The following is a 115,343-nucleotide window of genomic DNA, read 5'->3' as shown; positions in this document are numbered from 1 at the left end:
TTACTTAAATATTTTATTCCTCTACCAATCCCCGACCAAGCAGACACAATAAAGAGGATGGTAGCAACGATTAATACAATAATCTGCACACTAAATGTATTCGGTGTTCCAAATAGGAAAGATAGTCCTCCAGTAATTTGGCCTGATCCAAAACCAAGTGTAGCTGCTACCCCAATTACTGTTGCCACTACAGCAAGTGTATCAATAAGCTTTCCAGCTATTCCTTCCATTGCCTTTTCTCCAAAAAGCGGAACAAGCGTAGCACTGATAAGCCCTGGAGAATCCCGATGGAATTTAAAGTAGGCTAGTACAAGAGCCACGATTCCATATACCGCCCAGGCATGAACACCCCAGTGGAAGAAGGAGTATTTTAAGCCATCCTTAATTGCCTGCTCGGTACCAGGTTCTGCGCCGGGTGTGGTAAGAAACGCATGAGAAATTGGTTCTGCAGTTGTCCAGAATACAAGACCCATACCCATACCAGCACTAAATAACATTGCAAACCAAGATGGCAAACTGAATTCTGGCTTATCTTTTTCCTTCCCTAGTTTCACCTTACCGTATTTCGAAAATATAAGATAAACACAGAATATCAGCATGAGCATAACAATTAATAAATAATACCACCCAAAATTCACAGATATGAACGTCGTCACTGAACTAGTAAGTGACTCTAATTTTCCTGGGGAAACAGATCCCCAAATTACTACCGCGATACAAATAGCTAGTGCATACCAGAATACATTTGAAACACTCTTCATCCCTTCACCTCTTATATGTATATATTTTTTATACTTGGTACTTCCAAATTTCAGCTACGTCGCCTTCTCTTCCTAGCTAAAATTTTATACCTTTCCAACGCTGACCTTTTCTCGTATATTACACTAGCAAACTTTATACCCTTATTTCAATTATTTAAAACACAGCATTTTTGCACTTTTTTGTAGTATTCCCTATTACATTTGGAATATTTTATCCCGAATAATTAAATGATAAAAGAGAAACGGAGGTGGGATTAGTGAGTCAACCATATCAATGTCCAAACTGTAAAACCAATCGAACAAGGTTTAATATTATTGAACAGCATGCGAAGCCAGTAAAGCTTGATCCCACTACTGGTGACGTAATGCAGGAGTATGCAGCTGATCAGACGGACATCTTCCATATCGACTACAAAGGACCGCATTATAAGATTCAATGCGGGGCATGTGGGCTGATTGAGGATGAACAGAATTACGTTAAGTACGCAGAATACAATAAAAAGTGAGCTTTTAATCGCCACACCTGGCAACGATCGGGTGTGGCCTTTTTATTTTACTCCTTAAGAACACATAAAATTTTAACCAAAGTAACCATAACGACAAAGCTAAAATTCTGAAGTACATAAGTATAAAAACATAAATATTCTCTAAAAGATGATCAAATGCAGTTTTCTAACATGCTGTTCAACCATTTATTCAACTTATGCACTATTAACGTCACGTTACGCAAATAAGCATCCAACTATGGTTGCTTTTTGTCATACTGTTTACAAAGGAAGGTGAGAATAGTGTTAAGTCTAAATCATGTAAAAAAGCATTATGGTAAAAATGTGGCTTTAAATGATATCTCTTTAAACTTTTCTAGAGGAAAATGCTATGGTTTGGTCGGTCCAAATGGTGCCGGAAAAACCACATTATTAAAGATCATTTCCTCTATTATTCAGGACTTCGATGGAAGCCTAACATTCACGGAAGCTTCTAGAGCTAACACCAAAGAAATAATCGGTTATATACCACAGGAAATTTGCTTGGAAGAAACCGTTACAGCCTGGGACAATTTATCTTTTTTCGGAAAAATCTATGGAATAAAAGGGCAAACCCTTAAGTTGCGAATTAAGGAGGTTTTAAAGGATATTGGTCTAACTGATAAAGCAAAACACAAAGTAAGCACCTATTCAGGTGGAATGAAACGCCGTTTGAACATTGGCTGTGCATTGCTGCATACTCCAGACCTTATTATTATGGATGAGCCGACAGTAGGGATTGACCCTCAATCAAGACGTTATATTTTTAATATGATTGAAAAATTGAAGGAGCATGGTTGTACAATTATTTATGCTAGCCATTACATGGAGGAAATAGAGCAAATTTGCGATGAAGCAATCTTTATTGATAAAGGGAATATAGCGGAGAATGGCCGTGTGGATGAACTGCTACAGAGATACGCCATCCCTTCTATCTATCTAAAAGGGGAAAATTGTCTTCCTAAAGAAAACGGAGATTTCACTATTTATCCTAAAAAAGAAGGGCATCTCTTACTAACAGACAGTCCCTTACTGGCAATGGAGCACGTTATTAACCACTGTAAAACACATGCTGTGCAACCAGAACAGCTAGAACTAAGCCAAGCAAGACTTGAGGATGTATTCTTTTCCCTAACAGGAAGCCAGCTGCGTGATTAAATATGCTAAAATGATAGGAGGAATTATATGCGTTCGATTATATCGTTTGAATTGATAAAGAACCTACAGGACAGAGGTCTGCTATTTTGGATGCTTCTGTTACCCATTTTGTTTACGGTGTTATTTATTTCCGTTTTCACTTCCGGAACAGAAGGCGTTGCGAGAGAACAAGTTATCTTATCGATCGTTCCTGGTTATACGGTGATGTTTGTCTTTTTTATTATTATTACGATGATAGCTAACTTTATTAAGGACCGAGAGCTTGGAATGACAGCACGTATTGCAAGCACCCCCCTTCCCGCCTATAAATATTTACTTGGAAAATGGATACCCTACATGTATATCGTGTTTGTCCAGATTATTGTCTTGCTATTGTTCGGCAAGCTTGTCTATGATATTCCACTGGAGCAACCGCTCTTCCTGCTACTTGTTTCTCTTCTCCTCACCTTTACTGTTACGGGAATTGGATTAGCGCTTTCGCTACTAGTGAAAACAAACAATATGGGGATCGCCATGACCCAAGTTATAGCTCTCGGAGGTGCCGTACTCAGCGGCCTATGGATGCCAATCGACATGATGCCATCTTTCATACAGACCCTCAGTAAATTCTTGCCACAGTATTGGGCCCACCAAGCATTACAGCAAGGGATGGAGGGCTCCATGCAAATCAGCGACATATTGTTACCTGCTTCTATTTTATTCATTTACGGATTCATCGCCTTTACGATCGCCATTTTACGCTACCCTGCTTTTTTAAAGATGGCAAGGGGGTAAAGAAATCGAAATCGGGGGATAACTATGAGATTGAATATAGATATAGATGAAAATCATGAAGAAACTTCTGTCACCATTCAAGCAAAGGAATGGTCTGAGGAGCTTGAGGAAATAGCTGCCGTTATTAAAAAACGGAAGCAGCGCCGGTTATTTGGTATGGACGAGGAGCAAACCGTTCTTCTAAACCCACCTGATATTGACTATATCTATGCACAGAAAAGAAAGGTTTTTGCTGTAATCAAAGATCGAGAATTAGAGATTCGTATGAAATTATACGAAATCGAAGAAATACTAATTCCTTATCAGTTTATGCGCTTTTCTAAATCCGTTATAGGCAATCTTGGTAGGATTGAAAGGTTTGAATTATCTTTTAATGGAAATCTATGTGTCTACTTTCAAACAGGCAATAAAGAATATATTACGAGAAAATATGTGAAACCAATAAAGGACCAGTTAATGAAAGGAGGGCAATAGGGATGATTCTTGAAATCACAAAGCGTTCAATGATTGGCATTGCATTCGGTGGAATCTTTACCTTTATTGCCTTGACGATCATGAAATTGAACAACGTGGAGTCTACTGTATCCGAGATTTGGATGCACATGGGGGCTAGTATGTTACTCGGAATATATTATGGTTTGTCCTCGTATATTTATGGTGATGGAGAAGGAAGTTATTTAAAGAAAACCATCTTTCATTTTTGCTTGTCTCTAACTGTTTACTTTATCATTGCTTTTACTGTAGGGTGGGTGCCATTAAATTGGCTGGCAGCATTATTTAGCTTTATCGTGTTCGCCATCATATACTCCATTTTTTGGTTTAGTTATTATTCGCATTATAAAAAAGTAGAAAGCTCCATGAATGAGCATCTAAATAAAAAGGATTGAATGACCCCCACTTAACAGACGTTTGAAGTGGGGGATTCCTAAGAACACCTTCGTAACCGAAAGTTATGTTATTAGGCTACCCCTGCGCTCCCGCAGTTAGAAGTCGTAACGCTTCGTTTCTAAGATTCAAGCTTGCGTTCTTATCCCGGTCATGATGTGCGCCGCAATGGGGACAAACCCATTGGCGCAACCCGAGATTTTTAACGGCTTTATTTTGATAGCCACAATCTGGTGTGGAGCAAAGCTGACTGGACGGAAAATTCCTGGCAACGGTTATCACGTGCTTCCCATACCAGGTCGCTTTGTATTCCAGCATCTGTCGAAATTGGGACCAGCTCGCTTCGCTGATAGCTTTTGCTAATTTGTGGTTTTTTAGCATGTTGGACACCTGCAAGTCTTCGATCCCGATAATGTCGTGGTTTTTGACAATAGCAGTAGAAATTTTATGCAGGTAATCCTGCCGTGCATTGCTGATACGCTCATGGAGGCGTGCTACTTTACGCTTTTGCTTTTGATAGTTTCTAGAGTCCTGTAAGGCTCGTTTTTGCTTTAGCGCCAGATCTTTACGCCGGGACAGAATACGCTGTTCTTTTGCCAAGCGGGACGCTAGTGTCCGAAAATGTTTCGGATTCTTATATACTGTTCCATCCGAAAGCACGGCAAAATCTTTGAGTCCGACGTCAATTCCAACAGCAGAACCAGTTTTGGATAACGGTTTTACTTCTGTTTCAGCTAAAACCGAAACAAAATATTTGCCGCTTGGATTGCGTCTTATAGTAGCGCTCAGGATCCGTCCCTCCACTTCACGGCTATTGGCAAACCTGACAAGACCTAATTTTGGTAATTTGAGTTTGGTCCCCACAACCGCAATATTATGATTGGTGCACTTTGTCGTATAAGACTGAACCGGGTTTTTCTTTGACTTAAACCGTGGCGCTTTATTCTGTTTTTGGAAAAAGCGGTTATATGAATCAGCCAAGTGTTTAAGCGCTGACTGCACGGCTATGCTATCCACTTCTTGAAGCCATACCAATTGCTTTTTGAGTTGTGTCAGCTTGGCGGAACAAGCCTTGTATGTCAAACCTTTTCCCGTCTTCGTGTAAGCTTCATTCCATTGGTTCAGGAAATGATTGAACACAAAACGGGAGCAACCAATCGTCTTCGCAATGAAGACTTCTTGTGATGCATTTGGATAGATACGGAACTTATAGGCTTTATAAATAGACATATTGTTCACAACTTTCTAACATAAATATTACATCTATTATATCAGAAAAACACGTACGAATGTTCGTTATTTGTATTTAATACAGGAAAACCAGACAATTCATCTCCACCCTAGCTAGGCTTGAGGATGGAGTCTTCTTGTCTAAAACCGATAAATCGATAAGCAGACTGATCTTTGTTACACTTAAATAGAATGGAGGGAAACAAATGAGACTACAAAACAAAAAAGTTATTGCACTCGTTGAACAAGATTTTGAAGACTTGGAGCTTTGGTATCCCATTCTGCGTCTACAGGAAGAAGGCGCCCAAGTTGATTTAGTAGGCAAGGAATCTGGCAAAACCTATATCGGGAAATATGGTGTGCCTGCTGAGTCTGCCTATTCTTTTGAGGATATAAATGCAGATGATTACGACGCTATTCTTGTTCCTGGAGGATGGGCACCGGATAAATTACGCCGCTATCCTGAGGTACTAGAAATGGTAACTGCAATGGATAAAGCGAAAAAGCCAATTGGACAAATTTGTCATGCTGGCTGGGTCCTTATTTCCGCCAATATCCTTTCAGGAAAGAACGTGACCAGTACACCTGGGATTAAAGATGATATGACGAACGCTGGAGCAACATGGAGTGACGAAGCAGTAGTCACTGATGGACACATCATTTCTAGCCGCCGACCGCCTGACTTACCTCCATATGTAAAAGCTTTCGCTGATAAATTAGCAGAATAAGAAGAGGATCATTTACGGTCTTAAACATGAAGCTCACGAGTTCTTAGTGAGCTTTTGTTTCTTTACACTTAGAAAACGTTTTCATATAATGAAGTCAATAGAGACACATTGGGAGGGGTACAATGAGCGCAATTGAGGAAGGAACCCTATTATGGGAGCCACAGGATAATCAGAAAGAAATGGCAGCCGTCACGACTTATATGAACTGGCTTCGCAAACATAAAGAATTGGATTTTCATGACTACCATGCTCTTTGGAAATGGTCGGTAGACGAAACAGAAGATTTCTGGGAGAGTCTTTGGACATATTTCCAGATAAAATCCTCCACACCATATCAATCTGTATTAAGTTCACATGCCATGCCAGGGGCTAAATGGTTTACAGGATCATCTATTAATTATGCGCAACATATTTTTAACGAGCGAAAGAATAATGCAGCTGCCATTCTGCACTCCTCAGAAAACCGCCCCACCGCGTCAATCACTTGGGGAGAGCTTGAACGTGATACAAGAGCATTTCAGCAAACATTGAGAAGCTCTGGAATTAAAAAAGGAGACCGCGTCGTCGCCTATGTACCCAATATCTATGAATCTGTTGTAGCATTTTTGGCCACCTCAAGCCTTGGTGCTATTTGGTCAAGTGCTTCCCCCGACTTTGGGACAGAAAGTGTAATGGACCGATTTCAGCAGATTGAACCTAAGGTTATGATTACCGTAGATGGCTATAGGTATAACGGAAAAGAATTCAATCGTTTAGAAGTGGTGGAGAATTTACAGCGAGCACTGCCAACCCTTGAAACAACTATAACGATTCCCTATCTTAACAAGACAGCTGACATGTCCAAGCTAAAAAACAGCATACCGTGGAAAAAAGCCATTACTCTGGATGAATCCCTTCCTTTTACCTTTGAACAAGTAGAGTTTAATGATCCATTATGGATCTTGTTTTCCTCTGGCACAACAGGAAAACCAAAGCCGATTGTACAAAGCCAGGGAGGCATTTTGCTAGAGCACTTGAAAGCTATGACCTTTCATATGGATTTATCAGAAGATGATCGATTCTTTTGGTATACCACCACAGGCTGGATGATGTGGAATTTTCTCATTGGCGGATTACTTGTCGGCTCTACCATCGTGCTTTATGACGGAAGTCCAACATTCCCGGATAAAAAGAGTTTATGGAAATTTGCTGAGGATACAAAGACCACGGTGTTCGGAACGAGCGCAAGCTTTATTACCGCCTGTATGAAAGAAGACATGCAGCCTGGTAAGGATTACGACCTTAGGCATTTAAAAAATATTAGCTCAACAGGGTCCCCTTTACCTCCTGAAGGTTTTCAATGGTGCTATGAAAATGTGAAAAAAGACCTTTGGATTTCCTCCGTAAGTGGTGGAACCGATGTATGTACTGCTTTTATATTAGGCGTGCCTATCCTTCCTGTTTATGCAGGAGAGTTGCAGTGCCGGGGTCTTGGTGCTCGAATAGAGAGTTTTGATGAACAGGGAGAAGCCCTCATTGATGAGGTAGGAGAATTGGTTTTAACTGCCCCATTTCCATCAATGCCTGTTTTCTTCTGGAATGATGAAAAAGACAGCCGTCTAAAAGACAGTTATTTTGACGTATTTCCAGGCATTTGGTGCCACGGAGACTATTTGAAGATTACAGATCGACATACCTGTGTTATTTACGGGAGATCTGATGCTACCATTAACCGTGGCGGCATTCGAATCGGGACAAGTGAAATATACCGTGCAGTCGATCAAATTGAGGAGGTTACTGATAGCTTAATCGTGGATATTCCATTAACTAACGGAGATTCATCCACTCCACTATTTGTAGTAATGAGGGATGGGGTCGAGTTGACTGAAGCAATTCAGCAGAAGATTAAGAAGCAAATTCGTAAACATTGCTCACCAAGACATACGCCTACAGCCATCCATCAAGTCCCAGACTTACCTAAAACATTAAATGGTAAAAAGCTAGAAATCCCGGTTAAGAAGATCCTAATGGGCAAGCCTGTGGACCAAGTAGTAAACAAAGGTTCCTTAAGCAATCAAGCCGCATTGGACTTCTTTATTGAATTTGCCGATCAAGGTAAAATGGAAGATATACAGAGATAAGAGAATATAAATTGCACTATTAATTTCCATGGAAAGCAAAATAGCCGGCTGATCTCGAATTTGCTTATATAAATTCGCATGATCAAACGGCTATTTTTTGAACAAAAGCGCAAACGCCCGTTTAGAAACGTAGCGAGTGGAACGAATCAACTGAGATAAAGGAATCACGGTGAGGATACGAACCGATGATGACTTATCGTAGGGCGATTTCGTGAAGTCGCCTAGTTTCTGGGCGCTGGAGCTGGACTTGGCCATTTCTGCCATCGAACATTATGAAGACAAAATTTTATACTTTCTTTACTAGTAAAAAAGGTAGCAATCTAGAATTCAAAGGTTGTGTTTTCATCAAGTTGCATAAGAAATGCTTTAGCTAGATCCTTTGTAGCTTCAAGATCTTGCATGCTAACAACTTCCACTGGCGAGTGTGTATATCTAGACGGAATGGAAAGCACCCCTGTTGGAATTCCTTTATCCGCCAACGCAATGGCGCCCCCATCTGTTCCGATACCAGGAAAAACCTCTAATTGATAAGCGATAGCATGTTTCTTTGCAAGTTCAAGCAATTTTTCCTTCATAATACGCTGCACAATTAGACTAAAATCCATTACCTTGATCCCAGTGCCTGCTCCTAACTTTAAGCTTTGATCCATTATATCTTCAGGTGTATCACTGACAGCAGTGGTATCAATCGCAATGGCAGCATCCACCTCCAGCTTATTGATTGCCGCCTGGGCTCCACGCAATCCTACCTCTTCTTGAACTGTAAAAAGAAATGTCACTTCCCCAGTAAATTCTTCGTCCTGTAGATCATTAAGTATAGATAACAGCACTGCACAGCCTGATCTATCATCCAATGATTTACCACGAACCAGTTTATGAGATTCTGGTCCCACCATTTTCAGGTTAGGAGCATATGTAACAGGTGTACCTACCTCAACGCCCATATCAATAGCTTCTTGCTTGGAACGTGCTCCAATGTCTATGTATAATTGCGCATGACGTCTTACTTTTGTCGGGTCTTCAAACTTCACAAAGTGAGCAGATAAAGTTCCAATAACCCCATCAATTTCATTATCTCTTCCTAACACTTTTACTTCTTGCGCAAGTAGAATACGATCATCATGACCACCCAGTTTTTCGAAGCGCAGAAATCCATTCTCTTCAATTTTCTTAACAATAAATCCTACCTCATCCATATGTGCAGTAAGTAGCACCTTAGGTCCAAGCTTTGTTCCATTTTTTCGAACGATAACATTTCCTAACCCGTCTATTTCGACGTGATCAGCTTTTCCTTTTACATAATCTTTTATATAATATGCTACATTTTGTTCGTGACCACATGGTCCACTTAATTCTGTTAACCTTCTTAACAATTTTTCCAACTTTGCACACTCCTTATTTTCCAAACAATCGAATTATTTACATTATAACGATTTACTTCGTGTTTAGAAAGAATAAAAGCGAAAGCGTCCGTTTAGAGACGTACGAACTGGGACTGCGATTACTCGTCCCACCGAAGACCTTTTGGACAGATCCGTAGGAGATAAAGGAAACATGCCCCTGCAACAGGGGTATGTCGACGTTGGCCGACAAGGCCGGTTTTAGTCGACCCTCCTTCCCTTTAGAACAGATGTTGACTTATTGTACGGAGGTGAAGGAAGTCCCGCTAGTCTCTGGGAGCTGAAGCTAGAAAAAATAAAAAAGCCCTGCCACTTGGTATGACAGGACCTCTTATCAAACGACTTTCTTTTGTGTTGCAAGGCTTGTAGCAATATAGACAAAGAAGGATACAACAATTGGCATTACCACTGAATGTAACCCAAAAGGCTGTGGAAAGAAGGAATCGGATAAAATATATAATCCTACACCGGCTATCATTGAACTCAATGCACCATACTTATTCCCCTTCTCCCAGTATAACCCTAGAACAATTGGCCATATAAAGGCTGCTTCTAATCCACCAAAGGCAAATAAATTTAACCAGATAATTAAATCAGGTGGGTTGAGTGCCATGATGAATACGACGGCACCAAGAAGCGCCGTAACTGCTATACTTAGGCGTTTAACGCGCGTATCGGAGGCTTTTGGTTCCACATAGTTTAAATATACATCCTTAACTATTGTTGAACTAACAAGCAATAGCAAGGAATCTACTGTCGACATAATAGCTGCCATTGGTGCAGCCAATACGATCCCCGCTAGCCAATTTGGCATCACTTCAAGCGCAATTAGAGGCATCACACGGTCACCCACTTCAATCCCCGGTAAAATAGGTCGGGCGAACACACCAATTAAATGCATGTTCAACATGATCACACCTACCACAATAGTCCCTATAATGATAGCTCTGTGCATAGATTGAGAGCTTTTATAGGACATTGCTCTAATTGCAATTTGCGGCAAGGCAACCACTCCAACCCCAACTAGTATCCAAAAGGACGATACATAAGTCGGTGTAAGCGTGCCTTCCGCCCCAAATGGAGTGATCAGATTAGGGTTCTCTGCTGTTAAATCTGCAATAATTGCTGGAATACCTCCCCCAGCAATTATTACGGCTACAAGCAATATTAACGTACCGACAAACATGACACTACCTTGAATTGCGTCGGTTAGGGCGACAGCTCGAAAGCCCCCTACTGTAACGTAAATTAGTACAGAAACAGCAAATATGAACAATGCGGTGGTATATTCAATTCCAATAAGTGATTCTATTAATCTAGCGCCACCGATCCACTGTGCTGCCATTGCCGAGAATAGAAAAACGATAATACTGACTGCAGATAGGATGACAACCCATTTTGACCGGTATCTCTCCTTTAGGAAATCTACCATTGTTAAAGCATTGTAGCGACGTGTAACAATAGCAAACTTCTTCCCGAGCACCATTAGTACAAAATAACCTGTTGCCACTTGCGACATGGCTAACAAAACCCACCCCAGACCTTGGTTGTATGCAGTCCCGGGCCCTCCAATGAAACTACTTGCACTTCCGTAAGTAGCTGTCATTGTCATAGCGAGTACAAATCCACCGAGACTCCTGCCTCCGAGAAAATAATCCTGTGCAAAACTAGTAGATTTTTTCAAGTATCCGCCAGACCATATTCCTACACAAAAAATGATTACCAAAAAGAGGATTAAAGGTATTAGAGATTCCCAATTCATTTTTCTTCCATCTCCTCATCAAATGGAATCGCAACAAAAAACTTTTTCACAACAATCGTCACCAATATTGCCATGACGATAAATCCTAAAACACAGCTATAAAAAAACCATGCCGGCAAACCTAACACGTATGTATAATCTTGTGGGTCCTTACTTCCAAATCCATAAGCAAAAGCAAACCACCAGACGAAATTAAATATTACTAATCCTACCCCAATCCATGCTTCGCGGTTCGCGATCTTAACATGTTCTTTTTTCATTGTAAGACTCACTCCTTTTTGTTATTGAAAGGATAATGAGACGACCTCCCTTTATTTATTTCTATAGTCTAACAAAACTATATCGTTTCCCCTCCCCGTTGTAAACAGGAAAAAATCCAGCAGGTGAATACCTGCTGGATCATGGTTTTCTATTTTTTTAACGAACACCTTTCATATAGCGCTGAATTGTTGGAGATGCCATAAATAGTAGCAGTCCTAGAAGAATAGCTACACCACCGATGACGCCAAAATAGACTATTTCTGTTTCTGGTTTATACAATTTCACAATCTGTGCATTAATAGCTTGCGCAGAGGCGTTGGAAAGGAACCAAAGGCTCATTGTTTGTGCTGAGAATGCTTCAGGCGCTAGCTTCGTTGTAGCTGACAGGCCAACAGGTGAAAGACATAGCTCCCCTATTACAACGAGTAAGAAGCTGAGTACTAACCAAATAGGATTTACTAATGTTTCTGTTCCGTTCATAGCTGCAGGGACAATCATCACAAGAAAGGAAAGACCTGCAAACACTAAACCATAAGAAAATTTCTTGGTAGTTGTTGGCTGCCGCTCACCCATTTTAACCCATATATTTGCAAAAATCGGAGCAAGCATAACGATGAATAGCGGATTCAATGACTGGAACCATGATGAATGCAACTCAAGCCCAAATAAACTTAGTTCTGTACGTTTATCTGCATACTCTGCAAGGATAATGGAACCTTGTTCTTGAATAGCCCAAAACATGATCGCTGCAATAAACAATGGGATGTAGGCAAGGATTCTTGATTTTTCATCCGCATTTGTTTTTGGACTACGGTACATCACAATAAAGTAGGCTGTTGGTATAAGGATACCAAAAATACTAACAAGATAAGTGAAACGGTTTATTGTTAAGATACCTGCTGGAATAGTAATGGCCGCCAAAATCGCAATAATCACGACACTTATACCAATTCGAGTAAATACCTTTTTCTTTTCATTGGCTTCTAATGGATTTGGTACATAGGTCCCTGCAAGTCCAAGATATTTCTTACGGGTAGCCATGTAAACAATCAAACCTACTAGCATTCCGACTGCCGCTAAACCGAACCCTAGATGATAGTTGTATTCTTGACCGATTGTTCCGACAATAAGCGGTGCAAGCAGTCCACCCATGTTAATACCCATGTAGAAGATACTAAATCCAGAATCACGGCGTACATCTTGCGGGCTGTACATATCTCCCACAATATTCGAAACATTTGGTTTTAGTAAACCTGTACCAATAACGATAAGGAACATAGAGATGAATAAGGCTGTCGTACCAGCTGGAAGCGCAAGTACAATATGCCCTGCCATAATAAGTACACCACCATAAAACACAGTACGTTGCGTACCAAGCAACCTATCCGCAATCCACCCACCAATAATCCCTGACATGTATACGAGAGAACCGTAGATGGCCATAATAGATTTTGCTGTGCCATCATCTATGCCCAGCCCTCCATCAGCAATTTCGGTATACATATAAAATAATAGCAGTGCCCGCATCCCATAATAAGAGAAACGTTCCCAAAATTCAGTGAAGAAAAGGGTGAATAGCCCTTTAGGTTGTCCAAAAAATCCCCGTTGAGGAACACTTTGGACGATTTGTTCCTTACTAAGTTTTTTCATGATGAAATTCTCCTCTATTTTAGAATAAACTGATAATTAATGTTTAAGACAAAAACTATCTTACTCCTCAAGTGGTCATACGTCAAACGTCAAAAAATACCAAAAACAGAGACTCTTAAAATCAAGAGCCTCTATTGGTTGTCATCATCGTAATCTTTAGCTTTCTTTCAGCACATTTCTTTTTCTAATATAAACGAATAAACCAGCACCCGCACCCATTACTAGCAGAACTAGTCCGACAATCAGTAGGTTGTAAATATCTGTTGCTGTTTGAGGAAGAAGACTTCCACCCTTGCTACTATCGTTTCCAGGAGGCGTCTTGCCTGAATCATTTCCTGGGGTATTTGTACCATCACCGTTTTCTTGATTGTCATTCGAGTCATCATTCGCATCATCACCTGGTGTTTGAGGATCCTCATTTGGATCTTCTTCACCTGGATTATCTGTGGCTAGAGAAATTCTGCCCTCTGCCTTATATTCAAATGGATTTTCTGTCGTGCTATCTAAACTACGAACAAAATCAACCGTTGCATCTAGGTCTGTTGGCCCCATAACCGGGTTTTTTCCTAGCTCACTAATCGGACGGTGCTTATCACTCAATGATGTACCCATATAATTATTTACTGTAAGCGTAAATGTTTCCTCCGGGTCAATTTCTGAACCGTCCGGGTATGTTACATCAACCACTGTATTTGTTTCTTGATCCCACGTGTAATGGAAACCGCTAATGCTATAATCTGGACCGTATTCTGGCGAAAGTTGTGCTTGAATGATTGGAGCCAAATCAGCGCCCTTTATTTCCAACGTCATAAGTGTGTTACCAAAAGGCTGAATGTTGTATAAGTCTCCCCAAGTCACTTCACCTGCTAGTAAATCATCACGAATTCCTCCACCATTCATCATGGCAAAGTCACTCTCCATTGCAGCATTCATCCCATCCGCGATTAAATTACCTAAACCATGGTCTCCATCATTTGTGTAATCACCTGTAAGGTCGGTTGCATTATAGCCAATCACTTCTCCCATGATCGGTGCAATTTGCTCACTATATTTGTCTAGAATAGCCGTTACAGCTGGGTCTGGAGTATAGTCATCCTGGTTTACAAAGACAACTTCTGCTTCTTTCTCGACTATATCACCTGTGTCGCGATCAATCTCCAACTCAACATCTGCAAATGCCTTCCCATACTCGAAAGCTTGAACAATTAGTTTATCATCCACAACACCATCTACTACTTGATGGTTATGCGCAGCGAAGATAACATCAACTGCATCATCTACTTCTCTTGCCAGATCTGCTGCTTCACCTGAGGCACCATCACCATCCTGATCTGCAGGAATATGTGCTAATACGACAATTGCTTCTACCCCTTCTGCCTGGAGATCTGCTACCGCGTTATCTACTGCAGTTGCTTCATCCGTAAATTCAATATCCTGAATTCCAGCCGGCATTACCATATCTGCCGATGCTTGTGTATTTACACCGATGAAACCAATTTGCTCACCATCTACTTCTTCAATATAGTAAGGGTCCAGTACTGTCTCTCCACCGTCCTTATAGACACAGTTTGCACAAAGGTTTGGGAAATTCATCCCATCATACCCTTCAGTACCGAGCCCTTCCGGATGTTCTCCACCATTTACCATTCGAAGTAGCTCGTCTGTACCTTCGTCAAATTCGTGGTTCCCAACCGTCCCTACATCAAATCCCATTTCTTCCATAATTTCCACGGTCGGTTCATCCTGTAGCAAACCAGAAACAGGTGAGCTTCCACCAATCATATCTCCTGCATGTACTAACAGTGTATTTGGATTTTCTTGCGCACGTTCTTTCATAGCTGCTGCAGTGTAATCCATTCTTCCATACATATTAAATATGCCATCCCCATCTGGGTCTAGCTCGTACTGCTGGTCTATTTTTCCGTGAAGGTCATTCATGCTTAACAATTGCACGTGTAGATTATCTTCATTCGGTTCTTCTTCTCCAGCAGGCGTATAGCCATAGGACTCCGCTTCTGCTTCACTTGAGAAGAATACACGGTATTCAACAGGGACATCAGCCCACTTTTCTGGCACGACGTACTTATCTGTATTTGAGTTCCCTACATATCTTAGAAAACCCTTTTCGTCATCATTAGCACGGAAGGCAAACGGAAGCTCAAGTAATGGATCCTCTGGATTCCAAATACCTAATCCTGCATCCTTCGCTTCTTTTACCGCATTCTGGTATATTGGGTATGCTTCTTCACTAAATGGTGGAATAAAGTAAGTAGAAGCGTAACCTTCTTCCACCATTTTAAGATTAACATTCGTACCATCTTCTGTGATAACCTCTGCAAGCAAACGTCCGTAATCATCTGTTGCTTCTTCACCAACTTTAATTGTAACCGTATCGCCAGGCTTAATTAATGTCTTCATGTATGCTGTTGCAGCATCCCCATGTTTCTTTTGGTTCTCATTAATTTCATTACGATCTGGATCATCATTATGAGCAGCATATGTTTCTGGTGTATCCATGTTTAAAAATCGCACTCTGTCCCCACCAAGAACCGTCTCATTAATACGAATTGTATCTCCATCCGTAACATAATCTACTGTTGCCTCATACTCTCCAGCTGCAGAAGGAGGCTCAGGCTGGTTCTCCGCTAATACGAAATCATCTTGTTCTGTTGGGATAAGCTGGTAGCTATTGTATTGACTCACAATCGCAGTAACGTCATACCATTTGCCTTCTTCTATCTGCGAAACATCTAACGCATTCTCCATTACGCGCAATGTAGTTGAATTCAAATCCTTGTCTATAAACGAAATATTGTACCCGCCACCCGCTGGAGAACCTGGTATGGATGAGATATAACCATTCACTTCAACAAGTTCCCCTTCAAAAGCCTCTGCAGCATCACCCTGAAGCTCTTTTATGGAAAGCGACTGTGCATTAGGTACTGCTTGTCCTTCTGCAATGATATCAATTGTATCTGGTATTACTTCCTTTAATCCGTTAAAAGTATCTAATTCCCCGATTACTTTAACTCTTGTTCCTTTTTCTAATTCTTCTAAATCGCCTTGTTCGTATTTAAATATGTTGATTCCGCCTGTTTCATCTTGAATGTATGTAGTAAACTGGTTGCCATTACTAACGGAATTAGAATTTACTGTAATAACTCCTTCTACTTCCACCCGCGTTCCATCACTTAATCCTCTAGCATCTGCAACGGAAACTGTTTGTGGAACTTCAGGGTCTGTTGGCGGGTCTTCTGGATCTGTTGGTGGCTCTTCAGGACTTTCTCCACCTCCAATGTGGCTTCCTAATGAAGAGAAAGTGTCTTGTTCATATCTTTCCCATTCCTCCATATTAAATATAGTAGATGGTGATGTAATAGATTGATTACGTACTAGCGTCATATCCGCACCGAACTCTTCATCGTTGCCAATTTCACCAACTATATCAATCTGTTCCTCACTTTTTGAAAGTACTATGGCATCATTCCCGTTGAAGCCTGTTACAGAGGAAGTGATATCTGCTACTTCTCTAATTTCAGCTACAGCACTATTATGTGCTATCACATAAACGTCGCCATTTGCTAACGTTCCTTCTAAATCTAATGTACTGTTAGCCTCTTCGTTGCCATTACTATACAATGCAAGCTGATAGTTCGCTAGATTAACATCATCGCCTGTACCGTTATAGAGTTCAATAGCTTTATTATTAGAACTACCTTCTACGTACTCTGAAATAAGTAAATCATCTGTGATTGTCTCTGCTGCCGCAACGTTAATAACCGGTACAAAATTTGTAAAAATTAACGTGAAAATGAGAAAAACAGAGAAAGACTTTTTCCTAAACAGATTTTGCATGAGGACCCTCCAGTAAATATAGTATTATGCCATAAGTTGACACATTTCTAATATGGCATAACACTTTGTAATAATCTATCGCATTTTAGTTAAGTTTATGTAAATTCAGAACTATCGAACTATAAATAACAAAAAACAGTTCTATGTAACCAATCAAAACATATCCCCTGTGATATGACTTATTTTTAATACTTGAAAAATAAGTTAGGACAAAGTATAATATTTACTTGTCCGGGGCATTAGCTCAGCTGGGAGAGCGCTTCGCTGGCAGCGAAGAGGTCAGCGGTTCGAGCCCGCTATGCTCCATAATAGAAAAGGTAAAAGGTCAGCCGAAATTCTGCTGGCCTTTTTTCTATGCTTTGGCACGTGTAGAAAATAACAAGTAATGTTTCAAAAGGTGAACGGAGATAAATTACGGTAGGGAGGATTCCCGTCTTTTTTGTCGAATGTAGCTAGATAAGAACAAGAGGGGGATCTACAGATGAAGCAGCTAAAAAAAGATAGTATCGTGGAAGATTTTCATGGAACAAAGGTAAGTGATCCATACCGTTGGCTAGAGAATCCTGATTCAACTGACTCGATTGAATGGAGCAACCAACTTGGAAAAGAGTGTGCGGATTACTTTTCCACAGCAACTAGTCAGCATACTGACAAAGAAAAACTAGAGGCGTTGTTTCACTACACAAAGCATTCTGTGCCAAAAAAAGTAAAAGGAACCCTCTTTTATCAACGTAATGAAGGGTTACAAAATCAAGCTGTTTTATATAAAGAGAAAAATGGACAGGAATCCATCGTTATTGATCCGAATGGCTTGAGCGAGGATGGTACAGTGGCAATGACCAATTATGCCATCAGTTACTCAGGGCAATATATAAGCTATGCTACTTCAACTCATGGAAGTGACTGGCAAGAAATACGTGCTATTGATGTAGCAAACAATGAAAATCTGCAAGACCACATTCAGCATGTGAAGTTCTCAAGCATTGTCTGGTCTCCTGATGATAGTGGATTTTACTACAGTCGATTCCCAGAGCCGGGGTCAGTAGAACCAGAGGATGAGAGTAATTTCAACACTGTATATTTCCATAAGCTAGGGACTAAACAACAAGACGACATCCTTGTACATGAACAGCCAGAAGATAAGGAACTAATGTTTTCTGCATTTATTAGCGATGATAAGAAATATATTGGTTTATACGTAAACGAAGGTACTGCCACAGAGAATAGAATCTATATTAAACCAATTAATTCTGAGGATGCTTTTATTAAATTGTTAGATCAGCAAGATGCCGAGTACAGCTATATCACAAACGAAGGAAGCCTATTCTATTTTCAAACGAACCAATTGGCACCAATGGGAAGGGTCGTGGCCATTGATATAAATGCCCCTCAAAAAGAGAACTGGAAAGAAGTCATTCCCGAGCAGCAAGGCGTTCTAGAATATGTAGTAGCGTTAAACGAAACCCTAGTAGTCGCAGTCCAGAAGGATGCTCATCATCAACTTCATCTTTTCAGTAGAGATGGGGTGTACAAGCATGAAATTGAGTTACCGATACTAGGTTCACTCACTGATATTACGCGAAACAAAGAGGAAGGCATTATATACTTTGGTCTTACTTCCTTCTTAAACCCAACGACAATTTATTCATACAATGTGGGCAGTAATGAATTAGAAGTGATAGCAGAGTCCGAAATGACTGTAGATACAGACCCATTTAAAACAGTTCAAGTCTTTTACCCATCTAAAGACGGAACGAAAGTGCCTATGTTTCTCACCTATCGTAAAGATCTTGAGCTCAATGGTCAAAATCCCGTTTTGCTTTATGGGTATGGCGGCTTTAATGTTAGTATGACTCCATCATTTAACCCAGCTGTTCTCCGCTGGCTAGAAAAAGGTGGCGTTTATGCTGTTGCCAACCTTCGTGGCGGGACAGAGTACGGGGAAGCATGGCATAAAGCTGGAATGCTAGAGAACAAACAAAATGTCTTCGATGACTTCATCGCGGCAGGAGAATGGCTAATTACCAATAATTATACCCGTAAAGAAAAGTTATCGATTATGGGGGGATCAAATGGTGGCCTGCTTGTTGCTGCGTGTATGGTACAACGCCCAGATTTGTTTGGTGCAGTCATTTGTCGTGTTCCTGTAATTGACATGCTACGTTACCATAAGTTCACCATAGGTCGCTACTGGATTCCAGAGTATGGTAGTGCTGACAACGCTGAACACTTCCCATTTCTCTATGCTTATTCCCCACTCCATAATGTAGAAGCGGGAGTAACATATCCACCAGTGTTAATCGCAACAGCGGAAAGTGATGACAGGGTTGTGCCAGCCCATGCGAAAAAATTTGCTGCAACATTAAAGGAAAAAGCGCATGTGGATTCTACTATTGTCCTCCGCTTAGAATCCAAAGCAGGACACGGACTTGGAAAACCAACATCCAAAATTATTGAAGAATGGGTCGACTTCTACGCATTTTTAGATAAAGAACTAAAATAGAGCCATGTACACCAAAACACCGAAAAATCATCACGATTTCGAAATAAATCTGATGATTTTTCGGTGTTTTTATAAGAATTCGTGATATCAAGCACGAGAGTAAAGACTAGGTTACACCCCGCACTGCTTCGCATGTTAAAGCATTACATTCATTAAGCATCCATTTCCTTTTTCTTATAAACGACAACTGTTAAGAGACTTGCTACTACAATCCAGGCTAGAATGATGGCAAAATTGCTCCATAAGTCGGCAAACATAGCTCCTGCTTCTACTTCTGTTGCTAGTTCGACCAGTTGAACGTTTGGCAAATATTCAATAAAGGTAAGAATTGGATACTCCTCAATTAGCGTAAGAAATAAAGAGCCAAAAGAAAATATAAACATAACAGGTAATGTCACGACAGATGCTTCCACAACAGATTTTGTCAGGAGCCCCATTAAGGTTCCTAACGCTATATAGAAGAAGCAAGAGATTAGAATTGCTCCCCCGACTATCAAGTAATTGGCTGGTTCATACCCTGTTAAATAGGCACAAACTATAACTGTTAACACTGTTATAACAAATGTAACCAGACTTTTCCCGCCCAGAATCTCTGGTAATGTAGCTGGTGAGAGCATTAATCCACGCAACGTGTTTTTTTCCTTTTCCTCTGCAATGATGGCACTCTGAACAAAAACCCCTACTGCCGCAAAACTCAAGTTAATAATTAAATAGTGCATATCAATCGTTACTTCGTCCATTCTACCGTAGAAAAGTGCCAGCAATAGCGGCATAAGCATCGTGGTTGTAATAAACATATTTTTGGTTAAGTCCCTTACATCCTTTTGAAAAATGGCATACATTCGCTTTATTGAAAACGTCATACTAATTCCCTCCCTGTAACTTCCACAAAAATATCTCCTAATGTTGGTTCATTTGAATGAATGGAAACGACCTTTCCGGATGCCAACCGTTCATAAATTTCTTTTGCTCCCTCTTGTCCGCCGGGAAGCGTGATGTTACTTCCATCTTGTAATTCTAGTAAAACGGTGTTTTCCGCGAATTGTCTGCGCAGTGCTTTTGGTTCATCTAGAAGCTGTATCCTACCTTTGTTAAGAAAGGCAACGCGATCACAAAGGCTCTCTGCCTCACTCATGTCATGGGTTGTCAGAAAAATGGTCGTCCCTTTTCGGTTTAATTCGCGAAGTCCTTGATGAATATGCTTAGAGTTAGCCGGATCCAACGCAGAGGTTGGTTCATCCAGAAATAACAGCTCAGGCTCATGAAGCAAAGCTCTAGCTAATGTCACACGCTGAATCATTCCTTTTGATAGTTTAGCAACATTCTTTTTTCTTTCTTCTGACAGACTGACCATCTCAAGCACTTCTGAGATGCGAGTGGACGGAACATCATATAGCTGACAGTAAAGCTTTAAATTATCTTCAATGGAGAGTCGTTGGTACAGTCCACTGTTATCTGTAATGACACCAAACCTTTTACGATCTTGGGGCTTATTTAAGGTGGCTGCTGGCTTCCCAAAAACAGATGCCTCCCCTGAGGTGTGCGAAAGTTGCCCTGTTAAAATTTTTATTGTGGTGGTTTTTCCTGAACCGCTTGGTCCAAGAAAACCAAATGTTTCTCCTTTTTTGACTGAAAAATGGACATCCTCTAAAGCTGTTTGATTGCCAAATATCTTCGCAAGAGATGTCACTTCGATAATGTTTTCCATTTGTTTTCCTCCCAGATGGTGATGTTTTCTATAAGTCAACTATAGAAGGAAAACCGCATGAAATCAGCACTTTCACCGTGAAAAGAGCAAATAAGGGGGTGAATGGAGCTTATTTCAGTCCCAACATCTCCTTTAATTGGGCCATTTTTGTTTTAGAAAGCGGAATGGAGGATTTTGCTTTATCATCTAAAATGAGACTGTAGCTATTTCTCGTCCATGTGATCACTTCACGTACCTTTTGTAGATTGACAATGTAAGAACGGTGGCAACGGAAAAAACCAACATGTTGTAGCCGGCTTTCTAGCTCATTTAATGTGAACAGGCTAGGAAATGATTCACCTTTAATATAAATATTGGATTGCCCATCATTGCTTTCTACATAGTCAATCTCTTGTGGATCGAATAACACAATTTTTTCATTTACTTTGGTCGGAATTTTATTAAATTGAAATGGCTTAATATCGTCGCCATCTTTTTCTTCTGTAAGTACTTCTTCTTTTTTGCTTTCTTCTTCCGCAACTTGCACAACATGGAGACCATTATCGTCCAATCGAAACACCTGGTCAGCTACGGTCAACGCACTTTCCAGATTACCTGTCAGAATTAAACTGGCTTTTCGTTTTTTCTGCAGCTTCTTTACTAGGTTTACAAAACCCCTTCTCGTTTCCATGTCTACATTCAAATCTGGCTCTTCAAAAATAAACACATCTGGATTTCGTATGATCATTGTGCCAAAATGTACTCTTCTTTTTTCTGAATCTGTTAAACTTCGGATCCTGGCCCTTCTTTTATCCTGAAGTTGGGTATCCAATAGAAGTTCTTCCATACGATAACCAGAGGTGTAAAGCTTGATAAAGAGGGAAAAATAATCCTCTACTTTTAATCTTTCATATAACCCTTCTTCATAAAAACAAATATTTATAGCAGACATATATGCCTTCTTGTCTTCTTCCAATGTTTTTCCGTGAACAGAAATTTTTCCTTTAGAAGGTACAGCCTTACCTCTTAGAAGATCAAGAAGCATTTTCCGTACATTTAACGTCGAGTATATGGCAACAATCTCTCCCTGAGCTAAGGTAAGGTCAAAATTTGGAAAAAGTATATTGTCCTTTGTCTGTTTTTCTAAATCGCTGAATATCAACCCTTCTGTCATCTCCATCACTTCCTGATCCAAAAATTATTAACCTCTTGTTTAATAGTACTAAATTACGGAAATATTCTCTATAACTTATACTAAAGGATGTGGCGGAATGAAAGCTGTAACATTTCAAGGCAAAGAAGCAATGGTAGGAAAACAAGTGGATGATCCAACGATTCAAGAAAATAGCGATGTGATTGTACGCATCACAGCAAGCGGCATATGTGGATCAGACCTTCATCTGTATCATGGAGGAATAGAGCCGGAAACCGACTATGTGGTTGGGCATGAGCCAATGGGGATTGTAGAAGAAGTTGGTTCAGAAGTGAAAAGCTTGAAAAAAGGGGATCGAGTGGTCATTCCTTTTAATATAGGGTGTGGTGAATGTTTCTTCTGTAAAAACCAAATGGAAAGCCAATGTGATGAATCCAACCCACATGGTGAAGTTGGTGGGCTATTTGGTTTCACCGAACAAAATGGTGGCTATCCAGGAGGACAGGCAGAATACCTCCGTGTGCCATACGCTGACTTTACCTCTTTTAAAGTGCCAGAGTCGAGCGAATTGAGTGATGAACAGGTGTTATTATTATCCGACGTCATTCCAACCGCATATTGGAGTGTGGAAAATGGCGGGGTACAAGAAGGCGATACTGTTATCATTCTAGGTTCAGGCCCAGTTGGGTTGATGGCTCAAAAGTTTGCATGGTTAAAGGGAGCAAAACGCGTAATATCCGTTGACCAGATGGATTACCGACTTGACCATGCTGCTCAAACCAATAATGTAGAAACATTTAACTTTAAGGAGCATGAAAAAGTTGGTGAACTGCTTCATGAAGAAACAAAAGGTGGAGCAGATGTAGTGATTGATTGCGTCGGGATGGACGGAACCGTGCCACCAAAAACAGAATTTGGTTCGGAAATGGATAACCAATTTGGAACAATCAGTCCGATCATAACAGCATCAAAAGCTGTACGAAAGTTTGGTACTGTCCAATTGACGGGTGTATATGGATCAGATGCCAATAGTTTCCCATTAGGTGATTTCTTTACCCGAAACGTCGCCCTGACGATGGGGCAGGCTCCGATCATCCATATGATGCCAAAGCTTTATGATATGGTGGAGCAGAAAAAAGTTGATCCTACCGACCTTATTACACACAGAATGTCCTTAGATGAGGCGGATAAAGCATATGACATGTTTGACAAGAAAGAAGATGGAAGTATTAAAGTGATTTTCAAACCATAATACCCATGACAAATGCTAAATAGTTTGTTAGTCTATAAGTATCGGCATTGTTGCTGATCAATAATTTCATACGAAGAAGACTACTAGGGGGGCCCGATTATGGCGGGCTGAGAGGTTAGCACATGAGCTACCGACTCTTATGAACCTGATCTGGTTAATACCAGCGGAGGGAAGTAGTGGACGTACAAGTTACGTCTATCCTATTTCAAATTACCGAAGCCAGGTCCCCTTGTGACCTGGCTTTTTATTATTGCCATCAGGTTAGTCTAAAGAAAGGAGGTTATCGTGAAAAAGACACAAATGATTACCACCATGGCAGTGTTTGTTGCCATTGGAACTCTTGGCTCCCAACTACTTTGGTTTCCTGCTGGCATTGCCAAAGCCTACCCAGTTCAGCATGCAGTTAACGTCATTGCAGCAGTTATACTAGGCCCTGTGCCAGCAGTTGGGATTGCTTTTATGATCGGATTAGTGCGGAACTTACTTGGCCTTGGAACATTGCTAGCATTTCCAGGCGGAATGATAGGTGCTCTTCTTGCAGGCATTCTGTATCAAAAGCTTGGCAAAAAGCGTTGGGCAACCCTTGGAGAGATGATTGGAACAGGAGTTTTGGGTTCTCTGTGCGCTGTACCTATCTCAACTATTCTGCTAGGAAATCCTGTTGGAGCACTTTTCTTCATGCCATCCTTTCTCGTCAGCAGTGTTACAGGCGCCTTCATTGGTCTATTTATCGTTTCCCGTTTAAACGAACGTTCAATTACTAGAATACAAGGCACTTAGTCTTTTATTCACCTTCGAATCTATGGAATTAGAGAAAAGGTTTAACGTCCAGTAAATGGTTATCTACATTAAAAGGAGGCATTAACTATGAACTTTTCAGAACAGTTAAGACAAGAAAACAATGATCTATTTCAGATGATTTTCGCGCATCCATTTGTACAAGGTGTCGGAAAAGGTGACATCTCAAAGGAAGCGCTCGCCCATTATATTAAAGCGGATTATGAATACTTGAATGCGTTTATGCAAATTTATGGAATTGCCCTTTCAAAATCACAAGATCGGGAAGATATCGCTTATTTCTTCGATCAGATTAAATTTGTACTTCACGATGAAATTCATCCACATCGAAATTTCTGTGAGCATATTGGCGTAGAATATGAAGCATTACAAGGGCATTCACTTCCGCCTACTGCCGACCATTATATTAAACATATGATGTACCATGCTCAAATGGGTTCGTCTGGTGAGATTATCGGGGCTTTACTTCCCTGCCCATGGACATATCTAGAAATTGGCAAGAAATTAGTAGAACAATATCAACCTGATGAAAGTCATCCCTTTTACGATTGGATAACCTTTTATACTGGAGAAGAAATCGAGCACACAACGAATGAATTACGCACTCGTCTAGATCGATTTGCTAACCAAAGTTCACTTGAAGAACAGGAAAAAATGAAAGAAGCCTTCCGCATAAGTTGCCAGTTGGAGTTGAAATTTTGGGAGATGGCTTACACGTGCGAAGAATGGCCATCAGCTAAAAAGGGGAATCGCTAATGAAACAAATACCTTGTGCGCTAACGATCGCTGGAACAGATCCAAGCGGGGGTGCTGGCATTCAAGCTGATTTAAAAACCTTTCAGGAATTACAAACCTACGGGATGTCTGTTGTGACATCAGTCGTAGCCCAAAACACAACAGGTGTGCAGGATGTGCATCACCTTCCAGTTGAATTTATTGAGCAACAACTCGAATCTGTGCTTTCCGATATGCCGGTGCATGCCCTCAAAACGGGAATGATTGCAAATGAGCCCATGATGGAAGTTATTGCGAGGTATATAACTAAAACCAAGAAGGAAGTTGCTTATGTCATGGACCCTGTAATGGTAGCAACAAGTGGCGATCCTCTCATTGTTGAAGAAGCACGCCATTTTCTAAAAAAGGAGCTGCTTCCACTGACAACCATTGTTACCCCCAACCTTCCAGAAACGGAATTTATTACGGGAAGACAAATAGAGTCAACAGAAGATATGAAGGAAGCTGCTGCTTATATAGTTGATGAACTGGGAGCTGGCGCAGCACTTATTAAGGGCGGACATCTTCAGGGAAGAGCAGTAGATTTCCTTTATGATGGCCATCGCATATATACGTTTTCGGAGGAACGCATTAACACAAAGAATACACATGGCACAGGGTGCACCTATTCTGCAGCAATAACCGCTAACTTAAGTAAAGGTTTATCGCTTTATGAAGCTGTTTTGCATGCGAAGAAATTTGTTACGGAAGCAATACGCTATTCCTTTCCAATTGGGGCTGGAAATGGTCCGACGAACCATTGGGCGACAAGGATAAAGTGAACCTTCAATCAGTGGGAGGTTTATCTTCCCCACTGATTGTTAGTTGAACGAATCGGGGTGTTAGCGTCCGTTTACTCCCTCTTAAATATCACTGTTTGAAGTGGGAGTCTTACGGACTGTTGCACCGGGATAAAGGAGGAAAGATAAGCAATGAATGCTGATCTAATCAAAGACGTAAGGAGAAACAATCCACTTATCCATCATTTAACAAACCAAGTCGTGATGAATTTCACAGCAAATGGACTGCTGGCATTCGGCGGAGCTCCCGTGATGGCTAAAGCGGAGAAAGAAGCCGCCGAAATGGCCTCAGCAGCTGATGGGGTATTAATCAATATTGGAACATTGACGCCTGAGGAACTGCCCGCCATGATAAGAGCGGGAATTTCTGCAAATAGAAAAGGAATACCTGTTGTACTCGACCCAGTTGGTGTGGCTGCAACTGATTTTCGTAAGGATGCGGTAAAGCAACTTACAGATGAAATCCAATTCACTGCTATTAAAGGCAATGCAGGAGAACTGGCTCATCTTGTAAGTACCCCCTGGGAAGCGAGAGGAGTGGATTCTGTGGGAGATGGTGATGCAAATGAAGTTGTCCAAAGTGTAGCAGAAACCTTTCAAACTTCAGCTATTATCACTGGAAAAACAGATTTCATCTATACAGATGGCAATCTATACACAAATGATTCTGGTCATCCTTTACTAGGAAAAATAACTGGAGCAGGTTGCTTGCTTGGTTCTATTATTACGGCTTGTTTATCTTCGGGGGACGCTGCGAAAGATAGTCTGCTAACCGCCGTTTCCTTTTATGGGCATGCCGCTGAGTTTGCAGCACAACAGCATAATGTGACGGGTCCTGGTAGCTTCTCACCTATGTTTATTGATGCATTATCCCTTGACCCAGCGCAATTGCAAGAAAGGAAGGTTTAAATGGAGGCACACCTACTTCGCAAATATTTCATAATGGGCAGCCAAGATTGCGATAGAAACCCGGTGGATATCTTAACAGAAGCAGCTCAAGCAGGGATTACGGCCTTTCAATTTCGTGAAAAAGGCCCTGACTCTCTAATGGGTTTAAAAAAGGTAATGCTAGGAAGGCAGCTAAGAAAGATTTGTTACCAGAACTCCATCCCTTTTATTGTTAACGATGATTTAGAGCTTGCAGAGGTCTTAGATGCAGATGGAATCCATGTCGGCCAAGACGACGTCAACGCAGAAGAGGTGCGGGCTCGATTTCCTGATAAAATGATCGGATTATCCATATCAACGCTAACAGAGCTTGAACAGAGCCCTTTATCTGTAATTGATTACCTCGGAGTAGGTCCTATTTTTCCAACTGGGACAAAAAAGGATGCCAAAACTCCTGTTGGCACGAAATGGATATCTCAAGTTCGAAAACAGCTATCACATTTACCGCTCGTTGGGATTGGGGGCATTACCACCACATCAGCTAGAGATGTTATGGAAGCTGGAGCAGATGGTGTGGCTATCATATCTGCCATCACCAAGGCATCAGACATACAAAAAGCCGTAAATCAGTTATAAACCTCAAAAGCGCAAGCGTCCGTTTAGATTTCCCAGACAACTAGGAAGAAGGGAGCATCGTTGTGCCCCCTTCTTCCTGTTTTCACTTCCTTTTATCTGCATATATCGCCATTGCATCACGCATAAATACTGCAAGGCCATCCCCAAATTGATCAATGTTTTTTGTGAACCGCTGATCGTCTACATACATCTGGCCAAGTCCTTTAAATGCTTCAAAAGAATAAGTCCCCATTACATTCAAGAAGTTGAACCACTCTCCAATTTTATCTTGTGCAACGTCCGAACCTGGCTCTAGTTGACGAATCGCTGCCAACTCTTTGTATATGGCATTGAATTTCTTCTCGAAGTCCTCTTTTTCACCATCAGACATGTTGATTAGCTTTTCATTTGATTCATCTACTGCTTTATCCCCCCACCGTTTACGGGCTTCTTCCTCATAGGGGTTCTTGCTAAAATCAAATCCTTCAAACTTCTCTTTTGCGCTCATTGTTCGCTCTCCTTTCGAATACTGAATCGTTTTGTCGATTGTTCTCATCATTTTGTCAATCCTATTTCTTTTTTCCAGTAGCATTTTTCGGTGTAAAGCTAGCGCCTCTTTTTGATCAAAGGTTGGATCAGTGATAATCTCCTTGACCTTCTTCAAAGGAAAGTCCAGTTCTCTAAAAAATAAAATCTGCTGCAGTTTTTCAAGATCTTTTTCGGAATAAATTCGGTAGCCGGCATCTGTTATTTCTTCAGGCTTTAGTAGCCCAATCGCATCATAATGATGCAGTGTGCGCACACTGATTCCTACTAAATTAGCCACTTCCTTTACTTTCAACGATAAATCCCTCCTTCAATAACTACAATAAAGTATAACGTAACGTTAGAGTCAAGAAGAAAAAAGCCCATTTAAAAATATACGGATAACGACAATAGACCAAAACACAGGATCAGGGCATTCGCCCAATTTTCATAAAGCAATCCCAAAATAGACGATTAACCATATATTATATCGAGTACATTTGAGGAGGTAATATATTGACTTATTATAATCAACCACCATACGAAGACGATGAGGAAAGACAATTAAATTTCCCAGGACAGATTATCGGGGGATTATTCGGCCCCGGAGGAGGTTTTCCGGGACAGCCAGGGCAGGGAGGTTTTCCTGGGTTTCCGGGTCAAGGTTTCCCAGGTAGTGGAGGCGGATTTCCAGGCCAAGGTGGATTCCCTGGTTCAGGAGGAGGCTTCCCGGGACAGCCCGGACCAGGACCAGGGCAGTCTGGAGGCGCACCAACTACCCCTCCACCGTCCTTTCAACCAGTTCAGCCACAAGCGCAATTGTTTGCAGTTGATCCTGGCGCAATCCGAAGCTGCCTGTTTCGCTTCACTTTTATCTGGACGCGTTGGCAGTCATTCTGGTTTTTCCCTACATTTGTAGGTAGAAATTCTATTTCTGGGTTTAGATGGACTGGAAATAGATGGGTCTTTTTCGGCACCGACCTAGACAATGTGCAATCCTTTCAATGTTATTAGGTAGAACTTTATTTATCCAGGGCTCATGCACACCCTCCTCCCTCACTTTTTCATAGGATAAGATGAAGGGAGGAATCCAACGTGTATCAATTAGCTTTACTCTATTTAGCTTGTGTTCTCGCTGGCTTCGGACTCGCTAACTTGCCATCTTCCGCCATTGTTACTGCTGAAATCGCAAACATCTTTGACCTTGTTGGTGGCATTGCCATAATAGTGTTTGGTGTAGCCATACTTTACTTGGGCTTTAAATCCCTATTCAACAAAAGATAGCACAAAAACAAAGACACCATCCAGTCTACTGGAGGTGTCTTTGCTCTTTATCAATCTTAATGCTTATTCATTTTCTTGCTCATTTCTCTTTGCCAGATCAACCCTTGTTCGATGGCCATTTTTCTAGCAATTTTCGGAGCATTCCACAACGGCGGAAGCAAGAGTAATGATACAGGTACTGCGGTTATTACAATTGAATTTTGGATAGAAGAAATACTGTCCTCACCAATGGAAAGAATAACAGCTGTTGTTAAACCAAAAATGATCGCCCAAAATACGCGTAACCATCTTCTAGGACTGTCATTTCCCGTAAGTGTTGCAGCCACAGTATAAGACATGGTATCCACTGTTGTTGCAACAAAGACAACAGATACAATAAGAAATCCTAGTCCTATCCATGTACCCAGCGGAAGCTGATCAGATATTGCCATAACAGCAGCAGGCATACCACCTTCACTCAGAGCTCCAGAAACAGATCCCGGATTTTCGGTTTCAAAGAATAGCCCTGTTCCACCAACTACTGAAAACCAGAAATTATTTACTAATGGTGCAACAATGGATACAGCAATAATAAGTTCCCTAATCGTTCTACCACGAGAAATACGACTAATAAAGACAATTAACATTGGCGCATAACCGATAAACCATCCCCAGAAAAAGATCGTCCAGGCACCCAACCAAGCGCTATCGCCTCTAAACATACTCATGGTAAAGAAATTCTGGATATGATGGCCTGTTCCACCGACAAAACCATCTAAAATAAACATAGTCGGTCCAATAATTAAAACAACAATTGCTAAAAATATTGTAAGGCCAACATTATAACGACTAAGTGTTAAGATCCCTCTATCTACACCAGTGGCCGCAGAAATAGCTGCAATTACTGCCAATCCTAAGACAACGGTAATACTTAAGGTCAATGTATTGGGCACATCAAATAAATGGTGTAATCCATAAGAGATTTGCAACCCAAGAAATCCTAAAGGTCCAAGTGTCCCTGCAACCGTTGCGATAATGGAAAAGATGTCTGCAGAGGATCCAAGAATACTTTTATGATAAATTTTCTCTCCGAAGATAGGGAAGAGCAACCCTCTGGGGCGCAGTGGAAATCCTCTATTATAATGAACATACATCATTACAATCGTTGCGAGTGTACCTAGAATAGCCCAGGCAGTAAATCCCCAATGCAAAAAAGATTGTGCTAACGCGGCATTAATATTATTAAACTCTCCTCCACCAAATAAAGGCGGTGTGGTCATATAGTGATACATTGGTTCAGAAGCAGCCCAGAAGACTCCTCCGCTTGCCAATAAGGTTACTAAAATCATTGCAACCCAACGAAAATAACTATACTTTGGCTTATCTTGCTTGCCCAATTTTACTTTTCCATACTTTGATATGGCTAGTCCAATCCCGATAAAGAAGTTCCCTAACAGTAACAACTGCCAATAAGCTCCGAAGAACGTTGCAGAGTAACTAAATAAGTTGTTGATTGCACTACCAACCATGTCACTGTTAATTAATGAAAGTACGATAAATGCAGTTAGAAAACCACCACTAATTATGAACACTGGCCAGTCTAACTTTTTTGATTTACGTTTCACGCTTTTCCTCCTAATTTTTTAGGAGCAAGTGTCTAAAATTGGTTGTTAGCTTTGTCATTTAAGACCGTTGGATGGAAGTTGATTATTGTTATTATAGTAAATAACCCTTGACGAAGTTCCACCAGCTTGCCCTTTTTTATAACACAGGTCAATATTATAGTCTAAATTAGCTAATTGGTCAAAAAATTACTATAATTTATACATGTGTTTTTACCTATTTTTTGCACCATTTATAAAATATATGCCGGGCAATACATCATTATTATTTCCTGAAACATCGTCAACTATTTCTATTGCTATTCTTTTATAATTTCATCAACTGTTTCTTCAACCTCACTACGTGACATTTTTTCTTTTCCATTCTGCATCGCACTAAGCGTTCTTTTTGCTAAAGCTAACGGAATTTTACAGAAGTGTAAAATATGTCGTGTGTGAATTGACTTTATGTAGGTATCTGCCTTATCAAGGTTTTCACTGGCATATGCAAACAAATCATCTCGGTCCCATCCATCAGGGATAAACGTGACACCACGTTCGGCATCTTCTTCTTGATTGCGTAGCATATTAACAGCTTGGAGACCTCTTCCATAGCCGATTGCCAATTCTCTATCTGTAATCGTTCCATCATACCATTCCCATATATCTGATAACATGACACCAACAAGACCTGCAACATAATATGTATAATTATCCAAGTCCTCTTCCGTATTCACTACCCAATCGCGTGCTGCCCAGTCTGCCATTCCTTTTGCCATAATACCCGTAGATTCTAAAACTTTATCAACAATTCCTCTTGGGCACACTTCAATCCATTCGCCCAATCTTAATGTCACCTCTGGCAGAAAATCCTCATAGGGGGCCAGCAGCTCGTTATAGGCCTGTTGATCAAATTTATTTAGTAGAAGGATACTGATAGCGTTCAGCAATGCTTGTTTACTACTATTATCTAGTGCTTCATGATCTTCTATTTCATCAATGGCCCGCATGCACAAATAAGCAGAACCCACCGTCATTTTAAGTGGTTGCTTTAGAAGTGTAATCGGTATGTAGAATGTTCTACTTGTTTGTTTAAGGACACGCATGGCGTCTTTCTCTAAGCCTGTTTTTTTAATCAATGGTTACTTCCTCCCTTTACTTCCTTGAGGTACCTTAAGTATACCAACCCTCACATGCTTATGCCACTTTCCACAATGGTAAACGTAAATTAAAGTAAATTGTAATGGGTTCTTTATCCTAGAGTTGATTGATGCCCACAGCATGACTTCCAAATTTTCACACACATATTTTTCCCTATTTCTAGAAAGCTATAAAAAAGCAGGAGCCTTTTGTAACTGGCTTATTATGTTTGAACAATTCTTTTGCCAGTAAGCATTAGTTAGCAATATTGCCATTTGAGATGGAGGGAATCACAACATGGATTCACGTGAAGAGGAAATCGTAAATTATTTTGATCAGTCAATTTTAGAATTTAAAGAAGGAACCAGTCGCTTTGAGGCAAAACTTCCTAAAATGACTAAGGGGTACTTCGAATTTACAGAAGCATGCTTTGATAAAGGAGCTATTGCAAAGAAAGAAAAGCAGCTAATAGCGCTTGGCATTAGTATTTATGCCCAAGATGAATATTGCATTATGTACCATACAAAAGGATGCGTGGAAAATGGCGCCTCAGAAGAAGAATTTATGGAAGCCATTGCCGTTAGTGCGGCAGTAGGTGGCGGCGCTGCATTTTCTCAAGGCGTGACCCTAGCAATGGACACCTTTGACTACTTTACCCAGAAGTAAAGAAAAGCGTAGCGTGCCCGTTTAGAAATGTAGCGAATGCGCCTGGCCATGCCAGGTGGCTCCATGTAGCCACGCAAAGTGGCGGTTTTAATGGAGCATTCCTCTTAGGAGACAAAGGAATCATGCCCCTGCAACAGGGGTATGTCGACGTTGGCCGGCAAGGCTGATTTTAGTCGACCTACTTTAATTAGTACCGATGATGACTTGCACCCTCCGGGTATAAGGGCGACTAGGCCTCTGGTTAACACCAATCGGCAAGTCTTCTTTATCGTAGGGCGATTTGCGAAGTCACCTAGTTTCTGGGCACGCGGAGCTAGACAAAAGAAAAGCATAGCGTTCCAGTATGAAAAAAGCTGTCAAAAGGGGAAAATCTTTTGACAGCTCTACATATTTTTGGCATATGATTTCGTTGCATCATACACACAGTATTGGTTTTTTCCTTTTTCTTTTGAAGCATACAGGGCAATATCCGCCTTTTTATACAATGTTTCAATATCAATCCCATCCTGCGGCGTCACGCTAATCCCAATACTTGCTGTCAGAGAAATACCGCTTTCTTCTGTGACAGACTGAAATAGGTTAGAAACTGATTGGAGTAGTCTTTCAGCAACATTGCTTGCATCCTCCACATTTGTATTAGGCAATACGATAATAAATTCATCCCCACCCATACGGATCGCTGTGTCATCCTGACGACAGTTATTGCGAATACAGGACGCTAGCTTAATCAGCAATTCATCGCCTTTGTCATGGCCCAATATGTCATTTACATTTTTAAAATGATCTAAATCAATCATTAGAATTGCCGTTTCTTGTCGATCCTTTATTCTCTTTTCCAAAATTTCTTCAAATGCTGTACGGTTTTTCAATCCTGTCAATTGATCGTGAAACGCCATATACATTGGCCTTGCCACCCATTTTGAAATGAGCAGAGCAAGAATAATGGTCACTACAAATACGATTGCCAGTTGCCAAATAAAAATCGTTCGGTTTCTTTCTAAAATTGAACCTAGTCCGTCATGGTTATAACTAATTTCCACTACCCGATTGGTAGAAATACCTTGCGTATTATCAGCAGAATAGTAGTTAAACCGATATAGAGCGGGATTTCCACCCCATTCCCCCTCTACTTCAGTTGTACTTTCCGAACGAATAGCCTGATTAAATGCCTCCTGTCTATCCCCGTTGAGCAGGTTTTCGTCTGTGGGCGCCCCAAGCTTATACCCATCTATATTTAATACATTTATCTCATTAATTGCCTCATACTGATTCTCCAAATCCTGTATTACTTCAAGAAAATTAAACTCATTAAAAATACGTTTGTCAGCTAACGAATAACCCAATTCAATGATGTACTTATCGTCCGGAGTCGGCATATAGCTAAACTTTTTTAAGTCCCCAGTCTTCTGTTGCACATCCAATTCGTCCACAGCAAATTCACCAGCCTGCCTTCTCTCGTCCAGTAGGCTTGAAAACTCACTACAGCACGCTGAAAAATCCAGCCCTTGATCTTCTGGAAAGCTTGTATGTATGATGACATTTTGATCATTGATAATATAGAGATCCATTCCTATTTCTTCTTTAATCGCAGCAAAATCCCAATTCTTGAAAGAAGGATTAGATTGATAGCGTTCTACCAATTCCTTGGTTCGTTCCTTCATTTCCTCTGTCGTATCCTCATCAAAAATGCTATACGCTTTATCTAGGTTACTCAAAGAGTCCATTACAATATCCTCTGTCTGTTGAATTTGCACCTGGTTATTGGTGATAGCCTCCCCCTTCAGCTTTATGTGATCAATAATGGCTATACTAAAGGAAATAATTAGAGCAAAGGTAATCATGGTAACAAATAGTTTCAATCGGAATCTCGCTTTCACGTCCCCACCTCTCTCATCATGATACTATGCTAATTATACTAAAAATTCAACTATCCATAGGAAATAGTACCCAATTAAAGATTATACTAATCTCTTTTTTGAGAAATAACAGCTATTAAGCTAATTAAACTCACCCCGCATCAATTAAATTTACAAGAAGAATTCTTTTTGTTTTGGGAGTGGAAGATCTTGGTATACCATGAAGATGAAAATGTACCTAGGAGTGATCACTATGCAGAACGCCATACGAAGGCTTACCATACAAGATTTCCGCCTTGTGGAAGAAATGGAAACAGGGATAGAAGACGATTATGTTCTTCGGATTTTTAATAGATTATTAGATGGTAATAATCGGCTATTTGGTTTATTCAACAAAGGTCAGTTAGTTAGTATTGCCGGATACTCGCTTTACGCCTCCCATTACGCTATGCTAGGGCGATTGCGAAGCGACCTTCGTTATAGAGGGAGAAATTTCTCTACATCCTTAATGCAGCACATGATAGAGGAAGTATTTAAAATGGAGAGGATACAATGGGTGGGAGCCAATACACAAGAAAACAACCTTGCAGCCAAAAAGGTTCTCCGAAAGGCTGGCCTTCATTCACATAAAATACTTTATAGTACAATCACACAGAGTCCTTCTAAGCTTGAGACAGGGGCGAAACCATGGAAAGAGGTACATACCCTAAAAAGAAAAAAAGACCTCATCTATAAGGGATACCTTGAAACCTATTCCATATTCCCCTATCAATGCTATTATTCCTTCCCAGCATCATGGGAACTGTTTACGGATGAGAACTTGCTTAGTTGGTCCTTCTATGAAAACGAGAAACAAAATCGTTTTCTCATCACCAAAGAAGACCAAAAGAAAAACCATTACCTTCATACTATCTATCCTTGGGATGATATTGATCAACAGGAAGGTTTATGGGAAACAATTACTGCAGATTATAAACAATTAACTCAAAGGACTGGTGAGAATACCTATGTATGGATGGATTTAACCCCATCAGAAGTAGAAAAACTGCCAGACTACCATCCATTTGAGCTACCTTCCCCGTGGATATTATTTGGCATAAGTCGCAAATCGTGGCAACAGACATAAAAAGTGAGGTAAACAGCTAATTTTTCAGCCTAGTAAAACTAGGTTATTTTTCGAGCGCCTGAATAACGTTTTCTAATTCAAGAGTGAGGTCACTGAGCTTTTTCGAAACAAGCGTTGATTTTTTCGTAACTATGTACTGCTCTTTCGAGGACAATATCCCTTCGTTTGTTCTGCCTACATTCTCGCTAACTGCACTCGAAATAGTCTTCATTGCCCTATTTACCTTTTTAGACGAGCTCGTAAGTTCTTCTGCTAAGGAAGAAATTCTTCTAATTTCATTTGCTACTTGATTTGACGAAGCTGAGAGGTCCTCAAACACACTAGTTGAGTCAATTGTGATTTGCAAGCCTTCTGATGTTGAATTTCGTACAGTCTCCATGTCATTTACTGATTTATCTGCATCCTGTTTCATAAGTTGCAATATGCTAGCTATTTCATTTGATGATTGTAGAGACTTTTCAGCCAGCTTTCTTACCTCATCGGCGACAACTGCAAATCCTTTTCCTGCATCTCCAGCTCTGGATGATTCAATAGCAGCATTTAACGCTAATAAATTAGTTTGAGTTGCGATATCCGATAGGACATTAATTATTTCTCCTATATTTTGCGCTCTTTCATGGAGCTGCTTAATCGTCGTGAACGAATCGTTTACATCACGATATACACTTTCCATTTGAGTTTGCAATTTTCCTGTTAGTACACTTCCATCCTCTGCTTCTTTTGCAGCTTCGCTCGACTTTTGAGATGTCTCTAGAGCAGTCTTGGTGATAGATTCGATACTCTGAGTAATAGATTTAATATCCATTTTGTTTTCTTCTATAATTATTAATTGCCTTTCTGCATCGTCAGCAACCTCTTCAAGCCCTGAGGCAAGCTGAGAACTAGCTTTTAGGGATGCTCCTGTTTGTTGTGAAATTTCTTCAGATACATCCGCCAAGCCCTCTGTTGTGTTTGATATCCGGTACACGATCTCCTTAACAATAGATGCTTTTTGGTTTTCTTCTCTAACCTGATAATTTTGTTCAATCTTTTTTGCGCTCTGTATTTGCCAGCTAACGGCACTGGAAGTAAGGATAAGAAACAAAGCATGAAGAATCATCATGGAAAATGGATACTCTTCCATACCAAAAACAAGCTCCGGAACATAAAAGAATCCTAACAGGTGCTGTGCCGCAAATGTAACGGTCATCATGAGGACCAGTTTACTATTTTGGTAGTAGCTTAATGCTGCCACAACCATAAAAATACTAAAATGAAACTCCACTCTTCCGCTCCCCCCAGAAATGATAGCAATGCTTCCAAAAGTTAGAACAAGTGTTAACAGATAAGGAATAAGTGGATGCTTTTTAAATTGAAGATAAAGAATCAAACTAACTATAAATAGTATAATGGGAACTACCATAAAAAGGTTTAACACGAGCCCAAAGTTTGTTTCTATTTCCAAGGCGGTCAGAAGGCTACCACCACCATGTGAATAATCAAATAAGTGAAGATTTCTTCCTAAATAGTTGATAGTAAGCATGATTAATAAAACGATCCCTGCCACAAAATGCATTAATTGGTTTTTTTCTTTATTCATTATAATTCCCCCACTTGCCCAAAAGGTTTTACTTTTTTATCGGTTAGCGGGCTAAATAGTTAACGCTTTTAAGATAAAAACTGGAAAATAAGGTTAGACTTCTTCATTTCATTCTTCATTTCTTTCCTTTACGAAATAGGACAATACTTAGAATTCCTGATAATAACCCAACCGCTCCTCCAGCTTCCAGATTTCCCAACAACAATCCAACGCCAGAACCGACTAATAAGCACGTAATAAAGGTTAATCCTACACTCGCTTCACTCATTTCGACACCTCCGCATTCCAATCTATAGTGTAGTGTATTAAGCATCTCTTCGTTTGGTTAATTCCAGGCCCAAAGCACTACAAAATGAAAAGTATATGTAAGCGTTTTACGTTATATTCGGAAAATTCCTTATTGCTATACTTCTTTATACGTGTTTAAATATCTAGTAACCAAAAAAATCGAAGAGGTGATTGTGTGGGAGAGCAAGTTTCTGTCAGTCTACTTGGTTTAGGGGTAGTTGGCTCAGGTGTTGTAAAGCTCATAGAGAACCATCAAGAAGAATTAGCACATCGGTTAGGTTGTAGCGTACAGGTAAAAAGTATCTTAGTACGGGATATTGAAAAAGTGCGTGATGTTTCGATTGATCAGACCCTTCTCACCACAGATCCAAATGATATATTACAAGACCCCGAAGTGGACGTTGTGGTGGAGGTAATGGGAGGTATCGAGGAATCCTTCCAGCACATTTTGGACGCATTTTCTGCTAAGAAACATGTCGTTACGGCAAATAAAGATCTTGTAGCTTTACATGGTCCAGAACTTCAACAAGCTGCCGATAAAAATCATTGCGACTTTTATTATGAGGCAAGTGTTGCTGGCGGTATCCCTATCTTAAGGGGAATCACCGATGGCCTTTCTTCCGATCGCATTCAACAAGTAATGGGGATTGTAAACGGTACGACAAATTATATTTTAACCAAAATGAATAACGAAGGAGTCTCTTATGAGAATGCTTTAAAGGAAGCACAGGAACTGGGATTCGCTGAATCAGATCCCACCGCTGATGTAGAAGGACTTGATGCAGCAAGAAAAATGGCGATCCTTGGTAGACTAGCCTTTTCCACGGACATCGAATTGTCAGAGGTGGAGGTAGCAGGGATTAAAAATCTCGATCTAGAAGATTTGAAATACGGAGAGCGCCTAGGTTATACCATGAAGCTCATTGGCTTTGCAAGCTGTGAGAATGGCCAAGTCGAAGTAAATGTCCAACCGACCTTGCTATCCAAAGACCATCCACTAGCAGATGTGAAGAATGAATATAACGCAGTCTATGTATATGGAGAAGCAGTCGGCGAAACGATGTTTTATGGTCCAGGTGCTGGCAGCCTACCTACAGCCACTGCTGTTGTCTCTGACCTTGTAACAGTTATTAAAAACATGAAGCTAGGAGTGAGCGGTCACAGTGCCGTTAAACCACGCTTTAAAAAAGAGTTAAAAACAGCAGATAAACGACTCGGCCAATATTATATCCGTTTGCATGTAAAAGACGAAGTAGGAGCTTTTTCCACTATCTCTTCTCTTTTTAATACGTTTAATATTAGTTTCAAGCGGATTTTACAGACACCCGTGAAGAAACATGAAGTTGCGGAAATCATTTTAGTCACACACCAAACGTCTTTAGAAACATTTAATCATTCCTTACATGATCTAAAGAATTTAGATGTGGTTATGAAAGTAAAAAGCTACTACAAAGTTGAGGGAGATGTTGAACGTGAAATGGCAGGGGTTACTAAAACATTATAAGGAATATTTGCCTGTAACCGAAAACACACCAGATATCAGCCTAGGAGAAGGAAACACTCCTTTTGTCCATTTTAAAAATTTATCCGAACAGCTTGGGATCGAATTATATGGAAAAGTAGAAGGCGCAAACCCGACAGGTTCTTTTAAAGACAGAGGAATGGTGATGGCTGTGGCAAAAGCGGTAGAGGAAGGAAGTAATGCCATTGTATGCGCATCTACAGGTAATACTTCGGCTTCCGCCGCGGCATATGCGGCTAAAGCTGGCATCCGGGTTATTATTGTTATCCCAAAAGGGAAAGTAGCAATGGGGAAACTCGCGCAGGCTATTATGTACGGAGCAGAAATTGTAGAGATTGACGGGAATTTTGACGAAGCCCTTGCAATGGTGAGGGAAATTAGTGAAAAGGCAGATGTCACCCTGGTTAACTCCGTCAATCCGTACAGACTAGAAGGACAAAAGACAGCTGCTTTTGAAGTGTGCGAACAATTAGGGACCTCCCCTGACATCCTTGCTATCCCTGTTGGGAATGCCGGGAATATTAGTGCCTATTGGAAAGGATTTAAGGAGTATAACGAAAAGACAGATAGCGGCCTTCCACAAATGTTCGGATTTGAAGCGGAGGGAGCAGCAGCTATCGTAAAGGATCAAATTATTAAAGATCCTGAAACAATTGCAACAGCAATTCGAATTGGTAATCCAGCAAGTTGGAAACTCGCGGTTGCCGCAAGAGACGAATCGGCTGGAATAATTGGTTCTGTTACGGATAAAGAAATTACAAAAGCTTTTAAACTATTGGCCCAGCAAGAGGGAATATTTGCTGAACCAGGCTCCTGCGCCTCCGTTGCAGGTGTCATCCAGCAATGTGAGCAAGGAGTTATTCCTAAGGGCAGCAAGGTGGTTACCGTTCTAACAGGAAATGGTCTAAAGGATCCACAGACTGCTATTGAACAGATGGAGGTTAAGCCTGTTGCCCTTCCGAATGATTCAGACTCCCTACTACGCTATATTGGAAGTACGGTGACAGTATGACAGCTTTTCGTATTAGCGTTCCTGCCAGCTCCGCAAACTTAGGGCCGGCATTTGATTCAGCAGGAATTGCGCTGAACTTATATTTAACACTGGAAGTTGAAACACAGGATGAATGGGAATTTATCCATGTTTCCGACCTGCTTCCAACTATTACAACCTACGAGGAACATTTTATTTACCAAATTGCCAAGCAGACAGCTGACCAATTTGACTTAGTACTACCGCCTTGTAAGGTGAGGGTTACGAGTGACATTCCATTAGCTCGTGGTCTTGGCAGCAGTGCTGCAGCGGCCCTCGCTGGGGTAGAAATAGCAAACCAACTATGCCATCTCAATCTGTCTAGTGAAGCCATACTGAAGTTTGGCACTGCATTGGAAGGCCACCCAGATAATATAGCTGCGTCCTTATTGGGAGGATTAGTCATCTCCACCTTAGAAGAGGAGGAGGTACATTACGTCAAGCTTCCCCTTTCCGAACTAGAAGCTGTTATAAGTATCCCCTCCTTTGAGTTAAGAACAGAGGAAGCCAGAAATGTATTGCCAGACCACTTCACTCGAAAGCAAGCAGCAACAGCAAGCAGTCTTAGCAATGTACTAATTGCTGCATTAGCTTCAGGGAACGTAAAGCTAGCGGGAGAAATGATGGAGAAGGACTTGTTTCACGAGCCATACCGAGCCGGATTACTCCCCCATTACGAGAAAATTAAACGAGAAGCAAAGTTGGCGGGGAGCTTTGGCACTGTTATAAGCGGGGCTGGCCCCTCCATGATCTCATTCACCCGAAAAGGGACTGGCCGCTCCTTAGCTCAACACCTGCAAGAACTATTCCCGGACTTACAAGTGAAAGTTGCCCAGATCGATCAGGAGGGCATGCAAATATACTGAAACTCATTTGGTGGGATCTTATTGCTATTAAGACCGGACAAAAAATGCTGAGACCAGCTACAGATTACTGTAGCGAGCTCAGCGTTTTTTAGTTATTTCATAATCGAACTCATCAATGCTTTTTGCGCGTGAAGTCTATTTTCAGCTTGCTGAAATACGACAGATTGTTTTCCATCGATGACTGCTGCATCTACCTCTTCTCCTCTGTGTGCTGGAAGGCAATGCATAAACGAAACGTCCGGCTTTGCTAAAGAAAGAAGCTCAGATGTAACCTGGTAATGCTGGAATGCTTCTATTCTTTGTTGTTGCTCCTTTTCCTGCCCCATACTCGCCCACACGTCTGTATATACAATATCCGTATCTTGCACAGCTTCATTCGGATTAGACTCCACCACAATCTTTCCACCCGAGATTGCTGCAAGCTGTTTTGCCTTGTCTATTTCTTCCTTCATTGGGATATAGCCATCCGGAGCACAAACTGTAAGATTCATCCCCATTAAACCTGCCCCAATCATGAGTGAATTCGCCATATTATTCCCGTCGCCAATGTATGTAATGTTAACTCCTTCAAGTACACCTTTTTGTTCTTTGATTGTTAACAAGTCTGCAAGCACCTGACAGGGATGATAAAGGTCAGTAAGTCCATTTATAACAGGGATACTAGCATTTGCAGCAAGCTCTTGGACCGTCTCTTGAGAAAAAGTTCGAATCATAATTCCATCTAGATATCCTGATAATACCTTGGCAGTATCGGCAATTGGCTCACCCCTGCCAATTTGTAAATCCTTTGTGCTTAAAAATATTCCATTTCCTCCGAGCTGATAGATACCAGCCTCAAAAGAAACCCTAGTTCGAGTCGAAGCCTTTTCAAATATCATGCCAAGCGTTTTTCCTGTTAGAGTGGATTCCTCCTGTCCAGCTTTCCTTTTTACCTTAAGCTGTTCTGCTAATTCAAGTAAGTAGTTGATTTCTTCCTGTTTGTAATCGCCTAATGTTAGAAAATCACGGCCCTTTAAAGACTTCATACTATTTGGCGCTTCTTTTAATTCCATCGTCACCATCCATCTCCACCCTTCAGAATGTATATGAATTATTATGCATTATTTAGAATAAATATACAATAACTTTCGCAAAAAAATCGCCTTGCTAATTTTTCTAGCAAAGCGATTAAGACTATTTCACCTTTATAAACAGCACCTTTAAGTAGTTTCCTTGTTGGAATTTACGATCTACCTGAAAGTCAGCCGGAAGATGGTATTCCTCTAAAATTTTGTAGCCTGTATTCATTTGCTTAAAGGCCTTTTCCACAAAGCCCTTGAACTTTCTCATTCCAAAGCTGGCATTGTTTGTCGATGCGACAATCACGCCATTTTTCTTTGTAATAGATACGGTATCCATTAGAAGCTTTGGATAATCCTTTGAGGTACTAAACGTACGTTTTTTTGACCTTGCAAAGCTTGGTGGGTCAAGTACCACCATATCAAATTTCAATTGATGACGTTGCGCATACTGGAAATAATCAAATACGTCCATAACCCGGATATCATGCTGTTCAAAGTCAATATCGTTAACGCTAAATTGTTCAATCGTTTTTGCTTTGGAACGTTTGGCAAGGTCGACGCTCGTCGTCTTATCTGCACCACCTAGCGTGGCGGCTATGGAAAAAGCTCCTGTATAAGAAAACGTATTTAACACATGCTTGCCCTTTGCGTACTTATCACGAATGGCTTTTCTGACTTCTCTTTGATCCAAGAATATCCCTACCATGGCCCCGTCATTTAAATAGACAGCATAGCGCATGCCATTTTCTTTAATGATAAGTGGAAATTCACCACGTTCACCTTTGACAAAGTCATCATCTTCCATATATTTTCCCTTTGTATCAAAACGCTTCTTTTCATAAATAGCTTTATAATCACCGAGGTTGTCCAGTACTTGGATAACTTGTTCTTTGAACGTATAAATTCCATCGCTATACCAATTGATCAGGTAATAGCCATCAAAGTAATCGATAGTAAGTCCGCCGATTCCGTCTCCTTCGCCATTAAACAAACGAAAAGCGGTCGTCTCTTCATCCTGATAAAAGCCTTGGCGCTTATTTATCGCCTTAAGGATTTTTCGCTGGAAGAAGGAGAAGTCAATTGCTTCATCTTGCTTATTTGTTAACACCCAGCCAATCCCCTTGTTTTGCCGCCCATAATAACCTCTTCCAAGAAAGTTATTTGTAGAGTCAACCAAATCAATAATGGCTCCCTCTTCTTTCAATACGTGTTCATTTGTTATTGCTTCCTTACTAATTAATGGTACACCCTTACGAAAATCCTGTATAAAAGGTTCTTTAACTTTTATTTCAATAGTATTTTGCATCTTTTCATCCTTAACTCTTTTTTCTTATTATCGCATGTGATTTGGAAAAGCGAAAGGAATGATAAATTCTCCCTACCGTCTCATTATTTCCACTACTTCCTGTAGGAAATTCATACTCTTGCAAAACAAAGCGTTAAGATGTGGTATGATGGGATTTATTAGCCCTAAATAACTTTTTGAAGGAGTCATTCATGAGAACAAAACCACTTGTAAATTTTAGTGAAATGACGAGAAACACTCTTCCCCATTATTATGATTATGCTTACCCGCTTAACAAAGCCCAGCAAGTTCTAAAAGAGAAGCTAGGGGAAGACCTGACCTTGTACGAAACAGAAGAAGGGCTGGACGAATTAGATGAAGCGATCGATATGATGCTGCAACAAGAAGATCCGGCAATTGAAAAACTAGGTTCGATCTATGATACTGTAGCAGTTTCTACCATTTCCTATAACGAGACAGAACAATACCAAATCAAACCTTCTTTAAATAATCATATTTTTTACTTCCCTACTTTTCATGTAGCAAGTATGAAAATACCAATCTACCAAAGTCATATGGAATTCGAACGTTCTTTTATCTTTGCACGAAGTGACCAGGACCTCGTTCTTTTTCTGAAATATATAACGAAACAACAGCGAGAAAACATGACAGAAGGCATTACGGTTTTAACAGATACCGAAGACGGGCTAGACCGGTCTAAAGAAAAGTTAACCAACCAGATCTCCAGAGAAAACATCCTATTAGATAATAACGTTAAGACAGATATCTTTCGTTCCATTGATGAGTTTTTTGTAGGAAGCGGGGGGTTTTATAAGGAATACAACATTCCATACAAACGGGGCATTTTACTGTATGGAAGCCCGGGTAATGGAAAAACAACACTCGTTAAGTCGATTGCCGGCAGTGTATCAGCACCTGTTGTCTATTGGCAAATCACTGAATATACCTCAAGCTATTCGATAAGCGAGGTTTTTGCTACTGCGACCAAGATGGCACCACTTGTTTTGATTATTGAGGACATTGATTCCATGCCAGAAGAGTCGCGCTCGGTGTTTCTAAACACACTTGATGGCGCGACTTCAAAGGAAGGTATTTTCCTTATCGGTACCACCAACTATCCAGAGAAAATTGATCCAGCACTTATTAACCGAGCTGGTAGATTTGACCGAGCTTATGAAATTAAACAGCCCGGCGAACCGCTGCGCGAAACCTATTTACGTAGTAAGGGGCTAGAACGGTTCCTTGACGAGACTGCTATTTCACAGTTAACAAAGCAGACGAAGGGATTATCCATCGCCCAGCTAAACGAGCTCTATATGTCTATCGCATTAAAATGGCATTATGAAAAACAAGTAGATGCAGAGGAAATTGTGAAGGAATTACAAGAAAACCACCGCAAAACGATGAAGCAGGAATGGGAAATGGGAGAGTATGCAGGGAAACTAGGGTTCTAAGTATCTATTTTAAAGCTAATAATATGGCAAAAATCCGAGCAGACTCAACTTGTCGTCGCTCGGATTTTTTAGCTTTCTTTCTGTAATGAGCATTAATCCTATAAAGCTTGGCTTATTAGTTTACGTATTCGATATAAGAGTCTGGATCAAGATCAAGTGTCTTTTCTTCCCCTACCCTGATTAAGATGATATTTTCACCGTGAAACACGCTTGACTCATTTTGATTTCCAACCATTTTTCTTTCTATAAATTGGTTATACGGAAAAGGTTCTCTAAAGGTATAAAGCTCTACATACTGATGTTCAACGGGATTGTTTAATTTTAATAAGCCCTTGGAGAGTGTTGCTTCTGGCGGTCTGATATAATTGCTCATATCCTCTCCATCCACATACAGTGGTGTTTCATAGTACGTAACTTCAACTTTATTTTCTAATCCAGGGACCTTTTCCACAAAAATAGAAGCCATAAATTCATGACTCGGCTCTGAGGATATTCGCAGATCCCCATCCGTATGGGTGAAACCCCACTCTTTGCGGATATATTCCGAATCGATTTTTTTTATATTTCCAGACTCTATATAGCTATAGAGCGAAAGACTGCTCAGCCTCTCCTCTTCACCACTTGCTGTGCCCTCTTCGAACGGTTCTAAAAAAGCGAGGATAATTCCACAGGCGACTAGAACGGCACCATAAATGGGCAGTAGCCATCTTTCTTTTCGCCGCATTGCTGGAAAGTGTTTACTAATAAACCTAATTAATAAGAGAGCTCCCCCTATTAAAACAAAAAGGATTAATAATGGAGCAAATACTCCGCTATTGTTTATCATTTCCTAACCTCCAGACGATTAGAAACGAGCATACTTGCTGCAAAAAGCAGTAAAACGGTTCCTAAAATTTTCATTGCAAATAACCAAAAAATATTCTCTTTGAAATAAAACTTAAACATTAATATCATACCAGGTTCATTAAAGTCATAGACAAAAAGGAAACCTAGGAGTGCAACAGGGATAATAATAACTAACGTACGGTGCAACTGTACAACACTGCCTATTAAATAACCGAGTGCACCTATAAAGAGAATGTACAATATTGTAGCAAATGCCCCAGTGAACCACTCACCAAGAGTTAGTGGATTGGCTTCTGTTAAAAATGTATTTCCTTGAACATACTGAATCATTTGGATTACATATCCAGAGAAAATAGCTGTTAGTCCTGCAACTACACTGGCTGAGAAAATGAAAAGAATATTAGCTAAATTACTGCTCAAACGATTTGTGACGAAAAGATAATCGTCATTCCGATACGACTTCGTAGTAATTAGGATAGATTTGAAGAAGGCCCATACCATAGTAAAACCGACCACATTATCAACAGAGTAATAATACAAATCAATCGTTACACTTCCCGTACTTGTGCCTGTTTGCCCTATCCCACCAGCACTAAAAACAATCGCAAGCAGCTGTAAGGCTATCATTGAATTAAACACACCTGAAAATGCCTTCCATTTAAAGAGGTATTGCTTTCCAACCAATGTACCAAGTGACATATTATTTAAAGACATCGTCGATCCCCCCTGTCGTGCGGTTTGTTAGATAGACACAGACATCACTTGCTGATACTGGTGTGACTTTCATACCGAGTTGCTTCGCTTTTTCCAGAGGTATCCCTTCACTTTTCACTACTGCATAACAGGTATTTGCCCCAACCTCTTCTGTATACAATACTTGCTTATCTGTTACCCATTGTCTAACCAATTCGGATCTGCCAGTTAAGCCTATTGCATAATTGCGAATCACATCAATTGGCTCATGAAGTAATTCTTTTCCATTTTTTATTACAAGTATGTCTTCTAATAACTCCTCCAGTTCTTCCAAATGGTGGCTGGAAATAATCATCGTTCTTGGGTGTGCAAGATAATCCTTTAGTAAGGCCCTATTGAAGTCCTTTCTTACTGAAGCATCCATCCCATTAGTTGGTTCATCAAACAAGGTAATTTCACAACGTGCAGCCAATCCAAAGATCATATTGAAGGTGCTCGCTTTCCCTTTTGAAAGATGGGTATGTAATTGATTCGGATGGAAGGAAAAATACTCGAATAAGCGTTCTGCCAGCTGACTGTCCCAATTGCCGTAAAAACGTTTACCCGCCTGCAATATCTCTGACAAGGTAAGCGTATTCGGAAAGTCCATTGAATCATCAATATAGGCAACGTTGGCAGAAACAGTCAGACTATTAAATGGGTTTACACTTAACACCTCTACATGGCCGGATGTTGGCCTCCAAAGACCAGCGAGAATCTTTAATAAGGTTGTTTTTCCAGCTCCGTTTCGGCCAATCAGCCCAGTAATGGTATTTTTCTTTATTTGGATGTTCAGTTCATTTAATGCAACTACACTGCCCTGCTTCTTTGTGACCTTTTCGCATTCCACTACATTCATTGCTCTTCCCCCTCTATCTTTTCCATGCTCTCCCGAAGCATTTCTTGTAGCTCAGATTCCCCTACACTTAATCGTGTTGCCTCTAATGCCACCTCATCTAATAATCCTTTTAATGTATGGTTTTTTCGTTTATCTAAAATTAACTGTCTCGCCTCTGGGGTAACAAACTTCCCCAAGCCACGCTTGCTGTATAGAATCTTTTCATCAGAAAGGATCGTTAGCCCTTTTGCTGCAGTTGCCGGATTGATTGTAAATATTTCTGCAAGCTTGTATTGCGAATAAACCTTGTCATCTCCTTGAAAATTTCCATTGAGTATTTCTGTTTCAATCCATTCCGCAATTTGGACATAGATGGGCTTCGTGCCATCTGAAAGTAAATGCAAACCAGCAACCTCCTTTAGCTAACTTAGTGCATTAGTCGTGTAATGTAGTATATAATTTTCTCAATAAAAAAACAAGAGCAAACCACCCTTTTTTGAACAATCAAAAAAATGCCTGCATAGCAGACATTAATTTATATACTCTCTATTAATCTAATCCAACAACGCGGCTCCTTCTTTCCAAAAGAACTACATCGCGCCAAACACCATTCAATTTACCAATGCGTTCACGAACTCCTACTTCTACAAACCCAGCATTTTCATGGAGGCGAATGCTCCCCTTATTTTCTGGAAATATCCCCGATTGCAATGTCCAAAACCCTTTTGCTTCACTTTCAGCAATCATATAGGTCATTAGCTTTGTACCAATTCCTTTTCCTGTACTTGCTTTACTCAAATAAATACTGAGTTCCGCAGCTCCTGCGAATGCTTTTTTACTCGAAGTGGGGAGAAGCGCTGCCCAACCAATAACATCTTTTCCGATTTTAGCTAATAATCTGCAGTCTTGTAAATACTTCTGATCCCACTCTTCCCAGCTTGGGACCTCTGTGTCGAATGTTGCATTTCCTGTTTCAATTCCTTCTAAATATATGGATCTCACCTCTGGCCAATCTGATGCGACCATTTGATCCATAACGATGTCATTTACATCCCTACTCATTAACAATCCAAAACCTCCGTTTTATCGTGCCATCTGTATCAAGAAAGCTTTTATCTTCTATACCAGCATTGTTTAGAATGGTTTTAGCAGACCCAATATTATCCTCATCACAAGTAACAAGGACGCGCGAAATTTTTAGATCTTTACATTTCAACAAAGCTTCCGCGAGAATACGTGTCGCATAACCCTTACGTCTTTCACTAGGTCTTACACTATAGCCAATATGTCCACCCACATTGCATAAATACTCTGTCAGTTCATGCCGGATATCCACCATTGCAACTATCCTATCATTTTCGTTAATTAGGAAGTAATTAGAGCTTGGCACCCACTTCCCTTGCCCGCTTTCCCTCACATGCAGGGCATTTAAATATTCCTCGTATGTATCGTGCCCCGTGAGGTTAAAACTACTGGGGATCATGCGAGATGGACCCCATTCTTTCACATATTGCCGGTGCTCTTCTTTCCATTCATTTGACGGGCGTACTAACCTCATCAAATCCCCCCTTTAGGTGCATGATTATAAAACATCATATATAAACATACCCTAAAATTGCAAGTGTTTTTTTCAGAATAGTTCAGCTGTTCTTTGATGTGCTATAATTTTGGTTACATAGGAGGTGATTACATGAAAGTGATTGTAGACGCAGATGCTTGTCCAGTAAAAGATACCATTATTAACATTTCATTAGAAAAAGGGATTCCCGTTATCCTTGTCTCTAGCTTTGCACATTATTCGAATGAACAACACCCTGAAGGAGTCGAAAATATTTATGTTGATACCGGAGCTGAATCAGCGGATTATCGGATCATGAAACTAGCAGATCACGGAGATGTACTTGTCACACAAGATTACGGTCTTGCTTCCCTTGCACTTGCCAAGAAGTGCCATGTTCTTCATCATACAGGATTTGCTTATACCAATGAAAATATTGACCAGCTTCTCCAGACACGGTATCTTAGTGCGATGGAAAGAAAAAGCGGAAAACGGACAAAAGGGCCAAAGCCATTTACGCATGAGGATAGAGAAAAATTTGCTACCCTTTTCACGCAAAAAATGAGGGAACTGGAAGACCCGTCATAGGAATTCCAGCCCCTTTTATATAAAAACACGTATTTAAGATTTGGCTGATCTTGGTTTTAGTGGTGCGTTTCGCATCATTGGATATGTGATAGCTAGCCCGACAGCTCCAAATGCGCCTAATATAATGGCAACGACATTCCCGCGCCATTCAAACGATGTTAGCGATTCTATAAGAGGAGCTAGCACGCCACCATAATATAGAAACATAACAGGAATAACGATAGCCATAAAGCATAGTGTCAATCTTACCAATCCTAATCGGTAAAATAAGCTAAATAGGAGAAAGGCCATTCCAAATAGAAAGAGAGCTGTCATCATATCGAGCCATAGATAGGACAAGAAATGATAGTCTTTATAAAAGATTTCTCCAGGATGTAAAACTCCCCTGAAATTGAGCTTCCAATCACTTAATGTCACAAGGCTGAATTGGAGCACATTCAAAATAAATACCACAACCGCAACAGATAAGATTCCAACCCCATAGAAGGATTTCAAAATCTGTAACCTTGTGCTGCCCATTCCTACTCCAATTGGTAATAGTGTCTTAAACCCAAATATTGCAAAGCTCGGAATAAAGAAGTAAGCAGGACCAGCTATAGAGCCAATCGCTTCACTCATATCAAATATTAAGCCTAAAACGATCCAAAGAACAGTCAGCGGCAGGGTAACGGAGAGAATCAAGACGTTTAGGAAAAACCACCTGGCATCTTCGTAAACCATTCTTGTTGTTCCACTAGTTATGCTCATCAAGCACACCCCCTTCTGTTAGATTTAGTAGATAGTCCTGTACCTGTGCCTTTTCAACAGATAACCCGTTCTCCCTTGCGATCTGTTCCCACTCTTTAGAATATGTGGCAAGCATCATCACCTTGAGCATTTTACCCATCGTATTTCTCTCCAAGACACGCTCATTCTTTATGACCGCTTCTACTTTTTCCTGATTACCTGTTAGCCAGAACCCCTTTCCCCTAATTATCTCCATCTCCTCATGAAGGAAAATCTTCTGATTGTGGATAACGACCAAGGACTCACAGAGTGGCTGGATTTCCTCTATGTGGTGGGAGGATAGTAAGATGAAACGCGGGTTTTCTTCATAGGATTCCTTCAATGCTTGATAGAATTTCTTACGTATACCTGCATCTAATCCGTTTGTCGGTTCATCCAAGATCGTGACCTTCGCATGACTAGCAAGGCCAATTGTAATCTGAACAGCTGTCTTCATTCCTTTGGACAGTTTTGTTACCTTTTTATTTCTTGGGAGATTGAAAAGCTTTAATAGTCGGTCAGCGGTTTCCTGATGCCAATTTGGATTAAAATAACGGCCAAACCTCAGAGCATCTTCTACAGTCCAGATGATACTGAAAGGATGATCCTCTTCCATATAGCAAATATCCTTCACTATATCTAGATTATTAAAAGGGGAGTGACCAAATACTTCAATATTCCCGGCTGTGGGCTTTTGGTGGCCGGCGAGTAATTTCATGAGGGTGGTTTTACCAGAGCCGTTCCTTCCCCAAAGTCCTGTAATAACAGGCTCTTCCTCGGTGAAAGCAATCTCCTCTAGAATTGTTTCCTCACTATAGGCAAATGTCACATTTTCTAGCCTTATCATTTTGTCTCCTCCTTCATTAACTGAATAATAGAATCTACATTCAATCCGAGCCTGTTTCCCTCATCTAACAAAGGCTTTATATAGTCCTGCACGTATTGCTTCTGTCTTTCCTTCACCAAGCTTTCTCTTGCTCCCTCTTTAACAAACATGCCAATACCCCGCCTTTTATAAATAAGGTTTTCATCTAAAAGTTGTTGGAGACCCTTCCTTACTGTTGCTCTATTAATGTTATAGAACTGTGATAATTCATTTTCTGAGGGGACCTTTTCATTTTCTTTAAACTCTCTATCTATTATATCGTCTCGTATCATATCGGCTATTTGTTGAAATATTGGTTGGGACTCATCTAAAACCGCTCTCACTACAGAACCTCCTCTCAGGATGGTTGGTTGTATACTTGTGTAACCAACTATACTTCGAATCGAAATGAATGTCAATAGGCAACCAAGAGATGGGCTAACCGGCTGGATAATGATCCTGCTCTTTGTTAAAATATAGACAGTATAAGGACGTGAAGAGGAGGAAGTTAGCGCATGAAAATTATCTCGATCGAACCGACACCAAGCCCCTATTCTATGAAAATAAATGTGGATGAAAAAATGCCTGATGGCCAAACAGAGAATTATAAGCGCGAAGATAAAATGGATGATGCTCCAGCTTATGTCCGTAGTTTATTTCAAATAGATGGGGTTAAAGGGCTTTACCGTGTTGTTGATTTTATTGCACTGGAAAGAAACCCCCGAACGCCATGGGAGGAGATTCTTCCAGCAGTTCGTCAAACATTAGGTTCTTCTGAGCAGCCAACTGAAGAACAGCAAGAAGCAAACAGCGAGCAACAGGAAAAGGCTTTTGGAGAGGTACATGTCTATATTCAAATGTTCCGCTATATTCCTATGCAGGTAAAACTCGAAGAAGGCGATACAGAGGAACGGTTTGGGCTTCCAGAACGTTTTATGAACGCTGCCTTGAAGGCTTCTGAAGCTACTGATAATATGTTGATGGAACGAAAATGGGTTGAACAATCGCCTCGCTATGGCGACCTCAAAGAGATCGGTTCAGAGGTGGTGGAGGAAATAAACGCCAGCTATGACGAGACACGCCTCGCTCAACTCGTACACTTTGCTTTAAATAACGATGCAACGGGAAATCGAACGTTTTATCATAAGGTAACATTAGAAATGATGGAAGCTCCTAACTGGAAGGATCGTTATGCAGCGCTAGATAGAATGGACCCTACTGAAGCTGACTTACCTGTGCTAGATAAAGCTTTGGATGATGAAAAGGCCTCAATTAGAAGACTAGCCACCGCCTATCTCGGTATGATTGAAGAGAAAAAGGTATTGCCATATTTATACAAATCATTGAGAGACAAGGCAGTTAATGTTAGAAGAACGGCTGGAGATTGTCTATCTGATCTCGGCTTTGAAGAAGCGATGCCAGAAATGGTCAATTCCTTGACCGACAAAAGTCGTCTTGTCCGTTGGCGGGCAGCCATGTTCCTTTACGAACTCGGAGATGAAACAGCAATCCCTGCCTTAAACGACGCATTACAGGACCCAGAGTTCGAGGTAAGAATGCAAGTTAAAATGGCATTGGCTCGAATCCAAGGTGGAGAGCGTGCCAAAGGATCGATTTGGCATCAAATGACAGAGGCTGCTAAACAAAAATAATCCACCCTAGCGCCATGCACTCTGGTAGATTATAGTAATCTTTGCTCCCCTTAAAGGGAGACTTCCGATATCTTACCGTTAGTGGCATTATCCGCCAATAACGTTATTTTTATTTACTAAACGCTTAAACAATAAGTTCGGAGTTTTTCTCTTGATAAAAACGAACTGCTTTTTCTAATAACGGACCATCAAAGTCAGGGAAAAAGACGTCTGTAAAGTATAGCTCCGCGCTGGAAGACTGCCATAACAGAAAATTACTCATCCGCTTTTCCCCGCCTGTTCGTATAACCAACTCCGGATCCGGAAGTTCTCTTGTGTATAAACATTGCTGGAGGACTTGTTCATTTAACTGCGTGAGATCCATCTTCTCGTCTTGCAATTCCTTAACAATATGTCGTACCGCCTGCAAAATATCGTCCCTCCCGCCATAGTTAAAAGCGAAATTTACGATCAATCCTGTATTGTCCGCTGTTTCGTTTACCGCATTCTTCAAGGCCGTTTTTGTTCGAGTAGGGAGCGCTTCTAAATTACCGGATATACGGACAACAATATTGCGTCTTTGAAACTCAGGAAGCTTCTGTTTAAAAAACTTAACAGGCAGATGCATTAAGTAGTTTACTTCTTCCATTGGCCTTGACCAGTTTTCAGAAGAAAAAGCATAAAGTGTAAGAACTTCAATACCCAAGTCAATGCTGGTATCAATAATTTTTTCCATCGTTTTCGCGCCAGCATAATGGCCCTCACTTCGCGTCAGGCCTCGTTGTTTTCCCCATCTTCCGTTTCCATCCATCATAATCGCCACATGCTTTGGGACACTTTTCCCCATCGAAAACATCTCCTTCCCTTTTATCTTATTAAAAGCCCATTTCCTTAAACTTTTGCATGACTTCTTGTCGTTTAAAATTATACGATTGCCACGGCGCTTCTTCTTTCTGGCGTAGCCTTTCCCCTATTTGCGTCAGCATTGGTTTCAATCCCAAGTAATTCGGGTCTGATTTATAGATTTCCAATAATCCATCCCAGCCTGTATAAGATAGTGAATTTAAATAATCAATATCTACCTTCTCTGTCATTTCGTATCTGGCAATGTTTTGCTTGGTCACAACCTGCTCTACATTAACTGCATTTAGCCCTGTATAAAACAGAATGGCTCCTATCAAATAAAAATGTAACAGAGAGACTTTTTCAAGCCATACTTTTATTAAGGTGTACGCAAAAATAACCATAAGCAGTATCATAAATCCATGTGCCAACACTCGATCAATGGTATAACCATAGGCTGCTTCATACATACTTAATCGCTGGTAAGCAGATGCGAGCAAAATGGCGCTGAATACAATTAACAAAGTATAAAGGATCTTTAATACACGGTTAACTTTTGTGGATGCTTTAACAAAGGTCAAAAAGCTGATTAACAACGTCCAGTTGATTAATGTGACCATGCTCAATTCAAAGAACCCTCTTCTTGCATACTCTGCATAAGTGAATCCTTCCTCCAGGCTGCCTCCAAAGAAATAGGTAAACTGAACAGCTGCAAAAAGGCCGTACAAGAGATTTAAAATTGAAAGAATGGTAACCGATGTAACGCCTTCCCATTCGGTCACTTTTTTATAGGGATCATAAGATTGTTTTGGGAACCGCTTCATGCGAATCGCCTGAAACAGACCGAAAAACAAGAGTGCAGCTATAATGACAAATAACGTTCGGAAGAAGCCTTCAAGAAAGTTTAACTGCAACAGAAACGCTGGCAAGGATACGAGCATTTCCTCAAATACTGAATCGGCTGACATTAAAAGAGCGCCAACAACAAACAGAAGCGGTAAACTAAAGCCAATCCCAATCAAAATGCGAATCATTACTTTAGATGTTCCGTCCTTCACGTTCTTAAACAGACGGTTGAAGATACTTTGAAAAAAGGCAGAAATATACTGATACAGTTGCTCTAGTTTTGATTTTAATACCGCGATAAAATAACTCGATGCCCAATTATAGTTTTCTGGTGTTGTAATTAAAATGACATGTAAATACATCAATAAAGGGATGACAACTAAATTCAGACCATAAAACAAAATCGAATCGTAATAGAGGTAACTCCCTGCCAATATCCAAATCATGAGCATTAAGAGTAAGCCGATTCTCCTATGATAAAAAGCAAAGCCAGTGCGATAAAAAAGAACGCTGTAAAATCCGGCAACAAACAACAAATACGAGACGCCAATACGTCCATGGAAAAAGCTAATTTCCGCTAACACGCCGAGCCCTATGCACACGACTAAAAACAGAAAGTCTTTTCTTGTCACTTCTACTTTCATGGAATTTCCTCCAAGCATACTTTGTAATTCTATATGCATAGTGATTCTATGTATATAGGTAAAAAAATATCCGTTTGGGACAGAAGGAAGGAAATACCTTACACAGATTTCTTCCGTCCCCATTTATACCCAAGTCGACTGACGGGATATAATACGATCGTAAATCCGATACACGCCATAATAAACGGCAAACTTATCAATGGTTCAAACCATTTATGTGGAATAAATTTAAATATAACTAAATACATTAAGACCAGATTAGGGATTAAACAGATAAGAAACGTTTTTTTCAACAGTTTTCTTCCTGCTTCACCAAATTCCTTGCCTATCTCATAGCCAAGCAATCCCCAAAAAAAAGTGTAGATCACCATGATGAGAGACGCTGCTTTAGTGAGGCCTTCCCAAAGAATATCTGTCCAATTCCAATCGAATAGATGATAAATAATAGTTAAGGTAGCGCCACCTAAAAAAATTGCCACATTTAAGATTACAAAAAGCCACTGTGTTTTCTTAGGCGTAATCGCTGCCTCCTGTTTCCATAACGAGGCTATTTCCTCCGGCTCCCCTAGTCTTTCCACTAATATGGGATAAGAGCTTTTTCCCGTCTCTTGTTCTAATTCATAAATATGGGCCTGGTATTCAGCCAGAATCGACTCTTTATCCGGATGGTCATCAAGCTCATCTGCTAATTTCTCTTGGAAGGTTTTTGCTGCCTCATTCATGTTTCGTTTCTCCGAATCAGGTTATTCATTACTTGAACATAACGATGCCATTCACTCGTCTTTTCCTCAAGCATTGCCTTCCCCTGATCGGTAATCCGATAATATTTACGTGCAGGCCCCTTCTCCTGGTTTTGCCAATAGCATTCAATATACTCCTGCTTCTCCAGCTTATGTAGTGCCGGATACAAGGTACCTTCCTTAATTTGCAGGTTATGCTCACTACGCTGATCCATTTCCTTTACAAGTTCATAACCGTACATATCCCGTTCATCCAACAACTGTAATACAAGCAAAGAGGTACTGCCTTTCACTAACTCCCGATTAAACATATTTTTTCACCTACCTAGAATTATTAGGTATGTTCACTATATATAATTATTTTCTGTTTGTAAAGCACTTACCTGATTTCCTGGAGCATAATTTTTAACCGGTCCACCTTTTTCCTTAGCCGTGAGCGCTTGTCAGGTAAAAGTGAAATGCCAGACCGTTTAGCAACGACCTCTACTACACCATCAACGGGTAAGTTATCTGTATCAAGATGCGTAGCAAACACATTATCCTCCAACTCTCTCATTCTTTCTTTCATTTGCTGATACGCCCATGACCTTCTTCCTTCAAGTCTTTTTCGAAGTCTTTTAGCTACTGTATCTTTAGACGCCATGAGGGTAAAGTGTTTTACCTCAATGCCATCATCTCTTAAATTTCCAATGATTTCTTCAAAGTACGCCTTGTTTGTTAGCGTCATTGGAATAATGATAATACCGTTATAGTTATGAGCAAGCTCTTTTAGTAACGCTCTGTTTGCCTCCCGCCATAGCGGATAATCCTGAAAATCATTTTTGGCGAGTTCTTTAGGAACGTTTTTCATTAAAGCGAACCCGAAGCGCTCCGGATCATAGACACAGGCTTGTTTCAATCTCCGCTTTAATTCGTAAGCAGTGCTTGTCTTCCCTGACCCAAACGTTCCATTAATCCATATAAGCATGGAAAATCTCCCCCTTTCAATCTAGACAGCACACCTTGTTTCTTATATAATAGCACTAACTTAAAACGAAAGGGTGACCCGGGTACATGAAGTTATAATCCTATTTCACTTAAAAACATCTGCATAGGTATGAGAAGAAAAACAGACCAGATCTGTCTTTTTGGCACGTTGGGAAGTATAAAATTTTAGCTAGGAAGCAATAACGACTTAGTTAAAATTTTGAAGACCAAAGTATAAGAAAAACGTGCACATTCTCTAAAAGACAAGCGAATGCGAGTTTTTCTAACATGCCACTTATGAATGTTTTAGAATAGGATTGTTTCATGTATTTGGATAACTGCACAAGGGGGAAGTATCCTTTTTTGTGCTACACCTGCATGCTGCCTTCTATTCTAAAAACGAATAGGAGGCTTTTTTGTCTCCAAAGCAAAAGCGGAAGCGACTGTTTAGAGACGTACGGACTGGAGTGAACCGCAGGAGATAAAGGAAATACAGTGACCTTAGGGAGCTGATATTGACTTATCGTACGGAGGTGAGGGAAGTCACGCTAGTCTCTGGGCGCTAGAGCTAGACGTGGCCTTTTTGCAAATGAATTATACAAGTCTTAATAAACTGGAACGGAGAGGATATTATGCGTTTGATAGAAGCACGCGATATAAACATTGATGCCCGGGATCGTCGTTTAGTCCAGCTAGAATACCTTGCCATACATGCACAGGATCGTATTGGCCTTGTAGGGAATAACGGAAGTGGAAAGACAACATTACTTGAGGTACTCGCAGGTAAAAAAGCACCTGACAATGGGCTCGTAACAGCCCACACATCTATCGCTCACATCCCACAATTAAAACGAACAGATACGATAAAGAGTGGCGGAGAGGTGACCCAGGAATATATTAACGATGCTTTTTCCCAAAATGCTGGACTAATCTTTGCTGATGAACCTACAACAAATCTTGATACAACCCATATCGAGAAGCTGGAAACACAACTGAAAAAACGACAAGGGGCCATGGTAGTTATTTCGCATGACAGGGCCTTCCTTGATGCACTTTGCAATAAAATTTGGGAGCTAGATGAAGGAACCATAACAGAATACAAAGGAAATTATTCTGATTATGCAAGCCAGAAGGAACAAGAAGTAGAACAAAAGCGACAGGCTCACGCCCAGTATGAAAAAAAGAAGAAACAACTGGAAGAAGCGCTTGAGATTAAAGAGCAAAAGGCCCAGCGAGCAACAAAGAAGCCGAAACATACAAGTAATTCAGAGGCGAAGATTACGGGTGCAAAGCCATATTTTGCAAACAAACAAAAGAAACTACGCAAAACAGCAAAAGCAATTGAAACCAGATTAGATAAGCTAGAAAAGGCCGATAAAGTTAAGGAAATTGCACCAATTAAAATGCAATTACCAAATAAAGATCGCATTCGCAACCGGATCATTTTACGTGCCGAAGAAATTTCCGCAAAAGTAGGGCAACGTACACTGTGGAAGGATGCGAGCTTTACAATATCTGGTGGTGATAAAGTAGCCATTATTGGACCAAATGGCAGTGGAAAGACCACACTTATAAAAAAGCTTATTAAGGAAGCTCCGGGTGTTACACACTCCCCTGCCATAAAAATTGGTTACTTTAGTCAAAACCTTGATATTCTAGACAAGGAAAAAAGCATTATAGAAAATGTTAGCGAAACATCCAGTCAAGAGGAAACAATAATCCGTACTGTTCTTGCCAGGCTACGTTTTTTTCGTGATGATGTGTATAAGAAAGTGGATATCTTAAGTGGTGGAGAGCGCGTTAAAGTAGCACTCGCAAAACTACTCCTAAATGATATTAATACGATAGTCTTAGACGAACCAACTAACTATTTAGATATTGAAGCAGTAGAAGCATTAGAAAATTTACTGTCAGATTATGAAGGTACTATCATTGTGGTGTCCCATGATAGACGCTTTATAGAGCATCTTGCCAGTCGCGTCTTTTCCATTGAAGACAGTACCCTTCACATTGTAGAAGGCGATTATCAAACCTATAAAAATGACAGTGCTTCAGAATCGCCAAGCCAAGTTGAAGAAGAACTTTTCGTCATTGAAACAAGAATAACGGAGACATTAAGCAGGCTAAGTATAGAACCTTCCGAGGAATTGGACAGTATCTTCCAAAACCTTTTACAGCAAAAGAGAGAGCTGCAAAAAAAGCTCCAATAAAGGGAAATTTCATTTGGTGGGGTTCCCACTTCCCCATCAAATGCTAGCTGAACGAATCGGGCCTTTACTGGCAGTTGATCCCCCACTTAGGATGCTTGACTTCTCACATTCTTTAGGTCCGTGTTATATTGCCAGTTAAGCCGGGATAAAGATAACAGTGTTTTGCTTTCCATTGACTTTGAAGAGATTGTTATATATATTTAATTAATAATACATTAATTAAATATATATAAGGAGGATGAGCATAGTGGCCGATAACCTTTCATTAAAAGCATTCGTTGTATTAATGAAATCCTCTAAAACAATACAAGAGCGAGTAAAACAAGATATCCAGAGTTATGGTATGAAAACATCTGAATTTGCCATCCTGGAGACACTCTTTCACAAGGGGCGCCAAACGGTTAGGCAAATATCTGAAGCAGTCCTAATCAACACCGGCTCCATCACCTACGTTATTGATAAACTGGAAACAAAAGGCTTACTAGAAAGAGAACATTGTATGGAAGACCGGCGTGTTGTGTATATCCAGATTACTAACAAAGGTACGCAGTTAATGCAGGAAATTTTTCCAAAGCATCAACAAGTGATTGAGAATTTATTCGAAGGAGTTAGTAAAGAGGATATGCGTGTTGTAATAGAGACATTGAAAAAAGTGGGCCTCAAAGCCTAAAACACGGAAAGGAGCATGGGAATGAAACATATCTTTAAGAAGGGCAGTAACCCACAAAGACCTACTCTACTACTGTTACACGGTACTGGAGGTACTGAGCAGGATTTGCTTGCATTAGCTGATAAAATTGATCCCGAAGCGAATGTATTAAGTGTAAGAGGGAATGTTTCAGAAAATGGAATGCCTAGATTCTTTAGACGCTTAGCTGAAGGCGTATTTGATGAAGAGGATCTCATTTTTCGTACAGAAGAATTAAATCAATTTCTGGATGAAGCTTCCGAGAAATATGAGTTTGACCGAAGCGCAATTACCGCAGTTGGCTATTCCAACGGTGCTAACATTGCCGCAAGTTTAATGTTTCATTATAAGGACGCATTAAACGCTGCGATACTGCACCATCCTATGGTGCCACGCAGAGGAATTAGTCTACCTGACTTAAGTGGCAAGAAGGTCTTGATCACAGCAGGGACCAATGATCCAATATGCCCATCTCAAGAATCAATAGATTTACAACAACTACTACAAGAGGCTTCCGCAGATGTAGAAGTACACTGGGAAAACCACGGGCACCAGCTAACATTCAGTGAAGTAGAAGCCGCAGCAGCTTGGTATCGCTAAGAAAAGCGCTGGGCGCCGTTTAGAAACGTAGTGCTGGACCGAATCAACCAAGATAAAGGAATCACGATGAGGGACGAATCGATGATGACTTATTGTAGGGCGATTCGGGAAGTCACCTAGTTTATGGCGCTCCAGAAGCTAGACAAACAAAAGCTCCAGCGACCGTTAAGAAATTCTTAAAAAGTGCTAGCCGCATAAGAGGCTCCCTACCTATAGGGGCCTCCTATGTGGCTTTTTAATTTCGCAATATAATATAAACGAGGTACACCGCATAAAAAATTGCTAATACAGCTCCCTCTCGCTTTCCAACACGGAAATTTGTCCGCGAAAACACGAGCAACAATATTGTTAAAAGAAGCATAATCACAACGTCTATCCCAACTTTACTGCTAACAGAAAGTGGTGTGATAACAGAAGAAGCACCAAGCACAAACAAAATATTGAAGATATTACTACCGACAATATTTCCAAGTGCAATATCGCTTTGCTTTTTCAAAGCTGCCGTGATAGAAGTTACAAGCTCAGGAAGCGAGGTCCCTATCGCAATGATCGTGAGGCCGACCAACGTTTCACTCATCCCTACTGCATAAGCAATTTCTGTACCATTACTAACAACAAGCTCCCCACCAAAAACGATTCCAGCAAGCCCCAAAATAGTAAGCCCAATATTTTTACCCCACTTAATCTCATCTGGAATAGCCTCTGTTTGACTGTCTTGGCGGCTTTTAAGCGCTACTTCAATTACATAGTACATAAAAACAGATAAAAATAAGAGGAAAATAAGACCATCACTACGGGTTATCAGATTATTGCTGTGGTCCTGTAAAAAAGTATCATTTATGACTACTAAAAGTGCACCGCCTGCTAGTAATGTAAAGGGGATCTCCTTACGGATCGTTTCGTTTTCCACCTTTAAAGGGAAAATAATGGCCGCTATCCCTATAACAAGTGTGAGATTGAATATATTACTTCCGATTACATTACCCAACGATACATCGGAGCTCCCCTCCATTGCCGCAATTATACTTACAGTTGCTTCTGGGGAACTTGTTCCAAAAGCAACTATGGTTAAACCAATAAGGATGGGCGGCACTCTGAGAAGCCTTGCAATATTGGAGGAGCCATCAACAAACAAATCCGCTCCTTTAATTAGTAATACAAATCCTACCAGTAAAAGTAAATAAGCCAAGCCCTACCACGTCCTTTTTCTGAATGAGATTTTTCCCCTAGAAAACCATACCCCAGTTCCCGTCTTCGAAAGTTTTCAAGTTTATTTCAACTTGAAAATAGGAGACCCCCCTTGCTATATGTTAGTAACTATAACACGAGGCGAATCGTGTTTCCTGCAGGATCCTTCACTTCACTATATTCAGGGTATGTCTTCACTTTTACTTGTGCTTCTATAAGCCGTTTAACTGTCTCTGTTCTAGCATTTTCATTAGGGAATACAAGCGTAAACCAATTTAATCCAGCCCCGTTTGGTCTTGGGGCTTTAGCTCCCTCGCCATTCCAAGTATTTAGCCCAATATGATGATGGTAACCGCCTGTTGAAATGAATAATGCTCCAGGATATCGTGTTACCACAGAAAAGTTTAACCCTTTAGAATAAAAAACCTCTGATGCTTCTAAATTAGCAACATGTAGATGGATATGACCGAGAATTGTTTCCTCCGGTAATCCACTCCAAACTTTATGTTCTTCCGCTAAAAGCCCATCACCATCTAGTGGATCTGTTCCCATTTTAACCTGATCACCAGTCCAATTCCACCCACTTGAGTCCCTATCACAATAAACTTCAATCCCATTGCCATCGGGATCTGAGAGATAGAGTGCTTCACTCACCTCATGATCAGCAGCACCAAGCTGTACTCCTTGTTTGAGAGCATGCTCCAGAAAGGAAGACAGTGCAGCTCTGTTCGGTAAAAGGATAGCAAAATGGTAAAGCCCAGTCGTTCTCCGCTCTTTTCCCGTTACATTTTCTGGTGTTTCAAGCGTTAATATGGCTGTTTTTCCATTCGCAGAAAGCCTTGCTGCTCCTTCAGTCTTCTCCAAAACCTGAAAGCCTATAACGGTTTGATAAAACTCTATAGCTTGTTGAAGGTCTGTCACATTAATGGAGAGCTCTCCAACATATGTTGCCGGTTCAGTAAAAAACTTTCTTTCCATGAAATCACTCCTATATATCTTCATTTATAAAAAGGAACTTTATAAAACTAACTTACTTATTGTAACCTAATTTAGTATAGCATACTTGAAATGATTTAGGTTATGTTATTGGTCCTTCAGGCTAGGTTATCGGCCTTGATCAGAGGCACATCGCCTTAGCACAAGAATCAGCGGAGCTACTATCACTCGAGTTGTGTCGTGATACATCCGAAATGATATAATGGAATTATAAAACTTCTTTGCTAAGAGAGGATGCATAATTGTGATCATTCGAGAACGCGAGCATGACTTTATCTTTATTGAACAACATAATCATGCGCTTGTCGCGGGGGAGCTTATCAAACAGTGGAAGATGGGGGCATTCAATGATTCACCTTTGCAAGAGGCTGTTATCTTTTCCATTGAGCAACATGATGCTGGTTGGATCCCAGCAGATAAACAACCATTTTGGAATGACGCCAAAGAAATGCCGTATAGCTTTATAGATTTCCCTGCGCCAATGAAAACATTACTCTATTCGCATGGGATAGATCAGATACAAACAACTGATTTATATGCCGCGTTATTATGTAGTGAACATTATGTCCGTTTTCTCGAACAGGACGGTACAGAGTCAGGTAGGAATTTCGTAGCGCAGGAAAAGAAAAGGCAGGAGATAATCCACTCATTACTCACTTCTTTTGATGAGGAACTTTTTTCCTACCACTATGCATTATTACAGTTTTGCGATAATTTATCATTGTTTCTATGCTTAAATGAGCCTGGTGAAAACAGCCATCCCTTTTTCACCAAGGGAATACCGCTTTCCAGTGCGCTCCCTCATTTTTCCCAGGAGAAGATGGCCGTAACATGGGTTAATGATGAAACCATGGTAATAAAGGAATTTCCATTTAACAATCCCTTCTCCGTCACATACGATTTCAAACTAATTCCCAAATACCAGATACGTAAAAATGGCCTGCTTAACAGCTATGTAGAAGCACCATTTAAACAAACCACTATTCAAATTAAAGAAAAACAGGAAAGCTAGAGTCTGCTAGCTTTCCTGACCTAATAACGTCTCTCTCTGCTTCCCTTTCACCATTTCTGGCTCCACATAAAGCTTTCTTGTAGGAATGGCAATCTCGAGTTTTTCTCTTTCAATAATAGCTAGAATAGCAAGGTTAATTTCTTGCTTTACTTTCAAGTGTTCTTCCCAATCTGTAGTATTTGTGAAGAAATAAAGGAAGATTTCCCATCCGTTTTCGCCGTATGCGTCCACGTTTACTAGAATCGTTTCCTTGTTTATAGCATCATGATGCCTTAGGAGAACTTGGATTTCCTTTACTATCCCTTCCAATTGTTCTCTTTTGGCTCCATACATTAAGGACAATTTAAATGTGATTTGGCGCTTCCCCATTTTGCTCCAATTTGTTATTGCCTCATTTGAAAGGGTGGCATTGGGTACCGTGACAAGCGCTTGGGCAAAGGTTCGTACTTTCGTACTCCGAAAGCTTATATCTTCAATTGTTCCTTCAACGCTTGGTGTTTTAATCCAATCTCCAATGGTAAATGGCTTTTCTGTAATAATAATAATTCCACCGAATAAGTTTGCTAATGCATCCTTCGCTGCTAAAGCAAAGGCAAGCCCTCCGATACCGAGACCGGCAACAAAGCCGTTAATATCATACTCAAATTCCTGAGCAATAACGCTAATACCGATGGCTACGATAATGAGCCGCAGCGCTTTTGAAAAAAACGGGATTAAGATATGATCAATTTTTACATTGTACTTATGATTAATCTTGGAAAATAACAAAGAGGATGATGAAGAAAGGTTATACAACCCCCACCCCACCGCAAAAATTACCGATGAACGAACTAAATGGTTAAATAGTGCATTGCTCTCATTAAAATAAGGAAATACATCTACTGCGAAGTAAATGCCAACCACGGCTATTAATAATTGTAAAGGCTTCTCAAAAGAGGTACGCAGTTGTTCAAAAAAGCCATTCCAAGTATTCCTGCTTATTTTCAGCAACAAACGAAAAATTGTTGCTGTGAATCGAATTCTTAGTAATAAAAACACTGCAAGGATAACAATAGACAATGCAATATTTAATTGGTTTTCATATTGTTGAACAAAATTCCAAAACATTTATAGCTACCCCCGATAGTTTTTCTATTACTATGTATATAGCCTGTCCCGGAAGAATAGTCATAAAAAGACAAATTTATTTAAGAAAAGCTCCCAGCCTTTGTATATGTATACGCCCGCACCCTATTTAAATTATTCTTATTAATCAAACTATTCATCGCCTGTAAGCTAAAGAGTACGTTATACTGAGAATGAAATTGAAAGCGAATTACTAATGTGAGGAGCATTCATATGGGAATTAGAGAATTAGTAAAAAACCTTATTTTATAAAATTATAAAATAAGGAGTGAATTAATTGGATGTGAATTTAGACGAAAATGTAATTGAAGTATCCCAACTTGGTTTTCAATATGATAATACAGTTTGGGGAATTAAAGATATTGATGTGACATTTAAAAAAGGGGAATTAATAGCGCTTGTCGGTGCAAACGGTGCTGGTAAGTCTACCTTTTTGAACGCTATATGTGGACTAATAATGCCTAAAAAAGGTGACGTCTTTTTCAACAAAAATCTCATAAATCGTAACACCCCTTTCCACAACATTGGTTGGAGTAAGCAGACACATGCAATAGATTGGTATCTAAACGTATTTGACAATGTAATCGTTAGCGCAAGATTGGCAGGCAAAAATAGGAAAGCCTCGAAAATAGATACACTTGCAGCGCTTGATTTAGTTGGTTTATTAGAATATAAAGATCGAGATGTGGATGCATTATCGGGCGGTCAGCAACAAAGAGTTCAAATTGCTAGAGCCCTCGTCCACCATCCAGACATTATGATATTGGATGAACCTACTACCGGACTTGATGCGGAATCATCAGAGAAATTACTGTCCCATTTAAAAGAGAAAGCAAATAAAGGTGGCCTAGTAATTGTATCTTCACACGATCTAAATCTATTGGACAGTTATTGTGATAGCGTGTTGCTTTTAAAACAAGGAAGTATTGTAGCTTATGAGCCTAAAACGAAATTCATCTCTCGTTATCGTGATAAAGAAATACTCACGATTGAGTATGAGGGAGAGCTAGATAAAAGGAAGTTAGTAGAAATTGAAGGTATCGTTACGATTAACGATTTAAAGCCTTTAGTTTTAGAAATTAAAAGGAATACACCAATTGGCCAGATAATAAATAAACTGGATTCACTTGTATTCGTAATGGACATAAATAGGACTTCCCCTGGACTTCGAGAAGCATATCTAGAAGTTGCAAGAGCAAAGGAGGAAGGAGGATGTTGAGAAGCGATGCAAATTTTGTAAATACTAGAACGTTTCGCAAAGGGACCCGCTTTCACTGGGCAAAAACCTTTATTCTGGCAGAGAATGAACTTAAGGCAGTATGGCACAATAAACCGTTATTCGTGAATGCTTTTCTAAATCCTATTTTATACCTCGTATTCTTCATGGCTGGATTAAGAGGAATGACTGGTGGAATACTTGTCAATGGTATAGAAGTAGATTTCTTAGCTTTTACACTTCCCGGGATTCTTATGATGTTAGTTATCAGCTTAATGGGCCACACCGTATACAGAAGTACCATTGATAAGCGGTGGGGACTACTTGGGTACAAATTTATGAATGGCATATCGCCACTTAGTTATGTAACCGGATTGATGGTTTACCCATTTTTTGTGTTTTTAGTTCAAGGAGTGCTGCTTGCCGTGCTTTCTTTGTTCTATGGAATAACCTATTCCATTACGAATTTAATACTAGCCATATCCCTTGGAATAGTAGGGATTATATTTTGGTGCTCTCTAGGTATTATCATAACGACAAGAATAAATGATTATCATCAAAGGGACATTGTCCTTGGTTTAATGACATTGCCAATTTTGTTTACAGCTCCGACGTTTTACGCGATAGAAAGCGCACCTGTGTATATTCAATTCATATCTTGGTTTAACCCGATAACGTACCAAGTTACGGCAATTCGCAGCTTTTTCTTAGGGCAGCCAGATATATTGATGATTATTATTGCAACCGCTATTTCTATTATCCTATTACTTTTGGCGGTTCTATTAATAGCAAAAGCTGAACTAGTTAGTAACGAACATTAGCAGTTTAACTTAATATGAAGAACAAATTAAAAGCATTCCTTTTTTGGAGTGCTTTTTAACTTGCACCTCCTCCCAACCTTACTAAAATACTATTTTTAGAATAAATTTCATGGTCTAAATTCCTCCTTTTGCTCCCTTGTATTTTTATGATTGTAGTAGCTACTACGACGGTTATTCATTTTTAGAATTTTCGCAGGAAAAAGGGAGTTTTTTCAAGCAATATTGGGAAAGCTAATAGGGAATGAAATATTTTAATAAGGATGGTTGATATTGTGAGTGAAAAAGAATCACGGACTGGACAAACGAACATAGAAAACGAAGACACATTAACCACCAGACAGGGTCATCCCGTCACGAATAACCAAAACATACGCACAGTAGGGAACCGCGGTCCAGCTACGTTAGAAAACTATGACTTCATCGAGAAAATAAGTCACTTTGACAGAGAAAAAGTACCGGAACGGATTGTACATGCTCGTGGAGCAGGAGCGCACGGCTATTTTGAAACCTATGGAACAGCCGGAGACGATCCTGTTTCAAAGTACACTCGTGCAAAGGTATTTCAGGATAAAGGTAAACAAACACCAGTATTTGTACGTTTTTCTACCGTTGTACATGGTAATCACTCGCCTGAAACCGTCCGTGACCCACGCGGCTTTGCAGTTAAATTCTATACTGAGGATGGAAACTGGGATCTTGTAGGAAACAATCTTAAAATCTTTTTTATCCGCGATGCTATGAAATTCCCGGACATGATTCACGCTTTTCGGCCAGATCCCGTAACCAACATTCAAGACAGCCAGCGGTTTTTCGATTTTTGTTCCAACTCTCCTGAATCCTTTCACATGGTTACGTTTGTTTACTCTCCTTGGGGGATCCCAGCAAACTACCGTATGATGCAAGGTTCTGGCGTCAATACGTACAGGTGGGTTAACCAGGAAGGTGAAGCTGTGCTGGTTAAGTATCATTGGGAGCCGAAACAGGGGATAAAAAATCTAACTATGAAAGAAGCAGCTGAAATTCAGGCAACGAATTTTAATCATGCAACCCAGGATTTGTATGATGCTATTGAAAAGGGCGACTATCCGGAGTGGGAACTTTTTGTACAGGTTATGAGCGATGAAGAGCATCCTGAGCTTGATTTTGATCCATTAGACGATACGAAGCTTTGGCCAGAAGACCAATTCCCATGGCTTCCAGTTGGAAAGATGGTCTTAAATAAAAACCCTGAAAACTACTTTACCGAGGTGGAGCAAGCTTCATTTGGAACTGGTGTCTTAGTGGATGGACTTGACTTTTCCGATGATAAAATGCTGCAAGGGCGTACCTTCTCCTATTCGGATACACAACGGTATCGCGTCGGAGCTAACTACCTCCAGCTACCAATTAACGCAGCTAAAAAGCGCGTGGCCACAAATCAAGAAGGTGGTCAACTACGTTACGAAAACGATAAGGCACCGGGACAAAATCCACATGTTAACTACGAGCCTTCTACACTTGGCGGACTAAAGGAAGCAGAACAAACCGGAAAAGAGCATACCCCTAAAGTCCAAGGGAAATTAGTCAGGGAGTCTATTGAACGTAACGATAATACGAAACAAGCCGGAGAGACCTACCGCCAATTTAAAGATTGGGAGAAAGACGAATTAATTGGCAATATGGTTGGTGATCTAGCTGAATGTGACCAACGTATCCAAGATAAAATGGTCGCCCTTGCTGAAGAGGCCGATGAAGAATATGGCCGTCGTCTTCGCGAAGGTCTTGCTAACGCTAAGAAAGACGGATCTAGCATGAACCCACTAGGTAATAAGGACAGTGAAAAAGCACCTGAACAAGCGATTAAAAAGGGACATGAGGCAGATCCTTATTAAAAAAATGTTAGTAGTAAGTTTTCCTTTGAACAGACGAAGAGCCGATCACACTTGATCGGCTCTTGTTTTTTTATGTTCTATACCCTACTCTTCCACATAATCAAGCGGGCTTTCCTTAAATAATCTAAGATGGTATGCGTATATAGCAGTCTTTCCAAGCTGGTCCAATAAGTTGTAATTGGCATAGGCCCCGACAATAGCCCCAAACCCAGGGACAAGTTGCAATAACTTTACTAAATCAATATAATCCCGATACTCCTGCTGAAATGCCCGCCAGTCCATTTCTGTTATCTCATGCCTTTTTTCATTCCAATTATCAAGCGTGTGGAATGTCTCCCTCTTTTTTCTTTCATCTGAGAAAGCAAGCTGAAACACGTGCAAAATAAACAATCGTTCAGAATAATCCTTTGTATCAAAACCATAGATAGCAGCAACTTCAAATAGGTATTTTATTTTTATTGACAGTAACAAAGGAAAATCCGCTATTCCTAAAAAGATACCGCCCGCTCCTGTCCCAGCTCCTTCCACTGTTGCGGTCCTTCTATATATAGTTAGTTTTTCTCTAACAAGCTCATCCTTTTCCTGAAGGCTTGCATAGGCAAGCTCTGGTTTTTTTGTGGTCAAATCGGAACCGAATAATGTCATTTTCACCATTTGCTGGATCCCGTCGGTCATAACTTGGTGTACCTTTTCAGGGATGATACCGTTTATTTTTGTTTGGGCTTTTTTAGAGAACTTTTTAAACAAGCTTGTTTTAGAGAAAAGCTCCCATTTCCATTCCATCAAATCCTCATACGCCTTTCTTTCATAGTGATTCAACACGACACCTCCCTTTCTATCAACCCAGCGATATATTGGATATTTTATTCGTAAGCTTTTTCATGTATACTAATAGTATACGATAACAAAAAAGGTGGGTGAACCAATATGCCGATTCCAGCTAATCATGCCAAACCTGTGCGTCAGACTGCTAAAGAGAATGCCTTCACGCAAATTCAACAATGGATTATTGATGGAACCCTACAGCCCGGTGAAAAGTTGAATGATACAGAACTTGCCAAAGCGCTTGGTGTGAGTAGAACTCCAATTAGAGAGTCCCTACAAATGTTAGAGATGCGGGGATTTGTTAAAATGTACCCGGGTAAGGCGACACAAGTAACAGAGGTTGAAAAGGATGCTATCCTTGACCTGTTGCCACCACTTGCCGCATTACAGGCGTTATCCGCAGAACTAGCTATCTCCCATATTACCGAGGAAGTCTTAGAACTGCTGGAGCGTACAAACGAGCGATTTGCCAATGCCATTCGATCTGAGAACTACTATGCTTCACTTAAAATAGATGAGGACTTTCACCAAATTATTGTTAATACAGCAAATAATTCTTATATACATTCTATTATTTCCTCCCTACAAGCGCATGTTAGAAGGCAATTCTTTCATAACTCCATTATCCTAACTGAGAAATCTGTTGAGGAACATCACGCCATTATCCAATTAATGAGAGAAGGTAAAAGCGACGCCATTGCTCCTATAATGAAAGAAAATTGGCTTCGGGCGATTGATGAATTTCAAGCACTGCATGACAAGCAATAGAAAAACGCCAGACGATTTAGCTATCGTCCGGCGTTTTTTATTTTTTATAAATAGATATGACAAAACAAAACTAGTTGAAACCTTTATTTCACTGACGTTTTTGCCGTAACATGGAACCCGCGTAAAGCTACACTTGCAATAAGTACAATCACCAAGGCAGGAAGCAACCAACCAAGTCCTTGATTGTATAATGGCAATACCTTTTCATAGAAGGATAGAATTGGCGTTAGCCAGTCAAAATACTCTATACCCAACGAATTACATAATGACTTCAGTCCATCTGTAACACTAATTAGAAACGTTACAGCAATGGTAATAGCATAAACGACTCTCTTGTGTTGGAATAAACCTGATAAAAATGCTAAAAGCATTAAAACGATTGCTAGTGGATAAAGAAGCATCAGAACAGGAACAGAATAGGTAATAATATTAGCGAGTCCGAAATTAGCTATAATAAAAGTAATCCCTGTAAAGAAAATCGCAAAAGCTTTATATCCTATTTTCGGAAAAAGGGTTTGAAAATATTCTGCACATGCTGTGGTTAACCCGATACTAGTTGTTAAACAAGCAAGCGTAAGGATGACAGCTAACAAAATCGTCCCAGTTTGCCCGAAATAGTACGCAGCCCCACCACTCAACACAGGGCCTCCAGTAGTGAAGACACCAAGTTCCTGTGTACTCACAGCACCTAAATAGGCAATCCCAACATAGATCACACCCAAAAGTGTAATAGCAACCAAACCTGAGCTCGCCGTTGCAGCAAGGACCCCTTTGGTTGAAGTGACACCTAATGACCGGATGGTTTTAATAACAATAATGCCAAAAACTAAAGAAGCTAGAGCGTCCATCGTGTTGTAACCCTCAAGAAAGCCCTGAACAAAAGCGTTCCCTTGGAAGTCTCCTAATGGTGCTTGAATTTCGCCCATTGGCTTTGCAATTACCATGACAAGCAATATTAAAAGTAGTACGACAATACTCGGAGCCAGTAGCTTACCGATATAGTCTATAAGCTTCCCTGGCTTTAAAGAGAAAAACAGGGTTGCCAAGAAAAATAGTAGCGTAAATATTAGTAATCCTGTTTGCTGCGATCCTTCATTTATAAAAGAAGAGAACCCTACGTCATATGCCACTGTTGCCGTTCTTGGGGCAGCAAAGAAGGGGCCAATTGTTAAGTAAAGCATAACAGTAAAGGTAATGCCAAAAGCAGGATGAATCCGGCTCGCTAGTTCCTGCAAGTTTTTACTGCCAGAATAGCTCATTGCCAATATACCGAGTAATGGCAATCCCACCCCTGTTAGCAAAAACCCAAGAACCGCTGGCCAAAAATTAGTACCAGCATTCTGACCTAGTTGCGCAGGGAAAATTAAATTACCTGCACCAAAAAAAAGTGCGAAAAGCATAAAACCTACAACCGCATACGATGAAAATGATAGCTTGTCCTTCATATATAATCCCCCTGTGTTTATTCTACGTTGTATTTGAAATTTTAATATGCAATATATCAGTATAGTTCATACTACTAGGGTTAGTTGCAAAATGCAATATATTACTGGACTTTTTTTATTACTACGTTTACATTTTTCTACGAAGGGAATATATAAACTTTGATAGTTTCGTAAATTATAGTTGAAAGGAAGGATTTACGATGAACGAATTTCAAGCATTAGTACTAACAAAAGAAAACGATGAAGCAACATTATCTGTTAAAAAACTAGGGCTTCAAGATTTACCCAAGGGAGACGTATTAATTAAGGTTGCTTACTCCAGCGTTAACTATAAAGACGCCATGGTTGGCGTGCACCATCAAATGGTTAAATCTTTCCCTCACATCCCAGGAATTGACCTTGCGGGGACAGTCATTGAGTCTACTGATAATACGTACAAAGCTGGCGATAAAGTAATTGTCACAAGCTACGAGCTCGGTACGGGACATCATGGTGGCTTCAGTGAGGTAGCACGAGTACCGAAGGAATGGGTCGTGCCCTTACCAGACGGTCTAACCCTTAGAGAGGCTATGATCCTTGGAACAGCGGGTCTGACTGCCGCCCTCTCTGTGCAACGTTTGGAAGACAATGGACTTACTCCATCTCAAGGTCCCGTGTTAGTAGCAGGAGCCACAGGCGGTGTCGGAAGCCTAGCTGTTGATATGCTTGCAAAAAAAGGGTATGACGTAACCGCTAGTACAGGATCTTCTAGTGAGAAAACTTATCTGGAGAAGCTTGGCGCGAAAGAGATTATTTCTAGAGAAGAAGTTACTGATCAGGATAATACACCAACAAGAGAAAAACGTTGGGCTGCAGCAGTAGATCCTGTCGGTGGGTCAACCTTGCAATATATTCTCAGCACCCTGAAAAATAGCGGATCTGTCGCTACTTCAGGCTTAGTTGGTGGCATTGAGGTGAGAACAACCGTACTACCTTTCATTGGCAGAGGTGTAAACTGGCTTGGGATCGATTCCGTACAATGCCCAATGGAACTTCGTAGAAAAGTGTGGGAACGATTAGCGGATGACCTTAAGCCTTCACACCTAAACGAAGAGGTTGTGAATGAAGTCTTTTTAGAAGAAGTAGAAGACACACTTCAAGAAATCCTTGAAGGTCGCGTACGAGGACGTACTATTATAAAACTTGATGGATCAGAATAAAGTAACTCATCATGATTAGATCCGAGCGACTTAGATTCGCTCGGCTTTTTATACGCTACTTTTGTAGAGAATGAAATAAGCCAGGGCTCCCCATATGGGAGCTCTGGCTTTATCTTTCTACCGATTCTCTTCTTTCTCCTGTAATTTACGATAAATCGTTGCTATGATTGGCCCTGAAATATTGTGCCATACACTAAAGATTGCACTTGGCACTGCAGATAACGGATTAAAATGTGCAGCAGCAAGAGTTGCACCAAGCCCTGAGTTTTGCATGCCCACTTCGATTGACACCGCTTTTTGTTGCTTAGGACCCATCTTCATGACTTTTCCAAGCCCTAAGCCAACTACATAACCCAATGTATTATGCAGCACAACAATTAGAAAAATTAGTAGTCCAGTTTTTGCAATTTGTTCTACGTTCACACTTACAACTGCCGTAACAATTGCTACAATACCTATAACTGATACTAGGGGGATGGCCTTTACCCCTGCTTCGACTTTATCTTTTAACAATGCTTTAACGAGTAAGCCTAGTAAAATGGGTACCAAAACAATTTGTACAATGGAAACAAATAAAGCCCCTGCAGATACTTCTAACCATTGACTAGCCAAAAGATAAATTAGAGCAGGTGTTAAAATAGGTGCCAGAACAGTAGATACAGCAGTAATTGAAACAGACAATGCTGTATCCCCTTTAGATAAAAATGTCATAACGTTAGAAGAAGTACCACCAGGACAGCATCCAACTAAGATAACACCTACTGCTATCTCTTTGGAAACAGGCAGAATCGTCACAAGTGCGAAGGCAAGTAATGGCATGATTAAAAATTGGCCAGCTACACCAATCGCAACATCTTTCGGGCGTTTAAATGCTTCTTTGAAATCTTTAGCTGACAGTGTAAGCCCCATACCAAACATTATGATACCGAGTAAAGGTGTGATATAGGCCGCCAGCCAAGTAAATCCTGAAGGTAGTAAAAAGGATAAAACCGCAAATAATACCACCCAAATAGCAAATGTATTTCCGACAAAACTGCTAATTCTTTCTAAAACTTTCAAGCTAATCCCCCTCTTAGATGCATAATTAGAGATTATATTATATTTTTAGAAAATTTTAAATAGGTTAAACCTATCATTTGCTCCATCTACTAACTTTATAACTAAAAACAGCAACTAAGTTGTTTTTGAGCAAAGGTACGGGAAAGCGATATTCATGGAGAATATTAAATAAACAGGGTGAGACTCAAAAAATTTGATAAAGCAAAAACAGAACGAATGGCGAATCGTATTGAATACGATTCGCCATTCGTTCAGAACTTATTATAACAATATTGATGCCTGACACACTACTCAGCGAAGGAAAATGCATAGACTCCAGTGGGAACAGCATGAGTCCGAAGGCCCCGGAAGTTAGAGAAAGGTACAAAGGCTAAAAACGCCACATCCTGTGGCAACGCCTTTGTGACCAACATCCTGTTGGCACGAGGCCGTGCCTACGGAAAGCGAAGTATTTTCCATAGCGGTGCTTAATGCAGTCCATGCACGCTCTCTTATTGTTCATATTCTTGAATGAAAGGAATGGTATGTCCCAACCCTAATTTATGATAATTGTTGTTCTGCGAATTCCCGGTACAATTTATGAGTGGAGATTAATTCTTGATGTGTTCCACTTCCAGTCATGTTGCCATCCTCGATAAAGATAATCTTATCTGCGTCTACAATAGTAGATAAGCGATGTGCTATCACAAATGTCGTTCGCCCTTCCATTAAACGACTTAATGCCTGTTGCACAATGCTTTCAGATTGACTGTCAAGACTAGCTGTCGCCTCATCCATCATCAGTATTTTCGGATCACGTAAGAAGGCTCGTGCAATATTAATCCGTTGCTTCTGCCCGCCTGAGAGCTTTATACCACGCTCGCCCACCTTTGTATCAAGTCCTTCAGAAAAACCCTTAATAAACTGGTCTGCATAGGACATTTTTGCAACTTTCCATAATTTCTCGTCTGGAACGCCCTGTGGGTTTTCCAGCCCGTACGTCAAATTTTCTCGAATTGTACCTGCCATCATAGCACTTTCTTGCGAGACATAACCTATTTGACTACGCCATGTATGTAAGGATAAATGCTGAATTGGTGTTTCCCCAATTTTAATTTCACCCTCACTAGGTTCATAAAACCGTTCCAGTAACCCAAACAATGTCGTTTTACCGCCACCACTCGGACCAGCAAAGGCAATCATTTCACCTGGCTGTGCAATAAAGCTGATAGATTCTAAAACTGGTTCTTCCTCATTATAGGAGAAGGAGACATTTTCAACCGATAGCGGCTGATTTGCGACTTGTGCTTGTTCCCCTTCCTGACCTTTTTCTTCAGAAAGCTCCAAAATATGTTGTATACGCTCTGTGGCTCCCTTTGCTTTTTGTAACTGAGTAAAAAACATAGCAAACGAGGTGATCGGCATCACAATTTGAAATAGATAAAGAAGAAACGCGACCAAGGAACCGGTTGACATCGTTCCATCTGCCACACGAATCCCACCATATCCAATAATAACTACTACTACAACCATAATGATGAGATACATTAATGGTCCAATTAGAGCAAAGATTTTGGACTCCTTTAGTCCGAAGGCAAACAGTTTACTAATCCCAGCATACCCTTTTTTCTCCTCAAACCCTTCTGCTGTAGAGGATTTCATTAATCGAACTTCACTAAGGGTCTGCTGAATATCGCCTGTGAATGTAGCTGTTTCATCCTGTAACGCTCGCGATATTTTGGCCATCTTTCTGCCAAGCGGAATCATAATGCTTATCGTCACGGGAACGGATATAAGCATAATCAAAGTCATTTTCCAATCCATGATCAGCAGAATGATAACCGCACCAATAATAGAAATGATACCTGTAATGAATTGAGGAAAGTGCGTTGAAATTAACTCTTTCACAATACCTGTATCATTTACTACTCGACTGACTGTTTCACCACTTTTAGTCTTATCAAAATAGCTAACAGGCATCCGGATTAGCTTGTGCCACATTCTTTCCCGCAAACTGGCTACGATCCGCTGCCCAACCATTGCCAACAAATAAGTAGACACCCCGTCTATTACCGCTTGCAGGATGAAAACCACCCCTATTGTTACAACAAGGAACCAGCTTAACGAAGCTAGTGAAAAACCATCAACCAGCTCTCTTGTCAAAATAGGGATGGATAGCCCTACTAGCGTTGTTAGAACACTACCAATTAAGCCAAACGTTAACGCCATCTTTGGCATGTTCGTTGATCGCATTAAAGAATAAAAGTCTTTTATATTACTTTTTTCACCGTCCATATACCTCACCCTGCCCATCTAGTCTTACTGCTTCAATTATAGATCAGGCATACGGCCAATAGCTAGTATCACACGAATTCTCACTAATTCCTCTTACGCCTGAATATCACGTTTGTTATACCCTATAAACCCTGTAATGACAAAAAGTATTGCAAGTAAAAATAGAATGGAAACTGGCAGATAACGCATTTCTTCGATTAACAGTTCAGGTATATGGCCATACGGTGATATTCCGCTGAGCCACTTGGGAAATTCTAATAGATTTCCTAGATAGACGACGATAAAAGAATACATGAGATAAATCCAACCAACAATGCTTGCTCGTGGAAAAATGCCTATCACCAATATGCCCAAGCCTATCACAAGCCATACAGCCGGCAGATAAACAAGCGCCGCACTATAAACATTCCATAAATCCATGCCATTTTCCATCGACATATTTCCTGCAGTCCATAGCCCAATCGCTGTTAGTGAAACCATGATAAAACTAGTAATAACAGATAGAAGAAAGGCACTACCAAGTAATCTATTACGGGAAAGCTTCTTACTCAACAGATGGTCTATACGCCCTTTTTTCTCTTCCACAATGAGTTTGTTAACAGACATCAGTGCCGGTATCGTACTAATCATCGCTAGAATGGACATGATCATGGTTAAAAACTGCTCTGTTAAGGAATAGGAATGCCCGTTTTCTGGATTAAGCAATTGCTGGAACATGTCGTTTTCAACAAAAAAGGAATCCAAATCTCCCAGTACAGACCCATACGAAGCTCCTAACAGAAACATTCCTATTGCCCAGGAGATAAGCCCAGTTCGTTGCAGGCGTAAACTTAAACCAAATGGGCTTAATAAGGAAGCTGAGGCTGTTCTTTTACCTGGCCTTGTTGGAAGCAGACCTGCACCAAGATCTCGTCTACTGTACAAGACGCAAGCAGTGATCATTATCAACAGCGAAACAATGAATGTGATAATAATTGGCCACCATTTATTCGTAACCAAAACCTCTGAACTCAAAATCCAACCCAATGGAGAAGCCATAGACATAGCCTCATTGCCGATATCCCCTATCGCCCGTAATAAATAGGACACGCCTAATACCGTAAAGGAAAATCCAATTGTGCCTCTTGCGTTCTCGGAAAGCTGTGCAAAAATAGCAGTAATAGTAGCAAAGAAAAATCCTGTCACGCCTAATGCTGTTCCGTAAAGTAGTGATCCTTCCAGGTTAATACTCTCTATACCGAGTGAAAAAAGCCCTAGGCCAGTAAGAATTCCAATGAAGAGATTAGTCAATCCGGCAAGGGTGAGCGTTGCATATAAATTTGCTAAACGACCGGTAGGCAAAGAACGAATAAGTTCAATTCTACCTTCCTCCTCATCTGCTCTCGTGTGTCTTGCCACGAGGAGAATATTCATTATCGCCATCGCAATGGCAGTGAAAAGAAGCATTTGGTGGGCCATCATCGCCCCAATGGTGTAGTTATTCAACCCATAACCTTTTCCAAGCATTGCTGTCATCGCTGGATTCACCATGGTTTCAGCCATGATTTGTCTACTTTCACTAGTAGAATACAAGTTTGATAATGCCATCGCAGTCATACAAGTTATCAGAACGAGCGCGAGAACAAACACCGGGATTCGCACCCGATCTCTTTTCACCAAAAAGCGAAGAAGTATAGCCGTCCCTTTCCTTGTACTACGCATTATGATTGCCTCCCTCAGTATCTACCCGTCCTCCTTCATAATGTCTCATGAACAAGTCTTCTAGGTTAGGGGGGGCACTCTCCAACTTCAAAATGCCAAACGAGCTGATATACCTTATCATTTCATCGAGTTTTTCTGAATCAACTTGAAATGAAAGTACTCCCTCCTTCTCTTCTACATCATGCACTCCCGCCATCTGTCCTAATCCGCTCATCGGCTGCTTTGTCTGGACGATAAGGTTTGTTCTTGTTAAGTGACGCAATTCGGCCATCGAGCCAGTCTCTATTATTTTGCCCTGACGAATGATCCCAACACGGTCGCATAACCTTTCAACTTCAGAGAGGATATGGCTTGATAATAAAACACTCTTTCCTGCATCTTTCGCTTCTAGGACGCACTCCTGAAAAACACGTTCCATTAATGGATCAAGTCCAGAGGTTGGTTCATCCAGAATATACAAGTCTGCCTCAGAAGCAAAAGCCGCTACAAGTGCCACCTTTTGTCTGTTTCCTTTCGAATACGTTCTACACTTTTTCGTTGGATCTAGTTCAAAACGCTCTATCAGTTTTTCCCTTCGCCCTTTATCAACTTTCCCCCGAAGCTTTGTAAAAAGGTCAATGACTTCTCCACCTGTTAAATTTGCCCATAGATTCACATCACCAGGAACATATGCTATACGTTCATGGATGGCCACTGCATCCTTCCAAGCATCCTTGCCGAAAATCTGTACAGACCCTTCTGTTGCCTTCAAGATACCTAGCAGGATTCGGATGGTGGTAGACTTCCCTGCCCCATTCGGTCCAATAAACCCAAAAACTTCCCCTTCATTCACTTGCATATCAACGCCATCTAGCGCTGTAAACTTTCCAAAATACTTCGTTACATTTTTCGCTTCGAGAATGGTCATGGTCCCTTGGCCTCCCTTTCCCTCACTAAATTATGAAATATTATTACCTATATAGTTCATAATATATAAACAACAACTGCTTTGCAATAACTTATGAAATATATTCATTGTTTTATTACATATTTTTTTATACACTTTAAAAGAGGTGAAACAAATGGACGGATTCGAACGACGCCGCGAACGCAAAAAACAAAGCATCCTGGAGGCTGCCCTAAGCTTATTTTTAGAGTTTGGCGTGCAAAAGGTAAGCATGAACGAAATTGCCACAAAAGCTAGTGTCTCTCAGGTGACAATATATAACTATTTTAAAAACAAAGATAGATTAGTTGAAGAGGTCATCCGCTACTATGTGGACAAGGCGTGGCAGGAGGCAGATATTATTTTGACCAGTGACCTCCCTTTCCCAGAAAAGATTAAACGATTAATCTTTAATAAAAAAAGGTCTGCCAATAACATCCATGAAAATTTTTATCAGCATTTCATGAAAGCATATACAACAGGGGATGGCTATATGGCAAAACTGATGACCAAAGAAGCTATTCCGAAGATGATGAATTTATTTAATGAAGGGAAAGCTCAAGGTTATGTTGATCCTGCTATCTCTAATGAATCCATTTTCTTCTATATCCAAATGATGAACGAATACATGCAAAAAAAAGACGTCTATACAAAAATCTTACCTCTGACAGAAGATATCATGCACATATTGTTTTACGGCATAGTTGGGAACAAAGGAGAGAAATGATTCTCTCCTTTGTTTGGGTATTTGATTGATACCCTCGCGTATACGGGCGCCCTTCCTTTCACATACAATAACAAATACACGAGAACAGAAAATTGATACAACCGCTTAATTTCATTATACTTATTGAAAGTGAAGGGAGATTTAACAATGGAAGAAATGAAACATGATCATCATGCTTATTCAATACTGAAAGACAAAATACAGCTTATCAAACAAAAGGATAAGGCAATCTACTTAGTAGGGCCCATTCAGCTGCCCGTTAATTTATATGGCGAAACGACAGTATTTCAATGGTATTGCTGGCTGAGCCAAGAAGAAGTAACAGAAGACTATGAGCATATCATTGAAAAGCTTGCATCCTCTAATCTAGCCGAATACCAGCAATCAAGTGTGTTGGTTTATGGAGACTTTGCCAATGCAGATGAAGCACTTATCCGGATGCACTCTATCTGCCACACAGGAGATATCTTTGGTAGCAAGCGCTGTGATTGTGGATTTCAATTAAAAGAATCTATGAGGCGTATCAAAGAAAACGGAGCAGGAGCGCTCTTTTACTTGGCCAATCACGAAGGCCGGGGTATAGGATTGTTCAGCAAAGCCATGGCATATCTTCTTCAGGAAAGTGGCTATGATACCGTGGAAGCAAATGAACAGCTCGGATTTGAAAATGACACAAGGGATTATGATGATGCCATCCACGTATTAAAACAACTACGAAGCAAAGCAGTTACGCTCATTACAAACAATCCGAAAAAAATGGAAGCATTAGAAAAGGCTGGTCTTCCGCTTTCAGGTAGAACACCTCTTTGGGGAGATGTATCGGAATACAACAAAAAATATTTAGAGACCAAGGTAACTAAATCCGGACACTTAGAAGAAGGAACGTGTTTGAATGACTGATCATAGCTATTACATGGAGCTTGCTTTAAACCAAGCTAAAGCAATGAAGGGACAAACAGACCCTAATCCACTGGTAGGCTGTGTCATCGTTAATGGAAGTCGTATCGTAGGAATTGGCAGCCATTTAAAAGCAGGGGAAGCGCATGCAGAAGTTCATGCACTACGTATGGCTGGTGAGCATGCGAAAGGTGCGACAATGTACGTCACCCTTGAACCTTGCTCTCACCACGGCAGAACAGGACCATGTGCAGAAGCTGTTGTTATGGCAGGCGTTGCAAGAGTGGTGGTCGCCACCCTTGATCCAAATCCAGTAGTTTCAGGGAATGGAGTTGCCATTCTAAAAAAGGCTGGCATTGAGGTGATCACGGGAATTTGCGAACAAGAATCTGTTAAAATGAATGAAGTTTTTAACAAATATATTGTTACGCAACGGCCATTTGTTAGCTTAAAGGTTGGATCCTCCCTTGACGGAAAGGTCGCCACCCACACCAATAGCAGTAAATGGATCACATCAGAGAAAGCTCGCACAGATGTCCATCGATTGCGACATGAAAATATGGCCATTCTTACTGGAATTAACACTGTACTAGAGGATAACCCTGCCCTAACCGCACGAATCCCAAATGGAAAAAATCCAATTAGAATTGTACTGGATTCCACCCTAAAAATCCCGCTAGACTGTCAGCTAGTAAAAGACAATAAAGCGGAAACCTGGGTTTTTACGACAAGCCGTTATAATGAGGAAAAAAAAGAGTCACTAGAGGAAAGTGGCGTTCACGTTATTATGCTAGAAGGGGATTATATTCATCCCGGAGAAGTGTTGGACTATATGGGGAAGAAGAATATTTCTTCACTGTTAGTTGAAGCAGGAGCTACTATAAATGCAAGCTTTATAGAGCATCAGCTTGTCGATAAGCTGGTCGTGTACATGGCACCAAAACTCGTTGGTGGCCAGCAAGCCCCGTCCTTCCTTGGAGGAACGGGCGCGGAAGAGATGCAGGATGCCATCGAGCTAAACAACCTCCAGGTGGAGACAATTGGGAGCGACCTGAAAATAACTGGCTACCCAGTTATTCATGGCGAAAAGAACTGAGGGATATGGATGAAATTTGGTTTTGATATTGATGACACCTTAATTAACTTACGAGCACATGCCTTTCATATATATAATAAAAAGCTCGGAAAGCAGATACCCACCGAAACATTTCATGCCCTCAAGCGTGTGGAGATCCACGAGCCTTTTGGCTTAAATGACAAAGAAGGTAAAGCAATGTGGGAGCAATCTTTAGAGTCAATTTATTATACAGATTGCCCCGCCTTCTCGGGTGCTGTTGAGGTTCTAAACGAATTAAAAGGAAAAGGGCATACGATCTACTACATTACAGCACGACCTATGGTCCATGGTGAACGGACGAAAGTCTGGATGAAAGAGAAAGGTTTCCCTATAGAGGACGATGCTTTCTTCTACGGTATGAATGACCATGAAAAAATAAACATTATTCAAAACCTGGAGCTCGATTACTATGTGGATGATAAACCTGCTGTTTTAAACACATTACAGGAAGAACCAACAACCTTAGTAATTAAAGACCAATCCTATAACCGAGAATTTACCCAAGCAATCCGGTTGTACGAGTGGACAGAATTTATTTCATTAATTGAAAGCAGGCATCCTTAATGAATGCCTGCTTTCAATCTCTCTTATAGAAATTAATCTTTCGCTTAAGCGCGATAAGCATATATATATACAGGACTACGACAGCACCAGTAAGTGACATGGTAAAGATTTGCAAACCGCCCCACTTCCAAGTAAGCAATCCACCTAGTTGGGATAATAACAAAATCGCGAAAAGAATCATGTAAAACCGTAACATACCTTTATACGACTCCACAACCGACTCATAGTCAGAGTAAATTTTAGGAACCGATTCATTTGAAGCATCCGTACGGAAATAATGGAACAGTCCAATTGACTGATCTACATAATTCCATCCAGCATCCTCATAAAGTTGAATATAATCATCTGTTGCAATTCTCTGAAAATCTATTTGGTAAACAAACGCTTTGTTTTTATCTTCTTCAAACGTATAAAAGCCTAGTTTGTATTTTTTCATATGCAGCCCTTTTGCAGACATTGCTGTGAGCCATTGCTCTTCTTTTTCCAGTCCAGAAGCAAGGAATAGACGAAATTTCCTAATAGCCATCTTCTTCAACCTCCAACCTCTCAATTATATCTGTAGCATTGTTTACTAAAGATCTTAACCTTATATATTCTTTCTGCAAAACCTGTTTTCCCAGTTCTGTAAGGTCATAGTATTTTCTGCGTTCATCTGATTCCACGGTAACCTTCTGTATGACTTGTTGCTTTTCTAGTTTACCTAAGGCACCATATAACGTTCCCGGACCCATTTTTACTTCACTTTGACTAATTTCTTCTACATCCTGCATGATGCCATAGCCATGTCGTTTCACTCTCAATGATAAAAGTATATAGTATGTTGCCTGGGATAAGGGTAAGAAATCCTCTGGCTGCTTCATTTATTCACCTCATTACATCGCATGTCGATGTATCGTATAACGATATATTAGCATGGAATGCGTTTTCCTTCAAGCCTAATTTACGTGAGTTTTTTATAATTGCCACTAATTACGCAAGAAAAAAGCCCGGTATCCCGGACTTTTCACTAAGCCTATAACAAGTTCTTCTCAATTTCCTTCATCTCATAAAAATAACCCTTCTTACCCATGAGCTCCTCGTAAGAGCCGAATTCCACAATTTCCCCTTGGTCCATAACGAGGATGTGATCCATTATTTCCATCCCAGCCAAACGGTGACTGACAAGGATTAGGGTATCCTTTTCTGCTTGCCGCAAAATACATTCATGGATCGACTTCTCTGTAAGAGCATCCACAGAAGATGTAGGCTCATCTAGAAGCCACAACTTACCTTTTTTAAGCAAAGCTCTGGCAATAGCGAGTCGCTGCTTCTCCCCACCGGAAAGGTTAGCGCCTTTTTCAAGTACATCATCAGACAAGGAAAATCTATCTAACTTAACCTTCTGTAACGCCTCCGTTAATTGTTTATCTGTTAGATCGTCACCAGCCAACAGTAGATTTTCCTTGATGGTGCCAAAGAAAAAGTGGTTTTCTTGTAACACAACATTGGCCATACTCCAAATAGATTCCTTGTTAGATGATGCAAGCGAGAGATCATTTAGTTTAATGTCTCCCTGTACGGGTTCATACAACTTTAAAATAAGCTGAAGAATCGTTGATTTACCAGAACCACTCGGACCGACTATAGCCGTTTTACTTCCCTTTTCCAGTTCAAAACTAATATCTTTCAACGTCGGTCTCCATTCGTCTTCAAAGGTAAACGTCACGTTATCCATTCTTACAGAGGGCACCTCATCAGGAATAAAAGGAAGATTTCTTTCATTAGTAGAAGTTTTGTCATCTTTTACAACTTGAAACAACCTACGTGCTGCTCTTTGGTTATCATGATAGTAGATAGGAAAAGCTGCCATCGGGGAAGCATCTTCAAAAACAGTGATCGAAATCATTACCAGCATTGCCAGTAATACGCCTTCCAGGCTCCCGTTTGCAACTAAATAGACACCAAGCCCAAGCACAATGGCTGTAATGATATGAGAAACAAGTGTATTTAATGATTGGCTAAACAGTTTACTAATTCCTTCTACCTCTTGTTCCTTAATATACTGACCCGAGGATTGTAACAGCTGTTCCTCTCGACTCTCGAGCTGCTGGTAGACTTTCAGATCACGGAACCCATAGAGGTATTCTGTCACATCTGTCGAAAGCACTGCCCGATTTTCTCGAACATCCTGATCGATCCTTCGCTGTTTTATGGCAAAAATGGCAGGGACTACAAATCCTGTCATGACAAGACCTAAAAATAAGACAAATGCTGCATAAATTGAAAAGAATGCGGTAAAAAATATTGTGCTTAAAAAGACCAAGACAAGCACAATAGGTGGGTAGAAGACGCGCAGAAAGAAGTTTTGCAGGCTCTCAATATCGCCCACTATCCTTGCAAGTAAATCCCCACTTCGATATTTCTGAAAGATACCAGGCGCGAGTGGCTCTATCTTTTCAAAAAAAGACACACGCAAATTACTTAGAATGGTAAACGTCGCACGATGAGAGAAATACCTTTCTGCATAACGGGTCAAAGCCCTTGTGAAGCCCAAAAGCTTTACAGTAGACGTCAACACAATCAAGGCATATAAAGGGGGAGCAAGCGCTGCCTTGGAAATTAAATATCCACTAGCCGCAAACAGCCCAACGCCAGCTATCCCTGCAATGAACCCCACCAGAATCGACAAGAAAATATCCCTTTTTTCAAACATCATTAATTTTGTAACGATAGCTAAGTCCTTCATTAGGCTGTGCCCCCTTGCTGTACGGAAACCATTGCTGCATATGCTGGAAGGTTTGCAACCAGCTCTTCATGTGTCCCTTTACCAGCTAACTTCCCTTCCTCAAGGAAAAGGATCTGATCAGCATTCTTAATTGTATGAAGTCTGTGTGCAACGGTTATGATTGTTGCGTTCTCCGAAAGTTTTCTAATCGAGTTTTGTAAAATCCGTTCTGTTTTCAGATCCAGACCCGTGGTTGGCTCATCAAACAAGATAAGGGAGGGCTGATTAAGGAAAGCTCTAGCCAATGCCAAACGTTGTTTTTCTCCACCAGAAAGCCCTCTACCTGCTTCTCCCACTCGTGTATCCAAACCGTTCTCAAGTGATTGGACGAGATCCATAATACCCGCTTGCTCTGCAGCCACTTGAATGGCCTCTCTGGAAGCATCATTTGTTGAGCCAATTGCTATGTTTTCCGCAAAGGTGCCTGAAAATATATAAGGATGCTGTGATATGTAGCTCAGTTTACTAAACCATTCCGCTTCCTTATAGTCGCTTAATGGGCTACCATCTGCAAAAATATTACCCTCTGACAATGGTAATAGTCCTGCTAGCAAATGCAGTAATGTAGATTTTCCTGAGCCACTTCTCCCTACGATCGCAACCGAAGAGTAAGGCGGAAGACTAGCTTCAATAGCAGACAAATGAAATTGATCAACACCATAGCTAAAACTAACTTGGTTCAGTTTCAGATTCGGTGGTTGATGCACTTCTGTAAACTCTTTTTCGCCCCATGTGATTTCATTGTCGGATTCTGTTAGCTCCTCGGCAATTTTCTTCGCAGCACCGATACTACTTTGACCATTATGAAAGGCGCTTCCTAATTCCTTAAGAGAAGTGTAGAATTCTGGCGCAAGAATTAGAATTAAAAATCCTACAAAAAACGTAATCCCGTCGAAAAGAATAAGTTGCAGGGCTATTTCTAAAGCAATAATTCCGATACTTAGCATGGAGATGAGTTCCAGCATAAAAGAAGAAGTAAAAGCAACCTTTAAAATTTCCATCGTCGCATCACGAAAACCCAAACTGCTCTTTTCAATGGTTTGTTTTTGTTTTCGAGCACGGCCAAAAAGCTTAAGTGTTGTTAAGCCTTGCAAGGTATCCAAAAAACCACCCGAAAATGATGCAAGTTTGTCCAGCTGCTCTTCTGATTTTTTCTGGGTTTGCATCCCAATGATAATCATAAAAATGGGAATAAACGGAGCAGTGATGATCATAATGAGCCCTGAATTCACGTGCTGCGTAAATACCACAATTAGAATAAGCAATGGAATGAGACTAGATTGAATCACCTGCGGAATATAGGAACTAAAATAGCTTTCCACTTCGTCGACAGCATCCATTAAAATACTTACTTTTCCACCAGACTGTCCTGTAATAGAAGCCTGAACAGGGGTCACTTTATATTGGTGTAACAAGGATTGGCGGAATTCTCCCTTGGCATGTGCACCAATTTTAACCCCTGTTCTTCCGCTTAAATAGGTAGAACCTGTTCGAAAAAGCAAAACTAATAGGAGTATGCCTAACCAGGGGAGTGCGTTTGTTAAGTTTGCATCTCCCAGAAAGGCATCCTCAATGATGATGACAAGAAGATACGCCTGGGCAATAACCATCGTACCGGCAATTAGAGCAAATAAAACCAGTAAGGCCATACGTTTTTTTTGTTGTTTAATCATTGCTTTTAACTTATCCATGTGACGTATCTCCAATCGGAGCTTATTTTTTACCTTTTACATAATCGGCATTGAACAGGAACAATCTCATTAATAGAATTAGCGAAGGTATTAGTAGTAAGAGTCCTGCGATAAAGACAATAATGAGTGCAATTGCTGTAGATTCAAAGGTAACACTGTCATAGATATTAATATATGGATACAAAATATATGGTAAATGGCTTGCGCCGTACCCAAAGAATGCGAAGAAAAACTGCAACATAACACTAATAAATGCCCACCCATAGCATTTCCCAATATAAATGAGCCACATGGCGATCATAAAGAACCCAACCGATAGGCCAAACATCCACCATAAATCAAGCATTTTATCATAATGCACTTCATTATGCTGCCCCAACGCAATAAAAGTGGTCAGAGACGCAACGATGGTAGGCGTTGCCCAAAACAGGGCATATTTCCTAACCAACTGTAATGCTTTTTGGTCATCTGCCCGCGCTGCATAATATACAAGAAAAGTAGCACTGATGTATAGAACAGAAACAAGCGCAAGAAACACAACACTCCAAGAGTAAGGACTTGTAAATAAAGCAAGATAGTCAAGGGATACAGTTCCTCCACTCTCTGTAATAAATCCACCTTCAGACAAGGTCATCGCGGTGGAAAGTGAGGCAGGGATTAGTAAGCCTGTTGCCCCGTATAAAAACATGTAGACATTACTTCGCTTCGATCCATAATTCTCAAACGCGTAAAAGGAACCGCGAATTGCCAGCAGAATAATGGCAATACTCCCAGGCACGAGCAATGCCGTCCCATAATAGTATGCCGAATCTGGAAAGAAACCAACAATCCCTACAAAGAAGAAAACAAAGAATACATTGGTTACCTCCCAGACCGGGGAGAGATAGCGCGAAATCAATTGATTAATGATATGGTCATTCCCTGTGATCTTCGCATAATAGGCAAAAAAGCCAGCGCCGAAATCAACAGATGCTACGATAAGGTATCCGTACAAAAAGATCCACAGAACTGTAATTCCGATTATTTCATAGCTCATTCTTTATCCCCCTCTTCAATCGTTGGGTACCTCTTCTCTAACTCTTCCTCTGCCGGTTTCCCCTTAAAGAGCTTTCGTAGCACTATGACACACAATGTTCCGAGAACAATGTACAGAACAAGGAAGAAGATAAACATCAGGCCGATCTGCGGCGATGTGGTGGCCGCTTCATCAACTGTCATATAGCCACGCAAAATCCATGGCTGTCTTCCAACCTCTGCATAAACCCAACCGAACTCTGTTGAAAGCATTGCGAGTGGGCCTGATAAGAAAAGAAGTCGAACCATCCATTTATTGTGCTGATCCCATTTCTTTATTCTGCTTACGATAATATAGAGCAAGGAAACAGCGATTAAGAACATACCGATCATTACCATCAAGTCAAACATATAATGGACCCAAAGGGGCGGTCTTTCGTCTTCCGGGATTTCATTTAGCCCGGTAACTTCACTCTCAAAATCGCCATGTGCTAAGAAGCTCAAAAGACCAGGCAGACGGATTGCACCAACTGGATTATCCTCATTATTCAGCCAACCAAAAAGCACAAGGTCAGCGCCTTCTTCTGTTTCAAAATGCCACTCTGCAGCAGCAAGCTTTTCTGGTTGATGTTCTGCAAGAAACTTTGCAGATATATCACCAGCAAGTGCGGTCAGTATAGAAAACACAAATACAAGAGTCATTGTCAGCTTCAGTGCTTTTTTATGATATTCCGATTGTTTCTTCTTAAGTAGACTGAAGGCTGCAATCGTAGCAAGAATTGCAGCAACGGTAAGATAAGAAGAACTCAATACGTGAATAACTTTTGAAGTGGTGGCCGGATTAAACATTGCCTCAATCGGGTTAATGCTTGTAAATTGTCCATCCTCCATCGTGAAACCATCTGGTGTGTTCATAAAGGCATTCACTGTGGTAATAAAGAATGCAGATAACGCCCCTCCAATAACGATCGGCAAAGAAAACCACCAATGAGTTAGCGGATTTTTAAAACGATCCCATGTATAAAGATAAATTCCTAAAAAGATTGCCTCAAAGAAGAATGCAAATACTTCCATAAATAAAGGAAGGCTAATAACATTACCAGCAAGCTGCATGAAATTTGGCCACACTAAGGATAGCTGTAGTCCAATAGCAGTACCGGTTACTACACCCACTGCCACGGTAATAACAAAACCTCGTGTCCAGCGTCTTGCCAGCATTCTATAATGTTGGTCGTTCTTTTTCACTCCGATAAATTCGGCTATGCAAATAAGTAACGGTACACCAACACCAAGCGTGGCGAATATAATATGGAAAATTAATGTCATTGCAGTAATTAATCGGCTCATCAAAACCGGATCCAAATCAAACATGCGTAAACCTCCCTGATTAAAAAGAGTTTGCTCAGTACTGATCAAACTATCATCTATTTAAAAACTCACAAGCTAAACGCCAGCAAGTAAGCACGGTATATACTGTTCATTTACGGTGTACCACTAAATTATAACGCAGTTCCGTGCATTAATGTGTACATGGTAATGACAATCACGTGACATTCCTCACGCCCATGCTGACAAGCTGTTTTTATTTTTAACCATGTACCCTATTATCATACACTCTACACCTTGATTTAATTGAACGTAAGGACGGTTGGTTGGCTGGACCTCTTTTACGATTGATTGAATCAGCCTTGTCGTTGATTGGGCCTCTTCTATGATTGATTGAATCAGCTCTGTCGTTGATTGGGCCTCTTCCATGATTGATTGAATCAGCCTTGTCGTTGATTGGACCTCTTCCACGATTGATTGAATCAGCCTTGTCGTTGATTGGGCCTCTTCTACGATTGATTGAATTAGCCTTGTCGTTGATTGGACCTACTTTACGGTCGATTGAAACGGAATCTTGATTGATAGGCCTGATAATATGCCTTCACAACAATAAGCTTGTTGAAAGGAGGCATGGTTTGCTATCATATAAAAAGATCAGTTAAAGGAGAATCATCCAATGTAAAAAATCCCGTGAAACAACGTACTTATATTAAAACTATATTAAAGAAGGGATTTTATATATGAGCTTACATGATGAAGTGCAAAAAAGACGAACGTTTGCCATCATTTCCCACCCAGATGCGGGAAAAACAACCCTAACGGAAAGGTTGCTTTTATTTGGCAATTTGATTCGTTCAGCAGGCACAGTAAAAGGGAAAAAGACAGGCAAATACGCAACCTCAGATTGGATGGAAATAGAAAAACAACGTGGTATTTCTGTTACATCTAGTGTAATGAATTTTCCATATAAAGACTACCAGGTCAATATTTTGGACACACCTGGACACGAAGACTTCAGTGAGGATACGTACCGTACACTTACTGCCGTAGACAGTGTTGTCATGATCATTGATGCAACAAAAGGAATCGAAGCGCAGACTAAGAAGCTTTTTAAGGTTTGCCGCATGCGGGGGATCCCTATTTTTACGTTTATTAATAAGATGGATCGCGAAAGCAGGGAACCACTTGATCTTATGGAAGAAATTGAGGAAGTACTCGACATTGAAACTTATCCGATGAATTGGCCAGTAGGAATGGGAAAACAATTCCTTGGTATTTTTGATCGTCAAGGTAAGCAGTTTATTCAATTTAATGGAAATGAAGAGGAAAACTCCATTCCCTATGATGCTTTAAACAATGAAGAACATGCAGAGTTACGTTCCCAATCAAGCTATCAGGTCGCCAAAGATGAATTGGAACTACTTGACGAAGCTGGGGACTCCTACTCTCTAGACGCTGTTATGGCTGGGGAACAAACACCTGTATTTTTCGGAAGTGCATTAGCACCATTTGGTGTTCAAACATTCTTTGACACGTTTATTTCCATGGCTCCTGCCCCTGTTCCGCGGAAATCAACAGAGGGGCTTATCCAACCTGATGAGGAAGAATTTTCAGGGTTTATCTTTAAAATTCAAGCAAATATGAACCCTGCACATCGGGATCGCGTGGCGTTTCTGCGAGTTTGCTCCGGAAAATTTGAACGTGGTATGAGTGTAAAGTTGGCTAGGGCCAACAAAGTGATAAAGCTTTCGCAGACCCAGCAATTCGTTGCTTCATCGAGAGATACAGTTGAAGAGGCATATGCTGGTGATATTATTGGAATTTATGATCCCAACATCTACCGAATCGGTGATACCTTAGTTTCTGGTAAAAAACAATTTGATTATGATGAACTCCCTCAATTTCCACCAGAATTATATAAAAAGGTAACAGCTAAGAATGTTATGAAGGGAAAACAGTTTAACAAAGGTATTGAGCAGCTTGTACAAGAAGGGGCTATTCAATTATTTAAAGGGTATCGCAATGATGCACGTATTATTGGTGCTGTTGGAGAATTACAATACGAAGTATTCCAACACAGAATGAAGGCGGAATATAATACGGAAGTTATGTTAGAGTCTATCGGCGAGCGAATCCCAAGATGGTTAAATGAAGACAAATTAGACCCCTCTATTTTCGATGAGCGTAGTATGCTCGTGCAAGACAGAGAGGGCAATTATGTAGCATTATTTAAGAACGATTTTGCTTTAAATTGGTTCCATGATAAATACCCAAAGGTTGAACTCATTGATTTATTTGAATCCAACCAATATAATCAATAAAAATTTAGTATATTAAAAGGGCTGCCTCTTTGTCGGTAAGACAAATGGCTGCCCTTTTTTCATATGCAACCTTAACAAGTATGTTGAAGGTGCTATTACATTTTAAAATCAGGAATCCCCATGAACTCTAGAGATTCTTCCAGACTGGAAAACGCACGGACCGATTCATAGGCACCTGCACTTCTAGATAAGCGATTTAACTCCATTTTCAATGTCACATTAGGTGCAATAGTAGCGTTCTTTTCAATGTTGCTACCAACCCAACTCATTAATTCGCCCCATACTTTGTTCACCTCAGGCGTAGCAACATTCTGGATGGCACTATTATCATTTAGAAATTTAGTAATACCAGGCTGACTTAATACGCGTTTTACTTCTTCCGCCTGCTGTTGTGCTTCTTCCACAGTCTCAGCCATTTCATAATACTTAAAAAATAGCACGTCCTTATAAATTTTTATTTCGTATTTGTCCATCACTATTCCCCTCTTTTTCCATATAAATCTAATACTATGTATACTGCATGAATTGCTATTAGGAATCCCTGCATATAAGTTCAATATTTACTTCATCTCTATTTTTGTTGGGCCAGTGTCTTCTAGTTTCATAGAGGTTTTTCTTGCCAACTTTTACAGATATCCAACTATAAACCACTGGATTAGACCCAAAGTCAATCATAACATTAACCTGTGTAATTATGTATGTAGAAACTCTCTCTTATCACCTGTCCAAATATTACCAATTAGAGGGCCTTCTTTTACTATCGGTTATTAGAAATGAACAATTAAATGAAAACCTTTTTATATCGTGCTTATAAGGGGTAGTTATGGTAAATATTACAGAATTATGAACAACATAGAAAAAAACAATTTCATGTCGGTTTCAAAAAATAGCAGTACTCACCCTATATGTAAAAAGAAAAGACCAAATCACATCGATTTGGCCTGCTAATTACTATGTTATTTTCAAAAGTTTAATTTAAAATCAGACTTGCTTATTTTTCAATCTCGTCCTCTACAATTTCGTACGTGTCTTCCTTCGCCTCTTTGATGAAGTGACACGGTTCTTCGCCGGAAATGATCGTCAAATCATGCATCGCTCTTGTACAAGCTGTATAAAACAATGTTCGATCCTTTTCCTTATAATGGCTAGAGGATCCGTCAGGTATAATTACAGCATCAAACTCGATACCCTTAGCCAAATATACTGGGAGCACAATGAAACCCTTAGAGAAACCGTATGTCTCTTCGGTTATTTGCGTAACAGGTACGGCTTCTTTTAGTTCCTTGTAGACACGCTCTGTTTCCTGTACTGTTTTACATATAACCGCAATCATCTCATGGCCTTTCTCTAAATAAGCCGATCTCTCTGTTAGAATAGAACGAGAGCTGTGGGACGGATCGGTTAATCGAAGTAACGTGGGTTTGTCACCATTACGATTAAATGCCTCGATCTCTTCCACACCAGGAGCAAATGCTTTAGTAAACTCTGTTATTTGTTTGGTCGACCGATAGCTTTTTGTAAGTGTAATTCGCTCGTGTTCAGCTTCTTGTATGCCGGGTACAAGCGGATTTTCCTTTGTTACATTAACATAAATAGCCTGGTTGATGTCACCAAGTAATGTCATGCGAGTATAGGGAAAGAGATGTCTAATAAAAGCAAACTGAAACGATGAGTAATCCTGCGCTTCATCAATTAATAGCTGACGGACTGCACGCTCCTGTTTATCCCCAATGAGTTTACCTTTAAAATAAAGGTATGGTGCTGCATCCTCCCAGGTCAGGTGGTTATCGGATAAGTCATCTATCGTTTGCTCACAAATCGCATTCCAGTTCTTCGGAGTATCTTCCAGCTCTCTTGTGGTTGAAAACAGCAGTCGGAAGTTTTTTGCAACGTGCACAAAATCAAAATTCTCTATTTGTTTGCGCAAAGTACCGAACATCTTTCTGACAACTGCCTTACGAAGGACCTTCTCCTCATTCACAAACATATCCTCATCTAATTTTTGAGCTTCATAATACGCTTTTAAATACGCTTCTTTATCAAGCAACTCGACCTTTTCCATTACCCAATCCTTTTTCACTTCCTGCCTTTGATACTGCTTTAGTTCACTTTGCAGCCATTTTGCAACGATCTCCATTTTATTGACCGGTGTTATGGCTTCATCAAGTGAATAAAAGTACTCGCTGATCTCCTCTTTGGATATTAATATCTCCCCACGGAAGGAAATATTTTTAAATTGTATCCCTTCTATCCGTAGCATCTCTACATAGATGTCAATCAATTTCTTGAAGTCCAATGTTGCTTTATATTCCATACTACTAAGTCGAGTTTGATAAGCATCACTGTTCTCCTTTGTAAGTACGTACTCCATCTGTTCAAAAGGGGATTCTACGGTAAAGCCTTCTCCAATTCCCTCCCTTAGATACTCAAGAAAAGTGGTCTGTCTAACATTCGCTTCACCCAACTCTGGAAGAACATTTCGAATATACCCCCCAGTGAATAAAGGGTTTGGCGAAAAAAGAACGACGTTTTCAGGGTTTAACTCCTCCCGGTATCGGTACATTAAGTAAGCAATCCGTTGAAGTGCGGCGGAGGTTTTCCCACTACCTGCCACTCCTTGGACAAGTAGCAATTTACTGCGCTCTTCACGGATAATCCTATTCTGCTCCTTCTGTATGGTAGCTACAATATTTTTCATGTCCGTGCTAGCATTATGTCCGAGTGCTTCTTGAAGCATTTCATCCCCTATCGTGATTCCAGTATCAAATAGACCTTTAAGCATTCCGTCTCGAATAATAAATTGCCGTTTTAATGATATCTCACCTTCTATCGCACTGTTCACGGCATTATACGAAGCATTACCCAAGGCATAATCGTAATAAAGGCTCGATATAGGTGCACGCCAATCATAAACAAGAAAATCTTCATCCTGTCTATCCAAAAAGGAAGATATTCCAATATAGAGTTTCTCTACCTGATCATCACCGTGTTCCTTAAAATCAATACGACCAAAATATGGAGACTTCTTCATTCGCTTTAATACTTTCAGCTCATCACCAATTTTTCCATGAAATCTTTCTTTTTCTGCTAAAAATTCGGCCTGCTGTTTTATACTGGCTTGTGTTTCAATGACATCATCCGGTTCATCAAGGTTGACGGTAACATCATCCCAAAAGGTTTTTCTTAGTTCAATTACATCTTCCTTTAAACCCGTCGCCTTAGAATATAATGCTGTTTCTTTACGCTCGATTTCCTTTAGCACATAATCTATACGTTCTTGTTCTTCCATTCGATCCTTTGGTCCCACGCTCATTACATCAACTCCAGTTCATTTTCGGAATATATATAGTTGACTTTACTTATAGTTAATGATACAATATATTTGGAGATAATATACGTTTAGATTAACAAATAAGTAACTAATTAAGCTTACCATCTTTTGCGGTACACTGCAATAATTACTTTTTATGGTTTTTTGTCGATTAAACTATCTTATATACGTTTAAGTAAAAGTAGCAAACCCGTTGTTTGCTACTTTTTTTGTACTCTTTTTCAAAATACTGAACTCGAAAACCCATTCACCATAATATATTTCACATTTTTGACACAAACTATTTGACAACTTTGTGAACAAGGTGAATAATATAATTATGGGAGGATGATTTCTATGAAAACAGGTAAGAAAATGTTAAATGCCGTTAAAATTGCAGGGTCAACTGTACTTACACTTGGGATCGTCATCTTTTTATATGGATTTTTCGTAAGCGATTACAGTGCAATCACAGGTATTGGCATTGGTACAATCATGGGGGCAGTATTCATCTTTTTAATGGGTGTGTTTTTTGTAGCAACGGAAGAGGTTTTAGAAAAATTTAGCAAACCGAAAATCCTTAAATAGGGAGCGCATCAGGCGTTCCTTTTTGTTTGGAAAAAATCATACATCCTCCTACGTTAAATAGTCACCTATACATATTTACGGTTTTAAGTGTTGTTTTTACAATCTCTGTTTTTCCTTTCTTGTAAAACGGGTAGAGTTTAAGTAGAGAAGTTTAAATTATTTTAGCCTCTTACACCATAGAAAGAATTTAACAGGGAAGGATGATAATATGAAACAACGAATTAAAATTATACGTGCCGTCAAATATACAGGCGCTGTCATCTTGACAGCAGGCATATTGATATTCTTATATGGCTTTTTCATTAGTGATAAGAGTCTTTGGACTGGTGTTGGTATCGGAACCGTAATGGGAGCAGTTTTCCTCTTCTTGATGGGTGTATTTTTCGTTGGGACAGAAGAAAAGTTGAAAGAACGTTATGGTAGGTTAGAATCTAAAACCAAGGATTCAGAGTGAATGTTAGCATACAAAGTGAATTACTATTGAAAAAAGGAGTGCTCGTTAAGAGCACTCCTTTCGTAATCCTTACATATATCCCCAAATTAATGCTAGTAATGAACCGAAGACTGTCACTACTGCAATAAAAACACCGTAATAAACATTAGATAGAATTAAACCACTATCCTCTGATTCTCTAGCATGCATGAACACCATTAATTGCAACATTGCTTGAACAAACGCTGTGACAAGTAAGATTGTCATGCCTAGTGCGAACGACATATCTACGAAGTATACCAATAAAGCAACGGCTGTTAAGACAAGGGAAAATACAAATCCCATTACCTGTTTTAGTGGAAATAATTCCTTCATTTACATCATTCCTTTCAGATAGATGAAGCTGAAAATAAAGATCCAAACAACATCTAGAAAGTGCCAATAAAGAGAGAATATAAAGGATTTATTTGCAGTTTCAGGTGTGAAACCACGTTTTGCAACCTGTATCAGGATAAATAATCCCCAGAACAAGCCTAATGTAACGTGTAATCCGTGTGTTCCTATCGTTGTTAACAATGCAGACGTGAAGGCACTTACTGTTATGCCAGCTCCTTCATGGATGTAATGATTAAACTCATAGATCTCCATACTAAGGAATCCTGCACCAAGAACAAGCGTGATGATAAAGAATGTCATCATCGCTTTCTTGTTTTTAAGCCTCATTGCATGCACTGCTAAACCAACGGTAAAACTACTTGTAAGCAGTAAGATTGTTTCGATTAATACTGGTGACAATTCAAAGATTTCTGCTCCACTCGGTCCACTTCCATGACGTCCTTCTAATGTAAAGTAGGAAGCAAACAAAGTACCAAAGAGCATAATTTCTGCTCCAATAAAGATCCAGAAACCTAATATATTTAAACGACCCTGTTCAGAGCTATACTCTAACGGCTGCGAGTGATCCAATTTCATTATTTTCCACCTCGCAATTCAGATTCTGTTTTTTCAATTTCCTCAACAGGTATGTGATACCCGTGATCCTGCTCAAAGGAACGATGAACTAAACATGCGACAATACCTAACAAGGCAATAGCAACACCAATCCATATGCTAAATATAAAGGAGAACCCTAGAACAAAGAACAGTGAACTCATAATAAATGGTACACCACTATTATTCGGCATGTGGATTTCTTTTAATTTTCCACTAAATAGCTTATGGCCGTTATATTTGGAATCCCAGAATGCTTCACTTGAATTCACTTGAGGAACTTCCGCAAAGTTATATTCCGGTACTGGTGTACTTGTTGCCCATTCAAGAGAACGTGCATCCCAAGGGTCGCTTCCGATATCTCTTGAAGCATAGCGAGTACTGTAATAGATATTGTAAACAATGATGATAAACCCAATAGCTAACATCACTGCGCCAGCAAATGACAGCATATTCCAGAAGCCAAAGCCTGTGGATTCAGAATAGGTATACATACGGCGTGCCTGACCATCTAACCCGGATATAAACATCGGGAAGAATGCTACACATGTACCGACTGAAATAAACCAAAATGCCCACTTACCAATTCGTTCGTTTAGCATAAAGCCAAACATCTTAGGCCACCAGTATGTTAGACCAGCCAGCATCGCAAATACTACACCTGGAATAATAACTAAGTGGAAATGCGCTACAAGGAACATTGTGTTGTGATATTGGTAATCAGCTGCTGACATACCAAGCATAACACCTGTTACCCCACCTATTGTGAAGATAGGTAAGAATCCTAGTGAGTACATCATCGGAACTGTAAATCGGATACTTCCTTTATATAAGGTGAATAACCAGTTAAAGATTTTAATACCTGTTGGAACAGCAATCGCCATTGTGGTAATAGAGAAAATACTGTTAACCATTGCTCCCTGACCCATCGTAAAGAAGTGATGGACCCATACTACGAACGATAGAACCGAGATAATTACCATTGAAGCAACCATCGATTTGTATCCATATAAATTACGCCTTGCAAAGGTAGAAATGATTTCACTATAAACACCGAATGCTGGAAGCACTAATATATATACCTCCGGATGTCCCCAAACCCAGAACAGGTTGGCCCATAGCATATCCATTCCACCATTACCTGTTGTGAAGAATTGCGTGCCGAATAAACGGTCCATTGTTCCCATTGCAAGTGCAACAGTAAGAACAGGGAATGCAAAGGTAATGATTAAGTTGGTTATCAATGCAGACCAGGTAAACATCGGCATCTTCATAAGCTTCATGCCTGGTGCACGCATTTTAAGAATTGTTACAATAAAGTTAATACCCGTTATTAAGGTACCTATACCCGCAATCTGAATGGCTATCATATAGTAATTCGTTCCGACCGACGGGCTAAACTCATTACCTGCCAACGGAAAATATGATGTCCAACCAGAGCTTGGCGAACCACCAATAACAAAGGACAAGTTAAATAACATCGCGCCCATAAAATAAAGCCAAAAGCTTAGTGCGTTTAAACGCGGGAATGCTACATCTCGTGCACCAATCTGTAATGGTACAACAAAGTTCATTAAGGCAATAATAAACGCCATTGCCATGAATATGATCATAACAACACCGTGTGTTGTAAATATCTCATTATAATGTTGCGAGTCGAGCAACTGAGCGTCCGGTGTAGCTAACTGTGCACGCATCATTAGTGCGTCAACGCCTCCACGGAAAAGCATAAGGAGCGCAGAAATTAAATACATAATACCAATACGCTTATGGTCAACGGTTGTTAGCCATTCGCGCCATAGATAACCCCATTTTTTAAAGAACGTTAAACCAGCGATAATTGCAAGTAGGGTAATCCCAATTGCAACCATGGAGGCATATATAATCGGACTTGGATGAGGTATCGCAAAACGTTCAAAGAACTCCATATTTTTTACTCCTTTCAAACCTGCTATAAAGTGAAACTCCATTTAAAAAGGAATTATCGAATAGTCAACCGCCTTTTCTCTTAAAAAACTTCACATGCTCAGGCCGGCATGGCAGCACATACGCTGACACACGCCGACCTTATTGTTTAAAACTAGGACATTACTTTCAATTAGTGTTCATGATCTTGCTCGGAATGGTCACTGTGTTCTTCATCTGAATGGTCAGAATGCTCATCATGGCTTTCTTCTGAATCTCCACCATGATTATGACCACCATGCTCCCCTTCTGGTGCAGGCATGAACTCTAGGTGTGTACCTGTGAAGGTTTGTTGACCAAGATGGCCTGGTTCCAGAAGTTCTTCAAACTTATCTTCTGTTATTGGGTCTGCAGTCGTTTGCACTTCCTCCACCCATTCATCAAACTCATCTGGTGAGACGGCATTTACATTGAACGTTTGCTCTGCAAATCCTTCCCCACTAAAGTTAGCATTTCTACCAGAATATTCACCAGGAACATCTGCTGCTAGATGAAGCGTTGTTACCATATCGGACATCGCGTACTTCTGTCCACCCAATTGTGGTACCCAGAAAGCACTTATTGGGCCGTATGAATACAATCTAAATTCAAGCGGGCGATCTGTTGGTACATAAAGATAATTCATTGTTTCTATGTTTTCTTCCGGATAGCTGAAATGCCATTTCCAATCAGAAGAAGATGCGTAAACAACGAGCGGTTCTTCATCATACCCTTCTGGTGTTGCTTCAACCTTGTAGTTACTCTCTACCGATACAAAAGAAAGATAGGCTACAATCAGAACAGGAATCCCTACACAGATTGCCTCAACCCATACATTACCTTCAATATGTGGCGGCTTATAATCCTCGGGCTGTTTAGACGCACGATATTTAACCAGCATAAAAATTAAAATTGCAAAGACTGCAATGACGATAAACGACATAATTCCAATGGAAAGTAAGATAACATCTGCCTGCGTCTGTGCTTGTGGTCCCTTTGGATCCAATACAGCTAATGGCTCACAGCCTGTTAATACAGTAAGTACAGTGAGGATAGCTGCTAGTATCATCCATTTTATTTTCATAGAGATACTCCTTCCTTATAAATTAGCTATATTCTAAAACTACAAAACTATTATTGTTACAAACTTCACAAACATATTATTATCTTAATACCAGATAAGGAGAAAAACAATTAAAAAGTATTTTCTGTCATAAAATGTTCATGGAAATTAGAACAAAAAGTGAACATTTTACAGATGGGGTTTCATAAGCACTTTTAGAAGAGAACATTAGCCCTGACAGGTTAGCTCAATTCAGCGTTAGCTCGGTCGATGGGAACGTGTTTCTGGTTGATTCCCTCGCTTTTGTGGTCGATAGGATATCCTTTTGTCTATTCACTCCCCCTTCTCACAAAAACAAAAACTCCGCCATCAATACTAATTTCCGTAAAAAAAGCCAACCCTATAAGGCTGGCCTCTTTTTGTACCAAAATGCGATCCATTCTAATATATTTTAAACCAAACGCTTTGTCCCAAAGTTATCACAATACCCGTTTCGCCACTTGCTCCTCCAGTAACTCTTTAAAATTATGGAAGGCCAATTGCTCTGTTTCTTTCACGCCATATTGTCGTACTGTAACATCCCCGCTCTCTATTTCTTCATCTCCAATGACAAGTGCATATGGAACTTTCTTTATTTGGGCTTCCCTTATTCTGTATCCTAGCTTCTCATTACGTTCATCTATGTGAACCCTGATTCCTTGTTGTCGCAATTCACCCTGAAGCTTTAAACAATAATCTACATGTACTGCAGCAACAGGAAGTAATTGCACTTGCACAGGTGCCAGCCAGACAGGAAATGCCCCGGCAAAATGCTCGATAAGAATTCCAAAGAAACGATCAATCGAGCCGTATATGGCGCGATGTATAACCACTGGCCTCTCCTTTTCCCCTTTTTCGTTAATATATGTGAGGTCAAATTTTTCCGGCATTTGAAAATCGAGTTGAATAGTGGCGCACTGGTGGCTTCGCTTTAATGCATCTTTTATGTGAAAATCAATTTTCGGACCATAAAACGCGCCATCTCCCTCATTCACCTGGTATGCGACACCCATTTGCTTAAGCACATTTTCTAAAGAATTTTCTGCATGATCCCAGAGCTCATCAGACCCGAGGGATTTCTTTGGACGTGTTGATAGCTCAACAGTATATGAAAAACCAAATGCCCGGTACATGGCATCCACCAACCGAATTGCAGCCTTTACTTCCTCTTCAATTTGATCCTCCCGCACGAAGAGATGGGCGTCATCCTGGCAAAAGGAACGAACTCGAAGCATTCCATTCAAGGCACCACTGTACTCATGCCTGTGAACCTGGCCAAATTCTGCCATTCGTATTGGTAAGTCTCTGTAGGAATATAAATTATTTTTGAAAATGAGCATATGGCCCGGGCAGTTCATTGGCTTCATCGCAAACTTTGTATTGTCTACTTCAGAGAAATACATATTCTCTTTATAATGATCCCAATGGCCAGATTGTTCCCATAACCGCTGATTCATCATAAATGGTGTCCGAACCTCTTCGTAACCAGCTTTTGTTTGTAGTTCTCTTGAGAAAGCTTCTAATTCATTTCGGATGATTTGACCTTTTGGTAAGTAAAATGGCATCCCTGGTGCTTCCTCTGAAAACATGAACAGCTCTAATTGTTTCCCTAACTTCCGGTGGTCACGTTTTTCCGCTTCCTCCCGTAATTGAAGATATTCCTCCAGCTCCTTGTTTTTACGAAATGCTACCCCATACACCCGCTGCATCACTTCATTATTCTGATCACCCTTCCAGTATGCGCCGGACACATGTGTTAGTTTAAAGGCTTTTACCAAACCAGTTCGTGGGAGGTGTGGTCCACGGCATAAATCGATAAACTCCCCTTGCTGGTAGATGGAAATCTCAGCACCCTCCTCTAAATCTTCAAGGATATCCAGCTTAAAGGATTCCCCCTTTTGTTCAAATAGCTCTCTCGCCTTTTGATACGATAACACTCTCCGTTTTATTTCCAGGTTTTCTTTAATAATGCTGTTCATTTCTTTCTCAATCATTTTCAAATCCTCATGCGATAAACTCTTTGTTAGCTTAACATCATAATAGAAGCCATCTTCAATGACTGGTCCAATCCCTAATTTAACCTCATTAAAGCAGCGTTTTAATGCTTGTGCCAAGACATGTGCTGTACTATGACGCAGCACATCTAACGCCTCCTCGTCCTCTAGTGTTAAAATAGATAACGGACCACCTTTCACAAGAGGCTGTGCCATATCTACAAGCTGCCCATCAAGCTTCCCTACTATCGCTCTCTTCGCCAAACTTGCACTAATGGATGCGGCAATCTCCTTAACTGAGATCCCTTTTGAATAGCTTTGGACTTGCCCATCTGGAAATTGAACACTTATTTTCTCCATAAAAATTCCTCCTTTAAATATTAAAAAACGCACTCATCCCAATAAAGGGACGAGTGCGTTTACTCGTGGTTCCACCCAACTTCCCAATGAAATACTTCATTGGCTTTGGACGCTTTAACGCAGCGTAGACGGTATTGGTTACTCTACTTTCCCCAATACGGCTCCAAGGTGGTGTATTATTTTCCTTCACTGGGAAGTTCGCAGCAATTCTTCCCTCTCTGTCAGCTGTAAAAATAATACCTATCCTTTTCCTAGCATTTTTTTATTAGTAAACTTGCCATCAATCGATTTGTCACGATTTTGTACTTGAGTCTTCAAAATGTTACGACGTTGTCTTTTGTTCCATGGCTATAAGTTTTATTTTCCTAACATAAAAAAACACATCTATCCCGGTATAAGGGACGAATGTGTATGTTCGTGGTTCCACCCAATTTCCCAATGAAATGAAAGATATTCACTGGCTTTGGTTGCTTTAACGCAGCAATTACGGTATTGGTTACTCAATTTCCCCGATACAGCTCCGAGGTGGTACATTTATTTCCCTGCGTTAGGAAGTTTCCAGCAAGCCTTCCCTCTCTGATAACCGGTAAAATAATGCATTTCCTCTTCTTCACTACCTATAACTGATTTTTATATATGCTATTACAAATACTTGAAAAAGGCAATACCTTTTTTCAAAAATTCGAAATGCCCTTACGAAGTCTTGTTTTACTTCTTGGCTAGACAGGGAAGAGTTGAGAAAAAGGAACCGCTCTAGGAGGAGTTATTATGCATCCGTGGAAAATTTCACTTTCACTTATATATCTACTCTTTTTCGCTGGTATGATTTTTGTGAATTATTCTGTTGGATCCCAAGTAGGTCAAGTTGCCAATCAGGATCCAGCCCTTATCCAGCCAGCTGGGTATGCATTTTCAATATGGGGACTCATCTATTTACTTTTGTTCATTTGGATTATAAAAGGTTTTTTCGCTCGCGACCCAAAAGCAGATCTTTACAGAGAACTACGTTTTATGATTCCCTTAAATTTTGTATTGAACAGCTTGTGGATTATTACCTTCACCCAGCAGATGACCCTGTTATCAGCAGGCATTATTATTTTATTATTGCTTTCACTAGTAGGGATTTATCAAAAGGTACACCGCCATAAGGCCAGCAATACGTGGGACTATGCACCTTTTTCAATTTATACTGGATGGGTATCTTTAGCCACTATCGTAAATGTTTTCACTTATGTAGAACGAAGTATCGCGCTCTCCTTTATTGGGATAGGAGAAGCAGGTTGGACGCTCGTTGCGGTACTCGGTATTAGCTTGGTTGCTATCTCCATCATTCTCTATCAAAGGGATCTGTTTTACCCACTCGTGTTAATTTGGACGTTTAGTGCGATTATGATAAATCTACAGAGTAACGCACTACAATGGGTGCTTATCGGCTGTATCATCATTGTGAGTGCGTTTATTTTATACAGCTTCTTCACAAGACTTAAAAGACGGAGGCACAGAATTTTTAGCTAGACTAAAACAAATCCATCTGCCTTGGTGCTAGACCTTCGAATTCAATGCCCAGCATTTGCTGAAAAGTCTTTGCATTGTCTGCTGCATCGCCACCCGAATTATTGTTAAATAGAACGACAATATCTTTCGTTTGCTTACTTAGCTGAAGGATGCGCTCCTTCCATTCCAGCAGTTCTTGCTCATTATAGTTATATAAATAGCGAACTTCTCGCCAATTTGCATCCTTAGGCTTGTTCCAGCCATAGCGGTTTCGACCATGCATGCGAATTAAGGTCACCTTCTCATCTGTCGCAACAGGAACGATTGGTACGGAGCCGTCCCCTGCTTGGGGTTCATCTACAATCGAGTGAATCCAACCTTCCGCTGTCATAAATTCAAGTGTTTGGTCTCTAAACCTTTTTTCAAACCAAGTTTGGTTACGGAATTCTAAAGCTACAGGGATGTCGCCCATCTGCTTTTTACAAAAACGTAAATAATCGACATTTTCCTTTTTACAGGTAAACCATGGTGGAAATTGAAAAAGAACCATCGCTAATTTGTTTGCCTGTAAATAGGGCTTTAGGGAGTCTATAAATGCTTGAAACATCTCCGTTTTAGAGGGAAATTGGTTTTCCTCCCCACGCTGATGTCCTGTCATTCCTTGATATGCCTTCACGATAAAACGGAAATTATCAGGTGTCTCCTTGACCCATTTCCTTGCATTTTTTTCTGGCTGAATGGCATAGAAAGAACTGTCCACCTCTACAACGGGAAAGTGACTGCTGTATTCTTGTAGTTTATCCTTTGGTTTCATTTGCGGAGGATATAATGCATGGTGGTCCCCCCAGCCTGTTAATCCTATGTATATCATTGCCATCCCTCCTAAAGATAGGATAATGCAAGAAATCATGAAAAAACAAGCAGCAAGAGTCTGGCTCTTTTCTTTTCTAATTAATTGTTCCACCTTTATGCATGTTCTATAATAAAGGACAAGCTAACAAACAAACCAAGGGAGGGTTTACCATGTCTATCATATTGCAAAGAATCTATGAGGAAGAAAGCAAATTAGGTGGCAACCGAGTGTTGGTAGATAGAGTGTGGCCACGCGGTATTTCGAAGGCTGATGCTGGTGTCGACTATTGGGCGAAAGAAGTAGCACCTAGTACAAAACTTAGAAAATGGTTTGGCCATGATTCAGATAAATTTGATAAATTTAAGCAACTGTATAAGGAAGAATTGGCACAGAATGAAGAACAGCAGGAAGCGCTTGAAAAATTAAAGGAAATAGCGACGAATGAACGACTCGTTTTGTTATACGGAGCTAAAGATAAAAACTATAATCACGTTAATGTGTTAAAGAAAGTATTAGAAGGAGAATAATATGAATAAAGGTTTTTTTGATCAAGTATATGACCTCGTTGCCCAGATCCCTCGAGGACATGTGGTGTCATATTCCCAGGTTGCTGGGATGTTGGAACAGCCACATAATGCTAGAGTAGTCGGGTGGGCGATGAGGCAGTCACCACCTGAACGCAATCTACCAAGCCATCGCGTCGTGAAGAAGTCAGGAGAACTCGCCCCAGGATTTAAGAACCAGCGACACCTCCTTGAGCAAGAAGGTGTCACCTTTGACCAAAAAGGCAGGGTACAAATGAAGCAACATAATTGGAATCGTTAGGGGAAATTTCGATCCGCATCCAGTCCATCTCGCTATTTAAAATAAGATGGACTAAATGAATCTTGAATTTTTCTATGCCAACTATTTCTGTTATTAACCAAATGACTGTGTAAAATCGGATACTTTTTTATATATTTTATCAGGCTTCATTGTAAATTCACTAGATTGGAATTCAGGTAGCCATTGTACTCCTACAGTGGTTACACCTGCCTGCTTTCCCGCTTCAATGTCCGCGTTACTATCTCCGATAAACATTGCTTCGCTCTTCTCGATATTCATATCTCGCAATGTATTAAGAATACCTTCGGGGTTCGGCTTCGCGTTCACCACATCATCTCCAGTAACAATGGAATCAAAAAACGCTTCATCCATTTCTAAGGCATTAAGAGAAATATCCAAACTTTCCCTAGACTTCCCTGTGATGATTGCCAGTTTATACCCGCGCTCTTTAAGCATTTGGATCATGTCCGTAACTTCCTGATTCGGCTCTACTAACGCTTTATGATTTTTCTCATAAATTTCAAGAAATAGGTCAACTGCCTTCTCCTTATCTGAATGTTGCAGGTTACCCCGAATAATCTCTGGCTCGGGAGGACCAAACATATTCTTAACATCTTCATCCGAGAGATCTTTTCCATCATACGTGTTGAACACCTGTTGAAAGGCATAGAAACTAACAGGTAGTGTATTCGCTAATGTCCCATCAAAATCAAATAAAATGGCTTTCATCTCGCTTCACCCCTGTCAAAATGTTAATAGTACTATTAAACTTGGTACTACCACTTTTGCGTGTTACATAGACTCATAGTCGCTTTTTAATAGGGAATACATATATAGGTCATCAAACTTTTTTCCATTAAACTCATAACTTCTTAGCAAGCCTTCCTTAATAAAACCAGTTCGTTCGACAAGCTTACATGATGCCACGTTTGGCGGTTCAATTAATGCTTCAATGCGTTGTAAATTCATTTCACCAAACCCGTATTTCAATATCGCTTCAATTGCCTCACTTGCTATACCTTTTCCCCAAAATTGCTTATCTAACTCATAACCGATTTGGGAGCGAGAATGTTGCGCCACATAGTTTAGAAAACCAAAGCTGCCAATTACTTCATCCACCCCTTTGATAGTAATCCCCCATCTAACCCCTGTTTTTTTAGCAAATATCGAATCATACCAGGCTATCTCATCGAGTGCCTCTTCTTCCGTTTGAAAAGGCAATAATCCGTAATGCTCCATTACATCCTTATCAGATAGATATTTCAACATGCTCCTAGCATCTGTTTTACGTATTTGCCTCAAAATTAAACGCTCTGTTTCTAGTACAGGAAAATCCTGTAGTACCTTCTCCATAACAAACCCGCTCCTTTATTTACTCGGAAATAGTGTATACGACCATGAATACAAAAAGTCTATGATAAAAACAAGCCCCCATATCACACCAATTGAAAAAATCGTATCATTTGGATAAGGAGATCCTTCCGCTTCGCCTCTTTCTACCCAAGAAAAATCAGTCAGGTACCATTTCACTTCGGCCATACTATCTGTCCCTAAACTCCAAAAGATGGCTTGAGCCACCAGAAAAACAGCCAAATGTATGAGAGAAGAAATACGATATTTTTTTGCCTTATACTTGGGGTCCTTGTCCCTACGGATAATCTCATAGTCTTTCTCTGTTAATAGCTCTACACCACGAAATGTCCCAATCTTCCTGCGCATCCATCGGTCCAACTTCTTAAAATCTGCTATTCCAAAAGTACAAGCATAAATAACAAAAACAGTAACAATGATTAAAAAGCTGGAGATTTCGCCAGTTTCCTGATATACAAATAACCCTAGTAGCGCCTCTGCTGCTAACAAGGCTAAAAATAAGGCGATAAACCCTCTACTAAGCCTTTGTTTATTAAAAAAGTATCTAAAAACGCAAAATAAAAGCAACGATGCTATGGATAGCACCTCTGCCACAATAAAAATCTCCCAGTGATACTGTAATGCAAGTTCCATATGGTTCCCCCTTTAACTATGTAACATCAATAATCCCTCTACCACAATGCATTATTGTGTTATTTTTTCATAGATCTCTATATTCTGACAGGTATATTATATACTAATTACACAATAAAAGGCACCACTATAAAGCCCTTTCACTGATTATATTCCTCACATCGCTGCATAATCTCCTGAGATTTTAAAACATGATTAAAGGCTGGTTTGAATAGGATGATGAAGGGGGTTGTCCTAATGGGCGTTTCATTAGAGCCTCCTTAGGGGGAATCTGATGACACACCTACTAGTAAAAACCATAATCGTTATAACTGGAGGGTCTCTTCAAGGAATGGGAATGGGGCTATTTTTGTTTCCTCATTTCATCCCATCTGGTGGGGCTGGAGGTATTGCAGTATTGTTAACCTATTGGTTCCATCTCAATACAGGGCTTGCCTTATGGCTAGTCAATGCCTCCATGCTTTTGCTTGCGGTAAAATATCTCGGAAAAAGGGTTGCGGTCTGGACCGTTATTGGAATTACGATGACTTCGGTTTCTATCCTTTTTTTTGAACAAACTTTTATTATAGCGAATCGCAATCTTCTCTTGGATTTTTTCTGTGGCTCGTTATTACTTGGCACAGGGATAGGGCTGCTAATGCGACAAGGGGTGTCTAATGGAGGTGTTGGGGTAATTGCCCTGATTGTCTCAAATAAAAGGAGTATCTCTCCAGGACAACCATTATTCTGGATTAATTGCTGTGTTTTTATATTTACAGCCGCCATAATAGATTGGAAAATCATTCTTCTCGCACTTGGAAGCCAATGGATCTCAACAAGAATGGTTAACTTAATATGCCAGTTAGATTTTTATCAAAGTTATACGATTAGTTGGAGAAGGAAATGAGAAACCGCTATGTATTGCGCCCTAAAATAGCCGGGCACATGGCTTAAAAATACGAATAACGAATTGCTGTTTTCTTTTCGTCTTTCCCATCCATCCCCTTTACATGCAGTAAGAAGAAAACAAGGAGACCTACACTAAACGTTAGGGCTGCAACAGAAAGAAACATGCCCGTTCTAGACCAATCCATTAAACGAGTGAAAACAGGTGGACCAAGTGCCACACCAAGAAATCGGACGGAACCGTATAAGGAAGTGACAAAGCCCCTGCGTTCTTTTCCTACTGCTCCTGTGATAATACTATTTACACAAGGCAATACGAGGCCAGTCCCCACACTGCTAATGGCCAGCACAATAAGAAAAGGTATCAGCTTTTCGAAGAAAGTAAGAAGGCTGTAAGATAGTGTCATGAGGACAAGTCCAAGTATTGCTAATCGTTTCATCCTCATTAGATTCTTTCCAATTTTACTTCCCGTAATGTAAGAGGTGATGACCATGACAAGTAAAGGAATTGCCAGTAGAAGACCTTTGAGCACCCCATCTATCGAGTATTTCGTTTCCAGAACATCGGAAAGGAAGAATAAGATTCCAAATAGAGTAAACAGGCAGACTCCGCCTGCAAGATAGGTCGTAAAGAGCCACCTTCCCTCGTGTTTAAAAACACTTACCAAACCTCTTACATATTTTTTAAACGGTGGAGGAGCTTGTTTAAAGCTTTTTTCTTTAATAAACAGCCATACGAGGATCAAAGAAAGAAAGCTTATGATGGGAAAAGCAAAAAAGACAAAATACCAGACAGCTAGGGCGATTAAGGAGCCAAAAATAGGGGATAAAACCTTACCCAGTCCATTTGATGCTTCAAAAATCCCCAAGACTCTACTTTGTTCGCCACCCTTAAACAAATCTCCCGTCAATGCCATTGCAATTGGTGCTGTTCCTGCTGCTCCAATACCTTGTAATACTCTTCCAATTATGATCCATGTATAAGAATCCGAGAAAACAGCTGCGCCTAATCCCGCTAGTAAACCGCCCAAACCAAATAAGAACAGGGATGGAAGAATAATTGCTTTTCTTGAATAGCGATCAGAAAGATATCCTACAATCGGGATAAGAATGGCAGCAGCAATGGAAAACACGGTGATCGTTAAACTAACTTGCATTTGTGATAGCTCTAATGAGGATTTCATTTTAGGGAAAATTGGGATTAACATGGAATTACCAAGTGTCATTATTAAGGGGATAGAACCAATTGCAAGTATTGTCATCCCCTTGTTTGCAGCCTTTACCATCACGTTACTCCTTTACTAAAATCCTTTATTTGGTATTAATTGGCGGATACACAATCCAGCCCTTTTCCTTTGTTAGTTTTAGTAACTTCAGTTCGTATTCTTCCTTTTGCGTATTAAATTCTTCAAACATGGTACGAAGCTTCTCTTGGAAGCTAATTCCGATGATATAACTAGACGTCATTCGACCCGCTATAAGCTCCTTTTGCACAAGGGCAGCAATCTCCGGGTCATTAAAGCGTGCTCCAGCCGGGATATCCTGTGTTTCCACATTTGGGCGATCCGGCGGGGCAGGCGGCAGGCGAATCCCAGTCTCCTTCAACAATGTTTCGACTTGTTGTTCTTCCTGGGTAAAGCCATTTTCCAGCACATCCTCCAATAACACCTTTAAATCATTGTCCCCTGTATGATTAATTAAAACCTGCATGGTGACACAAAAGCATTTTGTATTATAAAGATAAGACCACAGGTTATAAACCTCACCAGCGTGAAGCGCCTCCTCTTCTTTGCTGTTATTAAGCTTACTCATTTCTTTCCCTCCCAAGATGTTTTCATTTAATACTTAGATATACAGATAATACCTTCTCTTCCTGACTAGCTTCCCACACAGAATAAAAAATTATGTTGGGTATTATTTTACAATGGACAGGAACCTACTTTTCATTCAAACATAGGCTAAAACCAGATAAGAAAAGCGCAGAGCCTCTCTTTGGTTAATTTTCCTCTGCCTCTAGTTGGTATTTGTTTCGTTTTGCAAACTGAGCTAGCATCTGCGCAAATTTATGAAAATGAGGTTCGATTAATGAAAAAGAAAATGAAATTGTTGTTTATAAGTGCTATTTGTTTGTTCCTTTTTGTTGGTTGTAGTCAGAGTGGTGAATCATCTGAAGCAGACTCCGAGGGAGACAAGGTAATTCGTATTGGCTATCAGAAAAATGGACCTCTCATTATTTTAAAATCGCTCGGTACATTGGAAGAACGATTAGAAGAGGAAGGATACACAGTCGAGTGGAAGCAATTCCAGGCGGGTCCAGCCTTAGTGGAAGCGTTAAATGCAGGAAGTATTCATTTTGGCAGAACCGGAAATTCCCCTCCCATATTTGCACAAGCGGCAGATGCCCCTTTTGTTATGGTCGCTGCTGGCAAGTCAAAATTTAAGGGAAGTGGGATTCTCGTACCCAATGATTCAGATATTCAAAGTACAGAAGATCTAAAAGGAAAAAAAGTCGGTTTTGCAAAAGGCTCCAGTTCCCATTATTTAATTGTAAAAGCATTACAAGAAGCAGGATTACAGTATAGCGATATATCACCAGCCTTTTTGTCACCAGGTGATGCACGAATTGCTTTTGAGCAAGGGAACATTGATGCGATGGTGGTATGGGATCCTTATACAGCCTCCACAGAGCTACATTCTGACGGAAAGCTTCTAATAGATGGGGAAGGCTTAACAACAGATCGAGACTTTTTCATTGCGACTAAAAACTTTGAAAAGAATTACCCAGAGATGATTGGCATTCTATTAGACGAAATACAAAAATCATCTGATTGGGCCAATAGTAATCAGGAGGAACTAGCAACAATACTAACCCCCATTCTTAACATCGAAGAGGATTCTATTCTGAAGTCCATAAAGAGGCGGACATATGGGGTGGATGAAATAAATGAAGAAATCTTAAAGGAACAACAAGAAATAGCGGATACTTTTTACGAACTGGATATTATACCGAAAAAAATTCAAGTGAAAGATGTTTTATTGAATAACTGATTAAATAAAGGAGGGCCAGGATCGTGAAACTTTCAACAAAAAACTTATCAGAAAAACTCATACCATGGCTAGTTCCAATTATGCTATTGGTTGGCTGGCAGCTATTATCCGTAGTAGGTATTATTCCCTCCCGCATCCTTCCAGCTCCCACACAAGTGTTTCAAGCAGCAATTGACTTATCTTCCACAGGCGAGTTGATGGACCACGTTTCCATCAGCCTTGGCAGGGCATTAATTGGTTTTCTCATCGGTGGCGTTATTGGATTTGCATTTGGCTTGTTTAATGGTATTTTCCGTTTTGCAGAATTATTCTTTGATACCTCCATTCAAATGCTACGAAACATTCCACATTTAGCCTTAATTCCTCTGGTTATTTTGTGGTTCGGTATAGATGAGACCTCCAAGATTTTCCTTGTCGCGCTTGGTGTGATGTTTCCAGTATATATCAACACCTACCACGGAATTAAATCTGTAGATAAAGGGTTAATTGAAATGGGAAAGGCCTATGGTTTAAAAGGAAAAGCATTATTCTTTCATGTCATACTGCCTGGAGCCATGTCTTCCATCCTTGTCGGTGTGCGCTTTTCTCTTGGCGTTATGTGGTTAACACTTATTGTAGCCGAAACCATTTCCGCCCATTCCGGAATTGGCTATATGGCGATGAATGCAAGAGAATTTATGCAAATGGATGTGATTGTTCTAAGTATTGTTCTCTATGCTTTATTCGGAAAACTATCGGATGTCATTGCCAAGCTGTTTGAAAGGAAATTGCTTCGTTGGAATGGATCGTAAAGAAAGGAGGCAAAGAACTTGAAAGAAAAATTTCATATTGAAACAAAGCACATTGAAAAGAATTACCCTGGAAGAAGTGTGTTAAAGGATATTAATTTATCTATTAAAAAGGGGGAATTTGTTGCAATTGTTGGAAAAAGTGGATGTGGGAAAAGCACCCTGCTTCGGTTACTGGCAGGTTTAGAAACGCCTAGTAAGGGACAATTGATCATGGATCAACGACCGCTAACAGAACTAAATAGCGAAGCACGAATGATGTTTCAAGATGGCCGTCTACTTCCCTGGAAAAAAGTAATCGATAATGTGTCACTTGGCCTCACGAAAGAGGGAAAGGCTAGGGCTAAGAAAGCTTTACAGCTAGTAGGACTAGAGGACAGAATTGCAGACTGGCCAGCCAAGCTTTCCGGCGGACAAAAACAGCGCGTTGCCTTAGCTCGTGCTTTAGTACATGAACCTTCCCTATTACTACTTGATGAACCTTTAGGTGCGCTAGATGCATTAACCCGTTTAGAAATGCAGGCACTTATTGAGGACCTTTGGCAACAAAAAAAGTTTACAGCCATTTTGGTAACACATGATGTGGAAGAGGCTGTAGCCATTGCCGATCGTGTTATCGTCATTGAAAATGGTTATATTAGTCTGAACCAGTCTATCGATTTACCAAGACCACGTCAGCGTACGAGTACGCCATTTTCAATGTATCTCGACCAAATATTAGACAGAATCATGGGACGCACACAGCAAAAGAAGATCACGCTACTTCGTTCTTACCCTAATACTACAAAGGTTTAACGTTCCTATACCTCAACTTAATAAGTCTTGAGGAAGATATACTCTTCAGACCGGGACCTCTCTCGAAGGGGCCTTTTTCTTTTGCTTCTGCATAACTGAAAATTGATAAAAATTTATTGATAATCAATAAATAATATAGTAAGATGTAGAAAAACAAACAGGATGAGGTGTAGGTTATGAAACAAGGAACAACGCTTTTTTTGAAGTCTGCTATAGTCATTATTGGGATAATCGTACTCGCTCTTAGTATCTTTTGGCTACCATATCAGGCGAATTTTTTCGCTGAAATGTATCCAGGGTTCGCCTATTTACAATACCCATTATTAGTTGGCTTACTTGTGACAACCCTTCCATTCTTCTTTGCCCTGTACCAAGCATTAAAGCTCTTACGCTATATTGATTATGATAAAGCTTTCTCGACAATCACTTTATTTTCATTAAAAAATATTAAGTATTGTGCTTTAGTCATTAGTGTTTTGTACATGGTAGGATTTATCTCCCTTCTATCCCTACATGCTGCCAATCCCGGCATATTGCTTATCGGATTAGTGATCATCTTCTGTTCCGCTGTCATAGCATTCTTTGCAGCTGTATTACAGAACCTTTTAAGTAGAGCTTTACAACTCAAAACAGAAAATGAATTAACCGTTTGAGGGACAGCTTCTCCATTGTTATTCCTAGGAGAGTATCTAGATTCATTTGTAACTGATGATTGAAACTCACATAAGAAAGAAGTAACTTAGAATAAGAAACACAGCAGGACTTTCACTTCTGAAGCTACCAAAAATTCTAAAGAATATAGAAGAAGAAGGGGATAAAGCATGCTACATAATATCACGGATCTTTTGAAAGTGAAGTACCCGATTATTCAAGCACCAATGGCCGGGGGTGTAACGACTACTCATTTGGTTACAGAAGTCGCTAATGCTGGAGGTCTTGGAATGATTGGAGCAGGGTACATGTCACCTAATCAGCTCCGCAAACAAATACGAGAAGTGAAACAATTAACTACCCATGCTTTTGGAGTAAATCTGTTTGTACCAAATAAATTCCATGTAACAGAAGAAGAAATATTTACTGCTAACGAGAGGTTGAACCAGTTTCGGCATACGTTACAGCTACCAGAGAAAAAGACTATTAATAAACCAAATTTTAATGATTTATATAACACTTTCTTGGAACAAATTGATGTAGTAATAAAAGAAAAAGTGCCCATTTGCTCCTTTACTTTTGGCATCCCTACTACCGAAGTAATAGACCATTTAACACAACACGATATACTTCTTATGGGCACAGCAACTACGGTGAAGGAAGCTATTGCCATAGAGAAGGCCGGGATGGATATCATTGTCGTACAAGGCAGTGAGGCTGGTGGACACCGTGGCCACTTCCTCCAGTCGAATGATGAAAGTATGGTCGGCTTAATGACACTTATTCCCCAGGTAGCCGACAATGTAAGTATCCCAGTTATTTCTGCTGGAGGAATTATGGACGGTAGAGGCCTCATGGCTTCTCTTTGCTTAGGAGCCCAAGGGGTGCAAATGGGTACAGCCTTTTTGACATGTTTGGAAAGTGGAGCAAATGAGCTACACAAAGCTGCCATCCTGAACGCAAAAGAAGACCAAACTGTTATAACCCGCTCCTTTTCCGGAAAGTTGGCAAGAGGAATACAGAACAAATTTATCTCCTCTATGAGAGCGAACGAACATCAATTACCAGCTTTTCCTGTACAGAATAACTTAACAAAGGATATTCGAAAGGCCAGTGCTAATCAGGGTAAGACGGACTTCATGTCTCTTTGGGCAGGCCAAAACGCCACAATGGCGAAAAGGCAAACCGTCCGTATGCTGATGGAATCGATTATTACGGAAGCGAAAAAATTGGGGTTTTCTACTTAACGACTTTTTACAATGATGAAAATTATTTCCTCTACTATGTTCTTGCTACATAGTAGAGGGACCTTACTGGGGATCATGTAAGATCCACGGGATTTTTGATTCAAATTCTAGCCAAAGGCCAGGCATCGGTAAATCATCCTTTTCATTTGGGGCCGCTTCCGCAAATCCAAAAGTAAAATTGCCTAAAGTAGCCGTGTTTTCAGAAGTCCAATCAGAATCCAATCAATACTTTCCTTCAATTAAGCTTGCAGCCAAATAATAATGCCCAATATAAAGGTGTAGTCTATCTTCAGCCTCCCCAAACTCTGATAACAAATCTGGTTTCGTTGGATCAATACCTAACTCGTTAAATAACTGCGTAATCTGAGGATCCATCTGTGTACAAGCTTCTCTATAGTTTTTACAATCTAGGCAATTGCAAAGTTCCTGATCTTGTTTATAGTATTCTCTCGTCCTACCTACATCTACTTCTAGCAACCATTTTTCTAATTGTAATTTTTGCATATTTTCTTCTCCTATAACCGTTTCTTCATTGAAGAAGTGAACCTCCGATATTTTAAACCAAAGTTTCTTATTTCCATACCCTTTTCACCCACATGAGCTCTTGCCTCTCAAAAGATAGTTTATAAATATCTGGCATTTCAAGTTGATTCCAAAATTCGAACCCGTATTTACTTTCAAAGAAATTCATAATCAAAACCATTATGTTACCATGTGTGCCTATTACGACATTTTTTCCCTTGTTATTTTCTAGTACGTCTAAAGCTGCATTCACCCCTCTTTTTTGTGCAACCCTGTTTGATTCGCCACCAGACCATGAAAATTCGTAGTCCTCCCAAACCTGCGTAACTGCCTCTGTAAAATCATCTACAGGCTTTTCCGCGAGGATTCTTTCTTTGAAGTCATCTATTATCTTAATCTCTTTACCTATGTACTTTGCAATCCCTTCAACTGTTTGGATGGCC

General features: G+C 40.3%; 113 protein-coding genes, 1 tRNA gene, 1 riboswitch and 2 other annotated features (2 of these 117 running past the window's edge). Of the genes, 50 read left to right on the top strand and 64 right to left on the bottom strand.

The annotated features are described in order from the left end of the window. Nucleotides 1-761, bottom strand: partial view of a BCCT family transporter gene (locus ACTWPF_RS17680; RefSeq protein WP_106895597.1) — the 5' portion only. The gene continues 727 nt to the left of window position 1, outside the view; the window shows 761 of its 1,488 coding nt (coding positions 1-761); the start codon lies at nt 759-761; its stop codon lies off the left edge, out of view. A 257-nt stretch (nt 762-1,018) separates the two neighbouring features. Here ACTWPF_RS17680 and ACTWPF_RS17675 point away from each other — a divergent pair, with 257 nt between their 5' ends. The 5 genes from ACTWPF_RS17675 (at nt 1,019) to ACTWPF_RS17655 (ending at nt 4,104) form a co-directional block, all read left to right on the top strand. Beyond that, nucleotides 1,019-1,267 (top strand): DNA alkylation repair protein, encoded by a 249-nt coding sequence (locus ACTWPF_RS17675; protein ID WP_443149981.1) that lies wholly within the window; start codon nt 1,019-1,021, stop codon nt 1,265-1,267. A gap of 282 nt (nt 1,268-1,549) precedes the next feature. Further along, nucleotides 1,550-2,443, top strand: a complete 894-nt coding sequence (locus tag ACTWPF_RS17670) for an ABC transporter ATP-binding protein (protein WP_443149980.1) — start codon at nt 1,550-1,552, stop codon at nt 2,441-2,443. 27 nt (nt 2,444-2,470) lie between these two features. Beyond that, entirely contained in the window at nt 2,471-3,217 is a 747-nt protein-coding gene (locus tag ACTWPF_RS17665) for an ABC transporter permease (RefSeq protein WP_443149979.1), read from the top strand. 24 nt (nt 3,218-3,241) lie between these two features. After that, entirely contained in the window at nt 3,242-3,691 is a 450-nt protein-coding gene (locus tag ACTWPF_RS17660) for a LytTR family DNA-binding domain-containing protein (RefSeq protein ID WP_443149978.1), read from the top strand. A 2-nt stretch (nt 3,692-3,693) separates the two neighbouring features. Next, on the top strand, nt 3,694-4,104 hold the full coding sequence (locus tag ACTWPF_RS17655) for a DUF3021 domain-containing protein (protein WP_443149977.1): 411 nt from the start codon (nt 3,694-3,696) through the stop codon (nt 4,102-4,104). A 76-nt stretch (nt 4,105-4,180) separates the two neighbouring features. Here the strand turns inward: ACTWPF_RS17655 and tnpB are convergent, their stop codons facing one another. Further along, nucleotides 4,181-5,332 carry an IS200/IS605 family element RNA-guided endonuclease TnpB gene (tnpB, locus tag ACTWPF_RS17650; protein WP_443149976.1) on the bottom strand — a complete coding sequence of 384 codons (1,152 nt, stop codon included), beginning with the start codon at nt 5,330-5,332 and terminating at the stop codon, nt 4,181-4,183. Between the two features lie 206 nt (nt 5,333-5,538). Between tnpB and ACTWPF_RS17645 the strand changes: the two genes are divergently transcribed. Both ACTWPF_RS17645 and ACTWPF_RS17640 read left to right on the top strand, forming a co-directional pair. After that, the gene (locus tag ACTWPF_RS17645) at nt 5,539-6,060 is read left to right on the top strand and encodes a type 1 glutamine amidotransferase domain-containing protein (protein WP_161464152.1); all 522 of its coding nucleotides are present in this window, start codon (nt 5,539-5,541) and stop codon (nt 6,058-6,060) included. A 122-nt stretch (nt 6,061-6,182) separates the two neighbouring features. After that, on the top strand, nt 6,183-8,180 hold the full coding sequence (locus ACTWPF_RS17640; RefSeq protein ID WP_443149975.1) for an acetoacetate--CoA ligase: 1,998 nt from the start codon (nt 6,183-6,185) through the stop codon (nt 8,178-8,180). A 320-nt stretch (nt 8,181-8,500) separates the two neighbouring features. Here ACTWPF_RS17640 and ACTWPF_RS17635 read toward each other — a convergent pair whose 3' ends face one another. The 5 genes from ACTWPF_RS17635 to ACTWPF_RS17615 form a co-directional block, all read right to left on the bottom strand. Further along, a complete protein-coding gene (locus ACTWPF_RS17635; protein ID WP_161464151.1) occupies nt 8,501-9,562 on the bottom strand; it encodes a M42 family metallopeptidase in 1,062 nt (353 codons plus the stop codon). A 352-nt stretch (nt 9,563-9,914) separates the two neighbouring features. Next, a complete protein-coding gene (gene panF / locus ACTWPF_RS17630) occupies nt 9,915-11,342 on the bottom strand; it encodes a sodium/pantothenate symporter (RefSeq protein ID WP_058949268.1) in 1,428 nt (475 codons plus the stop codon). Next, nucleotides 11,339-11,602, bottom strand: a complete 264-nt coding sequence (locus ACTWPF_RS17625; protein ID WP_058949267.1) for a YhdT family protein — start codon at nt 11,600-11,602, stop codon at nt 11,339-11,341. Before ACTWPF_RS17625 ends, panF begins: the two co-directional genes overlap by 4 nt. Before the next feature lie 157 nt (nt 11,603-11,759). After that, entirely contained in the window at nt 11,760-13,253 is a 1,494-nt protein-coding gene (locus tag ACTWPF_RS17620; protein WP_379554883.1) for a peptide MFS transporter, read from the bottom strand. A 156-nt stretch (nt 13,254-13,409) separates the two neighbouring features. After that, a complete protein-coding gene (locus ACTWPF_RS17615; RefSeq protein ID WP_443149974.1) occupies nt 13,410-17,108 on the bottom strand; it encodes a 5'-nucleotidase C-terminal domain-containing protein in 3,699 nt (1,232 codons plus the stop codon). Nucleotides 17,109-17,341: 233 nt separating this feature from the next. Here ACTWPF_RS17615 and ACTWPF_RS17610 point away from each other — a divergent pair. Next, nucleotides 17,342-17,414 (top strand) — tRNA-Ala (locus ACTWPF_RS17610). Nucleotides 17,415-17,589: 175 nt separating this feature from the next. Further along, nucleotides 17,590-19,611 (top strand): prolyl oligopeptidase family serine peptidase, encoded by a 2,022-nt coding sequence (locus ACTWPF_RS17605; RefSeq protein WP_161464023.1) that lies wholly within the window; start codon nt 17,590-17,592, stop codon nt 19,609-19,611. A gap of 152 nt (nt 19,612-19,763) precedes the next feature. Here ACTWPF_RS17605 and ACTWPF_RS17600 read toward each other — a convergent pair whose 3' ends face one another. From ACTWPF_RS17600 to ACTWPF_RS17590, 3 genes are all read right to left on the bottom strand, one after another. Beyond that, nucleotides 19,764-20,474: an ABC transporter permease gene (locus tag ACTWPF_RS17600; protein ID WP_161464022.1), complete on the bottom strand. Its 711-nt coding sequence runs from the start codon at nt 20,472-20,474 to the stop codon at nt 19,764-19,766. Beyond that, nucleotides 20,471-21,319, bottom strand: coding sequence for an ABC transporter ATP-binding protein (locus ACTWPF_RS17595; protein ID WP_106895584.1), 849 nt, complete (start codon nt 21,317-21,319; stop codon nt 20,471-20,473). Before ACTWPF_RS17595 ends, ACTWPF_RS17600 begins: the two co-directional genes overlap by 4 nt. A 109-nt stretch (nt 21,320-21,428) precedes the next feature. Beyond that, on the bottom strand, nt 21,429-22,493 hold the full coding sequence (locus tag ACTWPF_RS17590) for a LytTR family transcriptional regulator DNA-binding domain-containing protein (RefSeq protein ID WP_443149973.1): 1,065 nt from the start codon (nt 22,491-22,493) through the stop codon (nt 21,429-21,431). A gap of 76 nt (nt 22,494-22,569) precedes the next feature. Between ACTWPF_RS17590 and ACTWPF_RS17585 the strand changes: the two genes are divergently transcribed. The 6 genes from ACTWPF_RS17585 (at nt 22,570) to thiE (ending at nt 27,599) form a co-directional block, all read left to right on the top strand. Continuing rightward, nucleotides 22,570-23,703, top strand: a complete 1,134-nt coding sequence (locus ACTWPF_RS17585; RefSeq protein WP_443149972.1) for a zinc-dependent alcohol dehydrogenase — start codon at nt 22,570-22,572, stop codon at nt 23,701-23,703. 75 nt (nt 23,704-23,778) lie between these two features. After that, nucleotides 23,779-23,892: riboswitch (TPP riboswitch) on the top strand. 96 nt (nt 23,893-23,988) lie between these two features. Beyond that, nucleotides 23,989-24,483: an energy coupling factor transporter S component ThiW gene (gene thiW, locus ACTWPF_RS17580; RefSeq protein ID WP_238019410.1), complete on the top strand. Its 495-nt coding sequence runs from the start codon at nt 23,989-23,991 to the stop codon at nt 24,481-24,483. An 87-nt stretch (nt 24,484-24,570) separates the two neighbouring features. Further along, nucleotides 24,571-25,257, top strand: a complete 687-nt coding sequence (gene tenA, locus ACTWPF_RS17575) for a thiaminase II (RefSeq protein WP_443149971.1) — start codon at nt 24,571-24,573, stop codon at nt 25,255-25,257. Then, nucleotides 25,257-26,057, top strand: a complete 801-nt coding sequence (gene thiD, locus ACTWPF_RS17570; protein ID WP_443149970.1) for a bifunctional hydroxymethylpyrimidine kinase/phosphomethylpyrimidine kinase — start codon at nt 25,257-25,259, stop codon at nt 26,055-26,057. Before tenA ends, thiD begins: the two co-directional genes overlap by 1 nt. Nucleotides 26,058-26,207: 150 nt before the next feature. Then, nucleotides 26,208-26,984 (top strand): hydroxyethylthiazole kinase, encoded by a 777-nt coding sequence (gene thiM / locus ACTWPF_RS17565; RefSeq protein ID WP_443149969.1) that lies wholly within the window; start codon nt 26,208-26,210, stop codon nt 26,982-26,984. Continuing rightward, nucleotides 26,985-27,599 (top strand): thiamine phosphate synthase, encoded by a 615-nt coding sequence (gene thiE, locus ACTWPF_RS17560; protein ID WP_106895578.1) that lies wholly within the window; start codon nt 26,985-26,987, stop codon nt 27,597-27,599. It abuts the gene before it with no gap. Nucleotides 27,600-27,681: 82 nt separating this feature from the next. Here thiE and ACTWPF_RS17555 read toward each other — a convergent pair whose 3' ends face one another. Then, entirely contained in the window at nt 27,682-28,419 is a 738-nt protein-coding gene (locus ACTWPF_RS17555) for a MerR family transcriptional regulator (protein WP_161464522.1), read from the bottom strand. 200 nt (nt 28,420-28,619) lie between these two features. Between ACTWPF_RS17555 and ACTWPF_RS17550 the strand changes: the two genes are divergently transcribed. Both ACTWPF_RS17550 and ACTWPF_RS17545 read left to right on the top strand, forming a co-directional pair. Further along, nucleotides 28,620-29,117, top strand: a complete 498-nt coding sequence (locus tag ACTWPF_RS17550; protein WP_443149968.1) for a hypothetical protein — start codon at nt 28,620-28,622, stop codon at nt 29,115-29,117. A gap of 81 nt (nt 29,118-29,198) precedes the next feature. Beyond that, nucleotides 29,199-29,387, top strand: a complete 189-nt coding sequence (locus ACTWPF_RS17545) for a hypothetical protein (RefSeq protein ID WP_036577013.1) — start codon at nt 29,199-29,201, stop codon at nt 29,385-29,387. A 56-nt stretch (nt 29,388-29,443) separates the two neighbouring features. On the opposite strand, the gene ACTWPF_RS17540 is transcribed toward ACTWPF_RS17545, so the two are convergent. Next, nucleotides 29,444-30,991 (bottom strand): BCCT family transporter, encoded by a 1,548-nt coding sequence (locus tag ACTWPF_RS17540; protein WP_106895577.1) that lies wholly within the window; start codon nt 30,989-30,991, stop codon nt 29,444-29,446. A 296-nt stretch (nt 30,992-31,287) separates the two neighbouring features. Continuing rightward, nucleotides 31,288-32,106 (bottom strand): squalene/phytoene synthase family protein, encoded by an 819-nt coding sequence (locus ACTWPF_RS17535; protein ID WP_443149967.1) that lies wholly within the window; start codon nt 32,104-32,106, stop codon nt 31,288-31,290. Between the two features lie 298 nt (nt 32,107-32,404). On the opposite strand from ACTWPF_RS17535, the gene ACTWPF_RS17530 reads away from it, so the two are divergent. Further along, a complete protein-coding gene (locus ACTWPF_RS17530) occupies nt 32,405-32,773 on the top strand; it encodes a carboxymuconolactone decarboxylase family protein (RefSeq protein ID WP_106895576.1) in 369 nt (122 codons plus the stop codon). 383 nt (nt 32,774-33,156) lie between these two features. On the opposite strand, the gene ACTWPF_RS17525 is transcribed toward ACTWPF_RS17530, so the two are convergent. After that, a complete protein-coding gene (locus tag ACTWPF_RS17525) occupies nt 33,157-34,650 on the bottom strand; it encodes a GGDEF domain-containing protein (RefSeq protein ID WP_443149966.1) in 1,494 nt (497 codons plus the stop codon). Between the two features lie 232 nt (nt 34,651-34,882). Here ACTWPF_RS17525 and ACTWPF_RS17520 point away from each other — a divergent pair, with 232 nt between their 5' ends. Then, the gene (locus tag ACTWPF_RS17520; protein ID WP_161463948.1) at nt 34,883-35,755 is read left to right on the top strand and encodes a GNAT family N-acetyltransferase; all 873 of its coding nucleotides are present in this window, start codon (nt 34,883-34,885) and stop codon (nt 35,753-35,755) included. Nucleotides 35,756-35,798: 43 nt separating this feature from the next. On the opposite strand, the gene ACTWPF_RS17515 is transcribed toward ACTWPF_RS17520, so the two are convergent. Both ACTWPF_RS17515 and ACTWPF_RS17510 read right to left on the bottom strand, forming a co-directional pair. Continuing rightward, nucleotides 35,799-37,334, bottom strand: coding sequence for a methyl-accepting chemotaxis protein (locus ACTWPF_RS17515; protein WP_443149965.1), 1,536 nt, complete (start codon nt 37,332-37,334; stop codon nt 35,799-35,801). A gap of 115 nt (nt 37,335-37,449) precedes the next feature. Then, nucleotides 37,450-37,602, bottom strand: coding sequence for a hypothetical protein (locus ACTWPF_RS17510; RefSeq protein ID WP_155988297.1), 153 nt, complete (start codon nt 37,600-37,602; stop codon nt 37,450-37,452). 195 nt (nt 37,603-37,797) lie between these two features. On the opposite strand from ACTWPF_RS17510, the gene ACTWPF_RS17505 reads away from it, so the two are divergent. Genes ACTWPF_RS17505 through thrB form a run of 3 tightly spaced genes read left to right on the top strand, consistent with a single transcriptional unit; the run spans nt 37,798 to nt 41,040 of the window. Further along, nucleotides 37,798-39,126 carry a homoserine dehydrogenase gene (locus ACTWPF_RS17505; RefSeq protein ID WP_443149964.1) on the top strand — a complete coding sequence of 443 codons (1,329 nt, stop codon included), beginning with the start codon at nt 37,798-37,800 and terminating at the stop codon, nt 39,124-39,126. Beyond that, entirely contained in the window at nt 39,095-40,156 is a 1,062-nt protein-coding gene (gene thrC / locus ACTWPF_RS17500; RefSeq protein WP_443149963.1) for a threonine synthase, read from the top strand. Before ACTWPF_RS17505 ends, thrC begins: the two co-directional genes overlap by 32 nt. Continuing rightward, nucleotides 40,153-41,040, top strand: a complete 888-nt coding sequence (gene thrB / locus ACTWPF_RS17495; RefSeq protein WP_106895570.1) for a homoserine kinase — start codon at nt 40,153-40,155, stop codon at nt 41,038-41,040. Before thrC ends, thrB begins: the two co-directional genes overlap by 4 nt. A 92-nt stretch (nt 41,041-41,132) precedes the next feature. On the opposite strand, the gene argF is transcribed toward thrB, so the two are convergent. Continuing rightward, entirely contained in the window at nt 41,133-42,092 is a 960-nt protein-coding gene (gene argF / locus ACTWPF_RS17490) for an ornithine carbamoyltransferase (protein WP_420830811.1), read from the bottom strand. Nucleotides 42,093-42,213: 121 nt separating this feature from the next. Beyond that, entirely contained in the window at nt 42,214-43,407 is a 1,194-nt protein-coding gene (locus tag ACTWPF_RS17485) for a class I SAM-dependent rRNA methyltransferase (RefSeq protein ID WP_443149962.1), read from the bottom strand. A gap of 191 nt (nt 43,408-43,598) precedes the next feature. Between ACTWPF_RS17485 and ACTWPF_RS17480 the strand changes: the two genes are divergently transcribed. Continuing rightward, on the top strand, nt 43,599-44,861 hold the full coding sequence (locus tag ACTWPF_RS17480; RefSeq protein ID WP_443149961.1) for an ATP-binding protein: 1,263 nt from the start codon (nt 43,599-43,601) through the stop codon (nt 44,859-44,861). A 115-nt stretch (nt 44,862-44,976) separates the two neighbouring features. Here ACTWPF_RS17480 and ACTWPF_RS17475 read toward each other — a convergent pair whose 3' ends face one another. The 6 genes from ACTWPF_RS17475 to ACTWPF_RS17450 form a co-directional block, all read right to left on the bottom strand. Next, nucleotides 44,977-45,687 carry a hypothetical protein gene (locus tag ACTWPF_RS17475; protein WP_443149960.1) on the bottom strand — a complete coding sequence of 237 codons (711 nt, stop codon included), beginning with the start codon at nt 45,685-45,687 and terminating at the stop codon, nt 44,977-44,979. After that, nucleotides 45,684-46,421, bottom strand: a complete 738-nt coding sequence (locus ACTWPF_RS17470) for a hypothetical protein (RefSeq protein WP_443149959.1) — start codon at nt 46,419-46,421, stop codon at nt 45,684-45,686. Before ACTWPF_RS17470 ends, ACTWPF_RS17475 begins: the two co-directional genes overlap by 4 nt. Further along, nucleotides 46,408-47,298 carry an ATP-binding cassette domain-containing protein gene (locus ACTWPF_RS17465; RefSeq protein WP_106895564.1) on the bottom strand — a complete coding sequence of 297 codons (891 nt, stop codon included), beginning with the start codon at nt 47,296-47,298 and terminating at the stop codon, nt 46,408-46,410. Before ACTWPF_RS17465 ends, ACTWPF_RS17470 begins: the two co-directional genes overlap by 14 nt. Beyond that, nucleotides 47,295-47,681 (bottom strand): GntR family transcriptional regulator, encoded by a 387-nt coding sequence (locus ACTWPF_RS17460; RefSeq protein ID WP_443149958.1) that lies wholly within the window; start codon nt 47,679-47,681, stop codon nt 47,295-47,297. The genes ACTWPF_RS17465 and ACTWPF_RS17460 overlap by 4 nt, the downstream gene beginning before the upstream one ends. A gap of 145 nt (nt 47,682-47,826) precedes the next feature. After that, nucleotides 47,827-48,339 (bottom strand): GNAT family N-acetyltransferase, encoded by a 513-nt coding sequence (locus ACTWPF_RS17455; protein WP_443150056.1) that lies wholly within the window; start codon nt 48,337-48,339, stop codon nt 47,827-47,829. Continuing rightward, nucleotides 48,332-48,835, bottom strand: a complete 504-nt coding sequence (locus ACTWPF_RS17450; protein ID WP_238019389.1) for a GNAT family N-acetyltransferase — start codon at nt 48,833-48,835, stop codon at nt 48,332-48,334. Before ACTWPF_RS17450 ends, ACTWPF_RS17455 begins: the two co-directional genes overlap by 8 nt. 132 nt (nt 48,836-48,967) lie before the next feature. Between ACTWPF_RS17450 and ACTWPF_RS17445 the strand changes: the two genes are divergently transcribed. Continuing rightward, on the top strand, nt 48,968-49,423 hold the full coding sequence (locus ACTWPF_RS17445; RefSeq protein ID WP_443149957.1) for a YaiI/YqxD family protein: 456 nt from the start codon (nt 48,968-48,970) through the stop codon (nt 49,421-49,423). A gap of 33 nt (nt 49,424-49,456) precedes the next feature. Here the strand turns inward: ACTWPF_RS17445 and ACTWPF_RS17440 are convergent, their stop codons facing one another. Genes ACTWPF_RS17440 through ACTWPF_RS17430 form a run of 3 tightly spaced genes read right to left on the bottom strand, consistent with a single transcriptional unit; the run spans nt 49,457 to nt 51,397 of the window. Beyond that, nucleotides 49,457-50,170, bottom strand: coding sequence for a hypothetical protein (locus tag ACTWPF_RS17440; RefSeq protein WP_106895560.1), 714 nt, complete (start codon nt 50,168-50,170; stop codon nt 49,457-49,459). Beyond that, nucleotides 50,157-51,035: an ABC transporter ATP-binding protein gene (locus ACTWPF_RS17435; RefSeq protein ID WP_161464430.1), complete on the bottom strand. Its 879-nt coding sequence runs from the start codon at nt 51,033-51,035 to the stop codon at nt 50,157-50,159. The genes ACTWPF_RS17440 and ACTWPF_RS17435 overlap by 14 nt, the downstream gene beginning before the upstream one ends. Then, nucleotides 51,032-51,397: a GntR family transcriptional regulator gene (locus tag ACTWPF_RS17430; protein WP_161464431.1), complete on the bottom strand. Its 366-nt coding sequence runs from the start codon at nt 51,395-51,397 to the stop codon at nt 51,032-51,034. The genes ACTWPF_RS17435 and ACTWPF_RS17430 overlap by 4 nt, the downstream gene beginning before the upstream one ends. A gap of 171 nt (nt 51,398-51,568) precedes the next feature. Here ACTWPF_RS17430 and ACTWPF_RS17425 point away from each other — a divergent pair, with 171 nt between their 5' ends. Next, entirely contained in the window at nt 51,569-52,705 is a 1,137-nt protein-coding gene (locus ACTWPF_RS17425; protein ID WP_161464432.1) for a conserved virulence factor C family protein, read from the top strand. Between the two features lie 124 nt (nt 52,706-52,829). On the opposite strand, the gene ACTWPF_RS17420 is transcribed toward ACTWPF_RS17425, so the two are convergent. The 5 genes from ACTWPF_RS17420 to ACTWPF_RS17400 form a co-directional block, all read right to left on the bottom strand. Then, entirely contained in the window at nt 52,830-53,531 is a 702-nt protein-coding gene (locus ACTWPF_RS17420) for an isoprenyl transferase (protein WP_106895556.1), read from the bottom strand. A gap of 28 nt (nt 53,532-53,559) precedes the next feature. Then, entirely contained in the window at nt 53,560-55,017 is a 1,458-nt protein-coding gene (locus tag ACTWPF_RS17415) for a DUF4153 domain-containing protein (RefSeq protein WP_443149956.1), read from the bottom strand. 98 nt (nt 55,018-55,115) lie between these two features. Further along, nucleotides 55,116-55,739, bottom strand: a complete 624-nt coding sequence (locus ACTWPF_RS17410) for an HAAS signaling domain-containing protein (RefSeq protein WP_058949237.1) — start codon at nt 55,737-55,739, stop codon at nt 55,116-55,118. After that, nucleotides 55,736-56,068: a PadR family transcriptional regulator gene (locus ACTWPF_RS17405; protein WP_036576991.1), complete on the bottom strand. Its 333-nt coding sequence runs from the start codon at nt 56,066-56,068 to the stop codon at nt 55,736-55,738. Before ACTWPF_RS17405 ends, ACTWPF_RS17410 begins: the two co-directional genes overlap by 4 nt. Nucleotides 56,069-56,136: 68 nt before the next feature. Then, the gene (locus ACTWPF_RS17400; RefSeq protein ID WP_443149955.1) at nt 56,137-56,724 is read right to left on the bottom strand and encodes an AAA family ATPase; all 588 of its coding nucleotides are present in this window, start codon (nt 56,722-56,724) and stop codon (nt 56,137-56,139) included. Between the two features lie 631 nt (nt 56,725-57,355). Between ACTWPF_RS17400 and ACTWPF_RS17395 the strand changes: the two genes are divergently transcribed. The 3 genes from ACTWPF_RS17395 to ACTWPF_RS17385 all read left to right on the top strand — a co-directional run bounded on the left by ACTWPF_RS17395 (nt 57,356) and on the right by ACTWPF_RS17385 (nt 60,221). Further along, complete coding sequence (locus tag ACTWPF_RS17395) at nt 57,356-58,933, top strand: Vga family ABC-F type ribosomal protection protein (RefSeq protein WP_443149954.1); 1,578 nt, start codon at nt 57,356-57,358, stop codon at nt 58,931-58,933. A gap of 238 nt (nt 58,934-59,171) precedes the next feature. Next, nucleotides 59,172-59,603 carry a MarR family winged helix-turn-helix transcriptional regulator gene (locus ACTWPF_RS17390; protein WP_443149953.1) on the top strand — a complete coding sequence of 144 codons (432 nt, stop codon included), beginning with the start codon at nt 59,172-59,174 and terminating at the stop codon, nt 59,601-59,603. A gap of 21 nt (nt 59,604-59,624) precedes the next feature. Further along, nucleotides 59,625-60,221 (top strand): alpha/beta hydrolase, encoded by a 597-nt coding sequence (locus ACTWPF_RS17385; protein ID WP_106895551.1) that lies wholly within the window; start codon nt 59,625-59,627, stop codon nt 60,219-60,221. Between the two features lie 235 nt (nt 60,222-60,456). Here ACTWPF_RS17385 and ACTWPF_RS17380 read toward each other — a convergent pair whose 3' ends face one another. Then, entirely contained in the window at nt 60,457-61,410 is a 954-nt protein-coding gene (locus ACTWPF_RS17380) for a calcium/sodium antiporter (protein WP_443149952.1), read from the bottom strand. Between the two features lie 128 nt (nt 61,411-61,538). Further along, nucleotides 61,539-62,387 carry a VOC family protein gene (locus tag ACTWPF_RS17375; RefSeq protein ID WP_443149951.1) on the bottom strand — a complete coding sequence of 283 codons (849 nt, stop codon included), beginning with the start codon at nt 62,385-62,387 and terminating at the stop codon, nt 61,539-61,541. A gap of 262 nt (nt 62,388-62,649) precedes the next feature. On the opposite strand from ACTWPF_RS17375, the gene ACTWPF_RS17370 reads away from it, so the two are divergent. Continuing rightward, nucleotides 62,650-63,417, top strand: a complete 768-nt coding sequence (locus ACTWPF_RS17370) for a DUF3891 family protein (RefSeq protein ID WP_443149950.1) — start codon at nt 62,650-62,652, stop codon at nt 63,415-63,417. 6 nt (nt 63,418-63,423) lie between these two features. Here ACTWPF_RS17370 and ACTWPF_RS17365 read toward each other — a convergent pair whose 3' ends face one another. Continuing rightward, the gene (locus tag ACTWPF_RS17365; RefSeq protein ID WP_106895547.1) at nt 63,424-64,524 is read right to left on the bottom strand and encodes a mechanosensitive ion channel family protein; all 1,101 of its coding nucleotides are present in this window, start codon (nt 64,522-64,524) and stop codon (nt 63,424-63,426) included. A 301-nt stretch (nt 64,525-64,825) separates the two neighbouring features. On the opposite strand from ACTWPF_RS17365, the gene ACTWPF_RS17360 reads away from it, so the two are divergent. The 3 genes from ACTWPF_RS17360 to ACTWPF_RS17350 all read left to right on the top strand — a co-directional run bounded on the left by ACTWPF_RS17360 (nt 64,826) and on the right by ACTWPF_RS17350 (nt 68,450). Further along, nucleotides 64,826-65,761, top strand: a complete 936-nt coding sequence (locus ACTWPF_RS17360; protein ID WP_443150055.1) for a metal ABC transporter ATP-binding protein — start codon at nt 64,826-64,828, stop codon at nt 65,759-65,761. Further along, on the top strand, nt 65,755-66,579 hold the full coding sequence (locus ACTWPF_RS17355; protein ID WP_161464471.1) for an ABC transporter permease: 825 nt from the start codon (nt 65,755-65,757) through the stop codon (nt 66,577-66,579). Before ACTWPF_RS17360 ends, ACTWPF_RS17355 begins: the two co-directional genes overlap by 7 nt. 272 nt (nt 66,580-66,851) lie before the next feature. Beyond that, complete coding sequence (locus tag ACTWPF_RS17350) at nt 66,852-68,450, top strand: catalase (RefSeq protein WP_443149949.1); 1,599 nt, start codon at nt 66,852-66,854, stop codon at nt 68,448-68,450. Between the two features lie 84 nt (nt 68,451-68,534). Here the strand turns inward: ACTWPF_RS17350 and ACTWPF_RS17345 are convergent, their stop codons facing one another. Beyond that, entirely contained in the window at nt 68,535-69,269 is a 735-nt protein-coding gene (locus ACTWPF_RS17345) for an EcsC family protein (protein WP_106895543.1), read from the bottom strand. A gap of 108 nt (nt 69,270-69,377) precedes the next feature. On the opposite strand from ACTWPF_RS17345, the gene ACTWPF_RS17340 reads away from it, so the two are divergent. Beyond that, the gene (locus ACTWPF_RS17340) at nt 69,378-70,043 is read left to right on the top strand and encodes a GntR family transcriptional regulator (protein WP_161464474.1); all 666 of its coding nucleotides are present in this window, start codon (nt 69,378-69,380) and stop codon (nt 70,041-70,043) included. Nucleotides 70,044-70,126: 83 nt separating this feature from the next. On the opposite strand, the gene brnQ is transcribed toward ACTWPF_RS17340, so the two are convergent. Further along, nucleotides 70,127-71,488, bottom strand: coding sequence for a branched-chain amino acid transport system II carrier protein (brnQ, locus tag ACTWPF_RS17335; RefSeq protein ID WP_106895541.1), 1,362 nt, complete (start codon nt 71,486-71,488; stop codon nt 70,127-70,129). Nucleotides 71,489-71,688: 200 nt separating this feature from the next. Between brnQ and ACTWPF_RS17330 the strand changes: the two genes are divergently transcribed. Next, nucleotides 71,689-72,687, top strand: a complete 999-nt coding sequence (locus ACTWPF_RS17330; protein ID WP_443149948.1) for an acrylyl-CoA reductase family protein — start codon at nt 71,689-71,691, stop codon at nt 72,685-72,687. A 117-nt stretch (nt 72,688-72,804) separates the two neighbouring features. Here ACTWPF_RS17330 and ACTWPF_RS17325 read toward each other — a convergent pair whose 3' ends face one another. The 4 genes from ACTWPF_RS17325 to ACTWPF_RS17310 all read right to left on the bottom strand — a co-directional run bounded on the left by ACTWPF_RS17325 (nt 72,805) and on the right by ACTWPF_RS17310 (nt 78,628). Further along, nucleotides 72,805-73,746, bottom strand: coding sequence for a bile acid:sodium symporter family protein (locus tag ACTWPF_RS17325; protein WP_238019361.1), 942 nt, complete (start codon nt 73,744-73,746; stop codon nt 72,805-72,807). 540 nt (nt 73,747-74,286) lie between these two features. Beyond that, a complete protein-coding gene (locus ACTWPF_RS17320) occupies nt 74,287-76,020 on the bottom strand; it encodes an ABC transporter ATP-binding protein (RefSeq protein WP_161463906.1) in 1,734 nt (577 codons plus the stop codon). A 93-nt stretch (nt 76,021-76,113) separates the two neighbouring features. Beyond that, complete coding sequence (locus tag ACTWPF_RS17315) at nt 76,114-77,721, bottom strand: ABC transporter permease (protein ID WP_443149947.1); 1,608 nt, start codon at nt 77,719-77,721, stop codon at nt 76,114-76,116. Then, a complete protein-coding gene (locus tag ACTWPF_RS17310; protein ID WP_106895536.1) occupies nt 77,714-78,628 on the bottom strand; it encodes an ABC transporter ATP-binding protein in 915 nt (304 codons plus the stop codon). The genes ACTWPF_RS17315 and ACTWPF_RS17310 overlap by 8 nt, the downstream gene beginning before the upstream one ends. Before the next feature lie 154 nt (nt 78,629-78,782). On the opposite strand from ACTWPF_RS17310, the gene ACTWPF_RS17305 reads away from it, so the two are divergent. The 4 genes from ACTWPF_RS17305 to ACTWPF_RS17290 all read left to right on the top strand — a co-directional run bounded on the left by ACTWPF_RS17305 (nt 78,783) and on the right by ACTWPF_RS17290 (nt 81,951). Further along, nucleotides 78,783-79,373, top strand: coding sequence for a TetR/AcrR family transcriptional regulator (locus tag ACTWPF_RS17305; protein WP_443149946.1), 591 nt, complete (start codon nt 78,783-78,785; stop codon nt 79,371-79,373). Nucleotides 79,374-79,520: 147 nt separating this feature from the next. Continuing rightward, nucleotides 79,521-80,273, top strand: coding sequence for a GTP cyclohydrolase II (locus ACTWPF_RS17300; protein ID WP_036576971.1), 753 nt, complete (start codon nt 79,521-79,523; stop codon nt 80,271-80,273). Continuing rightward, entirely contained in the window at nt 80,266-81,366 is a 1,101-nt protein-coding gene (ribD, locus tag ACTWPF_RS17295) for a bifunctional diaminohydroxyphosphoribosylaminopyrimidine deaminase/5-amino-6-(5-phosphoribosylamino)uracil reductase RibD (RefSeq protein ID WP_443149945.1), read from the top strand. Before ACTWPF_RS17300 ends, ribD begins: the two co-directional genes overlap by 8 nt. 9 nt (nt 81,367-81,375) lie before the next feature. Then, on the top strand, nt 81,376-81,951 hold the full coding sequence (locus ACTWPF_RS17290) for a 5' nucleotidase, NT5C type (RefSeq protein ID WP_106895533.1): 576 nt from the start codon (nt 81,376-81,378) through the stop codon (nt 81,949-81,951). Between the two features lie 13 nt (nt 81,952-81,964). On the opposite strand, the gene ACTWPF_RS17285 is transcribed toward ACTWPF_RS17290, so the two are convergent. The 7 genes from ACTWPF_RS17285 to ACTWPF_RS17255 all read right to left on the bottom strand — a co-directional run bounded on the left by ACTWPF_RS17285 (nt 81,965) and on the right by ACTWPF_RS17255 (nt 89,217). Continuing rightward, entirely contained in the window at nt 81,965-82,477 is a 513-nt protein-coding gene (locus ACTWPF_RS17285; RefSeq protein WP_443149944.1) for a DUF2812 domain-containing protein, read from the bottom strand. After that, nucleotides 82,467-82,811 carry a PadR family transcriptional regulator gene (locus ACTWPF_RS17280; RefSeq protein WP_106895531.1) on the bottom strand — a complete coding sequence of 115 codons (345 nt, stop codon included), beginning with the start codon at nt 82,809-82,811 and terminating at the stop codon, nt 82,467-82,469. The genes ACTWPF_RS17285 and ACTWPF_RS17280 overlap by 11 nt, the downstream gene beginning before the upstream one ends. 152 nt (nt 82,812-82,963) lie before the next feature. After that, nucleotides 82,964-84,676 carry a thiol reductant ABC exporter subunit CydC gene (gene cydC, locus ACTWPF_RS17275; protein ID WP_443149943.1) on the bottom strand — a complete coding sequence of 571 codons (1,713 nt, stop codon included), beginning with the start codon at nt 84,674-84,676 and terminating at the stop codon, nt 82,964-82,966. Beyond that, the gene (gene cydD / locus ACTWPF_RS17270; protein ID WP_443149942.1) at nt 84,676-86,406 is read right to left on the bottom strand and encodes a thiol reductant ABC exporter subunit CydD; all 1,731 of its coding nucleotides are present in this window, start codon (nt 86,404-86,406) and stop codon (nt 84,676-84,678) included. The genes cydC and cydD overlap by 1 nt, the downstream gene beginning before the upstream one ends. A 22-nt stretch (nt 86,407-86,428) precedes the next feature. Next, on the bottom strand, nt 86,429-87,442 hold the full coding sequence (locus ACTWPF_RS17265) for a cytochrome d ubiquinol oxidase subunit II (RefSeq protein WP_238019349.1): 1,014 nt from the start codon (nt 87,440-87,442) through the stop codon (nt 86,429-86,431). Next, nucleotides 87,439-88,791, bottom strand: a complete 1,353-nt coding sequence (locus ACTWPF_RS17260) for a cytochrome ubiquinol oxidase subunit I (RefSeq protein WP_161464668.1) — start codon at nt 88,789-88,791, stop codon at nt 87,439-87,441. Before ACTWPF_RS17260 ends, ACTWPF_RS17265 begins: the two co-directional genes overlap by 4 nt. Before the next feature lie 186 nt (nt 88,792-88,977). Continuing rightward, nucleotides 88,978-89,217, bottom strand: a complete 240-nt coding sequence (locus ACTWPF_RS17255) for a hypothetical protein (protein WP_443149941.1) — start codon at nt 89,215-89,217, stop codon at nt 88,978-88,980. Nucleotides 89,218-89,486: 269 nt separating this feature from the next. Between ACTWPF_RS17255 and ACTWPF_RS17250 the strand changes: the two genes are divergently transcribed. Continuing rightward, nucleotides 89,487-91,067 carry a peptide chain release factor 3 gene (locus ACTWPF_RS17250; protein ID WP_379554822.1) on the top strand — a complete coding sequence of 527 codons (1,581 nt, stop codon included), beginning with the start codon at nt 89,487-89,489 and terminating at the stop codon, nt 91,065-91,067. Nucleotides 91,068-91,162: 95 nt separating this feature from the next. Here ACTWPF_RS17250 and ACTWPF_RS17245 read toward each other — a convergent pair whose 3' ends face one another. Both ACTWPF_RS17245 and helD read right to left on the bottom strand, forming a co-directional pair. Then, nucleotides 91,163-91,540, bottom strand: coding sequence for a hypothetical protein (locus ACTWPF_RS17245; protein ID WP_161464952.1), 378 nt, complete (start codon nt 91,538-91,540; stop codon nt 91,163-91,165). A 518-nt stretch (nt 91,541-92,058) separates the two neighbouring features. Continuing rightward, nucleotides 92,059-94,380, bottom strand: a complete 2,322-nt coding sequence (helD, locus tag ACTWPF_RS17240) for an RNA polymerase recycling motor HelD (RefSeq protein WP_443149940.1) — start codon at nt 94,378-94,380, stop codon at nt 92,059-92,061. Between the two features lie 354 nt (nt 94,381-94,734). Between helD and ACTWPF_RS17235 the strand changes: the two genes are divergently transcribed. Both ACTWPF_RS17235 and ACTWPF_RS17230 read left to right on the top strand, forming a co-directional pair. Then, nucleotides 94,735-94,965, top strand: a complete 231-nt coding sequence (locus ACTWPF_RS17235; protein ID WP_106895523.1) for a hypothetical protein — start codon at nt 94,735-94,737, stop codon at nt 94,963-94,965. A gap of 208 nt (nt 94,966-95,173) precedes the next feature. Then, nucleotides 95,174-95,419, top strand: coding sequence for a hypothetical protein (locus ACTWPF_RS17230; RefSeq protein WP_106895522.1), 246 nt, complete (start codon nt 95,174-95,176; stop codon nt 95,417-95,419). 69 nt (nt 95,420-95,488) lie between these two features. On the opposite strand, the gene qoxD is transcribed toward ACTWPF_RS17230, so the two are convergent. The 5 genes from qoxD to thrS all read right to left on the bottom strand — a co-directional run bounded on the left by qoxD (nt 95,489) and on the right by thrS (nt 101,788). Continuing rightward, nucleotides 95,489-95,773: a cytochrome aa3 quinol oxidase subunit IV gene (gene qoxD / locus ACTWPF_RS17225; RefSeq protein ID WP_036576949.1), complete on the bottom strand. Its 285-nt coding sequence runs from the start codon at nt 95,771-95,773 to the stop codon at nt 95,489-95,491. Next, a complete protein-coding gene (gene qoxC / locus ACTWPF_RS17220; protein WP_058950361.1) occupies nt 95,774-96,370 on the bottom strand; it encodes a cytochrome aa3 quinol oxidase subunit III in 597 nt (198 codons plus the stop codon). Beyond that, nucleotides 96,370-98,316, bottom strand: coding sequence for a cytochrome aa3 quinol oxidase subunit I (gene qoxB / locus ACTWPF_RS17215; protein WP_161464698.1), 1,947 nt, complete (start codon nt 98,314-98,316; stop codon nt 96,370-96,372). The genes qoxC and qoxB overlap by 1 nt, the downstream gene beginning before the upstream one ends. Nucleotides 98,317-98,486: 170 nt before the next feature. Beyond that, complete coding sequence (gene qoxA / locus ACTWPF_RS17210) at nt 98,487-99,416, bottom strand: cytochrome aa3 quinol oxidase subunit II (RefSeq protein WP_036576943.1); 930 nt, start codon at nt 99,414-99,416, stop codon at nt 98,487-98,489. Nucleotides 99,417-99,874: 458 nt separating this feature from the next. Then, nucleotides 99,875-101,788 (bottom strand): threonine--tRNA ligase, encoded by a 1,914-nt coding sequence (gene thrS / locus ACTWPF_RS17205; protein WP_443149939.1) that lies wholly within the window; start codon nt 101,786-101,788, stop codon nt 99,875-99,877. Nucleotides 101,789-101,830: 42 nt separating this feature from the next. After that, nucleotides 101,831-102,050, bottom strand: a binding site (T-box leader). Between the two features lie 132 nt (nt 102,051-102,182). Then, nucleotides 102,183-102,408 (bottom strand) — a binding site (T-box leader). Nucleotides 102,409-102,556: 148 nt separating this feature from the next. Here thrS and ACTWPF_RS17200 point away from each other — a divergent pair. Next, nucleotides 102,557-103,303: a tryptophan-rich sensory protein gene (locus ACTWPF_RS17200; protein WP_443149938.1), complete on the top strand. Its 747-nt coding sequence runs from the start codon at nt 102,557-102,559 to the stop codon at nt 103,301-103,303. A 1-nt stretch (nt 103,304) separates the two neighbouring features. On the opposite strand, the gene ACTWPF_RS17195 is transcribed toward ACTWPF_RS17200, so the two are convergent. Further along, nucleotides 103,305-104,153: a DUF72 domain-containing protein gene (locus ACTWPF_RS17195; protein WP_443149937.1), complete on the bottom strand. Its 849-nt coding sequence runs from the start codon at nt 104,151-104,153 to the stop codon at nt 103,305-103,307. Between the two features lie 152 nt (nt 104,154-104,305). Here ACTWPF_RS17195 and ACTWPF_RS17190 point away from each other — a divergent pair, with 152 nt between their 5' ends. Further along, nucleotides 104,306-104,662, top strand: coding sequence for a DUF488 domain-containing protein (locus tag ACTWPF_RS17190; protein ID WP_443149936.1), 357 nt, complete (start codon nt 104,306-104,308; stop codon nt 104,660-104,662). 1 nt (nt 104,663) lies between these two features. Continuing rightward, on the top strand, nt 104,664-104,960 hold the full coding sequence (locus ACTWPF_RS17185; RefSeq protein WP_238021868.1) for an MGMT family protein: 297 nt from the start codon (nt 104,664-104,666) through the stop codon (nt 104,958-104,960). A gap of 93 nt (nt 104,961-105,053) precedes the next feature. Here the strand turns inward: ACTWPF_RS17185 and ACTWPF_RS17180 are convergent, their stop codons facing one another. From ACTWPF_RS17180 to ACTWPF_RS17170, 3 genes are all read right to left on the bottom strand, one after another. Beyond that, nucleotides 105,054-105,689: an HAD family hydrolase gene (locus ACTWPF_RS17180; RefSeq protein ID WP_238021870.1), complete on the bottom strand. Its 636-nt coding sequence runs from the start codon at nt 105,687-105,689 to the stop codon at nt 105,054-105,056. Nucleotides 105,690-105,752: 63 nt separating this feature from the next. Then, nucleotides 105,753-106,313, bottom strand: coding sequence for a GNAT family N-acetyltransferase (locus ACTWPF_RS17175; RefSeq protein ID WP_238021872.1), 561 nt, complete (start codon nt 106,311-106,313; stop codon nt 105,753-105,755). A gap of 15 nt (nt 106,314-106,328) precedes the next feature. Further along, nucleotides 106,329-106,964, bottom strand: a complete 636-nt coding sequence (locus ACTWPF_RS17170) for a hypothetical protein (protein WP_238021881.1) — start codon at nt 106,962-106,964, stop codon at nt 106,329-106,331. 274 nt (nt 106,965-107,238) lie between these two features. On the opposite strand from ACTWPF_RS17170, the gene ACTWPF_RS17165 reads away from it, so the two are divergent. Beyond that, entirely contained in the window at nt 107,239-107,850 is a 612-nt protein-coding gene (locus ACTWPF_RS17165; RefSeq protein WP_238021890.1) for a YitT family protein, read from the top strand. Between the two features lie 43 nt (nt 107,851-107,893). On the opposite strand, the gene ACTWPF_RS17160 is transcribed toward ACTWPF_RS17165, so the two are convergent. After that, entirely contained in the window at nt 107,894-109,135 is a 1,242-nt protein-coding gene (locus tag ACTWPF_RS17160; protein ID WP_161464478.1) for an MFS transporter, read from the bottom strand. Between the two features lie 25 nt (nt 109,136-109,160). After that, complete coding sequence (locus ACTWPF_RS17155) at nt 109,161-109,661, bottom strand: DUF3231 family protein (RefSeq protein WP_443149935.1); 501 nt, start codon at nt 109,659-109,661, stop codon at nt 109,161-109,163. Nucleotides 109,662-109,934: 273 nt separating this feature from the next. On the opposite strand from ACTWPF_RS17155, the gene ACTWPF_RS17150 reads away from it, so the two are divergent. The 5 genes from ACTWPF_RS17150 (at nt 109,935) to ACTWPF_RS17130 (ending at nt 114,378) form a co-directional block, all read left to right on the top strand. Continuing rightward, a complete protein-coding gene (locus ACTWPF_RS17150; protein WP_443149934.1) occupies nt 109,935-110,897 on the top strand; it encodes a sulfonate ABC transporter substrate-binding protein in 963 nt (320 codons plus the stop codon). 23 nt (nt 110,898-110,920) lie between these two features. Next, nucleotides 110,921-111,688 carry an aliphatic sulfonate ABC transporter permease SsuC gene (ssuC, locus tag ACTWPF_RS17145; protein ID WP_443149933.1) on the top strand — a complete coding sequence of 256 codons (768 nt, stop codon included), beginning with the start codon at nt 110,921-110,923 and terminating at the stop codon, nt 111,686-111,688. 18 nt (nt 111,689-111,706) lie between these two features. Beyond that, nucleotides 111,707-112,480: an ATP-binding cassette domain-containing protein gene (locus tag ACTWPF_RS17140; RefSeq protein ID WP_443149932.1), complete on the top strand. Its 774-nt coding sequence runs from the start codon at nt 111,707-111,709 to the stop codon at nt 112,478-112,480. A gap of 176 nt (nt 112,481-112,656) precedes the next feature. Beyond that, nucleotides 112,657-113,133, top strand: coding sequence for a DUF2975 domain-containing protein (locus ACTWPF_RS17135; protein WP_443149931.1), 477 nt, complete (start codon nt 112,657-112,659; stop codon nt 113,131-113,133). Between the two features lie 168 nt (nt 113,134-113,301). Further along, the gene (locus ACTWPF_RS17130) at nt 113,302-114,378 is read left to right on the top strand and encodes an NAD(P)H-dependent flavin oxidoreductase (protein WP_443149930.1); all 1,077 of its coding nucleotides are present in this window, start codon (nt 113,302-113,304) and stop codon (nt 114,376-114,378) included. Nucleotides 114,379-114,441: 63 nt separating this feature from the next. Here ACTWPF_RS17130 and ACTWPF_RS17125 read toward each other — a convergent pair whose 3' ends face one another. The 3 genes from ACTWPF_RS17125 to ACTWPF_RS17115 form a co-directional block, all read right to left on the bottom strand. Then, nucleotides 114,442-114,600: a hypothetical protein gene (locus ACTWPF_RS17125; RefSeq protein WP_443149929.1), complete on the bottom strand. Its 159-nt coding sequence runs from the start codon at nt 114,598-114,600 to the stop codon at nt 114,442-114,444. Beyond that, on the bottom strand, nt 114,601-114,882 hold the full coding sequence (locus tag ACTWPF_RS17120; RefSeq protein WP_443149928.1) for a hypothetical protein: 282 nt from the start codon (nt 114,880-114,882) through the stop codon (nt 114,601-114,603). It abuts the gene before it with no gap. 67 nt (nt 114,883-114,949) lie between these two features. Then, nucleotides 114,950-115,343 carry the 3' portion of a histidine phosphatase family protein gene (locus ACTWPF_RS17115; protein ID WP_443149927.1) on the bottom strand. It continues 161 nt past the right edge of the window, so only the last 394 of its 555 coding nucleotides appear in the window; the start codon falls outside the window, past its right edge; the stop codon is at nt 114,950-114,952.

The organism is Oceanobacillus sp. M65 (assembly GCF_052246275.1).
Lineage (GTDB): Bacteria > Bacillota > Bacilli > Bacillales > Amphibacillaceae > Oceanobacillus_B > Oceanobacillus_B jordanicus.
The sequence above is the reverse complement of the archived record's forward strand: the minus strand, read 5'-3'. Positions and strand labels throughout refer to the sequence as shown.

Bases quoted from the DNA above. Each gene is read 5' to 3' on its own strand.
- thiE (WP_106895578.1), top strand. From the start codon at position 26,985: ATGGAGGCACACCTACTTCGCAAATATTTCATAATGGGCAGCCAAGAT.
- ACTWPF_RS17665 (WP_443149979.1), top strand. From the start codon at position 2,471: ATGCGTTCGATTATATCGTTTGAATTGATAAAGAACCTACAGGACAGA.
- ACTWPF_RS17250 (WP_379554822.1), top strand. From the start codon at position 89,487: ATGAGCTTACATGATGAAGTGCAAAAAAGACGAACGTTTGCCATCATT.
- thiM (WP_443149969.1), top strand. From the start codon at position 26,208: ATGAATGCTGATCTAATCAAAGACGTAAGGAGAAACAATCCACTTATC.
- ACTWPF_RS17245 (WP_161464952.1), bottom strand. From the start codon at position 91,540: ATGGACAAATACGAAATAAAAATTTATAAGGACGTGCTATTTTTTAAG.
- argF (WP_420830811.1), bottom strand. From the start codon at position 42,092: ATGGAATTAAAAGAAGCGCCAAATAGTATGAAGTCTTTAAAGGGCCGT.
- ACTWPF_RS17480 (WP_443149961.1), top strand. From the start codon at position 43,599: ATGAGAACAAAACCACTTGTAAATTTTAGTGAAATGACGAGAAACACT.
- ribD (WP_443149945.1), top strand. From the start codon at position 80,266: ATGACTGATCATAGCTATTACATGGAGCTTGCTTTAAACCAAGCTAAA.
- ACTWPF_RS17415 (WP_443149956.1), bottom strand. From the start codon at position 55,017: ATGAAAGTAGAAGTGACAAGAAAAGACTTTCTGTTTTTAGTCGTGTGC.
- ACTWPF_RS17305 (WP_443149946.1), top strand. From the start codon at position 78,783: ATGGACGGATTCGAACGACGCCGCGAACGCAAAAAACAAAGCATCCTG.
- cydD (WP_443149942.1), bottom strand. From the start codon at position 86,406: ATGGATAAGTTAAAAGCAATGATTAAACAACAAAAAAAACGTATGGCC.
- ACTWPF_RS17470 (WP_443149959.1), bottom strand. From the start codon at position 46,421: ATGTCTTTAAATAATATGTCACTTGGTACATTGGTTGGAAAGCAATAC.
- qoxC (WP_058950361.1), bottom strand. From the start codon at position 96,370: ATGAAATTGGATCACTCGCAGCCGTTAGAGTATAGCTCTGAACAGGGT.
- ACTWPF_RS17440 (WP_106895560.1), bottom strand. From the start codon at position 50,170: ATGAGCATAACTAGTGGAACAACAAGAATGGTTTACGAAGATGCCAGG.
- ACTWPF_RS17195 (WP_443149937.1), bottom strand. From the start codon at position 104,153: ATGATATACATAGGATTAACAGGCTGGGGGGACCACCATGCATTATAT.
- ACTWPF_RS17585 (WP_443149972.1), top strand. From the start codon at position 22,570: ATGAAAGCTGTAACATTTCAAGGCAAAGAAGCAATGGTAGGAAAACAA.
- ACTWPF_RS17485 (WP_443149962.1), bottom strand. From the start codon at position 43,407: ATGCAAAATACTATTGAAATAAAAGTTAAAGAACCTTTTATACAGGAT.
- ACTWPF_RS17530 (WP_106895576.1), top strand. From the start codon at position 32,405: ATGGATTCACGTGAAGAGGAAATCGTAAATTATTTTGATCAGTCAATT.
- ACTWPF_RS17395 (WP_443149954.1), top strand. From the start codon at position 57,356: ATGCGTTTGATAGAAGCACGCGATATAAACATTGATGCCCGGGATCGT.
- ACTWPF_RS17625 (WP_058949267.1), bottom strand. From the start codon at position 11,602: ATGAAAAAAGAACATGTTAAGATCGCGAACCGCGAAGCATGGATTGGG.
- ACTWPF_RS17340 (WP_161464474.1), top strand. From the start codon at position 69,378: ATGCCGATTCCAGCTAATCATGCCAAACCTGTGCGTCAGACTGCTAAA.
- ACTWPF_RS17300 (WP_036576971.1), top strand. From the start codon at position 79,521: ATGGAAGAAATGAAACATGATCATCATGCTTATTCAATACTGAAAGAC.
- ACTWPF_RS17160 (WP_161464478.1), bottom strand. From the start codon at position 109,135: ATGGTAAAGGCTGCAAACAAGGGGATGACAATACTTGCAATTGGTTCT.
- ACTWPF_RS17260 (WP_161464668.1), bottom strand. From the start codon at position 88,791: ATGTTTGATTTGGATCCGGTTTTGATGAGCCGATTAATTACTGCAATG.
- ACTWPF_RS17135 (WP_443149931.1), top strand. From the start codon at position 112,657: ATGAAACAAGGAACAACGCTTTTTTTGAAGTCTGCTATAGTCATTATT.
- ACTWPF_RS17265 (WP_238019349.1), bottom strand. From the start codon at position 87,442: ATGAGCTATGAAATAATCGGAATTACAGTTCTGTGGATCTTTTTGTAC.
- ACTWPF_RS17290 (WP_106895533.1), top strand. From the start codon at position 81,376: ATGAAATTTGGTTTTGATATTGATGACACCTTAATTAACTTACGAGCA.
- ACTWPF_RS17165 (WP_238021890.1), top strand. From the start codon at position 107,239: ATGACACACCTACTAGTAAAAACCATAATCGTTATAACTGGAGGGTCT.
- ACTWPF_RS17230 (WP_106895522.1), top strand. From the start codon at position 95,174: ATGAAACAACGAATTAAAATTATACGTGCCGTCAAATATACAGGCGCT.
- ACTWPF_RS17620 (WP_379554883.1), bottom strand. From the start codon at position 13,253: ATGAAAAAACTTAGTAAGGAACAAATCGTCCAAAGTGTTCCTCAACGG.
- ACTWPF_RS17425 (WP_161464432.1), top strand. From the start codon at position 51,569: ATGAAAATTATCTCGATCGAACCGACACCAAGCCCCTATTCTATGAAA.
- ACTWPF_RS17385 (WP_106895551.1), top strand. From the start codon at position 59,625: ATGAAACATATCTTTAAGAAGGGCAGTAACCCACAAAGACCTACTCTA.
- ACTWPF_RS17130 (WP_443149930.1), top strand. From the start codon at position 113,302: ATGCTACATAATATCACGGATCTTTTGAAAGTGAAGTACCCGATTATT.
- ACTWPF_RS17510 (WP_155988297.1), bottom strand. From the start codon at position 37,602: ATGAGTGAAGCGAGTGTAGGATTAACCTTTATTACGTGCTTATTAGTC.
- ACTWPF_RS17475 (WP_443149960.1), bottom strand. From the start codon at position 45,687: ATGATAAACAATAGCGGAGTATTTGCTCCATTATTAATCCTTTTTGTT.
- ACTWPF_RS17365 (WP_106895547.1), bottom strand. From the start codon at position 64,524: ATGTTTTGGAATTTTGTTCAACAATATGAAAACCAATTAAATATTGCA.
- cydC (WP_443149943.1), bottom strand. From the start codon at position 84,676: ATGAAGGACTTAGCTATCGTTACAAAATTAATGATGTTTGAAAAAAGG.
- ACTWPF_RS17655 (WP_443149977.1), top strand. From the start codon at position 3,694: ATGATTCTTGAAATCACAAAGCGTTCAATGATTGGCATTGCATTCGGT.
- ACTWPF_RS17420 (WP_106895556.1), bottom strand. From the start codon at position 53,531: ATGGGGAAAAGTGTCCCAAAGCATGTGGCGATTATGATGGATGGAAAC.
- ACTWPF_RS17330 (WP_443149948.1), top strand. From the start codon at position 71,689: ATGAACGAATTTCAAGCATTAGTACTAACAAAAGAAAACGATGAAGCA.
- ACTWPF_RS17515 (WP_443149965.1), bottom strand. From the start codon at position 37,334: ATGAATAAAGAAAAAAACCAATTAATGCATTTTGTGGCAGGGATCGTT.
- qoxD (WP_036576949.1), bottom strand. From the start codon at position 95,773: ATGAAGGAATTATTTCCACTAAAACAGGTAATGGGATTTGTATTTTCC.
- ACTWPF_RS17400 (WP_443149955.1), bottom strand. From the start codon at position 56,724: ATGCTTATATGGATTAATGGAACGTTTGGGTCAGGGAAGACAAGCACT.
- ACTWPF_RS17355 (WP_161464471.1), top strand. From the start codon at position 65,755: ATGTTGAGAAGCGATGCAAATTTTGTAAATACTAGAACGTTTCGCAAA.
- ACTWPF_RS17605 (WP_161464023.1), top strand. From the start codon at position 17,590: ATGAAGCAGCTAAAAAAAGATAGTATCGTGGAAGATTTTCATGGAACA.
- ACTWPF_RS17310 (WP_106895536.1), bottom strand. From the start codon at position 78,628: ATGACCATTCTCGAAGCGAAAAATGTAACGAAGTATTTTGGAAAGTTT.
- thrS (WP_443149939.1), bottom strand. From the start codon at position 101,788: ATGGAGAAAATAAGTGTTCAATTTCCAGATGGGCAAGTCCAAAGCTAT.
- ACTWPF_RS17150 (WP_443149934.1), top strand. From the start codon at position 109,935: ATGAAAAAGAAAATGAAATTGTTGTTTATAAGTGCTATTTGTTTGTTC.
- ACTWPF_RS17185 (WP_238021868.1), top strand. From the start codon at position 104,664: ATGAATAAAGGTTTTTTTGATCAAGTATATGACCTCGTTGCCCAGATC.
- ACTWPF_RS17615 (WP_443149974.1), bottom strand. From the start codon at position 17,108: ATGCAAAATCTGTTTAGGAAAAAGTCTTTCTCTGTTTTTCTCATTTTC.
- ACTWPF_RS17190 (WP_443149936.1), top strand. From the start codon at position 104,306: ATGTCTATCATATTGCAAAGAATCTATGAGGAAGAAAGCAAATTAGGT.
- ACTWPF_RS17235 (WP_106895523.1), top strand. From the start codon at position 94,735: ATGAAAACAGGTAAGAAAATGTTAAATGCCGTTAAAATTGCAGGGTCA.
- ACTWPF_RS17180 (WP_238021870.1), bottom strand. From the start codon at position 105,689: ATGAAAGCCATTTTATTTGATTTTGATGGGACATTAGCGAATACACTA.
- thiD (WP_443149970.1), top strand. From the start codon at position 25,257: ATGAAACAAATACCTTGTGCGCTAACGATCGCTGGAACAGATCCAAGC.
- thrB (WP_106895570.1), top strand. From the start codon at position 40,153: ATGACAGCTTTTCGTATTAGCGTTCCTGCCAGCTCCGCAAACTTAGGG.
- qoxA (WP_036576943.1), bottom strand. From the start codon at position 99,416: ATGAAAATAAAATGGATGATACTAGCAGCTATCCTCACTGTACTTACT.
- ACTWPF_RS17455 (WP_443150056.1), bottom strand. From the start codon at position 48,339: ATGAGTAGGGATGTAAATGACATCGTTATGGATCAAATGGTCGCATCA.
- ACTWPF_RS17445 (WP_443149957.1), top strand. From the start codon at position 48,968: ATGAAAGTGATTGTAGACGCAGATGCTTGTCCAGTAAAAGATACCATT.
- ACTWPF_RS17645 (WP_161464152.1), top strand. From the start codon at position 5,539: ATGAGACTACAAAACAAAAAAGTTATTGCACTCGTTGAACAAGATTTT.
- panF (WP_058949268.1), bottom strand. From the start codon at position 11,342: ATGAATTGGGAATCTCTAATACCTTTAATCCTCTTTTTGGTAATCATT.
- tenA (WP_443149971.1), top strand. From the start codon at position 24,571: ATGAACTTTTCAGAACAGTTAAGACAAGAAAACAATGATCTATTTCAG.
- ACTWPF_RS17285 (WP_443149944.1), bottom strand. From the start codon at position 82,477: ATGGCTATTAGGAAATTTCGTCTATTCCTTGCTTCTGGACTGGAAAAA.
- ACTWPF_RS17595 (WP_106895584.1), bottom strand. From the start codon at position 21,319: ATGGAAAACATTATCGAAGTGACATCTCTTGCGAAGATATTTGGCAAT.
- ACTWPF_RS17155 (WP_443149935.1), bottom strand. From the start codon at position 109,661: ATGAGTAAGCTTAATAACAGCAAAGAAGAGGAGGCGCTTCACGCTGGT.
- ACTWPF_RS17450 (WP_238019389.1), bottom strand. From the start codon at position 48,835: ATGAGGTTAGTACGCCCGTCAAATGAATGGAAAGAAGAGCACCGGCAA.
- ACTWPF_RS17175 (WP_238021872.1), bottom strand. From the start codon at position 106,313: ATGGAGAAGGTACTACAGGATTTTCCTGTACTAGAAACAGAGCGTTTA.
- ACTWPF_RS17170 (WP_238021881.1), bottom strand. From the start codon at position 106,964: ATGGAACTTGCATTACAGTATCACTGGGAGATTTTTATTGTGGCAGAG.
- ACTWPF_RS17465 (WP_106895564.1), bottom strand. From the start codon at position 47,298: ATGAATGTAGTGGAATGCGAAAAGGTCACAAAGAAGCAGGGCAGTGTA.
- ACTWPF_RS17390 (WP_443149953.1), top strand. From the start codon at position 59,172: ATGAGCATAGTGGCCGATAACCTTTCATTAAAAGCATTCGTTGTATTA.
- ACTWPF_RS17200 (WP_443149938.1), top strand. From the start codon at position 102,557: ATGCATCCGTGGAAAATTTCACTTTCACTTATATATCTACTCTTTTTC.
- ACTWPF_RS17120 (WP_443149928.1), bottom strand. From the start codon at position 114,882: ATGCAAAAATTACAATTAGAAAAATGGTTGCTAGAAGTAGATGTAGGT.
- ACTWPF_RS17520 (WP_161463948.1), top strand. From the start codon at position 34,883: ATGCAGAACGCCATACGAAGGCTTACCATACAAGATTTCCGCCTTGTG.
- brnQ (WP_106895541.1), bottom strand. From the start codon at position 71,488: ATGAAGGACAAGCTATCATTTTCATCGTATGCGGTTGTAGGTTTTATG.
- qoxB (WP_161464698.1), bottom strand. From the start codon at position 98,316: ATGGAGTTCTTTGAACGTTTTGCGATACCTCATCCAAGTCCGATTATA.
- tnpB (WP_443149976.1), bottom strand. From the start codon at position 5,332: ATGTCTATTTATAAAGCCTATAAGTTCCGTATCTATCCAAATGCATCA.
- helD (WP_443149940.1), bottom strand. From the start codon at position 94,380: ATGAGCGTGGGACCAAAGGATCGAATGGAAGAACAAGAACGTATAGAT.
- ACTWPF_RS17435 (WP_161464430.1), bottom strand. From the start codon at position 51,035: ATGATAAGGCTAGAAAATGTGACATTTGCCTATAGTGAGGAAACAATT.
- ACTWPF_RS17640 (WP_443149975.1), top strand. From the start codon at position 6,183: ATGAGCGCAATTGAGGAAGGAACCCTATTATGGGAGCCACAGGATAAT.
- ACTWPF_RS17405 (WP_036576991.1), bottom strand. From the start codon at position 56,068: ATGTTTAATCGGGAGTTAGTGAAAGGCAGTACCTCTTTGCTTGTATTA.
- ACTWPF_RS17280 (WP_106895531.1), bottom strand. From the start codon at position 82,811: ATGAAGCAGCCAGAGGATTTCTTACCCTTATCCCAGGCAACATACTAT.
- ACTWPF_RS17320 (WP_161463906.1), bottom strand. From the start codon at position 76,020: ATGGACGGTGAAAAAAGTAATATAAAAGACTTTTATTCTTTAATGCGA.
- ACTWPF_RS17410 (WP_058949237.1), bottom strand. From the start codon at position 55,739: ATGAATGAGGCAGCAAAAACCTTCCAAGAGAAATTAGCAGATGAGCTT.
- ACTWPF_RS17600 (WP_161464022.1), bottom strand. From the start codon at position 20,474: ATGACGTTTTCAATAAAGCGAATGTATGCCATTTTTCAAAAGGATGTA.
- ACTWPF_RS17660 (WP_443149978.1), top strand. From the start codon at position 3,242: ATGAGATTGAATATAGATATAGATGAAAATCATGAAGAAACTTCTGTC.
- ACTWPF_RS17315 (WP_443149947.1), bottom strand. From the start codon at position 77,721: ATGCGTAGTACAAGGAAAGGGACGGCTATACTTCTTCGCTTTTTGGTG.
- ACTWPF_RS17375 (WP_443149951.1), bottom strand. From the start codon at position 62,387: ATGGAAAGAAAGTTTTTTACTGAACCGGCAACATATGTTGGAGAGCTC.